The organism is Streptomyces sp. NPDC093111 (genome assembly GCF_040683955.1).
Lineage (GTDB): Bacteria > Actinomycetota > Actinomycetes > Streptomycetales > Streptomycetaceae > Streptomyces.
In genome coordinates, this window is sequence record NZ_JBFBNW010000015.1 from 115343 (window position 1) to 230685 (window position 115343).

Below are 115343 nucleotides of genomic sequence, written 5' to 3' on the forward strand. Positions count from 1 at the left end.
TCGACGACGCCGAGCGGGCCCGGTACGCCGAGCTGGCCGCGCGGATGGCCGAGCGGAGCAAGCCGCTCGCGGCGCACCTGCGCGGCTGCTTCACGACCGCCGGGGTGACGCTGGCGGAAGGCTCGCTCGGCTGGCTCCGGATCCAGGCAGCCGACGCGTTCCTCCAGCTCACCGTGGCCGGTTTCGAGTACCCGCGCGGCGACCAGCCCGCCACCGTCCGCTTCGTCGGCGCGATCCCCATCGACCCGGGCACCGCCCAGGAGCCGCCCGCCTGGTGGCCCGAGCTCCTGACCGCACGCGCCGACGGGAAGCGGATCGTGGTCGTCACCCAGGGCACCCTCGCCAACACGGCCCTCGGCCGGCTCGTCGTCCCCACCGTGCGGGCCCTCGCGGACCGCGACGACGTCTTCGTCGTCGCCGCCACCGGGCGCCCCGACGCGGCCGAGCGGGTCGCCGCCGACCTGCCCGCCGTCCCGGCCAACGCCCGCGTCGCCGGCTTCGTCCCCTTCGCCGACCTCCTCCCGCTGACCGACCTGCTCGTCACCAACGGCGGCTACGGCGGCACCCAGGCCGCGCTCGCCCACGGCGTCCCGCTGGTCGTGGCCGGCGACACCGAGGACAAGCCGGAGGTCGCCGCCCGCGTCGAGTGGTCCGGCACCGGCGTCAACCTCCGTACCGGCGACCCCACCGTCGAGGCGCTCCGCTCCGCCGTGGACACCGTCCTGTCCGCCCCCTCGTACCGTGAGCGCGCCGCCGGCCTCGCCAAGGAGTACGCGGCCCACGACGCCCTCGCCCTGATCGACGGCCTCGTCACCGGGGCCGCCGGCCGCTGAGTCCGACCGCCGCGATCCCGCCAAGCTGACGGAGGAGTTGGCCGAGACCCGGTGAAGCTTCCGCAACGGCTTGCTCCCGCCCCGCCCCACCCGTAAGGATCGCCCGCACACAACGTGGAGAACGGGGACGCCATGAAACCTCGCCTGGTCTTCGTCCACGGCATCGGCGGACCCCGCGACGCCGCCGCCGACCTGGACGAATGGCTACGGGCCGTGGCCTCGGGCGCGCGCGCCGCCGGACACGGCGGACGGATCTCCGGCCTGACCGGAGGCTGGGCGGCCGACGCCCGGTTCGCCTACTACGGCGACCTGTTCCGCACCGCCGGAAGCCAGGGGAGCGGCGGCGGTCCGGGGGACGACGAGGACGACGCGGTGCTCGCCGAGCTCCTCCTGGAAGCGGTGGACGGGCGCCTCGCCGACCCCGACGCCCCCCTCTCGGCCGCCGAGACCCGCGCCCTGCGGCACGCCCGCACCCAGCTCGCCCCGCCGCCCGGGGCCCAGGGCGCGGGCGCGCCCGCCCGGCGCGTGGTCAACGCGGTCACCACCCTGCTCGCCGTCCCCGGGATACGCGCCCTCGGCGGCTGGCTCAGCGCCCGCACCACGGCCGGCATGCTCGGCCAGGTCGCCCGCTACCTCAACCGCGCCGAACCCGACGCCACCGGCACCACCCTCGACCGGCGCGTCCGCGCCCGCGTCGCCGACTGCCTGGACCCCGACGGCCCCAACATCGTCGTCGCCCACTCCCTCGGCACCGTCGTCGCGCTGGAGACGCTGCACGAGATCACGTACGGGACTGCCGACGGCACGCGGACGGCGGACGGAACGGGGACGGCGGACGGAACGGGGACGGCGGACGGAACGGGGACGGCCGAAGGCGCGGGGACGGCCGCCGGCACGCGGACGCCGGCCGGCAGCCCGGACGGTGTCCCCGCCGGGCGCCGCCGCCCCGACGTGCCGCTGTTCGTCACCCTCGGCTCCCCGCTCGGCATCCGGTCCGCCGTCCAGCCCCGGGTCCGCCCCCACCCCCTCGCCACCCCCGCCTCCGTGGGGCGCTGGCTCAACTTCTGGGACCGGGACGACCTCGTGGCCGCCCGCCCGCACCTGGAGACCTTCGTACGGCCCAACGCCGCCGCCGTCGTCCCGGCCTCCCGGCGGGTCGACTCCGACGGGGCCTGGGTCCACCCGGCGGCGAAGTACCTGGCGCAGCCCGCCGTCGCCGGTCCGCTCGTCGAGGCCCTGACCACTCTCGCGGAGCGATGACCGGACCGCGCCATGTGCTGGTGATCGGAGCCCAGTGCCCCGCACTCGGCCTCCTCGACGAGCTGGAGCAGGCCACCCGCGCCCTCCACGACACCCTCACCACGCCGTGGGCCGGTGCCTGCGAGAAGGACCAGCCGCACGGCCCGACCCTGCTGTACGGCCCCGGGCTCACCCGTACCGGCGTCGAGGAGGCCGTCCGGCGCGCCGGACGCGCCGCCGCCGAGGCCGGAGCGGTCCTCGTCCTCGGACTGCTCGGCCACGGCATGGCGGCCGGCACCCGGCTCTACTTCATGGCCGGCGACTCCCGGTCAGAGGACCCGTCGAGCGCCGTCGACGTCGGCTCGCTGCTCACCGGACTCGTCGACACCCCCGGGATCGACGGGGTGGTGGCCCTCGTCGACACCTGCCACGCGGGCAACGCCACGCCCGACCTCGGCTCGCTGGCCCTGGGCATCCGGCGCGGCGACACCCGCTTCTCGCTGCTCATGGGGTCGGGCGCCGACGAGGAGGCGTACGAGCTCCGCTTCAGCCGCACCCTCGTCAAGGTGCTCGACGCGGGCATCGCCGAAGGCGGCGAGACCCTCCTCCCCGCCGCCGTCGTCCGGGCCGTCCGCGCGGACGGCGGCACCGAGGGCCAGAACGTCCACCACACCGACTACGACGGCGCCCCGTTCGCCGAGGCGGCGCTCTGGCTCGCCCGTAACGCACGCCACGGCGAGGCCCGTTCGGGCGCCCTGTTCGGTCCGGTCGGCCGGGCGGACCTCGACCTGGCCGTCGGACCCGTCGCCGACGCGCTCGTCCACCCCAGGGACCTGGACGGGCTCCGCGACCGCGTGGCCGCGCTGCCGGAACCCCGGCGCAGCTGGGCCCGGCGGGTGACGACCGCCCTCCAGGCAGCCGTACGCACCCAGGCACTGCTCGCCGAGTGGCCGGGTGACGACCTGACCAGCGCCCTGCTGCGGCGGGCCCTCGCCGAGGCGTGCCCGGCCCCGCTCTCGCCGCTGCCGGACTCCTCCGGCGGCGAACTGCTCCGCGACACCGTGGAGTACCTGCTGCTGCGGGCCCCGCGCGCCGAACAGCGGCTCACCGAACCCCTCGCCGCCTTCGTCGCCGTCCTGGCCAGGGACACCCACGTCGACCCGCGCGACCGCGCCCTGCGGGCCTGGGCGGGCGCCGTCGACGCCGCGATCGACCTCAACGACGCCTTCGAACGGCTCGCCGAGCACGACCGGGAGACCCGGCTGCGGCTGGTCGTGAGCCTGCACGCCGCCGTCGGCGACGACTGGCCCGAGTCGCTGGCCGTCTGGCTCCTCGACGGCGGGACCGTGCTGCGGCACGAGGAGTTCCCCTGCGCCGGGCAGGACCGCACCGGCGTCGAGCGCACCCTCGGCGGCGTGCTGCGCTGGGCCTCCCGGCACGCCGACGCCCTCGACACCCCGCTGCGCCGGGTCGAGATCGCCGCCCCCGCCCCGCTGCTCGCCACCTGGCGCCCCGAGGACACCGACTTCGGCATGCGCCTGGGCGACCTCCACGACGTGGTGCTGCGCTGGAGCGACCGCATACAGCCGCCCGACCACCTGTGGTGGATCAACGACCAGGCCCGGACGACCCTGAAGGCCATGGCGGAGCACGCCGACGGCAGCCGGGTCGACTGGTTCGGCGAGGCCGACACCCGCCGCGCGGACGAACTCCACGAACGGCTGCGCCGGTCCGCGCCCCGCAGTCGCGCCGTCGCCCTCGAACACCGGCCCGCCCACCTCAAGGACATGATGGAGATCCTGCTGGCCGCCTCGCCCATCGTGATGTGGCCGAACCCCGAACAGGCGGGCCCGGGCGACCCGCCGGCGCCGGGCGCGCGCGAGGGCGCCGGCGCCCCCGTACCGGAGCCCGTGCGCCGGTCCGTGGACACCTACTGGCACCTGCTGCCCGCCGAGTTCAGCCGCGCCTACCGGGAGCGCCGGCGGCCCGCCCCCGGGCCCGGGGGCGCGTGCGGACACGCCGACGCGGGGCGACGCCATCTCGCCGGACTGCGCACCGTGTGGGACGGTCACGAGTGGCTGGAATTCTGCAAATGGTTCGATCGAGAGCACACGGCTCGGGAACAGTTCTCCAGGGAAAGGTTCCTGACGGAGGGGGAGAGCCCCGCATGACCCGGCAGCGTTTCACGGAGGGGGAGGAACCCGCATGACCTGGCAGCCTTTCTACGTCGGCACCGGCGCCGCCCCGGCCGACCCCGAGAGCCCCGTCGCGCTCCCCCCGGCCCCGCCCTGGCGCGAGTTCCCGCGCCGCTCCCTGCACGAGCAGTTCGTGCCCCCGCCCGGCCTCGTCGAGGCAGTCAACGCCGCCCTCGCGCTGCGCCGCCCGCTGCTCGTCACCGGACCGGCGGGCTCCGGCAAGTCCACCGTCATCGAGCAGGTCGCCGCCGAACTCGCCCTCGGCACCGTCCTGCGCTGGCACATCACCTCCCGCAGCAGCCTCACCGAGGCGCTCTACCGCTACGACGCCCTCGGCCGCATCCACGCCCAGCGCCTCAAGGGGCGCGACGCGGGCGACGACATCGCGGCCCAGCGGCTCAAGGGCCGTGAAGGCGGCGACGACCTCGCGGCCCAGCGCCTCAAGGGCCGCGACGCGGGCGACGACATCGCGGTCCAGCGGCTCAAGGCTCGGGACGGCGGCGACGACATCGCGCCCTTCCTGCGGATGGGCCCCCTGGGCACCGCCCTGCTCCCCACCGCCCGGCCCCGCGCCCTGCTGATCGACGAGATCGACAAGAGCGACCTCGACCTCCCCAGCGACCTGCTCGACGTCCTCGAACGCGGCGAGTTCGAGATCCCCGAGCTCGCCCGCTACGGGGCCGACGTCGTCCACGTACGGGAATGGCAGGGCGACGCCCACCACGAGGTACGGCGCGGGCGCGTGCAGTGCACCGAGTTCCCGTTCATCGTCATGACCAGCAACGGCGAACGCGACTTCCCCGCCGCCTTCCTGCGCCGCTGCGTCCGTTTCACCATGCCGCTGCCCACCCCCGAGACCCTGCTGCGGATCGTCGAGGCCCACATGGGCCCCGAAACCGCCCGCACCCCCGAGGCCGACCGGCTCCTCAGCGTCTTCCTCGAACGGCTCACCGCGGGCGAGAGCCTCGCCGTCGACCAGCTCCTCAACGCCGTCCACCTGCTCGCCGGCGCCGGCGCGCCCGACGAGAACCGGCGGCAGGCCATCGAGGACCTGATCCTGCGCGAGCTCTCCCATGCCTGATCCGCTGCCCGGACTGCTCTCCGCCCTGCGCTCCGCCGTCCCCGACCTGGACGGCACCGCGCTGGCGGAGGCGCTCTGGCTGGCCGCCCACATGGCCGGGGACCCGACCACGCCCACGGACCGGCCCGCACCCCCACCCGCACCGTCCCCCACCGACCGGCCCGAGCCGCCGAGGCCGCCGGAGAGCCCGCCCCGCCCCGGAGAGCCCGCCCCGGCGCCCGCACCCCGCCCGCCCGCCCCGGCCGTCCGACCCGCCGCCGAGCTGCGCCCCCTGCACGAGCGGCTGCCCGGCAGCGGCGTCCACGTGCGCGGACACGCCGTGGGCGCGCCCCGCGCCGCCGGACTGCCGCACGCCCTGGAACTGACCCGGGCGTTACGCCCGTGGAAGCGGCGCTGGCCCCGCGGCCGGCACGCCGAGCTCGACATCGACGCGACCGTCGACGGCTACGCCCGCAGCGGCGAACTGATCCCCGTCCTCGCCGCGGCGCCCGAGCGCTGGTTCGACCTGGCCCTCGTCGTCGACCGCTCGCCCGGCATGCGCGTCTGGCGCGAGACGATCGCCGAGTTCACCGCCGTCCTCGACCGGCTCGGCGCCTTCCGCACCCTCCAGGTCACCGACCTCGCCTTCGACGACTCCGGCGAACCCCTCGTCCCCGGGCAGCTGCGCTCCTCCGACGGGCGCCGGCTCGTCGTCGTGGTCTCCGACTGCATGGCCGACGCCTGGCGCCGCCCCGAGGTCTGGCACCTGCTGCGGGAGTGGGCGGGCACCACCCCCACCGCCGTGCTCAACCCCCTGCCCACCCGGCTCTGGCGGCGCGGCGGCCTCAACCTCCCCACCGCGCGCTTCACCCCCGCCGCCCCCGGCACCCACCGCAGCCGCGTCCCCGTCGCGCCCCCGCCGCTGCTCGGCCCGCCCCGCCCCCGCGACCCCGACGGCCCCGGCGGATCCGGTGGCGCGGGCGGCCCCGGCGGCGACTGGCTGCCCATCCCCGTGCTCTCCCTGACCCCGCACTCCCTCGGCCGCTGGTCGCACAGCCTGATGCGCGGCGCACCCGAGGGCTGCACCGCCGTCCTCGTCCCGCCGACCGGACGCACCACCGGCCCCGCCCGGCCCCCGGCGCTCCCGCTGCCGCCCGAGACCCTCGCCCGCAACCTGCTGCGCACCGCGTCGCCGCGCGCGGCCCGCCTGGCCGTGCTCTGCTCCCCGTTCGAGCGCCTCAGCCTGCGCCTGATCCACGTCCTGCGCGAACAGCTGGTCCCGGAGGCGGGCATCGCCGACGTGGCCGAACTCGTCACCAGCGGGCTCTTCGACCTGGAGGAGAACGCCACCGGCGGCGTCGAACTGGTGCTGCCGCCCGAAGCCCAGACCGTCCTGCGCGCCCAACTGCCCGCCCACGAGCTGTGGGCCGTCCACCTGGAGCTCGACCGGTACGTCGCCACCCGCGACGCGGGCCCCGCCCGGCTGCCGTCGGTCGCCCACGACGGGGACGGACCGCAGGACTGGGCCGCCGAGAAGGAGGCCTTCGCGCGGGCCTCGCGGCGCACCCTGGAACTCCTCGGCTTCGCCGACCCGAAGCGCCCGGACGGGGCGGAAGGGGCCGAACCCGAGGCGTTCGTCGGACACACGGAGCTCGTCGAACGGGTGGTCCGCGAGCTCGCCGCGGGCGACGAACTCGTCTACGTGACCGCGCGCGACGGAGTCCCCGGCGCCGGGCGCACCGCCTTCGCCCGGCACGTGGCCGACCGCGCCCGCGCGCACTTCCCCGACGGCGTCGTCTTCGTGTCGCTGCGCGGCTCCACCCCGCATCCGCTGCCGCCCGAGGCCGCGCTCTACCTGGTGCTGCGGGAGCTCGGCGTCGCGGACGAGGAGATCCCGGACGAACCCACGTCGCGCCAGTTCGAAGCCTTGGAGCGGATGGTGCGCGACACGCTCGCGGACCGGCGGGTGCTGCTCGTCCTGGACGACCTGGGCGGCCAGCAGAGCATGTACCGCTTCTCCACCACCCCGCCGCGCGGCTGCGCCTGCCTGGTCACCGGCCGCGAGAAGCCCACCGGGTGGCGGGCCGAGGACATCGTCGAACTGCCACCCCTCAGAGGCCGGGACGCCGCCCGGCTGCTCGCCGCCCGGATGGGTCCCGACACCACCGTGGACGAGGCGCTGGAGGTCGTCGGCCCGAAGGCCTGGTGGCCGCTCTCGCTGCGGATCCTGGGCGGCACGCTGGCCCTCGACCTCGACCCGAAGCACAGGACGAGCGGGATCCCGGGACTGCGCCGCGCGACGGAACAGGCCGTGGCCCCCGAGCTGCTGGTACGCCACCGGCTCGACCTGGACCGCTGGCAGGGCAGCCTCGCGGGCACGCTGGAGCGCCTCGCGGTCGTCAGCTCCGGCGAGTTCACGCTCCAGGAGGCCGTGGCCGTCCTGGAGAGCAGCACCGCCGGATCCTCCCGCCTGCTCGACACCCTCGTCCGCGCCGGCCTCCTGGAGCGCACGGGCCCGGAACGGTTCGCCTTCCCCAACGCCGTCCACGCGGAGGTCGAGAAGGGCACGCCGTTCGAGCCCCGCCGCGTGGTGGCCCGGGAGCGCATCGCCCGCTTCCGCCGCGCCGCCGCCGCGGCCCTCCGCGAGGAACGGCACCCCGGCAGCGCCCTGCCCGTCCTGCTCGGCGTGGAGCCCGAACCGGCGCCGTACCCCGAGGTGTGGATCCCGAACGCGCTGTCCCCCTCGGGGCTGGGACCGCCGGGCCTGGAGTCCGACACCCTGTTCCTGCTCCACGAGACCGCCGCCTCGCCGCTGCACCGCGCCCGCTTCACGCGGGCCGCGCGCTCGCTGATCGACGGACGCTCGCTGCACGCCGACGAGGCATGGGTCCGGGCCGTCGTCGCGCTGGCCCACGCCCAACTGGCCGCCGGGCGCCCGCGCGAGGCCTGGGACACCGTGCACAAGGCCAGCACCTTCCAGCTCCAGGGCGACGCGGCCACGTACGGCCCGACCGCCCTGCTGTTCGCCCGGCTCTCCCTCGACGGGCGGCCGGACGACACGCGGGCGGCGGTCTCCTGGGCGGAGGAGGCCCTGGCCTATCTCGACGTCGGCCGCACCGCCCGGAGCCCGGAGACCGCGGACGCGCTGACCTGCCTCGAACGGGCCCTCGCCGAGTCCCGGAACTACGAGGAACTGCTCTCCGTACAGCAGCGGTTGAGACGGCAGCTCGCGGCCAGGGGACTCGACGCGCAGGAGGGGCAGGTGCTGGTCCGGTTCGCCGACACCCTCCTGTACCTCGACCGGCCGGCCGAGGCCGTGGCCCCGGCCCGGCGTGCCCTGGAACTGCTCGAAGCGGCGGGCGACACGGAGGGCCGGGAGGCCGCCGAACAGCTGCTCCGCACCGCACGGGAATCGGCGTACGCGTCGGCCGGGCGGACCTTCGTCATGCTGGAGGGGCCCGACCCCGAGCTCCTGGAGTCGGACGTGCTGACCGCCCTCGGCCGCGCCGGAGTCGGCGCCCGGCACGAGACCGATCTCGTCGGGGACGGGGTCCTGCTGCGCGTCGACTCCGTCGTCCCCGTCGACGAGGTGCTGCGCGCCCTGGTCGACCGGCTGCCCGGACCGTCGGAGGGCGGCGTCGGCCGCCCGCTGCGCATCGGGGTGCACACGGGCCCGGCGCGGCTCGGCCCGGACGAGACGCCCCCCGGCCTCGGCGTCGAGTACACCCGGGAGATGCTGCGGTCCGCCGAGTTCCACCGGGTGTCCGCGAACTACCCGGACGACACCACGCTCTGCGTCTCCCCGGAGGTGTTCGCCCTGGTGCGCGGCACCGACGCCGTCCGGCGCTTCACGGCGCAGGAGGTCCGCACGCAGGACGGCACCGAGGTCTGCGTGATCCTCACCCCGCTCCTCGACCTCTCCGCGTACGACGGCGAACTCCTCTCGCTGGCCCGCGTGTTCAACGAGCTCGACCCGGAAGGCCGGCGCTTCGCGGCGCTCCTGCGGGACTGCCTCGACGGCGCGCTCGACCCGAGGAACACCGGCCGGTTCGACGTGCGGGACCTGACGGCCGACGAACAGGCGCGGATCCGCGGCCAGGTGCGAGCGGCGCTCCAGGACGTCTTCCCCTTCGTACGGGGCAGGACGTTCGGCCTGGTGTGGCGACGCCCGCAGGGCGACGTGCCGTTCGACGTCAAGCTCTCCCTCCACGGCCCCCGCGAGACCTTCGCCCCGAACGCCGTCGGCACCGTCGCCCTCATCGTGTACGCGGACGACCCGCAGGCCACCTGGTCCGCCGGCCTCGTCCGGGTCCGGCCCGAACACCTCGGCGCCCCCGGCGAACGGGACGGCCTCGCGGCGCTCACCCCGGACGCGCACCGCAGCGGCGTCCTCTGGCTGCACCGCGACGCGCCCCTGCCCGACAACGTCCTGCTGCGGCTGCCCCCGGACACCCGGGACGCGATCCTCTCCCGCCCCGACGACGTCTCCCGCGTCACCGAGCTCTTCCGCCGGGTCCGCTTCCGCACGGTGCCCGCCGCCGCGCTGCGCCCCCTGATCCGGGAGACCGACCCGGCCCGCACGGTGCGCTTCGCGGGCACCGCCCTGCGCGAGGACGGCCTGCTGCTCCTGACCGGCAACCCGCGCGGCCGGGAGACCGCCGGGACGCTGCGGCTCCCGGTCCCCGAGACGGACGAGTACGTGTGCGCCCCGCTCACCCGGCGCCGCTCCGAGCACGGCGCGCGGCCCTCGGTCGTCGCCGGCGGGGCCGCCTGGGTCGTGGCGGGGGAAGGCGACGAACTCGCCCCGCTCCCGGCCGGGTTCCCGGCCCTCCGCAACCGGTGAGCGGACCTCGTGCGCCGCGACCGGTGGGACGGAGCCGGCCGCGGAACCGGGCGCGGAACCCGGGAACCGCCGCGTGATCTAATGCCGGGAATGCGCTTCGGAATCCTCGGCGACACCCGGGCCTGGCACGACGACGGCACCGAAGTGGCCCTCGGCGGGCCCGCGCGCAGGGCCCTGCTGGCCCTGCTCCTCGTGCGCCCCGGCGCCGTCGTGCCGGCCGAACGGCTGGCCGAGGAGATCGAACCGGGCGGCGCGGTGACCGCGCACGCGCTGCAGTCGCAGGTGTCCCGGCTGCGGGCGGCGCTCCCCGCGGGCGTGGCGATCGAGCGGAGCGGCTCCGGCTACCGCCTCGTCATCCATCCTGACGCCCCCGACGCCTCCGATGCCGTGGACGCCGTACGGTTCGAGCGGGCCGCCGCCGAGGGGCGCGCCGCCCTCCGCGACGGCGACCCCCGGCGGGCGGCGGCCGTGCTGCGCGAGGCGCTCGGACTGTGGCGGGGGCCCGCGCTGGCCGGGCTGCCCGACAGCGAGACCGCCCGCACGGCCGCGGTCCGCCTGGAGGAGCTGCGGCTCGCCGCCGTCGAGGACCGGATCGAGGCCGAACTGAGCGCGGGCGAACACCGGGCCGCCGTCCCCGAACTGCGCGCGCTGGTCGACGCGCACCCGCTGCGCGAACGCCCGGCCGCCCTGCTGATCCGGGCGCTGTTCGCCCAGGGCGGCCAGGCGGAGGCGCTGCTGGTGTTCGAGGAGACCCGACGCCGGCTCGCCGACGAGCTCGGCGCCGACCCCTCACCCGAACTGAGCCGCCTCCACCGCGAGTTGCTGGACTCCGGCGGACTACCCGCCCCCGCGGGACCGCCCGCCCCGCTCACCGCGTTCATCGGCCGCGACGCCGAGACCGCCGAACTCGCCGCCCTCCTCGGGACGGCCCGGCTGGTCTGCCTCACCGGCCCCGGCGGCGTCGGCAAGACCCGCCTGTCCGCCGAGGTCGCCCGCGGGCTGCAGGACGCCGGCGACGAGATCTGCTTCGTGGAACTGGCCGCCCTGCCCGACGGATCCGGCCTCGCCCAGGCGCTCCTCGCCGCGCTCGGCCTGCGCGGGAGCGGCCTCCAGCTCGCGGAGGGCCCGCTGGAGCCCGTCGACCGCCTCGTCACGGCCCTGGCCGCCCGGCCGCTCCTCCTCGTCCTCGACAACTGCGAGCACCTCGTCGACGAGGCGGCGGCCCTGGTGGCACGCCTCCTGTCGGCCTGCCCCCGGCTACGCGTCCTCGCCACCAGCCGGGAACCCCTCGGAGTGATCGGCGAACACGTACGACAGGTCCGGCCGCTCGACCCGGCCGCCGCCGTCCGCCTCTTCGAGGACCGGGCCCGTGCCGTACGCCCGGGGCCCGCGCCCGACCCCGCGACCGTACGCCGGATCTGCGCCGCCCTGGACGGACTCCCGCTCGCCGTCGAACTCGTCGCGGCCCGGCTGCGGACCCTGGAACTCGACGAACTCGCGGGCCGGGTCGGCGACCTCCTCGCGGTCACCGCCCGGGGCAGCCGGACCGCCGACGCCCGGCACCGCACGCTGCGCTCGGTGGTCGCCTGGAGCTGGGACCTGCTCACGGCCGACGAACAGCGCGCGGCCCGGCGCTTCGCCGTCTTCACCGGAGGAGCGACCGCCCAGGCCGCCCTGCGCGTCTGCGGCATGGACGGCGACACCCTCGAATCGCTGGTCGACAAGTCGCTGATCGAAGCCGCGGGCGGCGGACGCCACCGGATGCTGGAGACCGTACGCGCCTACGCGGCCGAGCGGTTGGGGGAGGCGGGCGAGGAGGAGCCGACCGGACGACGGCACGCCGAGCACCTCCTCGGCGTGCTCGACGAGGCCGCCCCGCATCTGCTGCGGGCCGCCCAGCTCGCATGGCTCCCGCGCACCGCCGCCGAGGACGGCGACCTCGCGGCGGCGACCCACCGCGCCCTGGCCGCCCACGACCCCGGCACGGCCCTGCGCCTGCTCGCCGCCGCCGCCACCTCGCTGTGGATCCGCGGCGCCGCCGCGCCGCTCGCCCCCCGGGCCGCCGCCGTGCTCGACGCGCTCGGCACCACACCGCCGGACGGACTGGGGGAGGAGTACGCGGTGTGCGTGCTGCTCGCGGCGGCCGGCCCGCCCCCCGCCGACGGCACCGAGCCGCCCTGGCGCCGCTGCCGCGACAGCGCCCAACGGGCCCTGGACGAGGCGTGGTCGGGGGAGCGGGCCGGGCGCCGCCCGGCGGCGCTGCTGGTGTGGATGCTGCGGAACGCGGGGGAGCCCGACCCCGGGGCCGCGTTCGCGCTCGTGTCGGCGCAGCACGCCGCTCCGGAGCCGTGGGCCCGGGCGGCGGCCGCCTTCGTGGCCGGGTACGGGCCACTGGCCGAGGGCGACATCGAGGGCGCCGAGCGGGCCTTCACCGAGGCCGTCGACGGCTTCCGCGCGCTCGGCGACCGCTGGGGCACCGCCCTCGCGCTGGACGCCCTCGCCGGACTCGCCGGAGTCCGCGGCGACCACGGGGCCGCCGTGGCCCTGACCGACCGGGCCCTGGCGCACGCCCGGGAACTCGGCGCACTGGAGGACTCCGCCGACCTCCTCGTCAACCGAGGCGACCACCACATCGCCCGCGACCCCGCCCGGGCCCGCGCCGACTACACCGAGGCCGCGGCCCTCGCCCGCGCCGGCGGCAGCTCCGCCGGTCTCGCGGCCGCGCTGCGCGGACTCGGCGACCTCGCGCTCCTGGACGGCGACCTCGACGAGGCGTCCCGCCGCTACGGCGAGGCCCTCGACCGGATCGACCCGCTCTGGGTGCGGAACCTGGGCAACCGCGTCTGCTGCCTCGCCGGCCTCGGCCGGGTCGCCGAGGCCCGCGGCGACGCCACGACGGCCCGCGCCCGCTACCGTGAGGCCGCCGCCTCCGTCGCCGGACTGGGACCCGGACTCGCGGACACCCTCCGCCTGATGGGCCTGCCCGCGGGCACCGTGGACGCCGTCCTGCACGCGCACCCACCGGCCCGGTGAGCCGCCGGTGAGCGCCCGGTGAGCGCCCCCGGACAAGCTCCGCGGCATGACGAACCCGACGTTCACGCACTCCGCCCGCCCCGCCACCCGGAAGCCGGCCATCCTGATCTCCGGCGCCTCCGTCGCCGGTCCGGCCCTCGCCCTCCTCCTGCACCGCCACGGCTTCCACGCCACCGTCGTCGAACGCGCCCCCGCCCTCCGCGACGGCGGCTACGCCGTCGACTTCCGGGGCCACGCCCACCTCACGGTGCTGCGCACCCTGGGCATCCTGGAGGCCGTCGAGAACGCCCGCACCGGCAACGGCTCCATGGCGTACGTCAACGCGGCCGGCAAGCCCGTCGCGAAGCTCCCCGCAGACCTCTTCGCGGGGGACGTCGAGATCCTCCGCGGCGACCTCGCCCGCATCCTGTACGACGCCACCAGCCCGTACACCGAATACCTCTTCGGCGACTCGGTCACCTCGCTCACCGAGGACCCCACCGGCGTCGCCGTCACCTTCGAGCGCTCCGCGCCCCGCCGCTTCGACCTCGTGATCGGCGCCGACGGGCTCCGCTCGACCACGCGACGCCTCGCCTTCGGCCCGGAGGAGGACTTCGTCCGGCACCTGGGCGTCCACTGCGCCGTCTTCACCACCGAGAACCACCTGGGCCTCGACCACACCGGGCACGCCTACCGCACCGCGAACAAGATGGTCGCGATGTACAGCGCCCGCCACAACGCCGAGGCGAAGGCCGTCTTCTACTTCGGCTCCCCGGACGCGGACCTGGACCGGCGGGACGTGGCCCGCCAGCAGGAGGTGCTGGTCGAGCGGTTCGCCGGCAACGGCTGGGAGAGCGAGCGGCTGCTCGGCGCCATGCGGCACGCGCCCGACTTCTACTTCGACTCCGTCGCCCAGGTCCGGATGGACCGCTGGACCCGGGGCCGGGTGGCGCTCGTCGGCGACGCCGCGTACGCCCCCTCCTCGCTGTCGGGGATGGGCACGGGCCTGGCCCTGGTCGGCGCCTACGTCCTCGCGGGCGAACTCGCCGCCGCCGGGGGCGACCACCGGGTCGCCTTCGCCCGCTACGAGGACGAACTGCGGGCCTACGCCGAGGGCTGCCGGAAGATGGGCGACGGCGTCGCCAGGCTCATGGTCCCCGGCAGCCGCCTCGCGGCCGGCGCGCTCAACCGCTACTACAAGGTGATGCCGTACCTCCCCGGCCGGAACATGGCCGCGAAGATCGCCCGCAGGACCGCCGAGAACATCGTCCTGCGCGACTACGCCACCGGCTGAGGCGCGGCGTGCGACCTCGCGCCGGGCACCGCGCGCACCGCGCACGCCGCCGCGAAGCCCGGCGGGACCCGCACGTCGGCGAGCGTCCAGCCGGGCACGGGCAGCGGGCGGGCGCCCGTCCCCACGACGGTATCGGCGAACCCGGTGCCCGACAGGCCCTGTCCCGTCCCCTTCAGATACGCCTCCTTGCGCGTCCAGCAGCGCGTGAAGGCCGAGGCCAGCGGGGCGCCGTCGAGCAGGGCGAGCTCCCGCCGCTCGTCCGGATGCAGCGTGCCCGCCACGCTGCCGACCGTCCGCGCCTCGGGGACGCCCTCGACGTCCGCGCCGACGGGGACGGGCGCGAAGGCGACCAGGGCGAGGTCCCGGCTGTGCGAGAGCGAGAAGTGCAGCCCGGCCGCCTCCCCGGTGAGCACCGGCCGCCCGTGCGGTCCGCCGCACCCCGGGCACTCCTGCCGCGCGAACACCAGCCGCGCGGGCGCCTGCCCGAGGTAGGCCCCGGCCAGCACCCGCAGCGCCGTGTGCGCGGCCACGTAGACCTCCCGGTCGACCGCCCGCCGCAACCGCCCCGCCCGGTGCCGCTCCTCGGCGTCGAGTACCCCCGGGCCGCCGTCCGCCACGACCGCCCCGGGCGGCACCAGCCACACCTCGGCCGCCCCCGGCGGCCCGGCCGCCGGCCGGTCCCGGCCGAACTCCCTCGGGATGATCTCCGCATCGTTCACGGCCCCGACTCTAGGCCGATCCGGCGCCCGGGAAGCCCCGTTCCCCCGGTTCGGGCGTCTCACCGCGATCTACGCGGGAGTAGTTCCACCGACCGGGGAATGCGAATGATCACGGACCGTGCGGGTCAGTCGCAGTAGTGATTCAGAACGTACGGCAGGTGCCGAGCCCATCGGTCGTACGTCACGTCGTCGGGCGCGGTCAGCGTGCAGTCGTACGGAACGTCGTCGGTGCACTCGATGAACAGGGTGCACTGCAGGCTGGCTTTCTCGAGGGCGTGGTCGATGCTCGCGATCTTGCTCCAGGGGAAGTCGATGCTGATGCTGTTGTGCTCGACCAGCTGGATCTCGACCCCGTAGGCATCGATGACCATGGCGCGTTCGTCGTCCTCGGCGTGGAAGAACTCGGCATCCTCGGAGGTGAGTTCCTGGGTCTCTCCAGGGCCGTCCTCGGTGGGCATGGCCACGAGGGTGGGTGGTGGCACGACGAGCGTGGGCGGCTGGGAGGCGTCCCCGACCCCGGTGAACGCGTCGAGCAGTTGCTCCGTGGTGGGCCGCCGTGCGGGGTCCTTCTCCAGGCAGGCGCGGACGATCCCGCATATGCCCTCCGGAACGGGTGAGAGGTCCGCTTCCGCGTGCACCGAGCGGTACATCAGCATCATCGGTGTGCCCGTGCCGAAGGCGCTGCCGCCCGCGGCCGCCACGAGGACGGCACCGAGGGCGAACACGTCGGCGGCGCCCGTCACTTCCTGGCCCTCCGCCTGCTCGGGCGCGAGATAGCCAGGGGTGCCGAAGGCGTGTCCCGTCATCGTCAGCCGGGTGGACTCGACGGCCCGGGCGATGCCGAAGTCCACGACCCGGGGACCGTCCGGCGCCATGATGATGTTGCCCGGCTTCAGATCGCGGTGCACGAGCCCGCACCCGTGCACCGCCTGCAGCGCCTCCGCCAGCGCCGCGCCGAGCTGTCTCAACTCACCCTCGGCCATGGGCCCTTCGGTTTCCATCAAGTGGGCGAGCGTCGGGCCCGGCAAATACGCCGTGGCCAGCCAGGGCGGCTCGCCGTCCGGATCGGCGTCCACCACCTGCGCCGTGTGGAAGCCGCCGACCCTGCGCGCCGCTTCCACCTCGACACGGAACCGGGCCCGAAAGGCCGTGTCAGCGGCCAGCTCCGGCCTGGCCACCTTCACCGCCAGCAGACGCCCGCCGCGCGACCGGGCCAGATACACCGTGCCCATCCCGCCCGCACCGAGTTCCCGCACCACGGCGTACGATCCGATCCGTTCCAAATGATCTTCCCCCGCTCGCACTTCACGTCTTCTTGAAACTACCGCGTCCCGTCCGTACCGGCCCTCGGGGGCTTCTCCCCGCAGGACTGGCCGTGCACAGGAATTGTCTACCCGAGCCCACCGCGTCCCGGAGGGCGCCGACGGCGAGGTTGCGCCAGGTCGCCATCGCGCGGGGTGCGTTGCCGGTCCGCAGTGAGGTCGCGCCGGTCGGCACCGCGCCCGCGGTCGGCGTGAGTACGACGGCCAGGGCATGGCGCACGCCATGCGGATCGCGCGGATCCGGCACCTGAGTCAGCCGCTCCAGCAGGCCGGGCACCTGCCCGGGCCCGACGTCGGACTGCTCGCGGAGCCGGTCAAAGGCAGGGTGAATCAGGGATGACGCGTCGGCAGGCACGGTCTTCCAGGCAGGCCACCGGCGTGGAGCACTCCATGGTCACGGGAACCTTCCCCGCATCGCCCCCGGTCACAGCGACGCCGCAGCATGGCCCGCCACCCAGGTCTGCTAGACGCGACGGGTGTTCGGCAGGTCGGGGCGGTCAAGGAGCCAGGCGTCGGTGGACCTCCTGGCACCGCTGGGTCACCCTCGCGATGCTCGCTCACACCTTCCTCGCCGTCACCGCGGCCGTCGAACGCCGCGACCGACCCATCCCTGATGGTCTGATCCCCATGACCGGAGGAGATCCTGGAAGCGCCACAGACCCGCCGCCCGGAACCAGAGGAGCTGCGGGCCGAAGTATCCCGGCTGGAGAAGGCAGAGCGGGACCTGCGCCGAGAACACGCCTTCGAGGTCCGCGAGTTCAAGGACACTGCGGCCACGTACGCCAACCAGATCCAGGTCCTGGCCTTGCGTAACGCCGGGCTGGAGAAACAGAATGCCCGCCTCCTCGAACGACTGCGCCATTTGGGAGAGAACGTCGCGGTCCTGCCGGCCCAGAACCCCCTTGCCCTGACCTGGCGCATCCCCTGCGGCTCGCATCGTCCTCGGCGGTGTGACTGTATGTCGTAGGAAGAGGCGAGCAGGTTGCCCAAGCCGCGAATTATCTGATGCGCGTCCAGATAGCCTTGTGACAGCTGGATTTCAACGGGGAGAGGGTCGGCCTAGTGCGTAGTCTTGCGCGTCTTGCGCTGGAGGATGGCAGCTCGATCTTGGTCGAAGCGCCGGACGTGTCCGAGGGGCCAGTGCCAGCCGGCCGAGTCGGCGATGCGATTCGTGAGCTTCCGCTGAGTGTGCAGGCGGCCCTGCGCCCGGTCACGGAGCTGGCTCGGACGGCGGTGCAGCAGTTGCGGGAGGCGGGGCCGGACTCGGTGGAGATCGAGTTCGGAGTGGACCTCGCGACTCAGGCGGGCGCGGTGATTGCCCGAAGCGAGGCCAGCTGTCACCTGAAGGTGACTGTGGCCTGGCAGCGCGAGTCCAACAACGAGGCCCGCTGATTTCCCGGAACGGGGAGGAGTCGCGGGATGTCGGCGGACAAAGCAACTCCACGCGCCAGCCATGATCCAAGCCTCAAGTTCCAGGCAGCGGTCGCACAGGTACTGTCTGCAGGGGGTGAGGCAGTCGGAGCGGCTTTCCTGACCGCTGAGGACGCGGTGTTCACCTGCGCGCATGTGGTGCGGGACGCCGGGTACGGGCCAGGCGACATCGTACGGCTCCTGTTTCCCCAAGCGATGGGGGCTCCGCAGGTCGAAGGCGAGGTGCTGGCCGAGCCGTGGCGGGCCCCCGAGGACGATGATGTCGCGGTAATCCGGCTGCGGGACACACCGTCAGCGGTGCATCCCTTGGGGTTGGGGGCCGCTGCCGGGTGCCAGGGGCATATCGTGCGCTCCTACGGGTTCCCCGCCCAGGCCCCTCCCGGCGGTCATTTCGGCTACGGGAAGGCGGGCGACCTGCTCGGCGGTGACCGGCTACAGATCACTTCCAATGACCTGACCGAGGGGTTCAGCGGTGCTCCACTGGTCGATGACGTGACCGGCTTGGTGATCGGCATGGTCACGGCTATTGCGGGTCCCGACCGCAATGGCAGGGGCCAGGACATCGCCTATGCCACTCCCACCGAAACCCTGCGCGACCTGTGGCCGGGCCTGGTCTTGAGGGAGGTCCTTCCCTACCGCGACCTTGAGCCGTTCGGGCGGCAGGACGCACACTGGTTCCACGGACGGGACGAGGCCAGGGACGCAGTGCTGGCAAGCCTGCGCCGAAACCGCCGCGGGGTACTGCTGCTCGGGCCCTCAGGCTCCGGCAAGTCCTCCCTGGTACAGGCCGGAGTACTCCCCAACCTCCCGGTGGGCTGGAAGGCCACTCTCGTCCGCCCGGTCACGGGTCTGCCCGATATTCCGACGGTGGAGCAGGGCACTCACCTGCTCCTGGTCATCGACCAGTTCGAGGAACTGCTCACGCCCGCCGAACCCGACCTGCCGACCCTGCAACGGCTCACCGAGTTCGCCACTTCCTACCAGCCGGTCACCATCCTGCTGGTCATGCGCGACGACTTCTACCCGCGCCTGGCCGCCCTCGCCCCGGACCTGCTGGCCGCCCTCCAACCCGGCCTCCTCAACATCCCCGCCACCTTGAGCGAAAACGACCTCAAGGCCATCATCACCAAGCCCGCCGAGACCGCCGGAGCCTCCTTCGAGGAAAGCCTGCCCGCCCGGATCATCAGCGACCTGTTCAACTCCGACGACCGCAACGGCCCCTCCAGCCGGGTCTCCACCACCCTGCTGCCCTTGCTGGAAAAGACCCTGACCCTGCTGTGGAAACAGCGCGAGGACAACCGTCTGACCAGTAGGGCATACAAGGCCCTCGGCACCTTGAAAGAAAGCCTGGCTACGTGGCGGGACACCGCCTTCGCCGAACTCACACCCCGGCAGCGTGCCGCCGCCGAGCGCATCCTCAGCGCCCTGGTTCGCCACGACGAGACCCGCCAGACCCCTGACACCCGCCAGCGACGCTCCCTCACCGACCTGCGGGCCCTAGCCGGCGACCCGGACCCTGACGCGGTCCTGGCGGTACTGACCCGCCACCGGATCATCACCACGTACCGCGAGGACGCCGAACTCATCCACGACACCCTCATCCGCGACTGGCCCGAACTGCAGACATGGGTGGAACGCGACGCGAAGTTCCACGCCTGGCTCCAACGGGCGCGGGCGCATATCGGCCGAGGCCCGCTCCAGGGCCTGGACTTGGAAGAAGGACTCGACTATCGCGAGCAGGGAAGCGGCCTACCGCTGGACGTGGCCGACCTGCTCGCCACAAGCCGACGCCACCAGCAACGACGCCGAGCCCGCGCGATCATCGTGCTGTCGGGCGTGCTGGCAGTCGTGGTGGCCCTCGCGTCAGTCACGTTCGTCCAACTCCAGCGGGAGCAAACGGCGAAACAAAAGGCCGAGACGGAGAAACAGAGAGCCGAGACGGTGACCAGGGCGGCGGTCGCCGAGGACCTGGTTACACAAGCCGACCGACTGGCGAACTGGGACTCCGACCCGTGGCTGGCACTTCAACTGGCCACGGCCGCCGTCCGCGTGCACGACAGCCCCAAGGTCCGAGCTGGCCTGGTCACCTTGCTGACCACGACCGCACTCGTCGAGACAAACCGCGCGCAGGTCATGGGTTTCCGAGAGAACGACGAGCCAGTCTTTTACGACGGAGATGTCCTCGCGGTCGCTCCTAACGGGCGAACGCAGGTCGAACTGGATGGGGACGGACTCAGCCTCGGGGGTGGGCCGATATTCGACGAGAGCCCGGCGCTGGTTGAGGGCATCGCGTTCGCTCCCGACAGCAAGCGCCTGGCTGCCGGGCACAGTGACGGGACGATGACGGTGTGGGACCTGTCCGACCCTGACAAGCCGCGCGCCATCGGGGGCCCGGTCTCCGTCACCGAATCTCCTGAATCTCCTGTCGACATAACGGTGTGTTTTTCCCCTGACGGCCGCATGATCGCCGCCGCGGCAGCAGACGGGATCACTCTTTGGACGGCAGACGCACCGCACCGGAAAATCGCCGTGCCGCGCGTTCCTGCCAGCGCCCTTGGCGGCCTCAGTATCGACGGATTCCAGCTCGCCTTCCAGCCCGGGGGGCACCAACTCGTCGCGGCGACCCCGGGTGGTGTGATGCGCTGGGACATCTCCGACCCGCGCCGCCCGAGATTGCTGGGAGATCCCATCAGCGGTGACTTCGCCGCGGCTTTCAGCCCGGACGGACAGGTGCTGGCAACTGACAACGGCGACGGCGGAGTGCTTCTGTGGGACGACGCGGACCCTTCGAAGCCTCGGCACATGGGCACGATTCCGTCTCCGCAAGGCTACGACGCATGGGATTTAATGTACTCCCCGGACGGCCGACGGCTCGCTGTTCACTACAGAAGCGGAAAGCATCAACGCTCCTACGTGTGGGATCTCACCCGCGATCGCCCGCTGAAGTCCCTGGGGGAAGGCATTGCGTCCACGGGCCTCTTGGCCGTCCGACCGGACGGACGCGCGCTGATCACTCGCGGTAAGGGCGATCGACTCGACTACTGGGATATCTCCGACCCGGCGCACCCCATGAAGCTCACGTCCTTCCACCCGTCGATTGATGGCGGCGTAACAGCACTCGCGTTCCACCCGAATGGCAGGACACTGGCGATCGGCAGCGGCCACGGCCGGGTTCAGCTATGGGATATGAGTCACTCGGCCACCCCTGTGATGCGGAGCTCTCCACGAAGATTCCATGACGAGTACCCCGATGATTTCCGGCTACCCGGCGACACGATCACGGGCCTCAAGATCACCGGCCTCCGCTTCATTGAGGACCGCTTCAGCAAGGACGGTACGGCGCTCGACATCTACGGCAAGGGGTACCGAGCTAGCTGGAACACGGTGGACACCTTGCTTCCACCAATGAACCACGCCGACGAAGACGTTACCGACATCGTGAGCTTCAGCGAGCAGACCGACACCTGGGCAAGGGTCGTAGATGACGGCAGAACGCAACAGGTTCAGCTCTCACGCCCAGGCATTCCTTATGAAGACCCTTCTGGCGCCGGAAGCACTGGCTCGGCACTTCAGTTCTCCCCTAACGGCCGAGTACTGGCTGTCGGCGGCGACGACGGCACCCTCACTCTGTGGTCGATCGACGGTTACCGCCAGGGAACTGCCCGCCGCCTCAACTTCCCAGCCACCGGCCACGCGGCCGCCGTCTCCGCCATCACGTTCTCCCCCGACGGCTCCACCGTAGCCACAGCCGCGGCCGACGGAACGGTGATCATCTGGTCCGCTTCGCAAGACGGAGCCTTCACACTCACCGGCGCCCCGGTCCTCGCCAACAAAGGCGGAGTCGACACCATGGCGTTCACCGCCGACGGCCGCACCCTGCTCACCACCGGGAGCGACGACAAGCTGCGACGCTGGAACGTCGCAACCATCGCCAACATCCGCAACGACCCCGTCAAGCTCGCGTGCGCCCTGACCGGTGGCGGGCTCGGCAAGGACGCGTGGATGTCATTCATCCCCTCCCTGCCGTACCGCGACACCTGCTCTTCGTAGCCACTGCACAGATGGAAGCCCCGGATGGCTACGGAGCCTTGAGACACTGATGGGCTGGACAGCTTGGCAGGCCGCATAACGCCGTGGTTGATCCAGTACATCGACGGCAGGTCGGCCTTGGGGGTCGTCGGCGTTGTAGCGGAGGTTGGCCCAGAAGGCGAGGTCGAGGGCCGGCTGCCCGCGCTGGCGGAGCTCCGCCGCCAGGTCGGCGCCGAGCGGCTGGTGGTGCAGGCCGGGCGGACTCGGGCGGGAGGGGCACGGTGTTCGTGGACGCCGAAGCCGACCTCGCCCGGGCGGTGGCCATGCCAGGCCCGTACAAGGTCGCAGCCTTCGTGACCGGCTGGTCCTCGAACACCACCGTACTGTCCGTCCCAGACCCCCGTGGAGGGGGTGCGGTGTACGTGGACCGGCCCTCCCGCAAGGCCATCGGCATCACGGAGGCCGGGACCGGGCCGGGCAAGAGCGCTGGCAACGACTGGTCCCGTCCGGCCCGCGAAGGCCGCCGACGCCGGGCCCTGAGGCCGCGCGGGCGCCGCAGGCACCACCCGCTCGAACAGCTCTCACAACTTAAGCGGCTTCTCCTGTATTTGATGAACTGTCATGTAAGTCGGCAGCTGGTCAGCATGAGTTCCCGGGCGTTCCGGGACGGTCGTCCCAACAGACGCCGGTGCGAAGGGAAAGCCCAGTTGGGAAGCCGTCTCGCCCGGCCGGAGCGATGTTCCTCACAAACATCGGACGGGGGCGTCGGTGTAAGGTCGAGGACGCCCTTGACCTGCAGAAAGCAGGCAGGGAGCCGTCTTACAGGAGTCCTGAATGCTGCGTACTCTGTTCAAGTCCAAGATCCACCGTGCCACCGTCACCCAGGCCGATCTCCACTACGTCGGGTCCGTCACCGTCGACGCCGAGCTGATGGAGGCCGCCGACCTCCTCCCCGGCGAGCTGGTCCACATCGTCGACATCGACAACGGGGCCCGCCTGGAGACCTATGTCATCGAGGGCGAGCGCGGTTCCGGCGTCATCGGGATCAACGGCGCTGCGGCCCACCTCGTGCACCCCGGGGACCTGGTCATCCTCATCAGCTACGCCCAGGTGGCGGACGCCGAGGCGCGGACGCTCGTGCCGCGCGTCGTGCACGTGGACGCCGAGAACCGCATCGTGGAGCTGGGACGGGACGCGTCCGCGCCGGTCCCGGGTAGCGAGACGGTGCGCCCGCCGCACGCGGTGCCCGCGCAGGTCTGAGCCCCCAGGCGGCCGGAAGGCCGCCGCCGAGGAGTCCGGGAGGACCGCAGCATGGCCGAGTTGACGATCCGCGACGACCGGGAGAAGGGACGCCTGGAGGCGTTCGACGACGGCGACTACGCCGGTGTCGTCGTCTACTTCGCCCTGGACGCCGAGCCGCACGCCCTCGTCGCGGTGCACACCGTCGTCGAGGCGACCCACGAGGGGAAGGGCGTCGCGGGGGCGCTGGTCCGGGAGTTCTACCGGATCGCCGCCGCCGAGGGCGTCCCCGTCGTCCCGCTCTGCCCGTACGTCGCGAAGTGGGCCGAACGGCACCCCGAGGAGGCCCCGCTCCCCCCGGAGGAGGTCACCCGGGCGGCCAAGCGGCAGCTGAAGGCCTCGCCGGAGCTGTGGTGAGCCCGGCGCCCGCCCGGCCGCTCGCCCTGCTGCACACCTCGCCGGTCCACGTGCCCGTCTTCGACGCGCTGCGGGACCGGCACCACCCCGGGCTCGGACTGCGCCACCTCGTCCATGAGGAACTGCTCGACCGGGCCCGGGCCGAGGGGCCCGACGCCGTGGCGGACGCCGTCGGCCGCGTCCTCGCCGGGGCCGTCGCCGACGGGGCGGGCGCCGTCCTGTGCACCTGCTCCACCCTCGGCGCCGTCGCCGAGGCGCGGGCCGGCGCGCTCGGTGTGCCGGTGCTGCGCGTCGACCGCCCGATGGCCGCCGAGGCGATGCGCGGCGGGCGGCCCGTGGTGGTCGTCGCGGCCGTGCGGTCCACCGTGCGGCCCACCCTCGACCTGCTCCGGGAGGAGTCCGCCGACCCGGCCACGTGCGTCGGCACCGTGATGGTGACGGAGGCGTGGGAACGGTTCGAGGCCGGCGACCGGGAGGGCTACCTCGACGCCGTCGCCGCCGCCGTGGACGGGATCGCGACCGCAGAGCGGCCGGTGGTCGTGCTGGCCCAGGCCTCCATGGCCGACGCCGCCGAGCGCGTACGCACCCCCCTGACGGTGCTGTCCAGTCCCGGTACGGGGCTCGCGGCGGCGGCGCGCGCGGTCGGCCACCGACCCGAATGAACGGGCTCCGCGCGCGCGGGCGCGCGGACCGGGGGAACCTGGAGCCGACCCTGCCCCCGAGCGCCGGAGTCCGCCATGACCCAGCCCCCGTACCCCGATCCGCTGCCGTCACCCGTCCCGCCGCCCGTTCCCCCGCCGGTGCCCGCGCCCCCGCCCGTACCGCCGCCGAGCCCGGTGCCGGGGCCCCCGCCGGGCCCGGTGCCCGTGCCCGAGCCGGAACCCCAGCCGCAGCCGGGGCCCGCGGGCCGCTGACGGCGAGGTGACGGAGCAGGCCCGTGATTGCGCCAGGGGCCTTGTCACGTACGGTGGCCCGCCCTTACCGTGGGCGACTGCCGATGCGTTCGAGGGGGGCCCATGGCCTTACGCGGGAGACACCGCCGCCGGTACCAGCCGAGCCTGATCAACCGTGCCTCGCTGACCGTCACCGCGGGCGGTGCCGGAATGGCGCTGCCGCTGATCGGCGCGGGCACGGCCCAGGCGGCCTCGCTCGACGTCTGGGAGAAGCTGGCCGACTGCGAGTCCACCTCCAACTGGCAGATCAACACCGGCAACGGCTATTTCGGCGGCCTCCAGTTCAGCCAGTCCACCTGGGAGCGGTACGGCGGCACGCACTACGCGCCGCGCGCCGACCTGGCCTCCAAGGACCAGCAGATCGCCGTCGCCGAACGCGTGCTCAAGGGACAGGGCCCGGGCGCCTGGCCGGGCTGCGCGCCGGGGGCCGGGCTCGAACGGGGCGGCGACGCCTCCGACCTGGCGCCGCAGACGCAGCGCACCCGCCCGCTGACCGACACCGCCACGGCCGCCGGCGTCACGAGGACCGCGCTGCCGGGGCAGCGGAAGAAGCCCGCGGGCACCAGCCCCACCGCCGTGCCGAGCGTCCGCGAGATGTACACGGTCACCCCCGGCGACTCGCTCTCCGCCATCGCCCGCGACGAGCATCTCCGGGGCGGCTGGCAGCGGCTCTACGAGGCCAACCGGAAGGTCGTCGGCGACGACCCCGACCTCATCCACCCCGGTCAGCGGCTCACCCTGCGGATGAGCGCCCCCACGGCGCCCCCGAAGGCCGATACGAAGCCCCCGCGTCCCACCAGCCCCACCAGCCCCACGCGGCCCACCAAGCCCGCGGCCGAGCAGCCGACGACGAAGCCGGTCGCCAAGCCCCCGGCCACGAAGCCCCCGGCCACGAAGCCCCCTGCCACGCACGCGCCCACGACCAAGCCCGTCACCCGGCCCGTCACCCGGCCGGTCACCCGGCCCGTCGCCACCCCGACGGCCAGGCCCCCGGCCGCCCGGCCCGTGCACAAGCCCGCGCCGAAGCCGGTCGCGAAGCCCGTCCACAAGCCCGCGCCCAAGCCGGTCCACAAGCCCGCGACCCGGCCCGCCCCCGAGGCCGACCGCTTCGCCGCGCCCGTCGCCGACACGGACATCGGCACCCGGTACCGCAAGGAGGGCTCGTCCTGGGCCAGCGGCTACCACACGGGCGTCGACTTCCCGGTCCCCACCGGCACCTCGGTGCGGGCCGTCGCCTCCGGCAACGTGGTCTCCGCCGGGTGGGCCGGCTCGTACGGCTACCAGGTCGTCATCCGCCACGAGGACGGCCGCTACAGCCAGTACGCGCACCTGTCCGCGCTGAACGTGCGCGAGGGGCAGCGGGTCAACCCCGGTCAGCGCATCGCGCGTTCAGGATCGACCGGCAACAGTTCGGGACCGCACCTCCACTTCGAGATGCGCACGGGTCCCGGGTACGGCTCCGACATCGACCCCCTCGCCTACCTCCGCGCCAGGGGCGTGTCGATCTGATCGGATCCGGGCGGCCCCCGCCCGGTCTGACACCGCGGGCGAATCCTCGGCCCGGGTCAGCCGGTCGAGGGTGAGCTGGACCAGGCCGCCCGCCGCCACCGCGCCGCAGATCAGCGCGGCGACGGTGCCGGCCGTGCCGTAACGGAACGATTCGCCGAACAGCGTCAGGCCCACCGCCGCCGCGATCACCGGGTTCACCACGGTGACCGTGGCGAGCGGGGCCGCGAGGCCCGCGCCCCGGTACGAGGCCTGGGACAGCAGCAGTCCCGTCACCGCGAGCGCCGAGAGGGTCAGCAGGCTGGTCCACTCGGCCAGCGGCGCGCTCGCCGTCCACTCCTCGGCGACCGTCTTGGTGAAGACCGAGGCGATACCGAAGGACACCCCGGCCGCGGCGGCCAGCACCACGCTGCGCAGCACCGTACGGCCCACCAGCCGGGCCACCAGGAACAGCACGGCCACCGCGCCGAAGGTCGTCACCGTGAGCAGGTGCCGCTCGCCGTCGGAGAGGGCCTGGGTGCCGGTGCCGCCGGTCAGGCTGAGCAGTCCGGCCAGGCCCACGGTCGCCATCACGGCGCCCCGCCAGGCCGTCCGGCCGGCCTTGCGGCCCACCAGGAGCGCCGCCATCGGCAGCGCGAACACGATGGTCAGGGCGCCCAGCGGCTGGACCAGGCTGAGCGGTCCGTAGGCCAGCGCGGCCACGTGGAGGGTCGCGCCGAGGCCGTTGAGCAGGACGGAGCCCCACCACGCGGGGGTGCGCAGCGGGGCGTAGCGCGGTCCGGTGGCGGAGGCCGCGACGCGCTCCTGCACGATCGCCGCGGCCGCGTAGGCGACCGCCGAGACCAGGGCCAGGAGCACGGACAGCAGGAGGGGGCTCATACCCTCCACGATCTCTCTCCCGAGCGCTCCCGTCTTCGTACCTGGGGACGCGATCGGAGGTACCGCAGATGGAGTACGAACCCCCCTCGTACACCCTGGGATGTACGCCCGCGCAGGTCAGGACGGGTGGAATGCGACCCTTCCGGTGTCCAGGTCGAAGCGGGCGCCGACGATCCGGGCGTCGGCGAAGGCCGCATCCCGAGCCAGTCGGCGGGTGATGCGGTCCACATTGGCCCGCACCGAGTTCTCGACCCAGTCGCCGGGCAGGTGGCGGGTGGCCCGGGCGGCCGGGGCGAGCTCCTCGACCACCCGCTCGATGTGTCCTTCGACGGGGTGCCCGGTCCGTACGTGCTCGACGGCCGCCGCCGCGGCGCCGCAGCGCTCGTGCCCGAGGACCACGATCAGGCGCACGTGCAGCTCTTCCAGGGCGAACTGGACGGAGCCCAGCACCGCCTCGTCGAGCGCCTGTCCGGCCGAGCGCACCCCGATGAGGTCCCCGAGGCCCTGGTCGAAGACGAGCTCCGGCGGGACGCGGGAGTCTATGCAGCCGATCACGGTGGCGAAGGGCTGCTGGGAGACCGCGACGGCGGCCCGCCGGGCCGCGTCCTGGTGCGGGTGGAGCTGGCGGAGCGCGGCGTAGCGCTCGTTGCCGGCCCGCAGCTCGGCGAGCGCGGCGGCGGGGTCGCCCGGTCCGGGGGCCCGGCGCGGGGCGGGTACGGCGACCGCGGGAGCGGCGAGGGCCGGAACGGCCGCGGTGCCCAGGGCGGCGAGCCCGAGGGCGAGCAGGCCGCGGCGGCCGGTGGTCGTGGTGGATGGTGTCGGCGTCATGGCGAGAGAGTCGCGGAAAGATCACTTCTTGACGAGTGCTTGATCTTTTCATGACTCTTTCTTGACTAAGGTTGACCGATCTTGATCAGCCTGGATCGATTATCGGAATCGAGCCGGCCGTGACCGGATCGGGCCGCATCGGGCGGGACCGGACCGGGCCACGGCGCGGGTACGGGAGGATGCCGGAGTGGATCTCGACGACAGCGCACAGGTGGGCGGCTTCTTCGCGCTGCGCACCGCCCCGCCCGGACCCGGCGCGGCACACGTCCCGCTCTCCCGCCTGTACGCGGGGGAGGACGGCCCCCTCGCCGCGCGCGTGGACCGGGTCGCCGCCCGGCTCGGCGCCCCCGAGCGCCGGGTCGGCGCCTCGGTCGCGCACCTCGGCCTCGCCGCCCGCCTGTGGTCCACCGCCCTCGGCCCCGCCGCCCTGCACGGCCGCTTCCCCGACCTGACGCCCGCCACCCTGCACTGGGACGGCGCGCTCACCTCGCCGGACGACCTGTGGTGGTCCGGCACCGCGACCCGACCCGCCGGCGTCGAGGAGCTGCGGGCCGCCGTCCACGAGGCCCACCTCGTCCCGCTGCACGCGGCCTTCGCCCGCGACGGGCGGATCTCCGAGCGGCTGCTGTGGGGCAACGCGGGCTCCGCGCTGGCCGGGGCGCTGCGCGAGCTCGTCCGCTGGGCCCGCGCCCACGCCCGCCCCGACGCCGCCGAGCGCGCCACCCTCCTCGTGCGGGGCCTCTTCGACCACCCCGATCTGGCCCGCACCGTCCGGGGCCCCGCCCTGCGCCGCACCAGCTGCTGCCTGTACTACCGCTGCCCCTCCGGAGGACTGTGCGGCGACTGTGTGTTCGACCACGCCCCCCGAACGGGTTTGGAGGGGCGGCCCCCCGCTCCGTAAAGTTGCGTCTTTGGAAGTACTGACGCAGTACTCACGGCGCGAGCGATCGAGGAACGACGAAGGCCATGACGGTGACTGAAGAGACCCAGGACCACGGGCCGGGCATCGACCCCGAGCGCCTGGCCGTCTGCCTGAGCGTGCTGGACGAGCTGGACGAGATCGACGTCGACCACCCCGACGCCATCACCGTCCGCCGTGCGACCGCCGGGATCTACCGGACCGTGAAGCAGCGCCGCCGCCAGGAGCGCCGGGCTTCCAAGACCGCCCACGACAAGGCCGTCACCGAGGCCACGGCGACCGGCTCCGCGCAGCGCATCGACGACGAGACCGAGGGCATCCTGCCCAGCTCGGTCACCGAGGCCGGCAAGATCGCGGGGATACTCCAGCGCCCGCGCTCCTGCTACACCTGCAAGACGCGCTACGTCGAGGTCGACTACTTCTACCACCAGCTCTGCCAGGACTGCGCCGCCCTGAACCGGGGCCGCCGCGACGCCCGCACCGACCTCACCGGCAAGCGCGCGCTGCTCACCGGCGGCCGCGCCAAGATCGGCATGTACATCGCGCTGCGGCTGCTGCGCGACGGCGCCCACACCACGATCACCACCCGCTTCCCCAAGGACGCCATCCGCCGCTTCAAGGCGATGGAGGACTCGGCGGAGTGGATGCACCGCCTGGAGGTCGTCGGCATCGACCTGCGCGACCCCGCCCAGGCCGTGGCCCTGGCCGACCAGGTCGCCGAGGCCGGACCGCTCGACATCCTCGTCAACAACGCGACGCAGACCGTGCGCCGCCTGGCCTCCGCCTACGCGGCCCTGGTCGACGGCGAGAGCGCCCCGCTGCCGGCCGGCGAGCTCCCCGCCCACCACGTCATCGGCGCCTTCGGCTCCGGCGCGGTCGGTGAGCTCGGCGCCGGGACCGCGCTGCCCGCCGGGGTGAGCGGGCTCGACGCCCAGCAGGTCGCCGACCTCGCGCTCGTCGCGGGCAACGCGAGCGTCGCCCGGCACCTCGACGGCACCGCCATCGACGCGGGCGGCCTGGTGCCGGACGTCGTCGACTCCAACACCTGGGTGCAGTCCATCGAGCAGATCTCGCCGGTGGAGCTCCTGGAGACGCAGCTGTGCAACTACACGGCGCCGTTCATCCTGATCAGCAAGTTGCGCGCGGTGATGGCCGAGGCCGCGGCCAAGGCGTCCAGCGGGCGCTCGTACGTCGTCAACGTCTCCGCGATGGAGGGCGTCTTCAGTCGCGGCTACAAGGGCGCCGGCCACCCGAACACCAACGCGGCCAAGGCCGCGATGAACATGGTGACGCGGACCAGCGCCCAGGAGATGTTCGAGTCCGACCGCATCCTGATGACCTCGGTCGACACCGGCTGGATCACCGACGAGCGTCCCCACTTCGACAAGCTGCGGCTCGCCGAGGCCGGCTTCCACGCCCCGCTCGACCTGGTCGACGGCGCGGCCCGGGTGTACGACCCGATCGTGCGCGGCGAGCTGGGTGAAGACCTTTACGGCGTCTTCATGAAGGATTACGCGCCCGGTAACTGGTAGTCCATCCGCTTCCGCCCGAAATGGCGTCACCCGTTCGCGTCACACTTTGGTGCCCCATAGAGCACTGACGCGCTCATCTGGTTAATCTGATGTCCACGGTCGGCCACCAGGGTTTCACCGAATCCTCACGGCCGGCCAGGGGACAGGTCTGCCACCAAGGCCGCGGTCCCGCCCGAACGAACGGCGCCACCGCGACCGACGGTCCCTGTCCCATTGGTACGCGACACAAAGGAGTGCGCGGTGACACCAGAAACAACCACGCAGGAGCAGCGCCCGGCCGAACCGACCGAGCGCAAGCGCCGGTCCGGAGAGCTCGGCAGCCTGGAGGTCTGGGCCCGCTCGGCCCCGATCCGTCTCGCCGGCTACGAGGACGACCTCGCCGAGCCGCACATCCTGCCCGGCATCGACTGAGCCGTACGCGTCGTACGGTCGCTCCGCCCCGTGCCCCCGGCCGCCCCGCGCGCCCGGGGGCACGGGCGTGCCCGGCCCGGCGCGCCTCAGCGGCGCTCCGCCGTCTCCCGCAGCCGGATCGGCGGCAGGTACTCCCGCAGCAGCGTCCGGTGCCACCACGCCCCGGTCTCCCGCAGCTCGCGCCAGGTCGTGTAGCGGTAGCGGTAGAGCCGGGCGCGCACATGGGTGGGCGGCGCGTCGGGGAACGGGTTGTGCCGCAGCAGCCGCAGGGTGTCGCGGTCCCCGGTGAGCAGCCGCTCGACGAACGGCCCGAACCAGTCGCGGGCGTAGCCGGGGGAGAGCGCCGCGAACCACATCAGCCAGTCGAGCCGCAGATGGTACGGGGCGAACTGGCGCGGCAGCCGGCGCGGATCGCCCGGCTTGCCCTTGAAGCCGTACTCCCGCCACACCGTGCCCGGGTGCGGCCGAGGATCGTCCGTCCCCTCGACGACGATCTCGTCCCGGACCCGGCCGACCGTGCCGAACGCGCCGTACGTGTTGACCAGGTGGTACGCGTCGAAGGAGCGGTTCATCGCCTGCCGCCGGGAGAGCAGGTTGCGCACCGGGTGGCGGCTGAGCACGAGGACCAGGACGGTGGCGGCGCAGACGACGCCCACGTACCAGAGCGGGGGGTCCGGCCGCGGATGGGCGCCCGTGACGAGCGAGCCGTCCATCGCGGACAGCGCGAGGACGATGGTCAGCCAGTTCAGCCAGGCGAAGTTGCCGGAGAGCACCAGCCACAGCTGGGTCGCCACCATCAGCCCGGCCGCGACCGTCGCGACCGGCTGCGGGGTGAACAGCAGCACCGGGACGCCGAGCTGGACGACGTGGTTGGCCGCGCACTCGACCCTGTGCAGCGGCTTCGGCAGGTGGTGGAAGAACCAGCTCAGCGGGCCGGGCATCGGCTGCGTCTCGTGGTGGTGGTAGAGGCAGGTGAGGTCACGCCAGCAGCGGTCCCCGCGCATCTTGATCAGCCCGGCGCCGAACTCCACCCGGAACAGCAGCCAGCGCAGCAGGAACAGCACGAGGACCGGCGGTCCGGTGTCGTCGTTGCCGAGCAGGACGGCCAGGAAGCCGGTCTCCAGGAGCAGCGACTCCCAGCCGAAGGAGTACCAGGTCTGGCCGACGTTCACGATCGACAGGTAGAGGCCCCACAGCAGCAGCCACAGCAGCATCGAGACGGCCAGCGGCACCGCGTCGCCCGCGCCCGCCGCCATCGCGAGCGCCAGGCCCGCCCCGCCCCAGGCCACCGAGGCGAAGAGGCGGTCGGAGTAGCGCCACTGGAAGAGGCTGGGCGCGCCGCGCGCCGGCACCCGGCGCACGAACTCCGGCACGGGCAGCATCCCGCGCTCGCCGATGAGGGCCCGGAACTGGAGCGCCGCCGACAGGAACGCGAGGACGTAGAGACCCGCGAGCCCCCGCTGGAAGACGATCCGGCTCAGCCAGTAGTCGGGTGCGGTGAACCACTGCATCGGGCCCGGTGCCGCTCCCGGGAGCGGCGGCTACTCCTCGTCGGCCTTCCGCTCGCCCTCCGCCTGGGACGGGGTCGTGCGGGTGGTCTGCGGGTGGAGCTGCGCCTTCTGCTGCGCGTCCATGTCCTCTTCGAGACGCTCGCCCTCGGCCTGCGCCGGGGTCGTGTACTCGTCGTACTGGCTCATGGCCGCCTCCTTCAGGAAGCACGGATGAGTACAGAAGGAGCGTAACCCCTATCGCCCCGCGACGAGACCCGTCAGCGACCGGCCCAGGCGGCGCGCGTAGGCCAGCTGGAGCGCCCGTACGACGGGCCCGCCGAGCCGGGTGTACCAGGCGGCGGCGCGGCTGAACGCGGTCACGGTGAACCAGACCGAACCGTCCTCGCGCAGGTCGACCACGAAGGACTCCTCGCCGCACTCCGGGTGCCCGGTCCGCGTCCCGTACGCGAAGCCGGTCTCGGTCTCCGTGTACGCGGTCCAGATCACCTGGCACGGGGCGCTGAAGCGGACCGGGCCGAGGCCCATCGCGACCTCCAGGGTGACGCCGGGCTCGGCGCGGTCGGCCTCGCTGGTCACCCGGGCGCCGCTCGCCCGGTGCATCCGCCAGGTGGTGACGGCCGCGCCCGCCGTGGCGTAGGCCCCGGGCCCGTGGCCGACCCGGACGGTGTGGTGCAGGTGGTGGTAGCCGGCGGGCAGCGGCCGGGTGCGGGTGGCGCCCACCTCGGGGTAGCTGGGGCCGTCCGCGACGGGACCGGCGGGGCGGGGACGGGCGGTCGGGCGCGCGGGCTCGTCGGAGAGGCTGCGGATGAGACGGGTCATGCCGGGAGCTCCGTTCGGGGAGTGGGGTACGCGGCGGTACGGGGGTCGCGGGGAAGGGGCCGGTCCACGGGGGCCCCGTGGCGTTCCGGGAGGGCGCGCAGGCGGCGCCGGGCGAGGAGCGAGCAGAGGGCGAAGCCGAGCGCGTTGCCGAGGCCGTGGGTCGCGGCCATCCAGGTCAGGCTCGGGTGCGGAAGTCCGGTGGCCTCGCCGAGCGCCCAGCTGAGGGCGAGCAGCATGGTGGCGACCAGGACGGCGGCGGAGACCCCGAGCAGCGTGCGGGTGATCCGGTCCGGAGCGGTGGGGCGCAGCTCGCGCCAGGTCAGCAGGGCGACGGCCCACATGCCCGCCGTGAGGACGAGGGCTCCGGCCAGTTCGGCCCAGTCGTCGACGAAGTAGCCGAGCAGGACGAGCAGGGTGCCGAGCGGGACGCTGAGCGCGGCGAACCGGGCCGTGCGTCCGCCGGTCGCGCGGCAGACGAGTCCGGCGACCAGGGCGGCGGTGAACCCCGCGAAGTGGAAGTGCGGGACGGTCAGGGCGAGGATCCCGGGCTCGAAGCCCAGCAGACTGTGGCCGCCCCGCTCGGCGACCAGGGCGAGGCCTGCGACGGAGGGGGTCACCAGGGCGGTGAGCACCGCGACCTCGGCGGGGGCGAGGGAGCGGGTGGCCGCGAGCCGGGCGGGGGCGTGCAGGGCGAGCGCCAGGGTGGCGAGCGCGTACAGGCAGGCCAGCGCGGCGGCGAGCGGGGAGCGGGGGAGCCAGAGGGCGAGCACGCCGGGCGCGGCGAGCAGCGGCCAGGCGCGGGCCAGCGGCCGGAGACGGGGCGGCCGGCGCCGGGCGTACCCGGCGGACTCGGCGTACCCGGCGTACCCGGCGGACTCGGCGTAGGCGGCGTGCAGGCCCTGCCCCACGTCCGCCGGTCCCGGCTCGATGAGCCGGAGGCCCATCGGGACGATCACCAGCATCCCGAGCGTCACGATCAGCGCCACGAGTACGGACACGACGACCACCCCCCGTTGAACATGTTCAACCGTCGGGGACGAGCGTAGAGCCTTGCTTGAACACGTTCAAGGGTGGGGTGGGTGACGGGCGACTCGCCGGATGGGCGTACCCGGATTGCGGGCCCCCGGGCCCTGCGGGAGACATGGAGGAACGACTCGGGGGCGAAAGGCGGGAGACCAGTGCGTACACCCAGACGATGGCCCACACGGCCCGGTGCCGTGGCGACCGCCGCGCTGGCCTCGGCCCTGCTGCTCGGGGGCTGCTCCGCCGGCGGCGCGGGGGAGGCCGGAGCGGAACCGGCCGCCGCCGCGCCCTCCCGGGAGGTGCTGCTCCAGGCGGCCGGCGCCCAGGGCCCCGACGCCTTCACCCCGTCCACCGCGCAGGAGGGCGCCCCCGCGCACTCCGGCACGGCACCCGACGGCGTCACCGGCGCCCCCGTCCCGGCCGCCCGCGCGATCGGCGGCGCCACCCCCGGCCTCTACGCGGGCACCCGCTCCGTCGCCAGCTGCAACGTCGCCCAGCAGGCCGCCCTCCTCACCGCGGAACCGGCCAGGGCCCGCTCCTTCGCCGAGGCCGCCGGCATCCCCGAGGCGGACGTCGCGGGCTGGCTGCGCGGCCTCACCCCCGTCCTGCTGCGCGCCGACACCCGCGTCACCGACCACGGCTACCGCGACGGCCGGGCCACCGCGTTCCAGACCGTCCTCCAGGCCGGTACGGCCGTCCTCGTCGACCAGTACGGCACCCCGCGCGTCCGCTGCGCCTGCGGCAACCCGCTGCGCTCACCGGCCGAGGGGCCGGGCGCCGTGCACACCGGGAAGCCCTGGCCCGGCTACGCGCCGGACCGGGTCCTCGCCGTCACCCCCGCCGGCACCGTCCTCACGAGCCTGGTGATCGCCAACCTCGTCGACAACACCTGGATCGAGCGGAAGGCCGCCGGCTACGGCGTCCAGGACCGCAGGCCCGAGGTCCTGCCGCCGTGCGACCCCGCCTCCTGCGACCCGGTCACCGCTCCGGCCGCGCCGCCCCCGGACGCCCAGGCACCGCGGACGCCCGCCGACCCGGCGACGCCCGCGGATCCGCAGGGGCCCGCGGACCCGCGGACCCCCGCGCGGCCCCAGGCGCCGACCGCCCCGCGGTCGCCCGACCGCGGCACCCGCCCCGCCGAACCCGTCCCCGACACCCCCTCCCACGAGGCCCCCTCGCCCGACGTCCCCGCCCCGGACGTGCCGACCCCCGACCTCCCGATGCCCGATGCCCCCCATGACCTGCCGCCCGACGTCCCCTCCGCCGAGCCGCCGCCCTCGTTCGAGGAACTGTTCCCGAACGACCCCGCCGCACAGCAGCCCGAGACCTTCCAGGGCTGACCGCCCCCGATCCCGTCGCGGCCACCGCCCCGATCTCGATCCGAACCCATTTCCGATCTTCGCCGTGCGCGGGGGCGGGGCTGCGCCTAGCGTGGCCCCATGAACGCGGGCAACGGGGGCGGGGAGGCGGCCGAGCAGTGCCGCTGCGAAGCGGGCTCGGCGGGGCCGACCTGCTGTTTTCTCCATGAGTTCGGCCAGGAATTCCGGATGGGCAGCTTCGACTGGGACCTGCTCACCGGCCGGATGACCATGGACGCGGCCGCCCTGAGCGTCTTCGACATGGACGCCAACGCCTACGACGGCGACCCCACCAGCCTCGCCTCGCGCGTCCTGCCCGACGAGGGCCGCCGCCTCGACACGCTGGTGGCCCAGGCCCTCAAGGACGGCAGCGACCACTACGGCGCCTACTTCCGCATCCGCACCCGCTCCGGCATCCAGCGCTGGACCCACACCCAGGGCCTCGTCCGGCGCGACGAGAACGGACGCCCGTTCCGTATCGTCGGCATCGTCCGGGACGCCTCCGAGGAGCTGACCGAGTCCGCCGCCCGGCTCGGCCTCGACGAGGGGCGCCGCCGGCGCACCAGCGTCGTCGAGGGCACCACCGCGGCCCTCGCCCACGCCCGCACCGTGCAGGACATCATCGACCTGCTCAACGACTCCCAGGGCCTCGAACACTTCGGCGCCGCCAGTCTCGTCATGGGCCTCCTGGAGTCCGGCCGCATCCACCTCGTGGCCGAGGGGCCCGACGGCGCCTTCGTCCCCGGCACCCGGTTCACCCGGGTGGACGAGCCGTACCCGATGGGCGAGGTCATCCGCACCCTGCGCCCCCGGTTCATCGAGTCCCCGGAGGACTTCGCCGCCTCCTTCCCGGTCCTCTGGCCGCACATCAGCGGCCTCGGCATCACCTCCGCCGCCTACCTCCCGCTGATCGCGCAGGCCCGCCCGATCGGCGCCCTCGGACTGCTCTACAGCGGCGACCGCACCGGCTTCAGCGCCGACGAGCGCAACCTGCTCGTCGCCCTCGGCAGCTCCATCGCCCAGAGCCTCCAGCGCGCCATGCTCTACGAGCAGGAGCACGACCTCGCCGAGGGCCTCCAGCAGGCGATGCTGCCCCGCCGCATCATCGACGTCCCCGGGACCCAGATCGCGGTCCGCTACCGCTCCGCCCGGCTCGGCCGGGACATCGGCGGCGACTGGTACGACATCATCCCGCTGCCCGGCGGCCGGGTCGGCGCCGTCATCGGCGACGTCCAGGGCCACGACACCCACGCCGCCGCCGTCATGGGACAGCTGCGGATCGTGCTCCGCGCCTACGCCGCCGAGGGCCACACCCCCGCCACCGTGATGGCCCGCGCCTCCGTCTTCCTGCACGAGCTCGACACCGAGCGCTTCGCGACCTGCACCTACGCCGAGGCCGACCCCGCCACCGGCCTCGTCCAGATCGTGCGCGCCGGCCATGTCGACCCGCTCGTCCAGGACCCCGACGGCACGGCCCACCGCCTTCCCGTGGACGGCGGCCTGCCGCTCGGCCTGTCCGCCGAGTTCGCCCGGCTCGACTACCCGGTGACCACCGTCGAGCTCGACCCCGGGCAGACCCTCCTCCTCTACACGGACGGCCTGGTGGAGAAGCCGGGCTCCGACCTCGACGAGGGGCTCCAGTGGCTCTCCTCGCTGGTCAAGCGCGGCCCGCGGGACCTCCAGGAACTCGCCGACCACCTGTGCGACGTCGTCGACGAGCGGGGCGGCGAGGACGACGTGGCCGTCCTGCTGCTGCGCCGCGAGGGCGCCCAGCCGCCGCAGGCGGGCGGGCGCCTCCAGCAGCACGTCGGCCAGAACGACCCGGAGGCCCTCAGCTCGGCCCGGCACATGATCCGGGCCGCGGTACGGGCCTGGGGCGCGGGCAGCCGCTCCGACGAGATCGAACTGGTCGCCGACGAGCTCACCACCAACGCCCTCATGCACACCGACGGCGGCGCCATCGTGACCCTGCGGATGCTGCCCGGCCCTGAGCGACGGCTCCGTGTCGAGGTGGAGGACCGCTCCAGCGCCCTGCCGCGCCGCCGCGAGGCCGGGGACTCCGGCGTCTCGGGGCGCGGGCTACTCCTCGTGGACCGGCTCTCCGACCTGTGGGGCGTGGAGCCGCGCGGCGGCGGCAAGTGCGTGTGGTGCGAGTTCGTCACGGAGCAGCCGGAGGACTGAGCGGGCGGGGCGACCGGGCGCCCCGGAGGGCCGGGTGCCGCACGCCGGCGGGTGCCCGCGCCGGCTCGCCGCGCGCCCGGGCCGTCGGCGGGCGTCCGTCCGTCCCGTACGGCAGGGTGGGAGCATGCCGGAACTGCCCGAGGTCGAAGCCCTCCGCGCCTTCCTCGACGAGCGGCTCGTGGGCAAGGAGATCGCCCGCGTGCTGCCCGTCGCGATCAGCGTGCTCAAGACCTACGACCCTCCGCTCGGCGCCCTCGACGGCGCGAGGGTCACCGGGGTCGCCCGGCACGGCAAGTTCCTCGACATCGGCACCGAGGGCCCGGCCGGCCCGCTCCACCTGCTGGTCCACCTCGCCCGGGCCGGCTGGCTCCAGTGGAAGGACGTCCTGCCCGACGGGCCGCCGCGCCCGGGGAAGGGCCCGCTGGCCCTGCGTACCGCGCTCACCGGCGGCGACGGCTTCGACCTCACCGAGGCCGGCACCACCAAACGCCTCGCCGTCCACCTCGTCCGCGACCCGGCCGAGGTGCCCGGCGTCGCCCGCCTCGGGCCCGACCCGCTCGCCGCGGACTTCGACCTCGCCGCGTTCACCGGGCTGCTCGCCGGCGAACGGCGCCAGATCAAGGGCGCGCTGCGCGACCAGAGCCTCATCGCGGGCATCGGCAACGCCTACTCCGACGAGATCCTGCACGTCGCCAGGATGTCCCCCTTCAAACCCACCCAGAACCTGACGCCCGTGGAGACCGCCGCTCTCTATACGGCGATGCGCGACACCCTCACCGAGGCCGTCGAGCGCTCCCACGGACTCGCCGCCGGCCGGCTCAAGGCCGAGAAGAAGAGCGGCCTGCGCGTCCACGGCCGCGCCGGCGAACCCTGCCCCGTCTGCGGAGACACCATCCGCGAGGTCTCCTTCAGCGACAGCGCCCTCCAGTACTGCCCCACCTGCCAGACCGGCGGCCGGCCGCTCGCCGACCGCCGCATGTCGAAACTCCTGAAGTAGGCGCCCGCGCGGGGTGTCTAGACTCCCCGCATGCTGCGCGTACTGGCCGTCGACGACGAGGCGCCGGCCCTCGGGGAACTCCTCTACCTGCTGCGGGCCGACGCCCGGGTACGCAGCGCAGAGGGCGCGGGCGACGCCACCGAGGCGCTGCGCCGGATAGGGCGCGCCCTGGAGTCCGGCCAGGGCGCAGACGAGGGGACCGGCGGTCCGGACGGCATCGACGTGGTCTTCCTCGACATCCACATGCCCGGACTCGGCGGTCTGGACCTCGCGCGGCTGCTCGGCGGCTTCGCCAGGCCGCCGCTCATCGTCTTCGTCACCGCCCACGAGGGCTTCGCCGTCCAGGCCTTCGACCTGAAGGCCGTCGACTACGTGCTCAAGCCCGTCCGCCGCGAACGGCTCGCGGAGGCCGTCCGCCGCGTCCACGAACTGGTGCACGCCACCGCCCAGACGCCCACCCCGGAGCAGATACCCGTCGAACTCGGCGGCGTCACCCGCTTCGTGTCCGTCGACACCATCGCGTACGTGGAGGCGCACGGCGACTACGCCCGCCTGCACACCGACCACGGCAGCCACCTCGTGCGCATCCCGCTGTCCGCGCTGGAGGAGCGGTGGGCCGCCCGCGGCTTCGTCCGCGTCCACCGCAGCCACCTCGTCGCCCTCGCCCGCATCGACGAACTCCGCCTCGACGGCGGCACGACCTCCGTGCGGGTCGGCGACGCCGAACTCGCCGTCTCCCGCCGCCACGCCCGCCACCTGCGCGACCTCCTCATGCGGCGCGCCCTATAGGGCTGTTCCCGCCCCCTACCGGGCCCGGAGCCCTTCTGCGTACACTCCACGGGCCCAGCAGACCGTGAGAGAGCGGACGGCGATGTCCGAGCACCACCCTCCCCCCGCCACCGGCCGGGGGGACGCCCCCCGGCCCCGGCGCGAGACCGTCACCTACGCCTCGGCCCTCGGCGGCGCGGTGCCCCGCCCGCGGCCCCAGCACGCACCCGCCCGCTCCGAGATCAGCGAGCAGACCACCCTCGGGCACACCTACGTGCGCTCCCTGATGCGCAGCCAGCTGCGCACCGCGCTCACCGCGCTGGGCGCGCTCGTCCTGCTCGTCGGGCCGCTGCCGCTGGTGCTGGCCCTGCCGGCCCCCGAGCCCGCCGTCTGGATCGCGCTCGGCGTCGGCGTCCACCCCGTCATCTGGGCCGTCGCCCACTGGTACGTGCGCCGCGCCGAGCGCAACGAACGCGACTTCAGCGGCCTCGTCGAGCGGTGACCCCCGCCCCGTGAACCACAGCTACGCGGTCGCCGCCGTCACCGCCGTCGTCCTCGCCACCGTCCTCATCGGCGCCCTCGGCCTGCGCATCTCCCGCACCACCTCGGACTTCTACGTCGCCTCCCGGACCGTCGGCCCCCGCCTCAACGCCGCCGCCATCAGCGGCGAGTACCTCTCGGCAGCCTCCTTTCTCGGCGTCGCCGGACTCGTCCTCGTCCAGGGCCCCGACATGCTCTGGTACCCGGTCGGCTACACCGCCGGCTACCTCGTCCTGCTGCTCCTCGTCGCCGCCCCGCTGCGCCGCTCCGGCGCGTACACCCTCTCCGACTTCGCCGAGGCCCGGCTCGAATCGCCCCAGGTCCGCAGGCTCGCCAGCCTCTTCGTCGTCGGCATCTGCTGGCTCTACCTGCTGCCCCAGCTCCAGGGCGCGGGCCTCACCCTGGAGATCCTCACCGGCGCGCCCGACTGGGTCGGCGGCCTCCTCGTCGCCCTCGTCGTCACCGGCACCGTCGCCGCGGGCGGCATGCGCAGCATCACCTTCGTCCAGGCCTTCCAGTACTGGCTCAAGCTCACCGCCCTGCTCGTCCCGGTGCTCTTCCTCGCCGCCGCCTGGTACGGGGACGGGGCCCCGCGCGCCCGCTTCGACGCCCCCGCCGTCCTCCGCGCGCACACCGCCGTCCGGGTCGCCGAGACCGTACGCGTCGAGGTCGACGCCCCGCTGACGCTCACCGTCACCGGCCGCGTCGACGCCCGGACGTACGAGGGTGAGGGCGTCACCCTCGCCCCGGGCACCCACCGCGTGGAGGCGGGCACCGCGCTCGTCCTGCCCGAAGGCGCGCCGGTCCCGCGCCGGGCCGGCACCGGCGCCGACCCCCTCGGCTGGTCCCAGCCGCTCGCCGGCAGCCGCGACGGGCACCAGCTGTACGCCACCTACGGGCTGATCCTGGCGACCTTCCTCGGCACCATGGGCCTGCCCCACGTCGCCGTCCGCTTCTACACCAGCCCGCACGGCCGCGCCGCCCGCCGCACCACCCTGGTCGTCCTGGGCCTGGTCGGCGTCTTCTACCTGCTGCCGCCGCTGTACGGGGCGCTCGGCCGGATCTACGCCCCCGAACTGGCCCTGACCGGTGCCGCCGACGCCGCCGTGCTCGTGCTGCCGGAGCGGATGCTCGGCGGGGTCCTCGGCGATCTGCTGGGCGCGCTGCTCGCGGGCGGCGCCTTCGCCGCGTTCCTGTCGACCGCCTCCGGACTGACCATGTCCGTCGCCGGTGTCCTCACCCAGGACGTGCTGCCCTCCCGGGGCGTGCGGCACTTCCGGCTCGCGACCCTGCTGGCCACCGCCGTCCCGCTGGGGGTGGGGACGGTCGCCTCCCAGGTGCCGGTCGCGGACGCCGTGGGACTCGCCTTCGCCGTCTCCGCCTCCTCCTTCTGCCCGTTGCTCGTCCTCGGCATCTGGTGGCGGCGGCTCACCCCGCCGGGCGCGGCCGCCGGACTGCTCCTCGGCGGCGGGTCGGCGCTCGCCGCCGTGATGGCGACCCGGGCCGGACTGCCGTCGGCGGGCTGGCCGCACACCCTGATGGCCTGGCCGGCCGTCTGGTCGGTGCCGCTCGGCTTCCTCAGCATGGTCCTGGTCTCCCTGGCCACCCCGCGCCGGGTACCGCCCGGGACCCCGGCGATCCTCGCCCGGCTGCACCTGCCGGAGGAGTTCAGCGGCCGGACCGAGGCCCGCGAGCCGGGCCCGGCGCCGCGAAGGACGGCGGAACCGACGACGGCCGCAGTACCGGGGACCGCAGTCCCCAAGGCCGCGGCCCCGGAGGCAGCGGCCCCGGAGGCAGCGGTCGCGAAGGCAGCGGTCGCGAAGGCAGCGGTCCCGAAGACGCCGGTTCCGCGGACGCGGGCCCCGAAGCGTTCGCTGCCGAAGGCGGCCGAGCGGTGAGCGGCATCGCGTTCGCGGCGGCGGGCGCCGTGGCGGCCGTGCTGCTCGCCGTCGGGTTCGTCCTCGGCCGGAGCACCGCCCGGCGCGGCGACCGCTCCGCCGCCCCCGGTCTCGGCACCCCCGTCGAACGGGCCACCTTCCACACCCTGCACACCGCCTCGCTCGCCGCGCCCCCGCTGCGCGCCGGGCTCACCGAGGAGACCGCCGCCCGGGCCGCCGGGCGGCTGCGCTCCCTGCTCGGCACCGAGGCGCTCTGCCTCACCGACCGTACGGCGGTGCTCGCCTGGGACGGGCCCGGCGACGACCACCACCGCGACCGGGTCGTGGACCTCGTCGCCGAGACCCTCGCCTCGGGCCGCAGCCGCTCCGTGCGCACGGGGCACACCGACCGCGCCGACGACTCCTGCCCGCTGCGCTGGGCGGTGGTCGCCCCGCTCACCGGCGAGGACGGGGTGCTGGGCGCGCTCGTGGCGTACGGCTCGCGCGAGTCGGCGGTGCTGGTGCGGGCCGCCACCGAGGTGGCCCGCTGGGTCTCCGTCCAGCTCGAACTGGCCGAGCTCGACCGCTCGCGCACCCGGATCGTCGAGGCGGAGATCCGGGCCCTGCGCGCCCAGATCTCCCCGCACTTCATCTTCAACTCCCTCGCCGCCATCGCCTCGTTCGTGCGCACCGATCCGGAACGGGCCCGCGAGCTCCTCCTGGAGTTCGCCGACTTCACCCGCTACTCGTTCCGCAGGCACGGCGAGTTCGCCCGGCTCGCCGACGAACTGCGGTCCATCGAGCAGTACCTGGCGCTGGCCGGCGCCCGCTTCGGCGACCGGCTCACGGTGACCCTGCGGATCGCGCCCGAGGTGCTCACGGTGGCGCTGCCCTTCCTGTGCCTCCAGCCGCTCGTGGAGAACGCCGTCAAGCACGGCCTCGAGGACTCCGCCGCGGGCTGCCGGATCGTCATCGCGGCCCGCGACGCGGGCGCCGAGGCGGTCGTCACCATCGAGGACGACGGGGTGGGCATGGACCCCGAGGAGCTGCGCGCCGTCCTGCGCGGCGAGCGCCCCTCGGCGTCCGGCATCGGGCTCGGCAACGTCGACGAGCGGCTCCGGCAGGTGTACGGGCCGGAGCACGGCCTCGTCATCGAGACCGGCCTCGGCGCCGGCATGAAGGTGACCGTGCGGATCCCCAAGTACCGGCCCGGGGTGCACCCGGTGGCCTGAGCGCTCAGTGCAGGTGCAGGGCGAGATGGGCGAGGGCGACGCCCAACTGCCAGGCGGGCAGCCACACCTGACGGTCCTCGTCGATCCCGGCCGCCGGCGCCGCCGGGACCGGCCCGGCCACGCCCGCGAGGTCCGCCAGGTCGGCGGCGCGCAGCTCGGTCGCGCACAACCGCCGCCAGGTGGCGCGGGCCAGGGCCAGATCGGGCCCCTCGGCGGCCGGTGCGGCGAGCCGGCCGGCGGCCCAGTCGGACCAGGGATGGTCGTGGGAGGTGCGCCACAGCCACTCGTCGATCCCGGCGCCCGCGAGGTGGACGGTCAGGGCGAGCGCCTGGACCCCGGCGCGGAACTCCAGCGATCCCGGCTCGACGAGACCGCTGGTGCGCAGCAGGTCGTCGGCGGCGTACTCGGCGCACAGCCAGTCCATGGGGACGGCGAGCCCGCCCCCGCCGGCGCCGTTCGTGCTCTCGGGCAGCAACGCTCCACCTTCTCCCGGACGTCCTCACGAGGCCCCGTCGACGAGCCTCCACCAGGAAGCACGTGCGCGGGGCGCACTTGGCTCAACTCGCCCGAGCGGTTCCGGATACGGCCCCCGCCACATCGGTGCAGGTGGGAGCCGTGTGACTCGGGTGAGGTGCGGGACGGGAGCGCTCGGGGAGCTCAGCCGAGGAGCGCGTACACCGCCGTCGCGTGGGCGGCCGTCTCCTCGCTTCCCTCGGCGGTCATCGTGATGTCGGCGAAGGCCATCCGCTTGCCGGCCTTGGTGAGCCGGGCCCGCACCAGGACGTCGGTGCCGAGCACCGCGCGCTGGAAGCTGATCGACTGCTGGACCGTGGTCATCGGGACGAAGCCGCCGCGGGCGGCGGCCACCGCGAGCACCGTGGCCGTGTCGGCCGCGGCCATCAGGGCCTGACCGGACAGGCCGCCGCCCTCCCGGGCGAGCCGGTCGGACCAGGGGAGCCGGAGGACGGCTTCCTGGCCGTCGACGGAGGCCACGGTGAGCCCCAGATCGAGCACCCAGGGCGCGAAGTTGTCGGCGAGGATCTTTTCGGCGGAGGCGAGAGTCAGCGTCACGAGGGGCATTGTGGGGCGGCGGCCCGCAGCCGGGCAACGGGTGCGCTCCTCGGCGGCCGGTAGCCGGGCAGCCGGCGTCCCAGCAGGCGCAGCGCGTAGTGCGAGCGGGACTTGACCGTGCCGGCCGGGATGCCGAGTTCGGCGGCGGCCTCGTTGACGGTCAGGCCGTGGAAGTAGAGCCGGACGAGGACCGCGCGGTGCTCCGGGCTGAGCCCGCGCACGGCGGCCCGTACGTCGAGGGCCGCGTCGGCGGACTCGGTGGCGTCGCCCGGCTCGGCGGTGACCGCGAGCACGGCGTCGCCGATCTCGGTGGGGCGGGCCAGCCGAGAGCGGCGCGCGTCGATGGCGAGCCGCCGGGCGACCGTGAACAGCCAGGGCCGCATCGACTCGTAGGGCGCGGCGAAGGCCTCGGGATGGAGCCAGGCCCGGACCAGGGTCTCCTGCGCCAGGTCCTCGGCGCGCTGCCGGTCGCCGTGGGTCAGTCCGAGCAGGAAGGCGAGCAGCGCCGGACCGTGCTCGGCCTGGAGCTCCTGCAGGGTCCGCTCGTCGGTGGTTGCCGTGGTCATGGCCCGTATCCGAACGCATCCGGGCGGTGAGGGACAGGGAACGGGCGACGGTCTGCGACGAACGGTCGCACCGCGCGGTGAACGGTACGGCGAACGGTCAGGCGGAACCCTTGCGTCCGATTCAGCGGGGTTTGGTGTGATCTGCGGCAATGACCCTTGACTGGGGCCTTCGCTGAGGATGAATTCAAGGGAACGGATGTTCATCCCATGAATCGGTGGAGCCGGCAGATGACCTCACGCACCAGACCCGGCGCGGCGGCCCTCGCCGCCCTCCTGATCGCCGCCGCCACCGGCTGCGCCGCGCAGGACCGTGCCCCCGACGCCCCGGCCGCCCCGAGCCGGACAGCCCGCCCTCCCGCGGCCCCGGGGGCGGCGTCCGCTCCGGCCGGCTTCACCCTCGTCGCCTCCGGCGACGTCCTGCCGCACGACTCCATCATCCGCCAGGCCGCCGCCGACGCGGGCGGCGCCGGCTACGACTTCCGCCCCATGCTGGCGGGCGTGAAGTCCGTCGTCTCCCACGCCGACCTGGCGATCTGCCACATGGAGACCGTCTACGGGGAGGAGGGCGGCCCCTACACCGGCTACCCGGCCTTCAAGTCGCCGCCCGAGGTCGCCGCCGCCCTCAAGGAGACCGGCTACGACTCCTGCTCCACCGCCTCCAACCACACCCTGGACGACGGCGCCGCCGGTCTGCGCCGCACCCTGGACGCCCTCGACAAGGCGGGCGTACGGCACGCCGGATCGGCCCGCACCGCCGAGGAGGCGGCCAGGCCCACCCTGCTGAACGCGGGCGGCGCCACCGTGGCCCAGCTGGCCTACACGTACGACACCAACGGCTACCCGCTGCCCGAGGGGCAGCCCTGGGCCGTCAACCTGATCGACGAGCAGAAGATCGTCGCCGACGCCCGCGCCGCCCGCAGGGCGGGCGCCGACGTCGTGGTCGTGTCGATCCACTGGGGCACCGAGTGGCAGACCGAACCCGACGACCGCCAGCTCACCCTCGGCCGCGCCCTCACCGCCTCGCGGACCGGGGGCCGCCCCGACATCGACCTCCTCCTCGGCACGCACGCACACGTCCCGCAGGCGTACGAGAAGGTCAACGGCACCTGGATCGTCTACGGCATGGGCGACCAGATCGCCGGCGACATGATCAACTACGAGGGCTCCCACGACAGGCGCGGCAACCAGGGCACCCTGGCCCGCTTCACCTTCACCCCGCCGGCCGCGCCCGGCGCGCGCTGGGAGGTCTCCCGGGCCGAGTTCGTCCCGCAGTTCTTCGACACCGCCCGCGGCCGGGTGGTGAACCTCGACGCCGCGATCAGGCAGGGCGAGCAGCAGTACACCGAGCCGCGCGACGCCATCCGCGAGGTCGTCCTCGGCCGCGGCGCCGCCCGCGACGGCCTCGTCATGGGGGAGTGAACCCCGGGCACCCCTGCGTACGCCGGAGTGCGCGGAGCCCGGCTAGGGCACCACGGTGACCGGCCAGCGGCCCGCCTTCACCAGGCGCACCGCGACCGAGCCGACGAAACGGTGCCCGGCCGACTCCGAGACGCCCACCACCACGGCGTCCGCCCTCAGTTCGTCCGCGGCGGCGACCAGGCCCGCGTACGGGTCCCCGCGGAAGGTGTGGAACTCCCACCGCACCTGCCAGATCTCCTTCACCCGCTCCGCCGCCTCACGGATCTCGGCGACCAGGCCCTCGGCGATCTCGCCCGTGGTGTCGGCCACCGGCGCGCCCACGGCGGCGCCCGCCGTGAGCAGGGGCTGCACGTACACCAGGGCCAGCAGGGCGTTCTGCCGCCGGGCGAGACCGCCGGCGTAGGAGGCGGCGCGCAGGGAGGACGCGGAGCCGTCGACTCCCGCCACGATCACCTTCGGGCCGTCGGTACCTCGTTCGAATCCGCTCACACCCCGAGGCTATCGGCTCATCGGGTGCTTTCGGGCGAGGGGCCGGTGTCGCTGAGAAGCGCGCGGGGGCCTCCGTACGAACCATTGGTCATGAAAAACGATGAGAAGCCCGTGGGGCGGCGGTCGCTGCTGAGGCTCGCCGCCGCGCTCGGGGCCACGGCCACGGTCGGGGTCTTCGCGGCGGACCGCATGAGCGGCTCCGGCGCCGGCCCCGCGACCGGGGCGGCACCCCCCGCGCGCCCGCGCCCGGCCGGCGCCCCGGGCGCGCAGGCACAGGCGGAGGCGCAGGCACCGGCACAGGCCAGGCTGCGCCCGGCCGCCTACCGCCTCCAGCCGATGACCGGCTACGCGCCCCCCGCCTTCCGCCGGGCGATCCCGCCGGTGCGCACCCGGCCCTTCCTCCATCTGACCGGCGTCGGCCGCTCGATGGTGCTCACCTTCGACGACGGACCCGACCCCCGCTACACCCCGGAGATCCTCGCGACCCTGCGCCGGTACGGCTGCCGGGCGATGTTCTTCGTCTGCGGCGAGATGGCGGTCGACAACCAGGACCTGCTCAAGGAGATGGCCGAGGACGGGCACGTGGTCGGCAACCACTCCTGGTCGCACCCGCTGGTCCCGAAGCTGCGGCCCTCCCGCATCCGCCAGGAGCTCGGCTCCACCAGCGAGGTCGTCGAACAGGCCCTCGGCACCCCGCCGCTCTGGTACCGGGCGCCGTACGGGGCGTGGAACCGGCTCTCGTTCGAGATCGGCGCCGAACTGGGGATGGAGCCCATGGCCTGGAGCGTCGACACCCTGGACTGGCAGGAGCCGCCCACCGACTCCATCGTGCGCCGGGTACTGGACGGCGCGGGCTCCGGCGTCGTCGTGCTCAACCACGACGCGGGCGGCAACCGCGCGCACAGCGTGGCCGCGCTCAAGCGCTATCTGCCCGAACTCCTCGACGCGGGCTACAGCATCACCGTCCCGCGCCGCTGAGCGCCGCCCGGCGCGCGGACGAGGGCCCCGGCACGCGGGAACGTGCCGGGGCCCTCGACGTGCCGGAGCTACCGCGAGCCGACCATCCGCGCGTACACGACGACGTTGCCGTCGTAGCCGTGCGCCCGCGAGTAGCCGCCACCGCAGGTGATCACCCGCAGCTCGGGCTCGCCGGTGTCTGCGTAGACCTGCACCGGGAAGTCGTTCTTGGCGTAGACCTCGATCCCGTAGATCTCGAAGACGACGACCCGGCCGTCGAACCGTTCGACCTCGACGTGCTGGCCCTTCTGCAGGGAGCCGAGGCCGTAGAAGACGGCGGGGCCCGCCAGGTTGTCGACATGGCCCACGACGACGGAGGTGCCGCGCATGCCCGGCGCGATGCCGTTCTGGTACCAGCCGGCGAGGTTGGCGTCCTGCGGCGGCGGAGCGCTGATCCACCCGTTGTCGTCCAGGCCCACGTCCATGATCGGCGCGGCCACCCGGAGCGCCGGGATCCGGATCCGGGAGGCCGGGGCGAAGGGCAGCGGTTCCATTCCGGCGGCCGCGGTCGGAGCGGGGCCGACGGGACGGGTGACCGGGCGGGCCGCGGCGGCGGGCTGCGGGGGACCCGATTCGAATCCGACGCCGTTGCGCATTATCGCCAGGCCGGACAGCATGACCAGAGCCAGGGCGCCCCAGGGTTGGCGTCTCCTGGCGGCGTCGAGGACGCTGAAGTCCTTGGTCCTCATGGTTCTCCCTTCCTGGGCGTCACGGGAACGGTAAGGGCGCCCGGGAGGACCGGCGATCGGGGCGGGGCGAACGGGTGTCGGCCGTCGGTGCGGGGGCGTCCGGGTGATGACCCGTCCGAGTAATCGTCAGATCATCCGCCTGACCGTGCGTGACCTGCGCAACCGTCGGATCGCCACCCCCGTTCGGCCGGTGCCCGGCCTCACCGGGGTGGCCCAAGGCCGACATGCGAGGCTCGTTCCGGCTTGTGATGGTTCGTCATGGAAGGCGTACTCGTCGAATCTCCCGGAGCACCGCTTTGGGGCGTCTTCCATCTGGAGGTTCCACCATGCGTGCTGTACGCACTCTGGCGGTGACGGCGACCGCGTTCGCGGCGCTCGGACTCGCCGCCCCCCTCGCCACCGCCACCAACGGGCCCAGCAGCGTGACGGTCAGCCCTTTCCAGGCCGAGCGGGGCGGAGACGGTTCCAACGGCGTCACGGTGTCGCCCTTCGCGGTCCACCAGGGGGCGATCCTCACGATCACCGTCCGGGGCTGCGCCGGTGGCACGGTCACGTCCAACGCCTTCTCGGCGACCACGCTCTCGGCCACCGTCAACGGCGTGTCCACCGCCACCGCCCGCATCTTCAACAACGCCACGCCCGGCCAGTACAACCTGGCCGTCCAGTGCGGCGGCCGGACGCTCACCCAGCCGTTCCGCGTGCTGGCCGGACAGGGCGCCCAGGGCGGCCTCGGCGGATCGCTCGCCCCGAGCTCCACGGAGATGGCCATCGGCGGTTCGCTCGTCGCCGCGGCGGCGCTCGGCGGCGGCCTGTTCATCGCCCGCCGGCGCCGTACGGCCGGCGCGGGCGTCTGACCGGTCGAAGCTCCGGTCGGCCGTCCCACCCCGTCGCCCCCGGGTCCCGCTCCCCAGGACCCAGGGGCGACCGGCCTGTCCGGCGCCGCCCCGCGAGGTGAGGGCGGTGTACGGGCGGGGGATCCGGCCGCTCCGTCAGTGGCGGCGGCCGTCGGCGGACCTGCGCCGGACCACGAGCACCACACCGGCCGCCGCGGCGAGCACCATGGCGCCGCCCACGGCGGGCGTCCAGGCGTCCATCGAACCGACGGAGCCGCCGAGGCCGCCCTGGACTCCGCGCGGCGGGGTCAGCAGCGTCGAACTGGCCGTGGGCGTCGAGGTGGCACCGCCGCTGATCGTCAGGTCGACGGTGCCGGGGATCCCGCCCGTGCAGTTGAACGACACCGTGTAGACGGCCCCGCGCTTGGCGTCGGGGTCCACCGTCGCGGTCGCCGACGAGCCCGGGGCGATGGTGACGGTGTCGAAGATGCCGGCCGACGCCGTCGCCGTACTCGCGCAGCCCGGCGCGCTCAGGGTGATCCGGCCGCCCGGTGCGACGAGCCCGGGGGAGATGACGAAGGCGCCCGTCTGCTTCGCCCGGGGCGCCCGCGGCGCGGGCCCGGCGGGGGCACCGTCGGCGGCGACGGCGAGCGGGGCGGCCAGGGCGAGGGCGGCCGCCCCCAGCAGAGCGGCGGACGCGGCACGTATCGCGCGCATGGGGAATCCTCCGGGTACCCGAGGGGCAGCTGCGGAAGGGTTTCCGCACATCGGACGACATGCACCTCGATGCCCGAAACGCTAGGAGCGCACTACCACAGCCGCGATCCCAGACGCGCGAATGGGGCACCCATGTCCCCCGCCCGGCCTACATACGGCTCCCTGATCAGCCGGTGAGCTGCGGAAACAGATCGGTGAACGGCGCGGCGGTCGCCGCGATGCCCCGGCCGAAGGGCGCGTCGAAGTCCCAGATGAGGAAGAGCAGGAAGGCGATGAGGGCGCTGAACAGGCCGGCGAGGAGCAACTCCTTCCCGGTGCGCCGGATCTGGAGCGTGAAGATCAGGCCCACCGTCACCAGGGCCCCGATGATCAGACCGAACCACACCACTCCCGGCATCGTGTCCCCGGCGCTCTGCCCGCGGGCCCCCCGCGCGTCGTCGGCGACGCCCACCTGGTCCACCAGCGGCTGGTAGGCCTGGCCCTCGAAGTCGTCGGCCGGCCGGTAGTCGGTCACGCTGCGGCGGACCTTCTCCATGAGCTGCGTGCCCTTGTCGCTGAGCTCGCCGTGGTCCGTCATGTGCGGGAACTCGTCCTCGACGACGTAACGGACGTACGTGTCGACGTCGGAGCGGATCCGCTCCCGCGCGGCGACCGGGTACACCTCGGCCCGCGCGGAGATCTCGTGCAGCGCCTGCGCCTCCTGCCGCACGGTCTCCTGGGCGGCGCTGCGGGCCTCCCAGACACCGGCGATGGCGAGGCCCAGGACGATGGCGTAGACCACGCCGATCATCATCGTCATGTACTCGATGACGTCAGGGGTCTCGCTGGGGTCGTCGTCCTCGGGGATCCTCCGGTGGTTGATGACGACGATGGCGAGGACGACGGCGCACGCGGCGGCCATCGCGATGGTCAGGACGAGCCATTCGGACAAGGTTTCCTCCGGTGGCGGAGCGCGGGGCTCAGCGGGATCGGGGGCGCAGGATCGCGGTCGCGATCACGGCCGGGGCGGTGATGAGCAGGGTCGTGGTGAGGACGTTCGGGGCGCTCTTCGGCTTCGCCCGGGTCGCCGTGGGCCGGTAGTGCGGCAGCGCCACGGGAGCGGCCGGGCGCGGGCGCGCGGTGGGCGAGGGGGAAGGTTTCGGCGGCGGGGGCGGCGCGGCCTCGGGCGTGGTCGGGGCGGGCTCCGGCGGTGCGGGCCGCGGCGGGGGAGCGGGCCGCGCGGGCGGGGGCTTCGGCGCGGGCGGCGGCTCGGTGGCCGGCGGGGGCGGCGGAGGCGGTGTGGGCTTCGGGGGCTCGGGCGGTCGCGTGGGCTTCGGCGGCTCGGTGGGCTCCGGCGGTTCGGTCGGCTCCGGCGGCTCCGTGGGGCACGGGGAGTGGGTGGGGTGCGGCGGATGGGTGGGGTGTGGGGGATGGGTCGGGTGAGTGGGGTGGGTGGGGTGCGTCGGGTGGGGCGGGTGCGGGTGGTGGGTGGGGCGGCAGGGGCCGCGCCCGGCGAAGGAGACCGCGGTGTTCGAACCGTCGGCTCCGGTGACGGCGGAGGCGCAGGCGTCGGCGGCGACGGGCACCGGTGTGGCGAGCAGCCACACGAGCGCGCCGGCCGCCAGGGGCCGCGCGAGGAGCGATCCGTACTGAGACAACAAGGGCACGTCGAGCAGCATGATCACGCGCGTCGGGCCGTAGGCCCGGAACGGCCTCGAATTCCCCGGATGGAGGGGTTTTCGGGGTGCACGGGTTTGACGATGTCGTGGGCGTGGGCGGCCTGTTGGTGTGCACTGGCCCCAAAGGGCGTGCTGTTGCGCCGGATTGATGAGGCTTGGCTCGTCTTGGGGCGGGTTGGGGTGCCTTGCGGCGGTGTCTCCCGCGAGGGAGGGGGCGGGCGGGGGAAGTGGCCGGTTGTCGTCCCTTGACGCGGCGGCTCGAACGGCCCGATCCCGTCTGCCGTCTGCCGAGGAAGCGGGGCACGACCATATGCACGTGAATTTGCACGGGCCGAAGGCGTGAACTCTTCCGTTCCCGCCGCACGTGCCAATGGCGTGTGACCAAGAACGGATCGCGAATTTCCGTTTCTACTCGCTCTCCAGGCAAGCGATCAGTAGCCTCGGCTCGAACGTCGGCCGCGAACACATGGCCGTATCCTCCGTGGCGACTTGTTGGAGACTTTGATGGAGCGTCCCGCCTGGGCTCCGCCGGGCATCGATATTTCGGTGCCGAGCGTGTCCCGAATGTACGACTTCTATCTGGGCGGCTCGCACAATTTCGAAGTGGACCGGGAAGCGGCCCGCAAGGCCATGGAGTTCATGCCGGGTCTCCCCAAGATCATGCAGGCGAACCGTGCCTTCATGCGCCGCGCCGTGCGGTACGCGGTCGACAACGACGTCACGCAGTTCCTGGACATCGGCTCCGGCATACCCACCTTCGGCAACGTCCACGAGGTCGCCCAGGCCGCCAGCGACACCGCCCGGGTCGTCTACGTCGACCACGACCCGGTGGCCGTCGCCCACAGCCGGGCCGTGCTCGACGGCGACGCCCGCTCGGCGGTGCTCGCCGCCGACCTGCGCAAGCCGGCCACGATCCTGCACGGCCCCGAGGTGTCCGGACTCCTCGACCTGGACCGGCCGGTCGCCCTGCTCCTCGTCGCCGTCCTGCACTTCCTGGAGGACGCGGACGGGCCGGAGACCGCCGTCGCCGAACTGCTCGACGCGCTCGCCCCCGGAAGCCTCCTGGTCCTCACCCACGCCTCCTACGAGGGCGTCCCGCTCTCCCAGGAGCGGGCCGGCGGCACCGTCGACGTCTACCGCGACATCCGCAGCCCCCTGGTGATGCGCTCGCGCGAGGAGATCGCCCGCTTCTTCGGCGGCACCGAACTCGTCGAGCCCGGACTCGTGTCGATGCCGCACTGGCGTCCCGACAGTCCGGAAGAGGAGGAGGACCCCTACGCCTTCTCCGGGTTCGCAGGGGTGGGGCGTAAGGCGTGAAGGTCCCGTCCCAGCCGGCCGGGTCCGTCGCCGACGCCGACGGACCCGAGGACAGAATCAGACGGTTCGTCACCATCTGGAGCAGGGCCGTCTTCCCGGTCACGGCCACCTCCATGAGCCGCCAGGAGTTCGAACAGCACCTGCTGCCGCTCGCCCGCGGGCTCAGCGGAGCCCTGCGCGCCCGGCCCTTCGACACCGCGCCCGCGCACCGCGTCGGCCAGGCCCTGATCGCCGCGCACTGCACCGACCCGGACGCGCTGGCCCGCAGCCTCGGTGTCGTCGACGCCTATCTGGTGCTGTACTGCGCGGACGAGCCGGACGCCGTCGGGGCCACCGCCGAGGAGCTGCGGGCCCGTTGCTCCCGGCTCCAGCACGCCATGGCGGCCGGCTTCGCCCAGGCCCTGCGTGCCCGCACGCTGATCGAGCAGGAGACGATCGCGCACTCGGCGCTCTCCGCCCGCAGCGCCGCCGAACTCGCCCTGCACGCGACCGAGAGCCGCTTCCGCGCCGTCTTCGAGGGCGCCGCGATCGGGATCGGCATCGCCGACCTGGACGGCAACGTCCTGGAGGTCAACGAGACCCTCACCCGCATGTTCGGCGGCCTCGAACAGCACGTCCTCAGCCGCAACATCGCCGAGTGGTCGCACCCCGAGGACGGCCCGCACGTCTGGCGCCTGTACGACGAGCTGGTGCGCGGCGAGCGTGAGCACTACCGGGTGGAGAAGCCGTACTACCGCGGCGACGGCACCGTGCTGTGGACCAACCTCACCGTCTCCCTGCTGCGCGACGCGACCGGCGTGCCGCGCTACCAGCTGGCGCTGATGGAGGACACCACCGAGCGGCGGCTGCTCAACCTGCGCCTGCGGTACGAGGCGACGCACGACGCGCTCACCGGACTGCCCAACCGGACGCTGTTCTTCGAGCGCCTGGAGAAGACCCTCGCGCCCGGCGAGCGCAGCCGCTTCGGCCTGTGCTACCTGGACCTCGACGGCTTCAAGGCCATCAACGACAGCCTCGGCCACGCCACCGGCGACCGGCTGCTCGTGGAGGTCGCCGACCGGCTGCAGGGCTCCGTCACCGCGCCCGGCGAGATGGTGGCCCGGCTCGGCGGCGACGAGTTCGTGGCGCTGACCACCGGGCCCGACAGCGAGCACAAGGTCGCCGCGCTCGCCGACCGGATGCTGGCCGCCCTCGCCTCCCCGATCCGCATCGACGGGCGCGAACTGACGGTGCGCGGCAGCGTCGGCGTGGTCGAGGGCCCGGCGGGGGAGCGCACCGCGGCCGAGGTGCTGCGCAGCGCCGACATCACCATGTACCGGGCCAAGTCGGCGGGCGGCAACCGCTTCGAGTTCGCCGACGCCGAGGCCGACGCGCGGGCCATCACCCGGCACGGCCTGACCACCGCCCTGCCGGCCGCCCTGGAGCGGGGCGAGTTCTTCATCGAGTACCAGCCGCTCGTGCACCTCGACGACGGCAGCGTGCACGGCGCCGAGGCGCTCGTGCGGTGGTGCCACCCGCAGCACGGCGTGCTCGGCCCGGACCGGTTCATCCCGCTCGCCGAGAACACCGGCCTCATCGTGCCGCTGGGCCGCTGGGTGCTCCAGGAGGCCGTGCGCCAGGCCCGGTTCTGGCAGACCCGGCACGCCGACGGCGGCCCGCTGCGGATCAACGTCAACCTGTCGCCGACCCAGCTGCACCACCCGCGGCTCGTCGCCGACACGGTCGACGTCCTGGAGCGCTCCGGACTCGAACCCGGCGCGCTCTGCCTGGAGGTCACCGAGTCGGCGCTCATCGGCGCCGACGACGACCTGCTCAAGCCGCTGCGGCAGCTCGCCGAGATGGGCGTGGACATCGCGCTCGACGACTTCGGCACGGGCTACTCGAACCTCGCCAACCTGCGCAGGCTCCCGGTGAGCGTGCTCAAGCTGGATCGTTCCTTCACCCAGGGCATGCAGCAGCACCCGGTGGACCCGGTCGACCTGAAGATCGTCGAGGGGATCGTGCAGCTGGCCCACAGCCTGGAGCTCGCGGTCACCGTCGAGGGCGTGGAGACCGGCGCGCAGGCCCAGCAGCTCCGCGAACTCGGCTGCGACACGGCCCAGGGCTGGTACTACGCCCGCCCCGGAGCCCCGGACCGGATCCACTCGCTGGTGCTGGCGGACGCGGTGTAGCGGGGGCGGACCCGAGGGGCCGCGGCGGGCCCGGAACCGGCCGGGTGCCGTCGGACCTCGGCGGGGTCAGGCCCCGGCCCCGCCCCCACGGGAGGCCATGAGCAGCTTCTGCAGCTCGCGGGCCGCCCGCGGGGGCGCCACGTCGCTGCGGTGGGCCAGCGCGATCGTGCGCCGCAGCCCGGGCCGGGCGAGGGCCGTGACCCGCAGGTCGCGGCTCGCGCGCGCCGCGACCATCGTCGGGACGACGGCGAGCCCGAGCCCGGCCCGTACGAATCCGAGGACGGCGTCCATCTCGCCGCCCTCCACCGTGAAGGAGGGCTCGAACCCCTCCGCCCGGCAGGCCGCCACGGTCAGTTCCCGCAGGTCGTAGCCGTGCCGGAACATCACGAGCGGCTGGTCCCGCAGATCGGCGATCCGCACCGGCCGGCGCGGGGCGGGCGCCGACGCAGAGGAGACCACCACCAGCTCCTCGGTCAGCAGCTCGACCGTCGTCAGGGCCGGTGAGGGCGTCGGCAGCGGCAGTACCACGAGCGCCAGGTCGAGGGCGCCGCGCGCCAGCTCCCGTACGAGGTCGTGCGAGCCGCCCTCCTCGATGAGCAGCCGGATGCCCGGGTGCAGGTCGTGGAAGGAGCGCAGCACGTCCGGCAGCAGGCCCGTGCAGAGACTGGGCGTCGCCCCGAGCCGCACCCGGCCGCGCCGCAGCTGCGCCAGCTCCTGCACCTCGTGCCGGGCGGTGTCCGTGTCCGCGAGGATCCGGCGGGCCAGCGGCAGCAGCGCCTCGCCCGCGTCGGTGAGCGCGATGTTGCCGCGGGCCCGGCTGAACAGCTCCGCGCCCAGCTCCTGCTCCAGGGCCTTGATCTGCTGGGAGAGCGAGGGCTGCGAGACGTGGACCCGCTCGGCGGCCTGGGTGAAGTGACGGGTCTCGGCGACGGCGACGAAGTACAGGAGCTGCTGGAACTGCATGGGGCCAGCCTACCCCGCACCATAGGGTCCGCCTATCGAGATCAGCCGAACCATGTCTTGGACCTCTCGGGCCCTACGGCCCTACCGTCGCTGGCATGGCTCTGGCAACCAACCCCGACCGGAAGAGCGACGGGAACGGCGACCGGCGGACCGGCCGGAAGGCGGGCCGCCCGCCCGCCGGTCCCACCCGCGGCTTCTGGGCGTCCACGATCGGCAAGAAGACCGTCATGGCCGTCAGTGGCCTGACGATGCTCGCCTACCTCGTCGCCCACGTCGCCGGCAACCTGAAGGTCTTCTTCGGCCCCGAGGAGTTCAACGGCTACGCCCACTGGCTGCGCACGATGGGAGCCCCCGTGCTCCACCACGAGTGGGGCCTGTGGCTCGCCCGGATCGTGCTGGTCCTCGCCGTCGTCGCCCACGTCGTCTCCGCGTACCAGCTCAGCAGGCGCGACCTGAGGGCACGCCCCACCGCGTACGTCCACAAGCGCGGGAAGGCGAGCTACGCCACCCGCACCATGCGCTGGGGCGGCGTCGTCGTCGGCCTCTTCATCGTCTGGCACATCCTGGACCTGACCACCGGCACCGTGCACCCCGGCTTCCAGGAGGGCAGGCCGTACCAGAACGTCCTCGACACCTTCTCCACCTGGTACGGGAACGCGATCTACATCGTCGCCATGCTCGCCGTGGGCCTCCACGTCCGGCACGGCTTCTGGAGCGCCGCCCAGACCCTCGGCGTCGGCAACGCCCGACGCGAACGCGTCCTGAAGGCCACGGCCGACGGGCTCGCGCTGCTGCTGACCGCCGGCTTCGTCTCCGTACCCGTCGCCGTCATGACCGGAGTGGTGAGCTGAATGACCTCCCCCGACTACACCCTGGGCGCCCCGCTCACCGACGAGAAGGCCCCCACCGGCCCCATCGCCGAACGCTGGGACACCCGCCGCTTCCAGGCGAAGCTGGTCAACCCCGCCAACCGCCGCGGCCACCGCGTCATCGTCGTCGGCACCGGCCTGGCCGGCGGCTCCGCCGGCGCCACCCTCGCCGAACAGGGCTACCAGGTCGTCCAGTTCTGCTACCAGGACTCCCCGCGCCGCGCCCACTCCATCGCCGCCCAGGGCGGCATCAACGCCGCCAAGAACTACCGCAACGACGGCGACTCCGTGCACCGGCTCTTCTACGACACCGTCAAGGGCGGCGACTTCCGCGCCCGCGAGTCCAACGTGCACCGGCTCGCCCAGATCTCCGTCGAGATCATCGACCAGTGCGTCGCCCAGGGCGTGCCCTTCGCCCGCGAGTACGGCGGACTGCTCGACACCCGCTCCTTCGGCGGCGTGCAGGTCTCCCGCACCTTCTACGCCCGCGGACAGACCGGCCAGCAGCTCCTGCTCGGCGCCTACCAGGCGCTGTCCCGGCAGATCGCCGCGGGCAACGTCGAGATGCACCCGCGCACCGAGATGCTCGACCTGATCGTCGTCGACGGCCGGGCCCGCGGCATCGTCGCCCGCGACCTGATCACCGGACGGATCTCCACCCACTACGCCGACGCCGTGGTCCTCGCCACCGGCGGCTACGGCAACGTCTTCTACCTGTCCACCAACGCCATGAACTCCAACGCCACCGCCGTGTGGCGGGCCCACCGGCGCGGCGCCTACTTCGCCAACCCCTGCTTCACCCAGATCCACCCCACCTGCATCCCGCGCACCGGCGACCACCAGTCCAAGCTCACCCTGATGAGCGAGTCCCTGCGCAACGACGGACGCATCTGGGTCCCCAAGGCGCACGGCGACACCCGGCCCGCCAACGACATCCCCGAGGACGAGCGCGACTACTACCTGGAGCGCATCTACCCCTCCTTCGGCAACCTCGTCCCCCGCGACATCGCCTCCCGCGCCGCCAAGAACGTCTGCGACGAGGGCCGAGGCGTCGGCCCCGGCGGCCAGGGCGTCTACCTCGACTTCGCCGACGCCATCCGCCGGATGGGCCGCGCCGAGGTCGAGGAGAAGTACGGCAACCTCTTCGACATGTACGAGCGGATCACCGCCGAGAACCCGTACGAGGTGCCGATGCGGATCTACCCCGCCGTGCACTACACGATGGGCGGACTCTGGGTCGACTACGACCTCCAGACCACGATCCCCGGCCTGTTCGCCGTCGGCGAGGCCAACTTCTCCGACCACGGCGCCAACCGGCTCGGCGCCTCCGCCCTCATGCAGGGCCTCGCCGACGGCTACTTCGTCCTGCCCGCCACCATCAACGACTACCTGGCCCGCCACCCTCACGACACCCCCGTCACCGACGCCCACCCGGCGGTACGCGAGGTCCTCGCCGAGACCGAGGACCGGCTGCACCTCCTGCTCGCCGTCGACGGCGACCGCACCCCCGACTCCTTCCACCGCGAACTCGGCGAGCTCATGTGGGAGTTCTGCGGCATGGCCCGCACCGAGGAGGGCCTGCGCACGGCACTGCGCCGCATCCCCGAGATCCGCGAGGAGTTCTGGCGCCGCATCAAGGTCCCGGGCACGGGCGAGGAGTTCAACCAGTCGCTGGAGAAGGCCAACCGGGTCGTCGACTACCTCGAACTCGCCGAGCTGATGTGCCTGGACGCCCTGCACCGCGCCGAGTCCTGCGGCGGCCACTTCCGCGCGGAGTCCCAGACCCCGGACGGCGAGGCCGCCCGCCGCGACGAGGAGTTCGCGTACGTCGCCGCCTGGGAGTCCACCCCGTCCGGCGCCCCCGTCCTCCACAAGGAGGACCTCGTCTTCGAACACGTCCACCCCACCCAGCGGAGCTACGCATGAGGCTCACCCTGCGCGTCTGGCGCCAGCAGAACGCCGACGCCGAAGGCGCCATGGCCACCTACGACGTGGACGGCGTGTCGCCCGACATGTCGTTCCTGGAGATGCTGGACACCCTCAACGAGGATCTCATCCTGCGCGGCGAGGACCCCGTCGCCTTCGACCACGACTGCCGCGAGGGCATCTGCGGCGCCTGCAGCCTCGTCATCGACGGCGACGCCCACGGACCCGAGCGCACCACCACCTGCCAGCTGCACATGCGCTCGTTCCGCGACGGCGACACCATCGACGTCGAACCCTGGCGGGCCGCCGCCTTCCCGGTCGTCAAGGACCTCGTCGTCGACCGGTCCGCCTTCGACCGGATCATCCAGGCCGGCGGCTACATCAGCGTCCCCACCGGCTCCGCCCCCGACGCCCACGCCACCCCCGTCCCCAAGGCGGACGCCGACTTCGCCTTCGAGCACGCCGAGTGCATCGGCTGCGGCGCCTGCGTCGCCGCCTGCCCCAACGGCTCGGCGATGCTCTTCACCTCCGCCAAGGTCAACCACCTCGGCGTGCTGCCCCAGGGCGCGCCCGAGCGCGAGACCCGGGTCCTCGACATGGTGGCCCAGATGGACGCCGAGGGCTTCGGCGGCTGCACCCTCACCGGGGAGTGCGCGACCGCCTGCCCCAAGGGCATCCCGCTGCCGTCGATCGCGGCGATGAACAAGGAGTGGCTGCGGGCGCGACGGACGGCGCGCGGCTGAATCCGGACAGTCTGGGAGCGTGAGCCCCACCACGCCGGACGCCCCGGAACGAAAGATCGTTCACAAGATCCCCGTGATCTTCGCAGAACTTTCGTTCCGGGGCGCTTCCGTGCGCCGGAACCGCAAGATCAACTCCGTTCAAGGCTGTACTGATCATGGCGAGTTGTCCATATCGCGGCCAACCCACTCCGGGCGATTTCCGGCGTACGGGCACCCCCGGGTACTGATGGGTCCTGCCGGGGGCATATGACCAAACCCCCGGTCTTACCTGTCCATTTGGGGGTTTCATGTCCAGCATCACCCGCCGCCAGGCCCTGGGTGTCGCCGCGGGCGCCGCCGGCGCCGTCGCGGGCCTCGCCCTGGCCGGCTCCGCCGGCGCCGCCACACCGCGCGCCGCCGCACCGGCGGCCGGCTCCGAGCCCGCCGCCTTCGACGAGGTCTACCAGGGCCGCCGCATCAAGGGCGGCCCCTCGCACGGCGGCGACCACCACGGGGGGCACCACGGGGGCGGCTACTCCGTGACGATCGACGGCGCGGAACTGCACGTCATGCGGAACGCCGACGGCACCTGGATCAGCGTCATCAACCACTACGACCCCGTCGCCACGCCCAAGGCCGTGGCCCGCGCGGCCGTACGCGAGCTCCAGGGGGCCCCGCTGGTCCCCCTCGTCCTCGCCTGACCCGATCCCGCCCGCCCCGTTCCACCCAGGAGCCGTACCACCGTGACCGTACGCAAGAACCAGGCCGCCCTCACCGCCGACGAGAAGCGGCGTTTCGTCGCCGCCCTCCTCGAACTGAAGCGCTCGGGCCGCTACGACACCTTCGTCACCACCCACAACGCCTTCATCATGAGCGACACCGACAGCGGCGACCGCGTCGGCCACCGCTCGCCCTCCTTCCTGCCCTGGCACCGGCGCTTCCTCATACAGTTCGAGCAGGCCCTCCAGTCCGTCGACGCGAGCGTCACCCTGCCCTACTGGGACTGGACCGCCGACCGCACCACGAGCTCCTCGCTCTGGGCCCCCGACTTCCTCGGCGGCACCGGACGGGCCCGCGACGGACAGGTCCTCGACGGCGCCTTCGCCCGCTCCGGCAACCGCTGGACCATCACCGTCCGCGTCGACGGCCGCGACTACCTGCGCCGCGACCTGGGCGCCGGCGGGCGCCAGCTGCCCACCCGCGCCGAGGTCGACTCCGTCCTGGCCATGGAGACCTACGACATGGCCCCCTGGAACAGCTCGTCGGACGGCTTCCGCAACCACCTGGAGGGCTGGCGCGGCGTCAACCTCCACAACCGCGTCCACGTCTGGGTCGGCGGCCAGATGGGCACCGGGGTCTCCCCGAACGACCCCGTCTTCTGGATGCACCACGCCTTCATCGACAAGCTGTGGGCGGACTGGCAGGCCCGCCACCCCCGGTCGCCGTACCTCCCGGCCGCCGGCACCGCCAACGTCGTCGACCTCAACGACACCATGCGCCCGTGGAACGACGTGACCCCGGCGGACATGCTCGACCACACCCGCCACTACACCTACGACACGGCGGCGTAGGCCGTTCCCGGGGCGCTCACCGGGCCTCCCCGGTCGCGGTGAGGCCCAAGGCCCGGGCGAGATACGGAGCGGTCCTGCTCCCGGTCGCCCGGGCCACGTCGGCCGGCGGACCCGCGGCCACGATCCGGCCGCCCTCGTCGCCGCCGCCCGGGCCCAGGTCGACGACCCAGTCCGCCGTCGCGACCACGTCCATGTCGTGCTCGACGACGATCACCGTGTGGCCGGCGTCGGCAAGGCCGTGCAACTGGCGCATCAGCACCTCCACATCGGCCGGGTGCAGCCCCGTGGTCGGCTCGTCGAGCACGTACAGGGTGTGGGCGCGGCGGGGCCGCTGCAACTCGGAGGCCAGCTTGATGCGCTGCGCCTCCCCGCCGGACAGCTCCGTCGCGGGCTGGCCGAGCCGCAGATAGCCGAGGCCGACGTCGAGCAGCGCGCCCAGACTGCGGGCCGCCGCCGGGACGTCCGCGAAGAACCCGGCCGCCGACTCCACCGTCAGGTCCAGGACCTCGGCGATGGTCAGCCCGCGCAGCCGCACCTCCAGCGTCTCCGGGTTGTAGCGGGCCCCGCGGCAGTCCGGGCAAGGCGCGTACGTGCTCGGCAGGAACAGCAGCTCGACGGAGACGAACCCCTCGCCCTGACAGGTCTCGCAGCGCCCGCCAGTCACGTTGAAGGAGAACCGGCCCGCCTTGTAACCGCGCTCCCGCGCTTCCTCGGTGGCGGTGAACAGCTTGCGCACGACGTCGAACAGGCCCGTGTACGTGGCGAGGTTGGAACGAGGGGTCCGCCCGATCGGCTTCTGATCGACCGTCACCAGCCGCTCGACGCCCGTCAGTTCCTCCGTCAGCACCCCCGCCAGGGTCGACTTCCCCGAACCGGACACCCCGGTGACGGCCGTGAGCACGCCCAGCGGGAAGGCCACGTCGAGGCCGCGCAGGTTGTGCCGGTCGACCGGGCCGGTCCGCAGCCACCCGGACGGCTCGCGCACCGCCCGCCCCCGCGCGGGCGGCGTCCGGTCGAAGAGGAAACGCCGGGTCGCCGACTCGGCCACCTCCGCGAGCCCCTGCGGCGGGCCGCTGTGCAGCACCCGGCCGCCGTGCACCCCGGCCCGCGGGCCCACGTCCACCAGCCAGTCCGCGTGCCGCACCACGTCCAGATGGTGCTCGACGATGAACACCGTGTTCCCGGCCGCCTTCAGCCGGTCCAGGACCACGAGCAGCGCCTCGGTGTCCGCCGGGTGCAGCCCGGCGGACGGCTCGTCGAGCACGTACACGACCCCGAACAGCCCCGAACGCAACTGGGTCGCGAGGCGCAGCCGCTGGAGCTCGCCGTTGGACAGCGTCGGGGTCGCCCGGTCCAGGCTGAGATAGCCCAGGCCCAGCTCCGTGACCGTGCCGATCCGGGCCACCAGGTCCTCGCCGAGGACGCGGGCCGTCTCGGAACGGGGCTCCGCCTCCGCGGCCCCGTCCGCCGCCGCCGGGGTGAGCGTCCGCGCCAGGTCGGTCAGCGGCAGCGCGGAGAGCTCGGCGATCGTCCGGCCCGCGAAGGTCACCGCCATCGCCTCCGGCCGCAGCCGCCCGCCCCCGCACACCGGACACGGACTGCTGGTCAGGAACCGCTCGGCCTTCGCCCGCAGCGTCGCGCTCTTCGAGTCCGAGAAGGTGTGCATCACATAGCGCCGGGCGCTCATGTACGTGCCCTGGTACGGGCGTTGGATGCGTCCCGCCTCGCGCACCGGATGGACCGTCACCACGGGCTGCTCGTCCGTGAACAGGATCCACTCCCGGTCCTTCACGGCCAGCTCCCGCCAGGGCCGGTCCACGTCGTACCCCAGGGCGTCCAGGACGTCCCGCAGGTTCTTGCCCTGCCAGGCGCCCGGCCAGGCCGCGACGGCGCCCTCGCGGATCGACAACGCCGGGTCGGGGACCAGGAGTTCCTCGGAGGTCCCGTGCACCCGGCCGATGCCGTGACAGGACGGGCAGGCCCCGGCCGCGGTGTTGGGGGAGAACGCGTCGGAATCCAGGCGCGGCGCCCCCGGCGGGTAGCTGCCGGCCCGGGAGAACAGCATGCGCAGCGAGTTCGACAGCGTCGTCACCGTACCCACCGAGGAGCGCGCGTTCGGCGCGGCCCTGCGCTGCTCCAGCGACACCGCCGGCGGCAGCCCGGTGATCTCCCCGACCTTCGGCGCCCCCACCTGGTGGATGAGCCGGCGGGCGTACGGCGCCACCGACTCGAAGTAGCGGCGCTGCGCCTCCGCGTAGATCGTCCCGAACGCCAGCGAGGACTTCCCCGAGCCCGACACGCCGGTGAACACCGTCAGGGCGTCCCGGGGGACGTCCACGTCCACACCCCGCAGATTGTGCTCGCGCGCGCCCCGGACGCGGACGAACGGATCGTGGGGCGCGGGCGGAGCGGGCGCCGCGGGCGGGGCGTCAGTGCGGTTGTGCATCCGTCGATTCTAGGACGTCCGTCGCATTTGTCCTGGTCAGGCCCGCCGGACGGGCGAGCCCTGCGGTACGGGTCGAGCAGCGCGCCCCCGGTCGTGGGGTGGACAGACGCGTAAGTGACCCGAGAGTAGGGGTGCCGGTTCGTGAAAATCAATACTGGACGAACTTAATTATTTACCGGTACGTTTCCGCCGTGTTTCCCCACCAGGCACGGGCGTTGGTCGCCGCTCCGGCCGAAACTGCCGTCCGGAGCCCGCTGTTGGCCGGCGCCGTCGTGATCGCCGTCCCTCTGGTGGTCATGTTCCTGGTCGCTCAGCGCCACCTCGTCGAAGGCGTCGCTCGCACCGGCTCCAAGGGCTGACGGCACCTTCGGCTCTCCGATTCCGGACCGCCGGTCCGGAACGCAGTACCTCCTCACATCCCACACCTTGGAGGACAGCACCATGAGAACACGCAGGCCCGACGGCGCCCTCGGGCGGACCGTCACCCAGGCCCTGACCGCGGCGCTGGCCGCGGCCGCCCTGCTCGTCAGCGCGCTCCCCGGCACGGCGGCCGCCCTCGCGCCCGACGCCGTGAGCGACGCCCCCGTCGCGCTGACCGGCGGGCAGCTCGCCTCGTCCTGGACCGGTCCGCTGAGCACACGGGGTCGGTACATCGTCGACGCCGAGGGTGACCGCTTCAAGATGAAGGCGAGCAACTGGGCGGGTGCCCAGGGCACTTGGGAGGGGAGCGGCAGCGAGAGCGACGTCGCCAACCACCAGGCGGACCAGAAGTCGAACAACATCCCCCTCGGCCTGGACCGCACCCCGATCAGCCGGATTCTCGCCGACTTCCACGCGCTGGGTCTCAACACGATCCGGCTGCCCTACTCCGACGCGATGATCAAAGACGACACCCTGGTGCCGAACTACGCCGTCGCGGCCAACCCTCAGCTGGAGGACAAGACCCCCCTCGAAGTGTTCGACGCGGTCGTCGCCGCCCTCACCGCCGACGGCTTCGCGGTCGTGCTGAACAACCACACCACCACCTACCGCTGGTGCTGCGGCCTCGACGGCAACGAACGCTGGAACACCAGCCAGAGCACCGCGCAGTGGATCGACAACTGGCTGTTCCTGGTGAAGCGCTACCAGTCGAACAAGCGCGTCGTCGGCGCGGACCTGCGCAACGAGGTCCGTCGGGACTGGAAGGACGACCCGAACTGGGGCTGGGGCAACGAGCACGACCTTTACAACGCCTTCCAGCTGGCCGGCAACAGGATCCTCGAAGTCGACCCGGACATGCTCGTCATCATGGAGGGCATCAACTGGCAGGGCATCCCGCAGGGCATGTTCTCCCACGGGCGGCCGACGCTGACGCCGGTCCGCAACCTGTCCAACACCCTGATCAACTCCGGCAAGCTGGTCTACTCGGCCCACTTCTACGGCTTCACCGGCCCCAACCACACTGGTGCGAGCGGAGGTTGGCAGAACGGCGAGACCAACGACCCGCGCTACCGGGACCTCTCGCCCGAGGACCTCGTCCGCGTCGTCGACGACCAGGCCCTGTTCGTCACCGAGGAGGGCCAGCACTTCACCGCTCCCGTGTGGGTCAGCGAGTTCGGCACCGGCGGACGCGGCGAGACGGACGAGAAGGAGAAGAGCTGGTTCGCCCGCTTCACCGACATCCTGGTGGCGAACGACACCGACTTCGCCCAGTGGCCGCTCGTCGGCTGGACCACCAACGGCAAGATCAACGACAACTGGGCGCTGATCTCCTACGACGACGCCGGCAACCGGCAGGCGATCAACGACCCCGGCGACTGGCGCGCCGCCCACTGGAACAAGCTGGTCAACGCCCCGGGCAAGTCCGGGCAGGTCGACCGGGTCGACCACTGGAACATGGTCGACCTCGACTTCGCCGACCAGAACCTCTCCGCCACCATGCGGCAGCAGGCGGACTGGAGCGTCGGCAACCGGAAGGGCAACTGCCCCGACAGCCAGCGGCTCGTCGCCCTCGCCCGGAGCAACAACCGCGGCCTGTGCACCGACGCGGGCGGCGAGCTCGCCAAGGCCGACAGCATGTGGATCACCGTCGTCGACGAGCGCTACGTCAAGAGCGGCGACTGGGCGAGCGGCTACAACAAACTGGAGTGCCCCAAGAACACCTTCGCCGTCGGCTACAGCGTCCACGGCAACGCGATGGCCGCCCTGCTCTGCGCCCCCTCCGCCACGTCGCTGCCCACCACGAACAGGCTGCGCTGGTTCGACCACGGAGACAACCGGCCCGCCACCGGCGGTTCCCACGCGAGCGACTGGGCGCCCGGCGCCTACAAGGGCCAGTGCGGGGACGACGAGTACCTCGCCGGCGTCGCCTACACCTGGAAGTGGCAGCACGGCGGCGCCCCCGACGCCCTCCTCTGCCGCCCCCTGAGCTGACCGCCCGCCTCCCGACATGCCGACCGGCTCCACAAGGTGGCGCGCCGGCGCTCGGCACGATCGGAACCTGCGTCCCGTGGAACCCGCACTCGCCCCGGCGCGGCGCGTTCCGCGCGGACGGAGGTCCCAGGTCCGCGCCGACGGACGGCCGGTCGGCGCCCTGGACCGGGAGACCACGCGCACGCGCTCACCTCCCTCGCCCCTGGTGGCCCCCGGCCTTCCACCGGGGGCGCCGGGGACCGAGTCCGCCGCCACCCCCTCGACACACCGTCACCCTCGACCGAGAGAGACCCCCGATGTCCCCGCACGTCTCCGACGCTCCCGGCACCCCCGCCCCGGCGCCCTCCACCCGGGAATGGTGGCGGGACGCCGTCGTCTACCAGGTGTACCCGCGCAGCTTCGCCGACGGGAACGGAGACGGCCTCGGCGACCTCCCCGGCGTCCGCGACCGACTGCCGTACCTGAAGGAGCTCGGCGTCGACGCCCTGTGGCTGAACCCCTTCTACGCCTCCCCCCAGGCGGACGCGGGCTACGACGTCGCCGACCACCGCGCCGTCGAGCCCGTCCTCGGCACCCTCGCGGACGCCGAGGGGCTGATCCGGGACGCCCACGAGCTCGGGATGCGGGTGATCGTGGACCTCGTGCCCAACCACTCCTCCGAACGGCACGAGTGGTTCCGGCGCGCGATCGAGGAGGGACCGGGCTCGCCGTACCGCGACCGCTACCACTTCCGCCCCGGAAAGGGCGAGAACGGGGAGCTGCCGCCCAACGACTGGACCTCCGTCTTCGCCGGCCCCGCCTGGACCCGCACGGAGAACCCGGACGGCACTCCCGGCGACTGGTACCTGCACCTCTTCGCCCCCGAGCAGCCCGACTTCGACTGGGACCACCCGGCGGTCGGGGAGGAGTTCCACTCGATCCTGCGGTTCTGGCTCGACCGGGGAGTCGACGGCTTCCGGGTCGACGTCGCCCAGGGTCTGATCAAGGCCGAAGGGCTGCCCGACGTCGGCCGCACCGACCAGCGCAGGATGCTCGGCACCGAGGCCACGCCGTACTGGGACCAGGACGGCGTCCACGAGATCTACCGCTCGTGGCGCCGGATCCTCGACTCGTACCCGGGAGAGCGGATGGCGGTCGCCGAGGCGTGGGTGCCGACACCGGAACGTACCGCCCTGTACGTACGTCCCGACGAGCTGCAGCAGGCGTTCGACTTCGACCTCATGGGCGTCTCCTGGGACGCCGAGGAGATCCGGCGGGTCGTCACCACCTCACTGGAGGCCGGGCGGACGGTGGGCTCGTCGGCGACCTGGGTGCTGTCCAATCACGACACCTGTCGGCACGCCACCCGGTTCGCCGGCCCGCAGGCCGGGGGAGGGCGCCCGAGGGCGGGCGATCGCGGGCTCGGCCTGCGCCGGGCCCGCGCCGCCACGCTGCTCATGCTCGCGCTGCCCGGCTCCGCGTACCTCTACCAGGGCGAGGAGCTGGGCCTCCCCGAGGTCACCGACCTGCCGGACGCGGCGCGCCAGGATCCGTCCTTCGCCCGCAGCGGGGGGACGGACGGCTTCCGCGACGGCTGCCGGGTACCGATGCCGTGGACCGCCGACGGCCCCTCGTACGGCTTCGGGACGGGCGGCAGCTGGCTGCCGCAGCCCGAGGACTGGGGAACGCTCAGTGTCGAGGCCCAGACGGGCGACCCGGACTCGACGCTGGAGCTGTACCGTGCGGCGCTCGCCCTGCGCCGGAGGCTTCCGGGCCTCGGCGCCGGCGACACCGTCGAGTGGGACGACGCACCCCACGGCGTCCTGGCCTTCCGACGGCCGGGCCTCGTCTGCACGACCAACACGGCGGACCGGGCCTTGCCCCTTCCCCCGCCCGGGCGCCCGCTGCTCTCCAGCTCCCCGATCGAGGCCGTCGAAGGCGGGCAGGCCGCGGCCTTCACCCTGCCCGCGCACACCACCGTGTGGTGGACGGCCTGACGCGTCCCGCCCCTGGCGGCCGTGTTCCCGTCGATCTCGTATACCCGGCCCCCTGGATTCGCCTTGGCGTGCTCATTTGCGCGGACAAGGGGGCCGGATTCGGCCATCACATCGAATTCGTATATTCTTTCGGTCGCCATTCTCCGGGTGCTCGGGGAATATCGCTGATTCCGGTGGATCTCAGGATTCCGCTGGTGGCGGTGAAACTTCTGCGCATAGAATATTGCGCGCTGCTCACGACGGCGGTCGGCGAGGTCGACGGTGGAGGGTGCCGCGGTTGAACTGCGAGAACACGAGCATGCGGGGATGCTCCGCCCAAGGTGTCGGACATGCGTACGCCTTTCCTGGCCTCGGCCTTTACGACTCGCCCACAAATCCTTCGAGCAATCATCACGAAGAGGTCCACGCGGCAGCGATGGGTCCTTTTCTTTTCCGTGTGTGGAGAGTGATGCCATGAAGCGAGTCGACAGAGACTCGCGTCGAGCGGTCCCGAGGCTTGCGGGGCCGCTGGCGCGCGTAGGTTTATCTGTCTTATTGCTGGCAGGTGGCGCCCTGGGAGCGACGGCCGGACCGGCCGCCGCTTCGGCCGAGGACGGCACGCTGACGGTCGAGGTGCTGCGCGACTTCTTCGGCACCGGCGTGATCAACACGACGATGGACGTGCCGCAGCGCGGTATGAAGGTGAGGATCTCCGACCCCGCCGGGCGCGGTGTCACCGGAGTCACGGACACCACCGGAAAGGTGGTCGTGTCGCGGTCGACGGCGCTGAGAGGCGGCCGCTACCGCGTCGACGTCAGCATCCCGGCGCCGTACAACGCCTATCTGCGGGCGGCACCCGCGTCGACGGCGGAGAACCACTTCGACAGCTTCACGTCGTTCGTGGACGTCTCGGGCGGAAAGAACGCCTCGGTGGTGACGGGCGTGTGGAACCCGGCCGACTACGCGCTGCCGGACTCACGGTACTTCGTGCCGGTCCAGAACGGGGCCACCGGAACGGACACCCGGGCACTGGTGGCGTTCGGCACGCAGACCCGGGGCACCTGCCCCACCGGTGTGTCGTGTCCGGACACGCTGGCCACGCAGGCTCAGGTGGGCACGACGTTCGGGCTGGCCTACGACAGGTACCGCACCCGCCTGTTCCAGAGCGCGTTCGCCCGCCGGTTCGCCCCGTACGGGCCGGAGGGCCCCGGCGCGATCTACACGGTGCCGGTCGCCGGCTCCGGCGCACCGAAGCTGTTCGCGCAGGTGCCGGGCGCCGCGCAGACGCAGCACGACACCGCCGACATGAACAAGGACCCGGGATTCACCGACGCCCCGGGCAAGGAGAGCATCGGCGGCCTGGCCCTGTCGGAGGACGGCTCCACGCTGTACGCGGTGAACCTGCTGACCCGCAGCCTGGTGAGCTTCGACGCGACAGGGGCCACCGCCCCGGCACCCAAGGCGACCACGCCGATCCCGGACCCGGGGTGCGCGAGCACCGGTGACTGGCGGCCGTTCGGCCTCGACGTCCACGACAACACGCTGTACGTCGGCGGAGTGTGCAGCGCGGAGAGCACACAGCAGCGCACGGACCTGAAGGCCGTCGTCCACGCCTACGACGGCAAGCGGTTCACCACGGTGCTGACCCACACGCTCACCGACAAGCGCGGCACCGTCTTCACCGGTGCGGGCGCCGCTCCCCAGGCCATTCACTGGAACCCGTGGAACACCACGCTGGCCACGTGGGACGAGCGGAAGGCGGGCAACGCCTTCATCGATCCGCAGCCGGAGCTCGCCTCCCTCGCCTTCGGCCGCGACGGTTCGATGATCCTGGGCTTCCGCGACCGGTTCATGGACGTGCTCAGCGCCAGGGGACTCGACCCCCGTCCCGGGAACAACACCTCCGAACTCGGCATGGCCGGTGGCGACATCACCATGGCCTGTGCCGTGCCCACCGGTGGATACGCGTGGGAAGGCACCGGAGACTGCCCCAACCACGCCACCCCCGCCAACAACGGCGGCCAGGACGCCGATGTCGTCGAGTACTTCCCCGGCGACTTCTTCCAGGGCCCGCACCAGGAGACCGCGCTGGGCTCCGTGGCCTACATCCCGCAGCAGGACTGGGTCGTCAGCACGGAGTTCGACCCGACCGTCAACGTCGAGACGGCCGGCACCGGTTACCACCACATCACGACCGGTGCGGGCCCGGGCAACGCCCCGAACGCCAACGCGTACCAGTTCGTCGGCCGGGCACAGAACGGGTTCGGCAAGGCCGGCGGGCTCGGCGACATCGCGTACGCGGCGGCGAACGCCCCGGTCCAGATCGGCAACCTCGTCTGGTTCGACGGCGACCGCAACGGGATCCAGGACCCGGCGGAACCGCTGCTGCCCGGGGCGACGGTCAACCTGCTGGACGCGGACGGCAAGCAGGTCGCCACGACCAGGACCGATGACGCCGGCGAGTACTACTTCGGTGGTGTCGGCGCCGCGTACCAGCTCGTCCCCGGCGCGAAATACACGGTGCAGTTCGACGTGTGCACCGCGGACACCAGCGGGGTGCCGAGGCAACCCACCGCGGACAAGCTGCGGTTCACGCTCCCGCGAGCCGGCGCCGACCGGGTGCACGACTCCAATGTGACACCGCCGACCACCGGACGCCTGTGCAACGGCTACGCGCCCGTCACGGCACCGGTCAAGCCGGGCGGCGTCGATCACACGATCGATGCCGGGGTCTACATCCCGAAGGCGAAGCCGACGTCGAAGCCGACCCCGACGCCGAGCTCACCGTCCGCCTCGACGCCGCCTTCGCACACGCCGCCCGCCAACAAGCCGGGCCCGGACGGTGGGGACTCGGGTTCGCTGGCGGAAACCGGTTCGTCCGGGGTGGTGCAGCTGGTCGGCCTCGTCGGCCTGCTGCTCGCCGCGGGTCTGGTCATCGCGTTCGTGAGCAGGAAACGCCGTGCCCGGGAACACTGAACGAACCGCACGACAGTGATCTGATCCGACCTGCCCGACCGCGATCCGAAACGGCGCGGTCGGGCAGGTCGCGGCCGAACGGTGCGGGTGCACCGAGAGGGTGGGGAAGAACAGTGTCCACGTCGAGCCGCGTGCGGAGCGGGAGATCCCGGCAAACACCGTCGGGCCGTGTGACCGGCCGGCGCCGATGGACGCGGCCACGCCGGCTGGCCGTCGGCATCGCCACAGCGGCCGTCGTGGTGGGTGCGGCGTTCCTGGTCACCGGCGGCGGCTCCGAACCCGGCGGTCCGCGCGCACTGACCTCGGACGAGGCGAACCGGCTGGCGATCACGCGGTTCCGCAACTACGAGGCGCGTGGCCGCGCGGTGACCATCACCGTGCCGGGCACCGCAGGTGGGCTGATCGTCACCGGGTCCGTCGACTACCGGGGCAAGGTCGGCTACGGCGTGGTCCACGGCACCGGGCGGGACACGTCCAGCGACGGGCTGATCGAGTGGACGGCCGACTCGGTGTCCGTCCACCCGATGGCGAACGCCCCGGCGTACGCCCCCGCCTCGCCGCCCCGCACGGGCTGGTACCGCCGCCCGCTCCAGTCCTCCGGCAGCTCGTTGGACAGTTCGCTGACCATCGCGCTCGGTCTCGGCAGCGACCGGCCGGACAACGCCGAACTGCTGCCGCAGAACGGCGCCGCCTGGTGGGGACGGGACCAGGTGGACGGGCATCCGGTGGACGTCATGACCGGACCGTCCTCCCCCGACCGCTCCGGTACGGCGGGCAACGTGCGCTACTGGGTGGGCTCGGACGGCACGATGTACCGGGTCCGCGTCAGCGTCGCTTCCGCGCCCGAGCCGGTGGACATCGCATTCGACACCCAGAAGTTCCTGCCGGTCACGCCGGTACCCGGAGTCACCCCGAAGAGGTAGCCACAGCGCGGGGCTCCGGGGCTTCGGGGGAGGGCGAGGCGCTCAGGACGCCGGCACCCGCGCACCTGCGGCGAGCAGGGACGCCGACGGCAGCGGGACGCCCGCCAGGTCCGGCAGCTCCGGCACGGCCGGGACGACGGTGGCGCCCGTGGTGAGGGCGTGGGGGAACTGCGGCTGTGGAGCGGGCTCCGCCACCTCGGTGAACGGGATGCCGCCGGGGGCCGTCGGCATCGCCCACCGGCCGGCCGGCGAGAGCGTCGTGGACGGCAGCGGGCAGGACGCCGTGGTCGCGAGCCGGGCGGGCACGGTGCTCCGAAGATCGTTGCCGCGCAGGCAGTTGCCCCGTCCCCGTGCCGCGGTGGGGAACGTCCAGCCGACGTCGACGCCGTTGCCGGTGAACGTGTTGTCCGTGATCCGGTTGCCGACCGCGGGGATGTCGGAGGTCGCGGTGATCACCAGCCCCGCGTTGCTGTTGCCGGAGACGCGGTTGCGGACGAACCGGTTGTCGCTGCCGCCGTCGACGCCGATGCCGATGCCCCAACCGCCGTCGGCCTGCTGCGGGGTGGCCCGCTGCTGGTTGGCGGCGATCAGATTGCCCGCGATGACGGCGCCCTGCTGCGGGACCAGCTTCTCCTGGTGGTCGGAGCCGCTGGTCAGGCCGACCCGGTTGCCGACCAGGCGGTTGCCGACCACGTACATGTCGCCGCCGGCGTTGGTGCCTTCGTAACCGACCGCGTTGAGTTCGGCGATGTTGTCCCGCACCACGATGCGACAGGGTTTGCACTGTCCCACGTAGATCCCCGAGTCCGCCCCGCCCGACGCGTAGGAGTGCTCGATGACGCCGTTCTGCGCGGAGAACGCGTAGATGCCGTACAGCCCGTTGCGGGTCGCGGTCACGTGCGAGACCAGGAACGAGGTGAGGAAGGTGACGGGCTCGTCACCCGTGTCGTAGCCGCCGCTTCGCCCCGGCAGCCCGGCCGCCGCCGCCTTCGCCGAACCGGTGACCAGCACGCCGTTCTGCGTGTTGTTCCGCACGGTCAGGTTCTCCACGGCCACCCCGGGAGCCGCGACGACGACCCCGTTCGGCTGCCGCAACCGTCCGTCGATGACGACCTTGTCCCGGGACTCACCACGAAGGGTGACGCGAGGCGTGGAGACCTTCACCGACTCGTGGTACACGCCCGGAGCGACCAGCACCAGGTCACCGGGGTGCGCCAACGACACCGCGGCCGAGATCGTCGGGGCATCGCCGGGGACCCGGATCGTCACCTGCGCACCGCTCGGTCGCCGGCTCTTGTCCGATCCGCCGTCACCACCGCCGTCGCCGCAGCCGACCACCAGCGTCAGCGTGCCCAGTACCGTCGCCAGCACGCGAAGAGCTAATCGAGGCATGATCCCACTCTGGCATGACAACACCCAATTGGATTCCGAAAGCGCCAGGTTGACCCGCACGGGTGATTCCGGTGTGGCACTCTGCACTCCATGCACCGAGCCGACTCCCGTCCGTCACGCCGCGCGTTCATCGGTGTCGCCGGGGCCGTGGCGACCACCGGGCTCACCGCGGGGTGCGAAGCGCCCGCGGCCCGGCCGGGCCGGCCCCCTTCCGACGCGGCAGGCGCACAGGCGTCGCCGACCGGCCGCCATCAGGCGGGCATCACCCTCCCGCAACCGGCCCAGCCGAACCTCCTCGCGCTGGTGGCCGACCTCGGCGCCGACGTGGCTCCCGGTCCGCTACTGGCCGAACTCGGCGAGACCGTCCGCGCACTCGTCGCGGGGACCGACCCACGGCTGCTCGGCCTCCCGCCGGGCGACCTCACCGTGACCGTCGGCGTGGGCCCCCGGCTGGTCCGCATGGCCGGTGCCTCGCTGCCCGGCGCGGTGGACCTGCCCCGGTTCTCCCGCGAGCGGATCGCGCCACGGGCCCGGGGCGGCGACCTGCTGATCCAGATCTGTGCCGGTGACGCGCTGCTCCTCCCGGTCGTCGCCGCCGCGCTCCTGGCCCAGGGCGGAGACCGCGTCCGCGAACGCTGGCGGCAGTCCGCGCGCCGTGGCGCGAACGTGCCCGTCGCCGACGGTCTGACCGCGCCCCGCAACCCACTCGGTTTCATCGACGGCATCGTGGGCCCGCACACGAGCGCCGAGCAGCAACGCGACCTGTGGCTGGCCGGCCCTCCCGAGGTCGCCGGCGGCACCCTCGCCGTACTGCGGCACATGGAACTCGACCTGTCGCGGTTCGCCGCCCTGTCCGTGCCCGAGCAGGAGGCGGTCTTCGGACGGCGTCGGGCCAGCGGCGTCCCCCTGTCGGGCGGCCCCGTCGCGTCGGGTCCGGACCTCGGTGCCAAGACACCGGACGGACGCTATCTCGTCCCCGCGGACGCCCACGTGCGCAGGGCGAACCCCGCCGTGGTCGGCACCGGCCTCATGCTGCGCCGTTCCTACAGCACCGACGATCCCGCCCCCGGCCTGCTCTTCATCAGCTTCCAGAGCGACCTGCGGACCTTCACCGCCACCCTCGCCCACATGGAGACCTCCGACGCGCTGCTGCGGTTCACCACCACGACCGCCAGCGCGACCTTCCTGATCCTCCCCGGCTTCGACCCTCAGCACCCGCTCGGTTCCCGGCTGTTCGGCTGACCACGCCCGGCGGGCGTCAGGGGCGCCGAGGATTCCCGGAGCGGGCCGTGCGGTCCCGCGCGGGCCCGGTGCCTAGGCTGGGGGAGTGACCCGACACCGCAGGCCCGTGGCCGTCTTCGACCTGGACAACACCCTCAGCTCCACCGCCCACCGCCAGCACTTCCTGGAGGGCCGGCCGCGCGACTGGAACCGCTTCTTCGCCGCCGCGCCCCAGGACCCGCCGCTCGCCGAGGGCGTCGCGCTGTGCCGGGAGGCCGCCGGGGAGTGCGACATCGTCTACCTCACCGGCCGTCCCGAGCGCTGCCGCCGCGACACCCTCGCCTGGCTGACCGCGCACGGCCTCCCCGAGGGCCCGGTCCACATGCGCGGGGACCGGGACCGGCGCCCCGCCCGGCAGACCAAGCTGGACGTGCTGCGCCGCCTCGGGGAGGACCACGAGATCCGCATGCTCGTCGACGACGACGAACTGGTCTGCGACGCCGCCGAGGAGGCCGGCTTCACGGTGGTGCGGGCGCGGTGGACAGCGCCTTCGGAGGCGCTGTCCGAGGCCCAGGAGGGGGAGGGACGGACCTGACCGGACCCGACGGAGGGGACGTCAGGCCTCGTCGTCCAGCCGGAAGCCGACCTTGAGCCCGACCTGGTAGTGCTCGATCGCCCCGTCGGCGAGATGCCCGCGGACCTCGGTGACCACGAACCAGTCGAGGCCCCTCAGAGTCTGCGAGGCACGCTCGATGCCGTTGCGGATGGCCTGGTCGACGCCCTCGGTGGACGTGCCGACGATCTCGGTGACGCGATAGGTGTGGTTCGACATGGGAGCCGGACTCCTCTCGGTGCGTTCCCTCCACCGTGCCCCACCCCGGCGGGGTCCGCGACACGTCCGCCACCGCCCGGCCGACGCGCCCGGCCGGGCGGCCCGATTGGTCAAGGACTTGACCATCCGCTTTGGTCCAGACCAGAATCCAGGCCACATACCCGCGCGAACCTCCCGTTCGGTCCCCCCACACGTCGGGTCAGCCCCCCCATGCCGCCGCAGTCCATGCCGCAGCTCATGCCCTGGAACGCAGAAGGTGACCTACGTGAAGAACCGCCGTCTCGTCTGTCCGCTGACAGTCGTCTCCGCCCTCGTCCTGTCCGGGTGCGGTCTCCTTCCGGGCGGTGGTGGCACCCGCACGGTCAACGTCTGGCTGATGCGCGACAGCGTCAGCGACGACTTCCTCCAGCGCTTCACGGAGTCCTTCGAGGCCGAGCACGACGACATCGAACTGAACTTCACCATCCAGGAGTGGACCGGCATCGGGAAGAAGGTCACCGAGGCCATCACGGGCTCAGGCGGACCCGACGTCATCGAGGTCGGCAACACCCAGGTCGCGCAGTACGCCGACACCGAGAAGCTCTACGACCTCACCCTGGAGTCGGTCCGCGACCTCGGCAGCGAGGACTGGCTGCCCGGTCTCGCCGAACCCGGCTCCATCGGCGGCGCCCAGTACGGCATCCCCTGGTACGCCGCCAACCGCATCGTCATCTACAACAAGGACCTCTTCGCGCGGGGCGGCGTCACCAAGCCGCCCGCCACCCGCGCCGAGTGGCTCGACGACACCGAGAAGCTCAACCGGGACGACACCCAGGGCATCTACCTCGCGGGCCAGGACTGGTACACGCTGTCCGGCTTCATCTGGGACGAGGGCGGCGAACTCGCCGTCGACAAGGGCGGCCAGTGGACCGGCGCCCTCGACAGCGCCGCCGCCCTGCGGGGCATGGAGTTCTACAAGGACCTCCAGTCGCACGGCCAGGGCCCCAAGGACGCCGACGAGCAGAACCCGCCGCAGGCCGAGGTGTTCGCCAAGGGCAAGGTCGCCCAGATCATCGCCACGCCGAACGCCGTCCCCGTCATCACCAAGGCCAACCCCGGCCTCAAGGACAAGCTGGGCTTCTTCCCCATACCGGGCAAGAAGGCCGGCCAGCCGTGCGCCGTGTTCACCGGCGGCTCGGACCTGATCATCCCGGAGAACGCCCCCGAGCGGGCCGCCGCGCTCGACGTCGTCAAGGCGCTCGCCGGCGAGCAGTGGCAGACCGAGCTCGCCCGCGCCATGAACTACGTCCCCAACAAGGCGTCCCTGGCCTCCGCCGTCGACGACCAGGAGGCCACCGCCACCATGGCGGTCGGCGCCGCCCGCGGCCGGGCCACCCCGAACTCCCCGCAGTGGGCCGACATCGAGGGCTCCAACCCCATCAAGCCGTACATGACGGCCGTCCTCCAGGGCGGCGACCCCCGGCAGGCGGCCAAGGACGCCTCCGAGCAGATCACGAGCGGTCTCGCGGAGTAGCCGGCACCGTCCGGCCGCCGGACAGCATTCAGCGCCTCCACACCAACCGGCCCCCGCACGGTCACGTCGAATCCAGCCGGTCACGGAAGAAACAAGGAGCCGGACCACCGCTCGCTCGGTCCGGCTCCCACCGTCCCTTCCGTACCGCCGGAGGAGCCCGACATGGCCGCAGTACCCGTCGCCCAGCACGTCGCCGCACCGGTCGTGGCCGTACCGGCCCAGCCACAGCCGGGAGGCGAGCCGCAGCCCCGCTACGTCGTCGGCCTCGCCCGTGACCAGGAGGAGGTGCGGGCCGCCCAGCGGCTGCGCCACCAGGTGTTCGCGGGCGAGATGGGCGCCGTACTCGACGGGCCGGAACCCGGCCTCGACAGCGACGCCTTCGACGCCTACTGCGACCACCTCCTCGTCCGGGTCGAGGACACCGGCGAGGTCGTCGGCACCTACCGGGTGCTGCCGCCCGAGCGCGCCGCCATCGCGGGCCGGCTCTACTCGGAGAGCGAGTTCGACCTCGCCCGGCTCGCCCCCATCCGCCACGACCTGGTCGAGGTCGGGCGCTCCTGCGTCCACCCCGCCCACCGCAACGGCGCCGTCATCGCGCTCATCTGGGCCGGGCTGGCCCGCTACATGACCCGCACCGGGCACGAGTGGCTGGCCGGCTGCTGCTCCGTCCCGCTCGCCGACGGCGGCACCCTCGCCGCCGCCACCTGGGAGACCGTCAAGGCCAAGCACCTCGCGCCCGAGGAGTTCTGGGTCACCCCGCACCGCCTCTGGACCCCCGAGGGCGTCACCCCGGCCCAGGGCCGCACCGAGCTGCCCCCGCTGCTGCGCGGCTACCTCCGGCTCGGAGCCTGGGTGTGCGGCGCCCCCGCCCACGACCCCGACTTCGGCGTCGCCGACCTCTACGTCCTGCTGTCGCTGCGCCGCACCAACCCCCGCTACCTGCGCCACTTCCTCTCGCTCGCCCCGGTCCGGTGAGCACCCCCACGGCCCCCTCGCCGTGGCTCCCCACGGCGCCCTGCACCCCGGGCCGGTGCGCCGCCCACCCCGGGCCCGACACCCCGCGCGCGTCGGCGGCCCGGGGCGTGCTCCGGCTGGCCGCCGGACTCGCGGCCGTACTCCTCGGCGTGCTGCTCGCCCCGCTCGCGGCCCCGCTCCCGCCCGTCCGGCGCCTGTTCCTGGTCCGCTGCTGGTGCCGGGCGGTGGTGCGCGCCTTCGGGGTGCGGATCCGGGTCCACGGCCCCGCGGCGCCCCCGGGCGGCCCGCTCCTGGTGGTGGCGAACCACGTCTCCTGGCTGGACGTCCCGCTGCTGGCCGCCGTCCTGCCCGGCCGGATGGTGGCCAAGCGCGAGGTGCGCGGCTGGCCCCTGCTCGGCCGCCTCGCGGCCTTCGGCGGCACCCTCTTCATCGACCGCGACCGGCTCCGGAGCCTGCCCGGCACCGTGGGCGCCATGAGCTGCGTCCTCGCGGGAGGCGGCCGGGTGGTCGTCTTCCCCGAGGGGTCGACGTGGTGCGGGCGGGGCGGGGGCGCCTTCCGGCCGGCGGCGTTCCAGGCCGCCGTGGACACGGGATCCGATGTCCGGCCGGTACGGATCGACTACCGGCCCGTCGGTCCGGCGGCGTTCGTCGGGGACGACCCCTTGGGGGCGTCGCTGTGGCGGATCGCGAGGGCGCGGCGACTCGTCGCCGACCTCTGGATATTGGATCCGATATCCAGTACCCAGTATCCCGACCGCCGGGCCCTCGCCCGCGCCGCCGAGACCGCCGTCCACCCCCACCGACCGGCGCACCCGGACCCGCACCCGCAGGCGCAATCGCACCCGGACCCGCACCGGCTCCTGCCGGGCGTCCCCCGTCAGCCCACCGTGGCCAGGGACAGCGCGAACCGTCCCTCCTCGTCCGTCCACCAGCGCGCCAGCGTCAGCCCTGCCTCGGCCAGCTCCTTGCGCACCCCCTCCTGACGGAACTTCGCCGACACCTCCGTGCGCAGCTCCTCACCCGCCTCGAACGGCACCACCAGATCCAGCTCGGGGATCTTCACCGCGAGCGCGTGGCGCGCCCGCAGCCGCATCTCGATCCACTCGCGCTCGCGGTCCCACAGCGCCACGTGCTCGAAGTCCTCCGGATGGGCGTCCGCCCCCAGCTCGCGGTCGACGACCGCGAGCACGTTCTTGTTGAACGCGGCCGTCACCCCGGCCGCGTCGTCGTAGGCGGCGACCAGGGTCGCCTCGTCCTTCACCAGGTCGGTGCCGAGGAGCAGCGCGTCGCCGGGCGTCAGCATCGCCCGTACCGCGCGCAGGAACTCCCGCCGCTCCTCGGGCAGCAGATTGCCGATCGTGCCGCCGAGGAACGCCACCAGGCGCGGCCCCGGCGTGTCCGGCAGGTCGAGCCCGCGCGTGAAGTCCGCCACCAGGGCGTGCACCCGCAGCCCCGGCCGCTCGGCGAGCAGCGCCTCGCCCGCGCCCCGCAGCGCCGACTCGCTCACGTCCACCGGCACGTAGGCGTCCAGCGCGGGCAGCAGCGCGTCGATCAGGTGCCGGGTCTTGTCGGAGGAGCCGGAACCGAGCTCCACCAGGGTCCGGGCCCGGGTCGCCGACGCGATCTCCCCGGAGCGGGCGAGGAGGATCTCCCGTTCGGCACGGGTCGGGTAGTACTCGGGGAGCCGGGTGATCTCCTCGAACAGCTCGCTGCCGCGGGCGTCGTAGAACCACTTCGGCGGCAGTTCCTTGGGGGTGCGGGTGAGGCCGTGCAGGACGTCGGCGCGCAGCGCGGCGCCCGTGGCGTCCTCGGCGAGGGTGCGGGTCAGCTGGAACGGGCTCACGGGGAGGGCTCCTTGAGCGGGGTGAGGACGACGCCGGACCGGGTCGCGGTGAGGACCGTGCGGTCCGGCACCGCGCTCCAGCGCGGGTCGTCGTCGTACGGTTCGGAGGCCACGACCGTGCGGTCGGGCCCGGTGAGACGACTGAGCGAGTTCCCCCACGCCGTGGCCGTGATCGTCGCCCCGTCGGTGAGCAGCAGGTTGAGCCGGGCCCCCGGGGCGGCCTCCGCCACCTCCCGCACGGTGTCGGCGAGCGCCCGGTCGGGCGCGTCCCCGGCCCGCAGCCGGTGCAGCACCAGCGCCCACACGAGGGCGGAGTCGGTCCGCGCCTCCAGGGCGAGCAGCTCCGTGGCGGGCAGCGTCGCCGCCAGGGTGGCCAGGGACCCCGGCCACCCCGGGACGGCCCCGTTGAGGCTGAACAGCCACCCGTCGGCGGCGAACGGCGCCGCCGCGGCCTCGCCGTCCGCCCCCGGCAGGGTCGCGCCCCGCACGGCGGCGAGCAGCGCCCCCGTGCGGACCACGCGGGCCAGGTCCGCGAACGAGGGGTCGCCCCAGATCGGCACCGCCCGCCGGTAGCGGGCGGGCACCGGGTCGCCCTCGGCCCACCAGCCGACCCCGAAGCCGTCCGCGTTCACCACCCCGCTGGTCTGCGCCCGCGGCTCCCAGGACTGCCGCTCCAGGGAGTGCGGCGGCCGCAGCAGCACTTCGCCGAGCGCCACCGGTTCGCCGAGGAAGGCGAGGTGCCGGCACATCAGACGGGCTCCGCGTCGCGCGCGGTGCGGAAGCCGGAGAAGATCTGCCGCCGCACCGGCAGGTCCCAGTTGCGGAAGGTGCCCCGGCAGGCCACCGGGTCGACGGCGAAGGACCCGCCCCGCAGCACCTTGTGCGCGGGCCCGAAGAACACCTCCGAGTACTCCTTGTACGGGAAGGCCCGGAAGCCCGGGTACGGCAGGAAGTCGCTCGCCGTCCACTCCCACACGTCGCCGATCAGCTGGCGCACCCCGAGCGGCGACGCCCCCTCGGGGTAGCCGCCGGCGGGCGCCGGCCCCAGGTGCCGCTGCCCCAGATTGGCGTGTACGGGCTCGGGGTCGGCGTCCCCCCACGGGTAGCGGCGCGAGCGGCCGGACACCGGATCGTGGCGGGCGGCCTTCTCCCACTCGGCCTCGGTGGGCAGCCTGCGGCCGGCCCAGCTGGCGTAGGCGTCGGCCTCGTACCAGCTGACGTGCAGCACCGGCTCGTCCTCGGGCACCGGTTCGGTCACGCCGAACCTGCGGCGCAGCCACCGCCCGCCGTCCTGGTGCCAGAACAGCGGTGCCACGATGGAGTGTTCGCGGATCTGCGCCCAGCCCTCCGGCCGCCACCAGCGCTCCTCGCGGTAGCCGCCGTCGGCGATGAACGCCTGGTAGGCGCCGTTGGTCACGGGGACGGTGTCGACGAAGAAGGCGGGGACGATCCGGGTGTGCGCCGGCCGCTCGTTGTCGAGGGCCCACGGCTCGTCGTCGGTCCCCATCGTGAACGGACCGCCCGGCACCAGGACCTCGTGGACCAGCGGCCCCGAGCCGTGCGACGGCGGCGGGGCGGGAGCGGAGAGCGCGGCGGGACCCTTCCGCAGCTGATGGGTGATCAGCATGGTCTCGTCGTGCTGCTGTTCGTGCTGGGCGATCATCCCGAAGGCGAAGCCCGCGTCGACCAGCGGGCGGCCCTCCAGACGGGCGGTGCCCAGCACGTCCAGGACCCGGCCCCGGACGTCGGCCGCGTACGCCCGGGCCTCCGCCGGGGCCAGCAGCGGCAGCGACGGCCGGGCGGCGCGCGGGTGCCGGAACGCGTCGTACAGCGGGTCGATCTCGGGCCGCAGGGCCTCCCGGCCCGCGACGGCCCGCCACAGCCACTGCTCCTCCTGGTTGCCGATGTGCGCCAGGTCCCACACCAGCGGCGACATCAACGGCGAGTGCTGGGCGGTGAGTTCGGAGTCCTCCACGCAGGAGGTGAGCAGCGCGGTCCGCTCCCGCGCCGTGGTCAGCGCCGTCACGGCCCGCAGGCGCAGCGCCTCCGTGTCCTGCCCGGTCATGACACCACCTCCTGAAGCCCGTCGGCCGGGCAGCCGCCCGGCACCACGTACCGTTCGCGGAACGCGCCCACCGCGCCCACCACGTCGGCGGACGCCCCGATCCGCGGCAGCGCCTCCACGGCCGCGTCGAAGACGGCCAGCGCGGCGGCGTGCAGCGCCGGGTCCGTGAGGCCGTTGCGGGCCGCCGAGAGCCAGAGCGGATTGCGCGGCGCGGGACCGCTCGCCGCGCGCGCCGCCAGCGGCAGCGTCGCCCGGTGGGCTGCCTCGGCCGCCCTCGGGTCCTCGAACAGGGCGGTGGTGACGGCGATCGGCACCATCCACCCGTCGGGGCCGGGCTGCGCGTCGATCATCCGCAGCTCCAGGTGCCCGCGCGGCCGCACCGGCGGGAAGAGGGTCGTGACGTGGTAGCGCAGATCGTCCACCACGGGCGGGCGCGGCTCGCCCGTGCGCAGCCACTCCCGGAACGTCAGCCCCTCCGGCACCACCCACGGCCCCTCCGGAGTCCGCACGCACAGCACCGGGGTGTCGAGGACGTGCGCCGCCCACTCGGCCCGCGGCTCGCCGTCCGCCGGTGGGGCGAGGGCCCGCGCCGGGTCGAGGTCGGCCCACAGCAGCTGCCGGGTGGAGCGCCAGCCCGTCCTGCGACCGCCGTGCACGGGGGAGTTGGCGAAGGCCGCCACCAGCACCGGGCCCAGCCGATGGGCGAGTTCCCAGCGCCGCCGGTAGCCGAGCGGCCCCGGGCCCTCCACCCCGGCGTCCAGGCAGACCTGTACCGAGGCGGACTCGCACATCATGGCCCGGCCCGAGGGCCCGGTCCTGCCGAGGGCGATCTCCATCGCGTCGTACCGCGGCTCGTGCAGCACGCGCGCGCGGGGCGCGTGCCACGGGTCGACGCCGTAGCCGTTGAGCCCGAGCCCGAGCGGGGTGAGCGCCCCCCGCACCGCCGTCAGGTCGGCGGCGAGCGAGTCCAGGCATTCCATGAGGGAGGCGGCGGGCGGCGAGCTGAGCTCCAGCTGTCCGCCGGGTTCGAAGGTCAGGGCCGAGACCAGCGGCAGGGCCCTCACGGTGTCGATGGCCGCCGCGAGCCGCGGCGGCGGTACGGGAAGGCGGGGGTCACGCAGATCGTGGACGAGCCACTCCAGCTCCGCCCCGACCGTGCGGGGCGGTCCGGTCTTGAAGCAGATACATCGCAGCAGGTCCTCGGCTTCCGCCTCGGTGAGCGAGGAATCGCTCCGGGGTATGCCGCTCGTCGGCGACGTGGGCATCGTTGCACCTCCTGGGAAAGCGCTGATTCCACCTAAAGCCACCTCCGGCGGGTGTGCAAGAGCGCCTCTGGCGGGGTGGCCGGTAAAACCCGTTGCCGCCCGGAACACGGGTCGATCATGCTTTCGGGCCATGAGCGCACGACTTCGGGCCCTCGCCCACGAGACCGAGGAGATCGTCGCGGCCGGCCGCTACACGGCCCCGGACGGCCGGACCGTCTCCCTCGCCGAGGAGCTGGCGGCGGCCCTGGCCGGAACCGGCCTCCACGGCCCCGAACCCGTCCCCGTCACGCCCGGCACCGGCCGTACGACGCTGATCGAGGTCACCGGCGAGAGCAGCCTCGTCGCCGCCCGCCGGATGACCCGCGCCGACACCGCCCCCGTCGCGGTCCTCAACTTCGCCTCCGCCCGCAACCCCGGCGGCGGCTACCTCAACGGCGCCCAGGCCCAGGAGGAGGCCCTGTGCCGCTCCTCCGCCCTCCACGCCACCCTGCTGCGCGCCCCCGCCTACTACGCGCACCACCGCGCGGACCGTGACCCCTTCTACACCGATCGGGTCATCCACTCACCCGGCGTGCCCGTCTTCCGCACCGACCGCGGGGTCCTGCTCACCGAACCCTTCACCGTCGGCTTCCTCACCTCGCCCGCGCCGAACGCCGGCGTGGTCCGCCGCCGGAGCCCCGAGCTGGCCGGCCGCCTCCCCGCGGTGCTCGCGGCCCGCGCCGAACGGGTCCTGGAGACCGCGGCGGTCCACGGCTACCGCAGGCTGGTGCTGGGGGCCTGGGGCTGCGGCGTCTTCCAGAACGACCCCGTCGAGGTCGCCGGTGCCTTCAAGGAGTTGATCACCCGCGACGGGCGGTTCGCCGGCCACTTCGACGAGATCGTCTTCGGCGTCCTCGACCGGAGCCGGGACCGCGCCACCCTGGACGCGTTCCGCCGGACCTTCGGTCAGGACCAGCCGTAACGCTCGATCAGCCGCTCCACCACCCGGTCGAAGCGCGGCCGGTCCAGCGCGCACGCCTCCCGCCGCATGCCCCCGTCGCGCACCCGCAGCACCCGGTCCAGATCCACCCAGGACTCGCGCCGCTCCGCGTCCCACGACCCGGAGCCGATCGGCACCCACTCGCGGTCGTGGTCGTGCCGCTTGCTCGACAGCCGCACGGCCAGCACCGTCCCCGCCTCCTCCCGGGCCACGACCAGCACCGGACGGTCCTTGCCGCGCCCGTCGTTCTCCTCGTACGGCACCCAGGTCCACACGATCTCCCCCGGATCGGGGTCGCCGTCGTGGTCGGGCGCGTAGGAGGTGCGGACCGCCCCGATGGCGTACGGGTCGGCCTCGGTCGTGGAGTACAAAGGAGTCGTCATCCCGGCACGCTAGCGTCTGAACGGCCCAGCATGCCGGGCGTGTCGCGCGGAAGATCCGCAGGCTCGTGGCCATGCGCCTCGCTCTCCTCGCCGCCTCCGCCGTCCTGCTGCTGCCCCTCGCCCCGGCCACCGCCGCCGCGGACGGGGCCGCCGGCGCCGACCCGCCGCCCGCCCGTCGCACCGTCTCCGGCTGGCTCCCGTACTGGGACCAGGAGACCGCCTACCTCCAGGCCCTGCGCCACGCCGACCAGCTCCACACCGTGAGCCCCTTCTGGTACGAGGCCAAGGCCGACGGCACGGTCGCGGACCACCCCGGGGCGGGGGAGCGGCTGATCGTCGACGGCCTGCACCGGGCCGGGATCAAGGTCGTGCCCACCGTCATGGAGTCGATGCCCGAAGGCGCCCTCGCCGCCCTCGTCACCGACCCCGCCCGGCGCACCGCCCACGCGGACGCCCTCCTCGCCACCGCCGCCCGGGGCGCCTACGACGGGCTCGACCTCGACTACGAGACCATCGCCACCACCGGCGACGCCACGTACGCGGCCGTGCGCGACGGGTACGCGGCCCTCGTCGCCGACGTCTGCGCCCGGCTGCGCGCCCGCGCCAAGAGCTGTGTCGTCACCGTCATGCCGAAGACCGCCGGAAGCGGTCGCGTCTGGGACTACGCCGCCCTCGGCAGGGCGGCCGACCGGATCCGCGTCATGGGCTACAACCTGCACTGGGCGGGCGGCGCCCCCGGTCCGCTCGCGAGCACCGCCTGGTACGACGAGGTGCTCCGCACCGCCACCGCCCTCGTCCCCGCCGACCGCCTCGAACTCGCCCTGCCCGCCTACGGCTGGGACTGGGCCACCCGCGCCGACGGCAGCCGTGCGGGGAAGACCGCCCACGTCACCTGGAAGGAGGCCGAGGCCCTCCGGCGCGCCCGGCACGCTCCGTACCGGCTGGATCCCGCTTCCAGCACCCCGTACTTCACCTACCGGGACGGCGCGCGCACCCGTCACGTCTGGTACCAGGACGCCCGCGGCGTCGCCGGCCAGCTGCCCGTCCTGCGCCGCTACGGCGTCACCCACACCGCCCTGTGGGCCCTCGGCTTCGAGGACCCCGCCCTCTGGCCCGTGCTGGCACAGGGGGCCCCACTCACCCCCGACGCCTGACATGCGGCTTTCGTGCCCCCGTGCGAGCCTGGGAGGAAGATTCACGACGGGAGGCACGATCGTGGGCAAGAAACAGACCCGGGTCAACAAGGGTGCGCGGACGGGCGGCCACGAGCACCGGACGGCGGCCGTGGAGAAGGAGAGCCCCCGCTCGGCGGCGTCCGAGGCGCCCCGCCCCATCCTCGACACCCCGTCCCACCGCAAGGAACGCAAGTTCGGGCACAACTAACAGGTGCGTGTACACGTCAGGGGCGGAGCGTGGATGATGATCCCCCGTTCACGCTCGTCCCAGGGGGGAACATGCGCACCACCCGTCTCGTCACGGCCTTCGCCGTAGCCCTGCTCGCCGCCGGACTCACCGCCTGCACGGCGTCCCCCGCACCGGACGCGGGCCCCGAGACGCCCACCCCGGGAATCACCGAGCCCCCGCAGGCGGCCAAGGGCTCCATGCCCGACCTCGTCGGCGGCAGCGTCGCCGGCGCGATGGCCCAGCTGTCGGGGTCGATGCTCGTCGAGGACGTCTCCGGCAAGGGACGGACCGTGCCCATGAACGCCGAGGGCTGGAAGATCTGCACCCAGGAGCCCGGACCCGGCGCCGCCCTCGACGGGACCCGGATCCACCTCGGCGCCGTCAAGAAGGACGAGGACTGCTGACATCGCCGCGGCACGCACGCACGGGGCCCGGCACCGCACGGGTGCCGGGCCCCAACGCCGTCGGGCGCCGCTACTCGCCGTCGCCGACCGCGATCTCCTCCGAACGGGGCGCCGGCACCGCGGCCGGCGCCCCGCCGCCCGCGGCCGGGTCCGGACCCACGCCGGCGAGCAGCCGGCGGGCGAGCCCGAGGCCCGTCCCGCCCATGGTCATGGCCTTGGCGAACATGTCCGCCATGCCGTCCGCGCCGTTCAGTAGCACCATCTGATCCACGTTGCCGAACGCCGAGGCGCCCGCCTCCACGATCTCCGGCCACCGCTCGGCCAGTTGCTGCGCGACCACCGCCTCCTGGTTCTCGGCGAGCGCCGCCGCCCGCGCCTTGATCGACTCGGCCTCCGCGAGACCCTTCGCCCGCGTCGCCTCGGCCACCGCCAGGCCCTTCGCGTGCGCCGCCGCGGCCTCCGCCTCACCCGTCACGCGGGTGGCCGTCGCCGTCGCCGCGCTCGCCAGCTCGGTCTCCTTCGCGTCGGCCTCGGCCGCCGAGATCCGCGCGTCGCGCTCGGCCGCGGCCAGCGTCCGCTTCTCGTACGCCTGGGCGTCCGCCGGCTTGCGCACGTCCGTCTGCAACCGCTGCTCCGTACGGTGCGCCTCCAGTTCGGCGACCCGGGTCTCCTGGACCACGACCTCCTGACGCGCCGCCGCGTCGGCCAGCGGACCGGCCTGCCGGGCCTTCGCGGACGCCTGGTCCCGCTCGGCCTGGTAGCCCGCCTGGAGGATCTCGCTGTCCCTGGTCGCCTCCGACATGCGCGCGGCGGCCTGCTGCTCCGCCTCGGTCGCCCGCCGGTTGGCCTCCGCCTGCGCGATGCGCGCGTCCCGCTGGACCGCCGCCGCGTGCGGTGCCGCCAGGTTCTTGATGTACCCGGTCGGGTCCTCGATCTCGTGGATCTGCAGCGAGTCCACGATCAGACCCAGCTTCTCCATCTCCGTGCCACAGGCCGAACGCGCCTGCCCGGTCAGCTTCTCCCGGTCACGGATCATGTCCTCCACCGTCAACCCGCCGACGATGGCGCGGAGATGACCGGCGAAGACGATGTGCACCCGCTCCGACATCAGCTTCTGCTGGTCGAGGAAGCGCCGGGCGGCGTTGGCGATCGACACGAAGTCGTCGCCCACCTTGAAGATGACCACACCCCGCACCTTCAGCGGGATGCCCTGGTGCGTGACGCACTCCACCGAGAGCTGCGTCTCGTTGAGGTCGAGCGAGAGCTTCCGCACCGCCTGGACGCCCGGCAGCACGAGCGTGCCGCGTCCGGTGACGATCCGGAATCCCATGCCCTCGCCGAGCCCCTCCATCTTGTGGTTGGAACCGGAGATGATCAACGCCTCGTTGGGCTCAGCGACGCGCCACATCATTTTGAACAGAGCGATCAGAACGGCCAGCGCGCCGACGACGGCGCCCGCCAGGATCCCGAGGCTCATGGGCAGGTCCCCCTTCACCGGAACCGTGCGGTTCCGGTGAAGGGAGTGTGCTCCCGGCCCATCCGCCGATCAATGGATCGGTCAACCGCCGTACGCGGCTGTGACATAGACGGTGCGCGGCGGTAGATGTTCCACGACCGTCACGACGGTTCCGGTCTCGATCCGCTCCTCGGGCGAGGCCGGATAGGCGAGGAAGTGCTCGGCGCCGCCCCTGATCCGGACGATCACCTCACCGACGAGGCCGGGTCCGACAGTGCCGGTCACCCGGCCGAGCAGTCCCACCATCGAAGCGTCGTCCATGCACAGAAGGTACGTCAGATCCAGCCGTCCAGGGCGGTCATGAACCCGTCGAAGTCGTCCCGCTGGATCGTGTGGCCCGCCCCGGCCACCGTACGGACCCGGAAGCCGCGTTCCTCGAAGACCCGCGCCCGCTCCGGGGAGACCAGCATGCTCGGGTCGGCCAGCATCAGCAGCGAGGGCACCACCGGGTGCCCCGGCGCCAGCTCCTTGCCGGCGAACGGGCTCAGGCCGTGCGCCGAGCGCTCGTCCCAGAGACGTACCGAGTCGAGCTCGATGTCCAGGTCCTCCTCGGCCCAGCGCGGGTTGAACTCCCGCACGTGCTCCCGGGTCAGCGACTTGGCCTGGGTGAACAGCTCGGCCCGGAAGCCGTTCAGGCCCGTCGGCAGGTACCAGGCCGGGTCCACGTACACGGCCCGGCGCGGGGCGAGCCGCTCCACGGCGGTCGCCAGGGTGAGGCCGCCGAGCGAGTGGCCGATCGCCAACTCGGCCCCGGCGGGCAGGGTCTCGACGAGATCGTCGGCGTAGTCCTGCGGGCCGTACCCCGAGGGCCCGTCGGCCCGCGCGCTGGCACCGTGACCGCGCAGGTCGACGGCCACCACCCGATAGCCGCGCTCGGCGAGCGCGGGTCCGACCCGCCGCCAGGTGCGGTGGTCGGCCATGATCCCGTGGACCAGGAGCGCGACGCGCTCGCCGGTCCCCCACGTGGTGGTGTGCAACTGCACGGCGGTGCCTCTCTGCGGGGTGCGCGGGCGGTGTCTAGCGCACGGTACGGATCGGGCGCACGGCGAGTGCGCCGAGCACCGACAGTACGGCGGCGACGAGGAACAGCGCGGTGTATCCGCCACTGAGCGAGACGATCAGCGAGGCGACGAACGGCGCCACGATCTGCGGTCCGGCGTTGGCGACGTTCAGCACGCCCATGTCGCGGGCGGCGTCCTCGGCCTTCGGCAGCACCATCGTCACCAGAGCGGTGTCCACGGCCATGTAGCAGCCGAAGCCGAGGCCGTTCACGACGGAGAACGCGAGCATCGCGGTCCAGCTCGCCGAGACGGCCGGGATCACCAGGGCGACGGCGGCCAGCGCGGCGGAGGCGCCCACGAAGAGCTTGCGCCGGTCGTAGCGGTCGGAGAGCCAGCCGCCGAGCACCGTGGAGACCACCATGGCGACCGAGTTGAGCGGCATCAGGATGGCCACGGCCTCCTCGGCGCTCAGCCCGGCCGGCAGGTCCGTGTGGTCCTTGAGGATGTACAGCTGGAAGCCGGCGACGGCGAAGTAGCCGAGGACGAGCAGCGCCCGGCCGATGAACGCCCAGCGGAAGTCGTGGTCCTTCAGCGCGCTGCCGAACGCCGCCATCTGTTGCCTGAACGGCAGCGGCGCCTTGGCCGGCATGCGCTCCTCGCGGGCGCAGGAGGTGAACAGGACGGCGGTCACGGCGACGATCGCGCCGAACACCAGGTAGCCGGTCCGGTAGTTCTCCGAGAAGGCGGCGCCGACCAGCGCGCCGATGGTGGATCCGATCGGCAGACCGAGACCGACGGCGGCCGACGCCTTGCCGCGCGAGGCGAGCGGCACGCGGTCGGGCACCACGGAGGTGAGGGCGGCCTGGTAGATGTTCATCACGGCCTGGCCGAGACACCAGGCGATCATGACCAGCAGGATCGTGTGCACGCTGCCGAGCAGCAGCATCACCGGCACGGCGAGCAGCCCGCCCGCGAGGATCCACGGATTGCGGCGCCCCGAACGGTCGGAGAGCGCGCCCGCCACCGGATTGAAGATCGTCGCGAAGATCGCGGAGACACCGGAGACCAGTCCGAAGTTGGCCACCTTCGACGCCGGGTCGATGTCCTCGATCTGGAGCGCCAGGAGCATGCCGGGGACGCCGATGTAGAGCGCGTACATCGCGGTGTTGCCGGCCAGCAGAAGGGAGAGCAGCCCGCGTGTGGGCCGGGGGGTGCCGGGGGAGGCGGCGCCTGCGGTGCCGGTGTCCGGCGAGGTTCCGGGGGAGGAAAGGGCCACGATGCCCTCCTGAGGTGAAGACGCCCGTGCGGGGGCGGGAGCGGAAGGGGGAGAAGGGGTGCACGCTGGTGGTTACACGTGTCAGTGGCGCGTGTAACCCCTGTGTAGCACTCGAATCCGGCCATCCGCCAGACCTGAGTCCGGATCGTTCTGGAAAGATGCCGAAGCGATGAGCCAGTCACCCAAGCAGTCCGCCGGACGCACCGTCCCCACCAGCGCCGATGTCGCGCGGCTGGCGGGCGTCTCCCGGGCCACCGTCAGCTATGTCCTGAACAACACCGCGGCCGTACGGATCAGCGAGCCCACCCGCCGCAAGGTCCGCGAGGCGGCCGAGGAACTCGGCTACGTCCCGCACGCCGCCGCCCGCAGCCTGCGGGCCGGGCACAGCCGGATGGTCCTGCTGCCCACCGCCCACGTGCCGATCGGCCCGCTCTACAGCCGCTTCTTCAACGAGCTCCAGTGGGCACTGCGCCGCCTCGACTACACCGTGGTCCAGTACGGCAGCGTGGGGCTCGACCCGGACGAGGCCGCCCGCGCCTGGGCCGAGCTGCGCCCGGTCGCCGTCGTCTCGCTCGGCGAGGTGGACCTCACCCCGCAGGGCGTCGAGCTGCTCAAGCGCTCCGGCGCCAAGGCCGTGATCACCGTGGGCCCGCAGCCGGTCGAGGGCGCCCACGCGCTCGTCATGGACCAGTCGCAGGTCGGCCGGGCGGCCGGTACCCACCTCGTCGAGCGCGGCTGCCGGACCATCGGCGTCGTGATGCCCGAGGAGCCGGGCCTGGAGATGTTCTCCGTGCCGCGCTTCGAGGGCGTACGGCGGGTGGCGGAGGCGGCGGGCGCCGAGCTCGTGCGCCTGCCGCTGCGCTTCGAGGAGGAACCCGCCGCCGCCCTCGCCGCCCGCTGGCGCGAGCTGCGCCTTGACGGGGTGTTCGCCTACAACGACGAGTACGCCATGCTGCTCGCGCGCGCCCTCCAGGACGCCGGGATCGCGATCCCCGAGGAGACCGCCGTGATCGGCTCGGACGACCTGGTCCTCGGCCGGCTGCTACGCCCCCGCCTGAGCACCGTCCACATCGACATGGTGCTGGGCCGCGAGCTCGCCGAGCTGGTCGACCGGGTGGTCCGCGACCCGGAGTCGACGCCGGGGCAGCAGGAGATGCTGGCGGCCCGGGTGGTGCGGCGGGAGTCGAGCTGACGGGTGGGGGCGGGCTGCCGGTGGGCTCCGGCCGGGCTCCCGCCGGATTCCGGCGGCTCCCCGGCAGCTCCTTGTGGAGTCCCGCCGGACTCCCGCCGGACTCCGGCCGGACCCAAGCGGCTCCCTGGCAGCTCCGGCTGGGCTCCGACGCCTCCCTGTGGACTCCCGCCGGGCTCCGACGCCTCCCCGTGGACTCCCGCCGGGGCTCCGGCGGCGCCGCGCGGCCGGGCGGCTTAGCGTCGGTCCATGAGCACTCACCCGAAGCGTTTCGAGATCCTGCTGGTGTCCGCGCACGTCGAGGACCGCGGCGGCGCCTCCGTGGAGGACAGCGCCGTCCGCTCGGCGGTCGTCGAGGCGACCGGGCGCACCGGGGGCACGGGCTACCCGATCTACGAGGGTCACGGCCTGGTCGCGGACATCGACCCCGAGACGCGCACGGTGGAGGCGCTGCTGGTCGACGGGAGGGAGCTCGACTACGGCCTGACGGCGTTGATCAGGGGGCCGGGTACGGCCTGAGGGGGCGTTGACAGGAGCCGCGGACGGGCGGAGACTCGGGCCCGCGGGAACGAAGAAAACTTCACTGGGCGAACGCCAGGTGGTTCCCCGCACCGTTGCCCGTACGCGAAGGTCACGTGGGAGAGAAACCGATGAGCATCCGCGACGTCTACATCGTCGACGCCGTCCGCACCCCGATCGGCAAGTTCGGCGGCGCCCTCTCCTCCGTCCGCCCGGACGACCTCGCCGCCCACGTCGTCAAGGCGCTCGTGGACCGCACCCCGGACCTGGACCCGGCCCGTATCGACGATGTCTACTTCGGCGACGCCAACGGCGCGGGCGAGGACAACCGCGACGTGGCCCGGATGGCCGTGCTGCTCGCCGGACTGCCCACCTCGGTGCCCGGCGTGACCGTCAACCGGCTCTGCGGCTCCGGACTGGAGGCCGTCATCCAGGCCGCCCGGGCCGTCGCCCTCGGCGACGCCTCCGTCGCCGTCGCGGGCGGCGTCGAGTCGATGTCGCGCGCCCCCTGGGTGCTGCAGAAGCCCGAGCGCGCCTTCCCGGCCGGCCACCAGCAGCTGCACTCCACGACCCTCGGCTGGCGCATGACCAACCCGAGGATGCCCGCCGAGTGGACCGTCGCCCTGGGCGAGGGCGCCGAACTCGTCGCCGACAAGCACGCCCTCAGCCGCGAGGCCCAGGACGCCTTCGCGCTCGCCAGCCACCAGAAGGCGGCCGAGGCATGGGCCAAGGGTCTGTACGACGGCGAGGTCGTCCCGTACCCGGGCACCGAGCTCGTACGGGACGAGTGCATCCGCGACAACACGTCCCTGGAGGCGCTGGCCCGGCTCAAGCCCTCCTTCCGCCCCGAGGGCGGCACCGTCACCGCGGGCAACGCCTCCCCGCTCAACGACGGGGCCGCCGCCCTGCTCCTCGTCGACGAGGAGGGGCTGCGCGCGACCGGCCGTGAACCGCTCGCCCGGATCCGCGCCTCCGCCGTCACCGGCATCGAGCCGCAGCTCTTCGGGCTCGGCCCCGTGGAGGCCGTGCGCAAGGCGCTCGGCAAGGCGGGCCGTGGCTTCGGGGACCTCACCACCTTCGAGCTGAACGAGGCCTTCGCCGCCCAGTCCCTCGGCTGCCTGGCCGAATGGCCGGAACTCGACCCCGCCGTGGTCAACCCGCGCGGCGGCGCCATCGCCATCGGCCACCCGCTGGGCGCCTCCGGCGCGCGCCTCGCCGGCGCCGTCGCCCACCAGCTCGCCGCGGCCGGCTCCGGCACCGGCCTGGCCGCGCTGTGCATCGGCGTCGGACAGGGCCTCGCGCTCGTCCTGGAGCGCTGACCCTCCCGCACACGGCACACGGCACACGGCACGCGAAACACGGCACGCGAAAGCCCCCCGCATACAGGGAACGCGAAAGCCCTTCGGCAAGGCATACGAAAGGGGTGGCCCGGAGACTCCGGACCACCCCTTCACCGCGCGCGGATCACTGACCCTGCTGCGCCTGCGCCTCCGCGATGGACTTGCGCACCTCGTCCATGTCCAGACCGCGGGCCTGGCCGATGACGTCCTCCAGGGCGGCCTCCGGCAGCGCGCCGGGCTGCGCGAACACCGCGACCTTGTCACGGACGATCATCAGCGTCGGGATCGAGCGGATCTCGAACGCCGCCGCGAGCTCCTGCTGCGCCTCGGTGTCCACCTTCGCGAACACGAGGTCCTCGTGGCGCTGCGAGGCGGCCTCGAAGATCGGACCGAACTGACGGCAGGGGCCGCACCAGGAAGCCCAGAAGTCGATGAGAACGAACTCGTTCTCGCTCACGATCTGGTCGAAGTTGTCCTTGGTGAGCTCGACAGTGCTCATGCTTCCTACCTCTCCGGGGCCGGCGTCCTTGGCGCGCCTTCCTCACGGTCCCCTCGGGACCCGCCCCGCACAACGGCGTATCGAGCCGCGCTATTCCGCGCACCTGCCCGGCAGACTGTGTGTCATGACACGAACGGCGCGGAACGAGCACGAGTACGAGTACGACGTGGTGGTCCTGGGAGCGGGGCCGGTCGGCGAGAACGTGGTGGACCGGGTGCGCGCCGCCGGGCTGAGCGCCGCGGTCGTCGAGGCCGAACTGGTCGGCGGCGAATGCTCGTACTGGGCCTGCATGCCCAGCAAGGCGCTGCTCAGGCCGGCGATCGCCCGCTCGGAGGCGCGCAAGGTGCCCGGCCTGCGCGGTCACGCCTACGGCCCGCTCGACGCCCGGGACGTCCTCGCCCACCGGGACGCCGTCGTCGGGGACTGGAAGGACGACGGGCAGGTGGCGTGGGTGGAGTCCACCGGCGCCCGGCTCTTCCGGGGCCACGGCCGGCTCGCCGGGCCCCGCCGGGTCGTGGTGGAGGGCCCCGAGGGAGACCGGCACGCGCTCGTCGCGCGGCACGCCGTCGCGGTGTGCACCGGCAGCCGCGCCGTCCTGCCCGAGCTGCCCGGACTCCACGGGGCGGGACCCTGGACGAGCCGCGAGGCGACCAGCTCCTCGCAGGTCCCCGGTCGGCTCGTGGTCGTCGGCGGCGGCGTGGTCGGCGTGGAGATGGCGACGGCCTGGCAGGCCCTCGGCTCGCGCGTGACCCTGCTGGTACGGGGCGGGGGAGTGCTGCCGCGGATGGAGCCCTTCGTCGGCGAGCACGTCCTCACCGCCCTCGCCGAACGCGGCGCGGACGTCCGCACGGGCGTCACCGTCGCCGCGGTCGTACGGGACGGGCGCACCGGTCCGGTCAGCGTCGTCCTGGAGGGCGGCGACCGGGTCGAGGGCGACGAGGTGCTGTTCGCGACCGGGCGCCGGCCGCGGACCGAGGACATCGGCCTGGAGACGGTCGGACTGGAGCCGGGGGCCTGGCTCCCGGTCGACGACAGCCTGCGGGTGCCGGGCCACGACTGGCTGTACGCCGTGGGGGACGTCAACCACCGCGCGCTGCTGACCCATCAGGGCAAGTACCAGGCGCGGATCGCGGGCGCGGCGATCGCGGCCCGGGCGGCCGGGACCGGCACCCCGGACACCGGCGCCTGGGGCCCGCACGCCGCGACCGCCGATCACGCGGCCGTCCCCCAGGTGGTGTTCACCGACCCCGAGGCGGCCTCCGTCGGCCTCACCCTCGCCGCGGCCGAGGCGGCCGGACACCGGGCGCGCGCCGTCGACGTCGACATGGCGTCGGTCGCCGGTGCCGGTCTGTACGCCCCGGGGTACCGGGGGCACGCCCGTCTGGTCGTCGACCTGGACCGCGAGACGGTCCTCGGCGCCAGCTTCGTCGGCCCCGGCATCGGCGAACTCCTCCACTCGGCCACCGTCGCCGTCACCGGCGCGGTCCCGATCGGGCGCCTCTGGCACGCCGTACCCGCCTACCCGACCCTCAGCGAGATCTGGCTGAGGCTCCTGGAGGCCTACCGGGACGGGGCGGACACGCCGTGAGCGGCGGGGAGCGCGTCAACGAGTACGACGCCTCCTGCGCCGACTGCGGCCTGCCGGTCCCCGCGGGCGGCGGGGTGCTGCGGCACGGGGCCGGCGGATGGGAGGTCTTCCACCCGGCACACGCCCCGCAGCCGGGGCCGCCCCCGCGCGGGACCCATACAGGGTGGCACCGGCGACGGCTGCTCGCCCTGGACATCGGATCCACCGGCCATCGGCCGGGTGTCGACCGGATCCGATCGGCGGCGCTGCGGGGCAGCGACGGGACGGCGCACGACTGGATCCTGGATATTGGATCCGATATCCAGGATCCAGCCGACGCCTTCCCGGATGCCCTCCCCGCTCCCGACGCCGCCCCCGCTCCCGCCATCGCGCCCGCCCCGTCCTCCCTCCCCGGCGCCGTCCCCCCAGGCCCCGCCCTGGAAGAGCTCGCCACCCTCCTCGCCGCCCACCTGGCCACCGGGGAACTGCTCGTCGTCTGGTTCGCCCCGTACGTCCTGGGCACGCTGCACGCCGAACTCCTCCGTCACGGCCTGCCCCCGCTCGCCGAGCGGCTGCCCGCCGGGGTGGCGCCCGTGTGCGATCCGCTGGTCCTCGACCGGCACGCCGACCGCTACCGTCCCGGGAGCCGTTCGCTGCGGGCGGTCGCCGAGTGGTACGGCGTCCCGCACACCGCTCCGGGCGACCCGGCCTCGGACGCCGGGGCGAGCCTGCTCGTGGCCCAGGCCGTCGCGGCCTGTCATCCGCCGCTGGCCCGGCTCTCCCGGCCGGCCCTGCACACCGACCAGATCATCTGGTACGCCGAGCAGACGAGCCGTCATGCCGACGCGCCGGCCTGGCCGTTCACCCCGGTCGAGCCGCTGCCCTGGGAGCCCGCGCCCGAGGGCTGAGCTCAGGCGGGCGGGATCAGCAGCGCGACCGCGGCCCTGGCGGCGTCCAGGGCGGGCCGGGAGTCCCGTACCGACTCCTGGCCGAGGACCACGCGGGTGCTCAACCCGTCGAGCAGGGCGAGGAGTTCGGAGGCGCGGGCGGGCGCGTCCAGCGGCGCGAAGCAGGACCGTTCGACGCCCTTGACGAGCAGCGCCTCCAGGTCCTCCTGCCAGCCCCGGTCCAGTTCGCGCTGGGCCTCGCCCAGTTCGGGGTTGGCCGGGGTGCGGGCCCACAGCTCGATCCACAGCGTCCAGCGCGGGTCGCGCGGCCCGAGCGGCAGGTAGAGCCGCAGGAAGAGGTCGAGCCGGCGCGGCACCGGGATCCGGCGGGCGAGCAGGAGCCGTCGCTCCTCGGCCAGGGCGGCCTCGCTCCAGCGCACCGCTGCGAGCAGGAGCAGGTCCTTGCTGCCGAAGTAGTACAGGATGTGGCCGCCGCTGGTGCCGAGGCGTTCGGCCAGCGCGGACATCGTGAGCGCGGCCAGCCCGTCCTCGGCGATGGCGGTCATGGCCTCCTCCAGCATCCGCTCCCGCGTGATGCTGCCGTCCCGCCGCCGTCCCGCCCGCACTGCGCCTGCCACCGCTCCCGGTCCCCGTTTCCGCTCGCTCGTCCTCGTGCCCGTCGGGCACCTGCCCGCCGGATCGACCCTAACCGTTTTCCGCCGGGGTCTTGACGTGGCCGGAACCCATCGCACATCTTGAATGCCGTTCAAAGAGTTAGAACGCCATTCAAGAAGCGGTGTCCGTGACCGGACCCGACAGGACACGACAGGAGCGCGCTGTGCCCGGACACGAGACGCCGCCCGTGACAGCGGGCCGGGACGAGGTGTTCCAGGTCGAAGGACACGGCATCGACCCGATCCCCGACACCGAACGCCACGGCGGGGCCAAGGACCTCTTCTGGCTCTGGTTCGGCTCGAACCTCACCTTCACCTACGTCATCAACGGCGCCCTCGCCGTCGCCTTCGGCCTCTCCTTCTGGCAGGCCACCGTCGTCGTCGTGCTCGGCGGCCTCTCCTTCTTCGCCATCAGCGCCGCCGGCCTCAGCGGGGTCCGCACCGGCACCGCCACCCTCGTCATCTCCCGCGCCGCCTTCGGCGTCCGGGGCAACTGGCCCGCCGGACTCCTCAACTGGGTCGTCAGCATCGGCTACACGATCGTCAACACCGTCGTCGGCACCCTCGCCCTCGAAGCCTTCCTGGCGGACCTCGGCTGGAGCGGCGGCCCGTTCCCGCGCGCCCTCGCGCTGGCCGTCACCCTCGCCCTGACCTTCGCCGTCGCCCTGTGGGGCCACGCGACCATCCAGTGGGCCGAGCGCTGGATGGCCTACGTCCTCGCCGTCGGCTTCGCCGTCCTCATCGCCCTGATCCTGCCCGGCGCCGACACCACCGCCCCCGCCGCCGGACCCGGCGCCTCCGGCTGGAGCCTCGCCCTCGTCGTCATGTTCGCGGGCCCCTTCTCGTACGTCCCGATGCCCGCCGACTACACCCGCTACCTGCCGCGCACCACCTCCCTCAAGGCGCTCACCTGGAGCGGCGGTCTCGGCGGCCTGCTCTCGTCCGTGGCGCTCGGCGTCGCGGGCGTCGCCGCCGCGACCCAGGCCGACCTGACCGACGCGGTCGCCGGCACGGAGGGGCTGCTGCCCGGCTGGTTCCAGCCGGTCTTCCTCGCCCTCGTCCTCGGCGGCTCCGTCACCAACTCGATCATCACGCTCTACTCGTCCAGCCTGAACCTCCAGGTCCTCGGCATCCCCTGGAGCCGCGCCCGCGCCATCCTCGTCAGCGCCGGCGTCACCGCCGCGGGCTCGCTCGGCGCGCTGTTCCTCGTCGACTTCACCACCTCGCTGCTCTCCTTCCTCTCCCTCCTGATCATCGTGTTCGCCCCCTGGGGCGGCGTCTTCCTCGCCGACATGGTGCTGCGCCGCTGCACGTACGACGCCGAGGCCCTGCACCTCGCGGGCGACGGCCCCTACCGGTACCGGGCCGGCTGGCACCCGGCCGGTCTGGTGGCGCTCCTCGCCGGAATGCTGTTCGCCGCCCTCACCTGCGACTCCGAACTGTGGACCGGCCCCCTCGTCGCCCCGCTGGGCGGCGCCGACCTCACCCTCCTCGGCTCGGGCGTCTCGGCGCTCGTGTACGTCGTCCTGGCCCGCCGCACCGTGCGGCCCCTCGCGGCCTGACCCGGCCGCCCGCCCCGAGCCCCGCGCGAACCACCCCGTCCCTCCAGAGAACGAAGACCCGAATGAACCGCCCCGCCCCCGCCGATCTCCTCCTCACCCGGGCCCGCGTCCACACCGTCGACCCCGCGCTGCCCGAGGCCCAGGCCCTCGCCGTCCGGGACGGCCGCATCGTCTGGGTCGGCACCGACGCCGAGGCCGAGGTCTGGGCCGGACCGCGCACCCGCGTCCTCGACGCGGGCGGCCGGCTCGTCCTGCCCGGCTTCGTCGACGCCCACAACCACGTGCGCCTCGGCTCCGACGAGGCCTGCGTCCAGCTGGCCGGCGCCCGTGACCTGGACGCCGTGCACGCCCGTATCCGCGCCTGGCACGCGGCGCACCCCGACGCGTCCTGGATCGAGGCCGAGGCGTTCGACTACTCCGCGATCCCCGACGGACGGATGCCCACCGCGGCCGACCTGGACCCCGCGACCGGCGACACCCCCGCGCTGGTCCTCAGCTACGACGTCCACACGGCCTGGCTCAACACCGCCGCCCTGCGCCGACTCGGCGTCCGCGCGGGCCGCACCGAGCTGCCCTTCGGCACCGCCGTCACCGACCCGGCGACCGGCGAACCCACCGGATTCGTCAAGGACTTCGCCGTCAAGGGCCTCTCCCGCGACGGACACCGCGCCCTGCGCGAGCTCGGGGTCCCGTGGGCCTCGCCCGACCGGCAGTACGGGCGCCTCGCCAAGAGCCTGGACGACGCCGCCCGTTACGGCATCACCACCGTCGTCGAACCGCAGAACTCCCTCGACGACCTCGCCCTCTTCCAGCGCGCCCGCGCCGAGGGCCGGCTCCGGTCCCGGATCGTCGCCGCGCTCTTCCACCCGCGCGGCACCACCGAGGCGGAGCTCGACGCGTTCGCGGCGGCGGCCGAGGAGTTCGCCGACGACCGGCTGCGCGTCGGGCCGCTGAAGCTGTACATCGACGACGTCGTCGAGCCCCGTACGGCCGCCCTCCTCGAACCGTACGCGGGCTGCGGACACCACCGGGGCGACACCTTCTACCCGCCCGAGGAGTTCGCCGAGCTCCTCACGCGCCTCGACGCGCGCGGCTTCCAGTGCTTCGTGCACGCCACCGGCGACCGGGGCATCCGTACCGTGCTCGACGCCGTCGAGCGGGCCCGCGCGGTCAACGGGCCCCGCGACGCCCGCCACCAGATCGTGCACGTCGAATGCCTCGACCCCGCCGACACCCCGCGCTTCGCCGCCCTCGGCGTCACCGCCTGCATGCAGCCCCGGCACGCGGCCCCCGACATCGCGGGCCCCGGCCAGGACTGGGCCGAGAACGTCGGCCCCGAGCGCTGGCACAAGGCCTGGCCGCTGCGCAGCCTGCACCGCGCGGGCGCGCTGCTCGCCCTGTCCAGCGACTGGAACGTCGCCGAGATGGACCCCATGATCGGCATCCACGCCGCCGTCACCCGCCGCCCGCCCGGCGGCGGCGAGGCCTGGACCGCGGGCGAGACGATCGACGTCACCACCGCCGTCGAGGGCTACACGATGGGCTCGGCCCGCGCCAACTTCCTGGAGCACGAGCGCGGTTCGCTGACCGTCGGCAAGCTGGCCGACTTCGTCGTCCTGTCCCGGGACATCCTCCGCGTCGGCCCCGACGCCATCCCCGGAACGGTCGCGGAGACGGTCGTCGTGGGCGGCGAGATCGTGCACACCGTCAGCCGGGCCGCAGAAGGGTGTTGAGCCGGGCCGCCTGCCGGGTCAGGTGCTCCCGTTCGGCGAGGTCGGCGGCCCGATGGGCCGCCTCCTCGTACCGGCGCGCCGCCGTCGTGAGGTCGCCGGCGCGCTCGTGGAGGTACGCCGCCACCGCGGCGTACCGGGGGAGCGAGGAGTCCAGCTCCGCGAGGGCCGCGAGCCCGGCGCGCGGACCGTCGGCCTCGCCCACGGCGACCGCGCGGTTGAGCCGGACGACCGGGCTGTCGGTGAGGCGGGCCAGTTCGTCGTACCACTCGACGATCTGCGCCCAGTCGGTCTCCCCGGCGGTCGGCGCGTCCGCGTGGAGCGCCGCGACGGCGGCCTGCGCCTGGAACTCGCCCAGCCGGTCGCGGGCGAGCGCCGCCTGCAGGATGCCGACGCCCTCGGCGATCAGCGCGGTGTCCCACCGGCCGCGGTCCTGCTCGGCGAGCGGCACCAGACCGCCCTCGGGCGTCGTCCGGGCCGCCCGCCGGGCGTGGTGCAGCAGCATGAGCGCGAGCAGCCCGGCCACCTCCGGGTGGTCGATCCGGGCGGCGAGCTGCCGGGTGAGCCGGATGGCCTCGGCGGACAGGTCGACATCGCCGGAGTAGCCCTCGTTGAAGACCAGATAGAGGACGCGCAGCACCGTCGCGACGTCGCCCGGCCGGTCCAGGCGCACGCCGGAGACGGTGCGCTTGGCCCGGCTGATGCGCTGCGCCATCGTCGCCTCCGGCACCAGATACGCCGCGGCGATCTGGCGGGTGGTGAGCCCGCCGACGGCCCGCAGCGTCAGTGCCACCGCCGACGCCGGGGTCAGCGACGGATGGGCGCACAGGAAGTAGAGCCGCAGCGTGTCGTCGACCTCGGGCGCCGGGCCCGGCGCCGGTTCCTCGGCGGCCAGGTCCTCGCGCCGGCGCCGGGCGGCGTCGGCGCGGCTCGCGTCGAGGAACTTGCGCCAGGCCACGGTGATCAGCCAGCCCTTCGGGTCCCTCGGCCGGTCGGCCGCCGACCCGGCCCGGAGCGCCTCGACCAGTGCTTCCTGGACGGCGTCCTCGGCCGCCGCGAAGTCGGCTCCGCGGCGGACGAGGACACCGATGACGCCCGGGGTGAGGCTCCTGAGCAGGACCTCGTCCACGGGGGAGCTCACTCCGTGACGGCGGGCGGCGCGGTGAGGAACGGGCGCACCTCCAGCCACTCGTGGATCGGCTCGCCGCCCGCCCCGGGGGCGGCGGACAGCTCACCCGCCAGCTCGACGGCCCGCTGGTAATCGGCCACGTCGATGATCATCCAGCCGGCGATGAGGTCCTTCGTCTCCGCGAACGGCCCGTCGGTGACCGGCGGACGGCCCTCGCCGTCGTAGCGGACCCAGGCGCCCTCGGGGGCGAGCGCCTGGCCGTCGACGAACTCGCCCGTCCCCTCCAGCCGCGCCGCGAAGTCGTGCATGTACCGCATGTGGGCGGTGATCTCGTCCGGGGTCCAGCGGGCCATCGGGACGTCGTTGACGGCGGCCGGGGCGCCTCGGTAGTGCTTCAGCAGCAGGTACTTGGCCATGATGTCTCTCCTCGGTCTCCCGCGGCCCCTGGTGGCCGCGTTCACGCCTGGGACGGAGCCGGACGGGCGATCTCGACATCGTCGCCGATTTTCCTTCCGCTTTTTCCGCGACGAGGACCGGGTGCGCGGCGGAAGGGTGTGCGAAACGGAATGGCGTGCTCGTATTTCAAGATCGTAAAGTCGCCGCCATGACCGAGAAGAAGAGCTCCGAGTCCGCCCTCGCCCCCTTCCCGCCCGTCCTGACCCGGCACGCCGAGGCCGAGACCTGCGCCGACCCGAGCAGCGTCATGACCCTCCTCGCCGACTCGCACCAGACGGCCGACGGCTTCACCAGCTACCGCTCCACCTTCGCCAAGGGGGCCGTGGGCGCGCCCGCGCACTTCCACACCAAGGCCACCGAGCTGTTCTTCGTCATCAGCGGCTCCCTCCAGGTCCTCGTCGACGAGGAGATCACCGTCCTGGGCGCCGGCGACTTCCTCGCCGTCCCCCCGCACACCCCGCACGCCTTCGCCGCCGCGCCGGGCTGCGAGGCGGACGTCCTGTTCGTCTTCACCCCGGGCATGGGCCGCTTCGACTACCTGCGCCTCCTCGGCCGGGTCATGCGGGGCGAGGCCGACTTCCAGGAGATCGCCGACTCGGCCGAGCAGTACGACAACCACTACGTCGACAGCCCGGTCTGGCGCGCCGCGCTGGAGGCATCGGCCTGACCCGCAGCACCGGGCGCCGCCCTGGAGGCTCGGCCTGATCCGCGGCACGGTGCACCGCCCCCTCGCCTGACCCCCCGTCACACCCGGTACGCCCGCGCCCCGGCCGGGCGGACCGCCACCAGGACGCGGCCGGACCACCCGACCAGGTGAAGTGGGCCGAGTCCGCCACGCCGTGGCTTCCGCGTCCGGCAGGCTCGCCCCACCATGGCTCCATCAGGGCCACGGCGGGCCACGCGCACCGGCCCCGCCGCCGCTGCGCGCATGTGAAGGTGGACGCGATGACCGGCAGACGCAGGGTGCTCGCCAGGATGCTGACGATGTGTCTGGTCCTGGGCGCGGGAGGGTGGTCGGGGACCGGCGCGGCCGGCGCGGCCGGCACACCGCCCGCGCCGGCCCCCGCCGCGCGCGCCGCCGCCGACCAGACCACCGTGTCGCACGACGACTTCCGCACCGGCTGGGACCAGGACGAACCCGGACTCGCCCCCGAGCAGGTGTCCAGCTCCGACTTCGGCCAGCAGTTCTCGACCGCCGTCGACGGCCAGGTCTACGCCCAGCCCCTCGTCGTCGGCGACACCCTCGTCGTCGCCACCGAGAACAACAAGCTCTACGGACTCGACGCCGCCTCCGGAACCGTCCGGTGGACCCGCGGCCTCGGCGCCGCCTGGCCCGCCTCCGCCATCAGCTGCGGCGACCTGGTCCCGAACATCGGGGTCACCTCGACCCCCGTCTACGACCCCGCGAGCAACGCCCTCTACCTCACCTCCAAGGTGAACGACGGGGCCGACGACCAGCACCCCAACTGGTACGTGCACGCCGTCGACCCCGCCACCGGCGCCGAGCGCAGCGGCTGGCCGGTCAAGGTCGCCGGCTCGCCGACCAACGACCCGGGGCGCGCGTTCAACCCGTACACCGCCGCCCAGCGCCCCGGGCTGCTCCTCATGGGCGGCTCCGTCTACGCGGCCTTCGCCTCGCACTGCGACCACGGCCCGTACGTCGGCTACGTCCTCGGCGTCGACACCTCGACCCGCAGGACGACCCTGTGGGCCAGCGAGGACTCCTCCGCCAACGGCATGGCGGGCATCTGGATGAGCGGCGGCGGCCTCGTCTCCGACGGGCCCGGCCGGATCATCCTCACCACCGGCAACGGCGTGACCCCCGCCCCCGGCCCCGGCAGCATGCCGCCCGGGCAGCTGTCGGAATCCGTCGTCCGGCTCGGCGTCAACAGCGACGGCACCCTGTCCGCGCAGGACTTCTTCAGCCCCTCCAACGCCAACCAGCTCGACCTCAACGACACCGACCTGGGCTCCGGCGGCCCGGTCGCCCTCCCCGGCACCCCCTTCGGCACCAGCGCCCACCCCCGGCTGCTCGCGCAGATCGGCAAGGACGGCCGGCTCTTCCTCCTCGACCGCGACGACCTCGGCGGGCGCTCCCAGGGCCCCGGCGGCACCGACAAGGTCCTCGGCACCTTCGGACCGTACGAGGGCGTCTGGGGACACCCGGGGGTGTACGGCGGGCAGGGCGGCTACGTCTACACGATCGGCGCCCGAGGGCCGCTGCGCGCCTTCGCGTACGGCCTCACCGGCGCCGGTCAGCCCGCGCTCACCAACACCGGGAGCAGCACGGAGACCTTCGGCTACACCTCCGGCTCGCCCGTGATCACCTCCACCGGCACCAACCCCGGCTCCGCGCTCGTCTGGGCGATCCACGCGGACGGCACCAACGGCGCCAACGGGCGGCTGCGCGCGTACGACGCCGTCCCCGTGAACGGCACCCTGAAGCTGCGCTGGTCCGCGCCGATCGGCACCGCCGCCAAGTTCACCGTGCCCGCCACCGACGGCGGCCGGATCTACGTCGGCACCCGCGACGGACACGTCCTCGCCTTCGGCCGCCCCGCCAACACCGCGCTCACCGCCGCCCCCGTCGACTTCGGCCAGGTCGCCGTCGGATCCACCGGCGGCGCGACCGCGACGGTCACCGCCACCCGCGACGTGACCGTCAGCGCCGTCACCACCCCGGCCGGCGGCGCCTTCACCGCGAGCCCCACCGGACTGCCCCGCACCCTGCACAACGGCGACACCTACTCCGTACCGGTGTCCTTCGCGCCCACCGCGCCGGGACCGGACAGCTCGGTCCTCACCTTCGCCACCGACCTCGGCGACAGCGCCCTCGGCCTCAGCGGCTACGGCACCCGGCCCGGCCTGGTCGCCGCCCCGACGACGCTCGACTTCGGCACCGTGGCCACCACCACCGCGAAGTCCCTCGGCGTCACCTTCACCAACACCGGCACCCAGCCCGAGACGGTCACCGCCACCGCCGCGCCCGGCGCCCCCTACGGCAGCACCGGCCTGCCGGCCGACGGCACGGTCGTCCAGCCCCAGCAGTCGGTCTCCGTCCAGGTCTCCTACGCCCCCACCACCACCGGCACCGACACCGGCACCCTCTCCGTGACCGGGCAGAACGGCACCGCGACCGTGGACCTGACGGGCAGTGCCGTCACCGGCGAGGCCCGCCTGACCGTCACCCCCACCTCCACCGACTTCGGCACGGTGAAGGTCGGCCAGTCCGTCACCAAGACCTTCGACATCAGCAACACCGGCAACATCCCGCTCACCATCACCAAGGCCAAGCCGCCCGCCGCCCCCTTCCAGGTCTCCAACCCCCTCAGCGAGGGCCAGGTCCTCGGCCCCGAGGACGTCGTCCACCAGGCCGTCACCTTCTCGCCGACCTCCCTCGGCACCGTCCAGGCCGTCTACGCGCTCACCTCCGACGACGGACACGGCGCGCTGAACGAGAACCTCACCGGCACCGGAGCCGCCGGCACCGGCGTCACCGTCCCCGGGCCCAACGCCGGCGGCTGGAAGCTCAACGGCAACGCCCTGATCTCCGGCGGCGACCTCCAGCTCACCCAGGCCACCCCCGGACAGCGCGGCACCGCCGTCTGGCCCGTGCCCGTGCTCACCGACGGCCTCAAGGCCACCTTCACCACCGTCATCGGCGGCGGCGACGGCGCCGACGGACTCTCCTTCGCCCTCCTCGACCCCGCCAGGACCACCCCGAGCGCCCTCGGCGCGGGAGGAGGCGGACTCGGCTACTCCGGCCTGCCGGGCACGGCCGTCACCTTCGACACCTACGACAACGGTACGAACGACCCCTCGGCCAACTTCGTCGGCATCGCCACCTCGGGCAGCGGCGACGCCCTCACCTACGCCTCGACCACCACGAGCGTGCCCAACCTGCGCGCCGGCGGCCACACCGTGGACGTCGCCGTCACCGGACGCACCCTCACCGTCTCCGTCGACGGCACCCAACGGCTCAGCACCAGCGTGGCCTCGCTGCCGCCCACCGCCTTCCTCGCCTTCACCGGATCCACCGGCGGCAGGACCGACATCCACGCCGTCCGCCGGGCCACCATCACCGCCACCGCGTACGCGGTACCGCCGCCCGGCCCCAACGGCTGGACGTACAACAGCAGCGCCAAGCTGTCCGGCACCACCCTCGAACTGACCCCCGTCCAGACCTACCAGCGCGGCTCCGCGATCCAGGCCACCGCCGTCCCCTCGGCCCAGCTCAAGGCCCGGTTCACCGCCACCGTCGGCGGCGGCACCGGCGCCGACGGACTCGCGCTGCTCCTGCTCGACGCGAGCCGGGCCACCCCCAAGGCACTGGCCGTCAACAGCGGCGGCAGCCTCGGCTTCGCCGGACTGCCGGGCGTCGCCGTCACCCTCGACACCTTCGACAACGGCGCCGGCGACCCCTCGGCGAACTTCGTCGCGGTCGCCACCGGCGGCAGCGGCACCACCCTCACCTACGCGGCCACCGCGACCAACGTCCCCGACCTGCGCACCGGCAGCCACACCGTCGACGCCGTCGTCACCGCCACCGGCCACCTCCAGGTGAGCGTCGACGGCACCCGGGTCATCGACGTGGCGGTGACGCTCCCGAAGAACGTCCTCGTCGGCTTCAGCGGCACCACCGGCGGCCGCACCGACCGGCACGCCGTCACCGGCGTGCGGATCGGCTACTGACCGGGGAACGCGCGCCTGCTCCCCGCCCGGACGGCGACGGCCCTCAGTGGCCGTCGCCGCCCGACGTCACCGCCATTCGGCGGGTGAACGACCGCCCGCCGTCCACCGACTCGTACACCCCGTCCTGGGTGGCCGCGAGGAGCCGGCGCGCGTCCACGGCGGTCAGCGCCTGCGGCGCACCGCCCGGCACGGTGGACACCCGGCTCCAGGTGGCTCCGGCGTCCGCGCTGCGCAGCAGCACCCCTTCGGGGTCGACGCCGAACAGCGCGTCCGGGGCGCCCCACGACACGTACGCGACGAGCTGCCCGGACAACGGCCGTCCGAAGGTGCGCCCGTCGTCGGTGCTGCGGACCACGCCCCGCTCGGTCGTGGCGAGCACCGTGCCCGGGGTGGCGGGGGCGACGGCGATGTCCAGGGCGCCCAGCGCGGCGCGGTCCTCCCAGGCGACCCCGTCACGGCTGACCCGCAGCCGCCCGTTGGTGCTGTCGTAGCCGTAGACGGTCGCGTCGGCGGAGGTGTCCAGGGAGTGGAAGTCGACCTCCCCGGCCAGCGACCTGGTGGTCCAGGACGTGCCCTTGTCGGTGGAGGAGATCAGGCCGAGGTTCGACGGGCCGTCCGTGCCGGGCGCCGGGTGCCCGCTGGCGAGGAAGGCGCCCTGCGGGGTCACCGTGAACCCCATGAAGTCGTCCTTCCGGTCACCGACCAGGGCGGGCCGCCCGTCGGCGCCGGGCGTGTAGACGCCCTCGTGGGTGGCGACGTACAGCTTCCCGCCGGCGGTGCCGACGCCGTGGATGTGGCTGAGCGCCGTGGCGGCGCCGGAGCCCGCCTTCGAGCCGGGCGCTTCGTCGGAGCCGCAGGCCGTCAGGGCGAGGGCGAGCGCCGTGGTGAGCGCGGCGGCGAGGGCGGCGCGGTGCTTCTTCATGTGTGTGGTCCCAGGGGTACGGGGGAGGGGCGGCCCGCACGGGGGTGCGGGCCGCCTGGGGAAGGGCAGGGGTGGGTTGGATCCAGGGTGTGGATCCAGGATTTTGGATCCGGGAATGTGGATCCGGACATGTGGCTCCGGGATCCGGGATTTTGGATCCAACCCGGTTGAGCCGACCGTCAGAGCCGTTCGAGGATCTTCTTCAGCTGGGCGATCTCGGCCGCCTGGGTCCGGACCACGTCGTCGGCCACCTTCTTGGCCGCCGCGTCGCTGCCGTTCCTCTGCTCGGTCTTCGCCATCTCCACCGCACCCTCGTGGTGGGCGATCATGAGCTCGGCGAACTTGCGGTCGAAGGCCTTGCCCTTCGTGGCGGCGAGGGCCGTCATGTCCGCGTCGGACATCATCCCGGCCATCGCGTGGCCGCCGCCCATGCTCTCGGGCTTGCCCCAGGTCTTGAGCCAGCCCTTCATCTTCTGGATCTCCGGGTCCTGGGCCTTCTCGATCTCGCCGACCAGCTTCTTGATCTCGGCGTCCTCGGCGCGCCCGTCGGCCAGTTCGGCCATCTTCAGGGCCTGCTCGTGGTGCGGGATCATCATCTGCGCGAACATCACGTCCGCGTCGTTGAAGGCCCCGGCCGACGCGGACGCCGAAGCCGACGCGGGGGCGGAGGTCTTCCCGCCGTGGTCCATGCCGCCCATGGCGTCGCCGGATCCGGAGCCGGAACCCGAGCAGGCGGCGAGCAGCAGTCCGGCCGCCGCGACGGCACCGGTCATCGCCAGCTTGCGGGTCGTACGGGTCGTACGCGTCGAACGGGTCTTGGGGTTGATGAAGGCACGCATGTGTGTCACACCTCGTGTGTGCTGTCGTTCGTTCGTGGAAGGACCGATCACGTCTGCGGGCAGCGCGAGGCGCCCGCGGTGGCGATACGGCCTAGATCCGCAGGATCGACAGCTGGGCGAGGTCGGGTGGGCGCGGCGGGGCGTTCGGGCCGAGGAAGGGCAGCAGCCGCGACAGGAACGTAGCGATCCCGTCCGCGCGGCGGCCGAGGGCGGCCCTGAGGAGGGCGGCGAGCAGCCAGACACCGAGGACGGCCACGCAGAGCGTGGTCATGTCCATCCCCATGCCGGAACCGTGGGTGGAGCCGTGGGTGGCGTCGTCGTACGTGGAGCCGTCCATGGACTCGTACGTGGACATCCCCAGGGAGCCGCCCCCGTGGTGCTGCTGTGCGGCGACGGAACCAGGCGGCGCGGACATAGTCCTGGCAGTCCCGTCGTTCCCCGAGGAACCCTCCGGGTGTCCGACCGAGTGCATCACGAAGACGCCGAGCGCGAGCACGACGACGAGCAGCAGGTGCGCCAGGGCACCTCCCGCTCGTGTGGCGCTGCGTCCCGCCCGTCCCACGTGCACGTCTTCTACCTCCTGCCCCGACGATACCGAACGCGGCGTGGATACCCCGCACGGGTACCCGGCGTGTCCAGGACCTGATCGACCGCCGGGAACGGACGGAGGCCGACGACGCCCCTCTGTTCAAGGGCGCCGCCGGCCTCCGGTTCACGGCATGAGCGCGGCGGGGGCGCGGCCGGTCACTCCGGCAGCTCACCCGCCATCGCCGCGGCCAGCCGCAGATGCGGCGCGGCCTCCGCCGCCTTGCCCTGCCGCTCCAGCGTGCGGCCGAGCATCAGCCGGGCGTAGTGCTCGACCGGGTCGCGCTCCAGGACGGTCCGGAGCTCCTCCGCGGCGCGGGAGAGCTGGGCGGAGTGGTAGTACGCACGGGCGAGCAGCAGTCGCTGGGCCGTCTGGTCCGGGTGCTCGGCGACCAGACCGCGCAGGATGCGTACGGCCGTCAGGTACTCCTTGGCCTCGAAGAACAGCTGCGCGCGGTCCCACCGCTCGCCCGCGGTCCCGAACTCGTAGTACGTCTCCTCGCTCACTGCTCCTGCTCTCTCCTGTCGGTGGAAATCCCGGGGTGGATGTCCCTGTGCCCCTGCAACACCGCCGCGTGGTTGAACATTCCACCAATATTGCGGCGCGGGTCCACGCCGTACCGAGGACCTACGGACCTCCGACAGGAATAGGTTGAACGCCATGAGCAATCTTGATCGCCAGGCCGCCCTCCAGGTCTGCGGCGGACGCGGATTCGTCGTCGCCGAGCCGGTACGGGAACTCCTCAGCCCCCGCCACGTCCAGCTCGGCGAATCGACCGAGGTGCGCCGCCTGCTCCCCAACCTCGGCCGCCGCATGGTCGGCGCCTGGGCCTTCGTCGACCACTACGGCCCCGACGACATCGCCGACGAACCCGGCATGCAGGTCCCGCCCCACCCGCACATGGGGCTGCAGACCGTCAGCTGGCTGCACGAGGGCGAGGTCCTGCACCGCGACTCGACCGGCAGCCTGCAGGCCATCGGGCCGCGCGAACTGGGCCTGATGACCTCCGGCCGGGCGATCTCGCACTCCGAGGAGAGCCCCCGCCGGCACGCCCGCTACCTGCACGGCGCACAGCTCTGGGTCGCCCTCCCGGACGCCCACCGGCACGTCGAACCCCACTTCCAGCACCACGCCGAGCTCCCGCACGTCACGGCCCCCGGCCTCACCGCCACCGTGATCCTCGGCGAACTCGCCGGAGCCGTCTCCCCGGGCACCGCGTACACCCCCCTCACCGGCGCCGACCTGGCCCTCACCGCCGGCGCCGAGCTCCGCCTCCCCCTGGAGCCGGACTTCGAGTACGCGGTCCTCGCCATGTCCGGCGAGGCCCACGTCGACGGCGTCCCCGTCCTCCCCGGCTCCATGCTCTACCTCGGCTGCGGCCGCAACGAGCTCCCCCTGCGCGCCGCGTCCGACGCGGGCCTCATGCTCCTGGGCGGCGAGCCCTTCGAGGAGGAGATCGTCATGTGGTGGAACTTCGTCGGCCGCACCGACGAGGAGATCCGCCAGGCCCGCGAGGACTGGATGAGCACCGGCCGCTTCGGCGAGGTCAAGGGCTACGACGGCGACCGACTGGACGCGCCGGAGCTACCGGCGACCCAGCTGAAGGCGCGGGGAAGAGTGCGCTGACCAGGCTTCTCTCTTCATCGTCGGTTCAAGGTCGGTTCCGGCCGGCCGGCCGGAACCGACCTTGAATCGACGTCAGGCGTTGTCCGAGTCCTGGTCGAGCGGGGCTTCGTGGATCCGCTGGTCTCTGGCGTGTTTGCGGCTGTGCGACGTCAGTTCTTGCAGGTGCCGGGGGCGCAGTCGCAGGTACGGCGGATGGGGGCCGGGCCGGGGTGGCCCTGGTGGATGAAGGCGGCCCAGGCCGCCGGGCGGTGCAGGGCCGGGCCGCGGTCGAGTTCTTCGAGCAGGGTGTCGCTGAGCGAGCCCGGGTTGCGGCGGTCGGGGTCCAGCATCCACATCTGGGCCACGTGCAGGGCGTCGACCGGGCTCAGCCCGTCGACGGTCAGGTAGTGGTGGAAAACGGCCATCATCAGGGCGGCGGCCGAGTCCTGGGCGGCCCAGCGGGAGCCCACCACGTCCCGCGCGCCGCTCGCCACGAAGGCGGTGGTCAGCGTGAGGGCCTCGTCGTGGTCGCGTTTGCTGAGGTCCGTCTCGCAGGCGCTGAGCACGACCAACGGGCCGTCGGGAGCGTCCTGTTCGACCGTTCGGTTGTGGTCGAGGAGGCGGGATACGGTCAGCAGGGCGGTGGATCGGGGGTCCCGGTGCCCGGCCTCCGGTGCGGCACCCAGGGTGGTGGCCGGAGCGGCCAGGTGGAGTGCTGAGGTGGTCGGGTTGGTACCGGCCGAGCCGTGGCAGGCCACGTGGAGCAGCGACGGTGCGCCGACGAGGGCGTCGAGGAGCTCGTCCGGAGTGCCGGTGGCGGCGGGCTCGGCGGACGGGTCGTAGAACTCCCCGTACACTCGCGCCCCCGGGTACAGGGCCTGCTGGAGTCCCGCCACCTCCAGCTCCGCGTACGGCAGGCTCAGGGTGGGGTCCGCGACCAGAACGGGCGCGGCGGTCGGGGCGCGCCGGGCGCGTCGGACGGTGGTCAGGAACTGCCGGCCGGAGGCCGCGTAGCTGATCACCATGATCTGGCAGGCGTAGTCGTTGGGCGCGGCGGCCGGCAGGCGGGCGGCGTGCCAGGGCACGATGCCGAGGCGGCCGCAGGGCACGAGGACGATCCTGGGCGGTCCCGGGCGGTCCCGGCGGCGGTTCTCGTTCGCGGCGAGACGGCTCGCGATGTCGGTCATCATCGGCTGGATCACCGCTGTCGTCGCCCAGTCGCAGAGGTCGGACAGCGCCTGCTCCCAGGTGCGCGCCACCTCGGGGACGTGAGGGGATTCCTGGTGCGCGGCCGCCGCGTCGAGGAACCGCTCCAGCGGCACGCTGCCCCCGTGGGAGAGGAGCGGCAGGGCCAGTACGCCGGTCCCGATGTCCGGCCCCAGGAGGACCGCCATGCCGGGCGAGGTGCCCTCGCCGGCGAGCAGGTAGACCAGCGCGTCCGCGTTGCCCTCGGCCACCCCGGCCCTGAGTTCGTCGACAGTGGGGGTGCGGAAGAGGACGCCGTCCCGCTCGCGGTGGCCCAAGGCATCCAGGGCGCGGCGGCGCAGGGAGCTGGGCAGTTCCCGGGGGATCGGTTCGGTCGATGTGCCGCCCGCGGCCCGGTCCGGGGCGGGGTGCTGCGCCGTTCGCCGCCATTCCGCGGCGAGGGCGTGGTGGCCGCGGGCCTCCAGCAGCTCGGGGACCGCCCGTGCGGTGGAGGCCGCTTGCAGGACCAGGGCTCGGCCCAGTTCCAGTGCGGCCACTGCCGCCTCGACACGGCCCTGGGAGGCGGCCCAGATCGCGGCCCGTACCCCGCGCTCGGCCCCGGACCGGGCGGCCAACAGGCCGTGGCCGGAACCGGTTTGCAGGACGACCTCCCCGGCGAGGGCCCGGAGCGCCTCCATGGATGCGTCCGTGGCGGCGTCGCCGTCCGCCGGGTCCTGGGTCAGGCTCAGGCGGAGCCGGTAGTAGTCGGCGAGTTGCCACCAGGTGGGGAAGGCCAGGTGCTGGTGCCCTCCCTGCCCGACTTCGTCGCGTACGTGCTCCAGTCCACTGATGGCGGCTTCGAGGTCCGCGGGGTCGTGGGTGGTGGAGTAGCGCAGGCCCGCCGTCAGGGCGGCCACGTACCGGGTGTCGGTCGAGGCGTCGGGGGCCGGCGGCGCGGGGTCGGGCATCGGGTGCGGAGCGCCGCCGATCACGGCCCGGGTGACCCGGATGCTGTCGACGAGTGCCTTGTATTGCTCACCGAGGAACCGGAGGTGCTCCTGTGGCATGGCCGTGAGGCCGGCCTCCTGCAGGGTCAGACCGCGCAGGATCTGCTCCTTGTCGTGGTGGCGCTCGCCGAGCGCGCGGAGGGCCGTGCCGTGCGCGAGCTTCACGTGCCAGGAGAACGGGTGCTCGGCCGGCGTGGAGCGCTCCAGCGTGCCGAGCTCGTCCACCAGCCGCCTCAACTCGTCCGCGTTCTCGGCCTCCTCCGCGGCCGGCACCCTGGAGAGCAAGTACGTCACCCGGGCCGCGAGGGCGAGGGGAGCCGAGGCATGCCCGCCGGCCTCCGCCTCCCCCTGCACGAAGCGTTCGGCGATCGAACGCATGTGCCGGTCGACCTCGTCGCCATCGGCGCGGCTGCCCCCGAAAAGTCCTCCCGTCTGGAACGCCAGGCTCATCAGGTACTGGAAGGCACGGGCGTCGCGGTGCCCCGTCGGCAGCCGGTCGAACTGTGAGCCCAGCCGCTGGAGCAACCGGTCCACCGAGGTCGGGTCCCCGCTGCGCCTGGCTTCCTGGAGGCCGAGCATGGCGGTGATCCAGGCGCTGGCGAGGGCGTCGTCGGCGACGGCGGCGTCCTCCGGCTCCGCCGCCGGTCCGGGGCCGTGGTCGGCCGCGTCACGGGCGCCGGCCCCGTCGCCAGTGGCATCGGCATCGGCCAGCCTGGCGAGGTTCAACAGGGTCCGTGCCTGGTCTGCGAACGGCAGGTCGGGCGGAAGCGTGCCGAGCAGGGCCTCTGCGCCGGCGAAATCGTTCCGGGCGACCCGCGACACGAGGTCCTGCACGTGCCCCAGGTGGTCCCGGAGCTCCGGTGGCACGTCCGACAGCTGGACCACCTCGGCGGCCAGTGCCGAGAGCCGCCCCACCTCGGCCAGGATCGCGTCGGGGTTCGCCAGGTCGAACTCGTCCAGGACGGGCAGGACGTCCGGGAGCGCCCCGGCCGGGCCGCCAGGCCGTACCGGCGCCGAGACCATCATCAGGAACATCGCCGCCCAGCGCCTGCCCTCGTCCGGCATCTCCATCCCGGCGGGTGTCGCCGGGTCCCGTGCCTCCTCCAGCAGCCGTCGGGCCCGTTCCGCGTCTTCCGGTGTGCCGTGCCCGGTGGCATGGCGGGTGGCGAGCATGCCGCCGAGCAGCAGAGTGACCCGGCCGAGCAGCGGCGGGTCGTGATCCAGGAGCAGCCGCAGCTGGGAGAGTTCGGCGACCGAGCCCTCGAACGCCTCGGCCGATACGGGCTCGTCCTCGTCCTCGCGACCGAGCAGCCGCGCTCCGCGCGAGGTCGCCTCGGTGGCCCAGGCCCGCAAGGCATGGACACCACCGCTCTCCTCTTCGTCCGCCATCTCGCCGCTCCCCGTCCGCCACGGTGATGCCCAGCCCGTCGTGCTCCGGCCCATGATGGCCGCCGGCCGATATCGGCGTACCCCGCGCAGTCGAACTTCCCTCGGCGTGACCTGAATTCGCCCGGATTCAGCCCGGCGGCCCTCCGGTGGGCGGCAACCGGACGAACAGCGGGCGAGCTCCGGGCGGGGGCTTCACCCGGCAGGGTGACCGGTGTTTCCCTGATCGGGCGGCGGACGGAGAGGGGAACCGACGCAGGGGGTACGGGGATGTGACGGGAGGAGGCGGCGTGGACATCGGTGTGGTGACCGCTGCGCTGGTGGGGGTCGTCGGCACACTGATGTCCGCCCTGCTGACCCAGCGGGCGGCCGACCGGAGCCGCCGGCGCGAGCAGCAGCGGGTCGAGGAGCTGTGGGAACGGCGTGCCGAGGAAGCCGAGTTGTGGTCCTGTTACGTGGCGCTGAACGCCTCCGGACGGCACTATCTGGCCGCACTCACCGACCAGTTGTACGCCCTTGGCGACGAGTTGGAGGCGCCGCGCGCACGGCAGCGGCTGGCGGACGCCCGCGACCAGCACCGCGAGGTGTACGCGGAGGCCCAGATGCGGCTTCCGGAGCGGGTGCTCGACCACGCGGCCGGCGTCAGCCGGGGGCTCGGAGGGGTCTACGGCATGGTCCGACGGCTGGACGGCGGCCTGCCCCGGCCGGGCGACTCCCCGGCCGCGGCCCAGGAGGCCATCGCGGCTCTGTGGTCCCGACTGCGGGACATGCGGCGGGAGATGAGGGCCGATCTGGGCGTGTACCGGGCGAACTCCGGTCACCGGCCGGGAGAAGCCGGGGAAGTGGCGGCGGCGGCCCCGCCGGATCGGCATAGTGGGAGTGATCCACCAGCTGTCGAGGGCCACGCGGGGCGGCCCGGGGAGGCGGGATGCCGGTGAGTCGGGAGGAGAGCGGAGGCGTTCAGGGCCTGCGCGCCTGGGTGTCGGACGCCGTCGGCCGGGTGCGAGGACAGCTGCCCGGCATGGGCGGTGGACCGGTGTCGCGGCAGGCATGCGAGGCATCGGTCGCCGAACTCGAACAGCTCGCCCGCCTGTTGGAGAACGAAGAGGACCTGCGCGGATCGGTACAGGTGTGGCTGGCGGGTGCGCTCACCCTGAGAGAAGCGGTCGGACAGGGCTCGGCGGCGGACCGGGAGCGGGCCGAACGGCTGCTGCGCGAGGCGCGGGACCGTACGACCACGCTGGGTGCGGTGGTGACCGAGGAGGACCAGCGGTGGGCCGCGCTGTTCCTGGTGCTCCGCCTCTCGCCGATCCAGCCGCAGCAGGGGCTGTCGGCGGCGCCGGACCTCTCCGGATATCTCGACGCGCTCCAGCGGGAGGGCCTCCCCGCGATGATGGCCAAGGCGGTCGAGCTCGGCGCGCTGCTCGACGAGGTCGTGGAACTGCCACTGCCGCCGCAACTGCTCGGTCCGCTGCGCCGGGCCCAGGGGCACTACACGTCCCCGTCCCCCCAGGGGATGTCCGAACTGCTGGCGGACATGATGCCGGCCGGTTCGCCGTTCGCGGATCAGCTGCGACGGATGATGGACCAGATGTTCGGGGCGACGGCCGCGCAGGGCCCCCACTCCGACGCGTCCACGCAGCCGGTATGGGAGCGGGACACCGACCCGGAGCCCGAGCCCGACCTGGACCCAGGGCCCGAGCCCGAGCCGGAGCCCGAGCCCGAGCCGCAGCGGCAGGAGCTCACCCTTGAAGGCGTACGGAACCTGGCCGGCGCCCTGGACGCCGTCAACGCGGCCGGTGAAGGCTTCGAAGCGGTCCTGG

99 protein-coding genes (2 of these 99 running past the window's edge) are annotated in these 115343 nt (G+C 73.6%); 59 read left to right on the plus strand and 40 right to left on the minus strand.

All coding sequences use genetic code 11. From position 1 onward, the window contains the following. The 7 genes from AB0Q96_RS26290 to AB0Q96_RS26320 form a co-directional block, all read left to right on the plus strand. Positions 1–833, plus strand: the 3' portion of a protein-coding gene (locus AB0Q96_RS26290) for a nucleotide disphospho-sugar-binding domain-containing protein (protein WP_365329557.1). 487 nt of this gene lie to the left of the window's left edge; the window shows 833 of its 1320 coding nt (coding positions 488–1320); the start codon falls outside the window, past its left edge; its stop codon occupies positions 831–833. A 132-nt stretch (positions 834–965) separates the two neighbouring features. Beyond that, positions 966–2093 (plus strand): alpha/beta hydrolase, encoded by a 1128-nt coding sequence (locus tag AB0Q96_RS26295; protein ID WP_365329559.1) that lies wholly within the window; start codon positions 966–968, stop codon positions 2091–2093. Continuing rightward, positions 2090–4243: a hypothetical protein gene (locus AB0Q96_RS26300; protein ID WP_365329560.1), complete on the plus strand. Its 2154-nt coding sequence runs from the start codon at positions 2090–2092 to the stop codon at positions 4241–4243. Before AB0Q96_RS26295 ends, AB0Q96_RS26300 begins: the two co-directional genes overlap by 4 nt. 34 nt (positions 4244–4277) lie before the next feature. Further along, complete coding sequence (locus AB0Q96_RS26305) at positions 4278–5348, plus strand: ATPase (RefSeq protein ID WP_365329562.1); 1071 nt, start codon at positions 4278–4280, stop codon at positions 5346–5348. Next, positions 5341–10170 (plus strand): NaeI family type II restriction endonuclease, encoded by a 4830-nt coding sequence (locus AB0Q96_RS26310; protein WP_365329564.1) that lies wholly within the window; start codon positions 5341–5343, stop codon positions 10168–10170. Before AB0Q96_RS26305 ends, AB0Q96_RS26310 begins: the two co-directional genes overlap by 8 nt. 90 nt (positions 10171–10260) lie before the next feature. Continuing rightward, a complete protein-coding gene (locus AB0Q96_RS26315; protein WP_365329566.1) occupies positions 10261–13203 on the plus strand; it encodes a BTAD domain-containing putative transcriptional regulator in 2943 nt (980 codons plus the stop codon). Between the two features lie 46 nt (positions 13204–13249). Next, positions 13250–14476 carry an FAD-dependent monooxygenase gene (locus tag AB0Q96_RS26320; RefSeq protein WP_365329568.1) on the plus strand — a complete coding sequence of 409 codons (1227 nt, stop codon included), beginning with the start codon at positions 13250–13252 and terminating at the stop codon, positions 14474–14476. Here the strand turns inward: AB0Q96_RS26320 and AB0Q96_RS26325 are convergent. From AB0Q96_RS26325 to AB0Q96_RS26340, 4 genes are all read right to left on the minus strand, one after another. Beyond that, positions 14461–15195: a 4'-phosphopantetheinyl transferase superfamily protein gene (locus AB0Q96_RS26325; RefSeq protein ID WP_365329570.1), complete on the minus strand. Its 735-nt coding sequence runs from the start codon at positions 15193–15195 to the stop codon at positions 14461–14463. The two genes, AB0Q96_RS26320 and AB0Q96_RS26325, sit on opposite strands and share 16 nt — an antisense overlap. 125 nt (positions 15196–15320) lie before the next feature. Next, positions 15321–16427 (minus strand): serine/threonine-protein kinase, encoded by a 1107-nt coding sequence (locus AB0Q96_RS26330; protein ID WP_365329825.1) that lies wholly within the window; start codon positions 16425–16427, stop codon positions 15321–15323. Between the two features lie 73 nt (positions 16428–16500). Then, entirely contained in the window at positions 16501–16872 is a 372-nt protein-coding gene (locus AB0Q96_RS26335) for a transposase family protein (protein ID WP_365329572.1), read from the minus strand. A gap of 219 nt (positions 16873–17091) precedes the next feature. Next, positions 17092–17379 (minus strand): hypothetical protein, encoded by a 288-nt coding sequence (locus AB0Q96_RS26340; protein ID WP_365329574.1) that lies wholly within the window; start codon positions 17377–17379, stop codon positions 17092–17094. Between the two features lie 245 nt (positions 17380–17624). On the opposite strand from AB0Q96_RS26340, the gene AB0Q96_RS26345 reads away from it, so the two are divergent. The 6 genes from AB0Q96_RS26345 (at position 17625) to AB0Q96_RS26370 (ending at position 26095) form a co-directional block, all read left to right on the plus strand. After that, a complete protein-coding gene (locus AB0Q96_RS26345; RefSeq protein WP_365329576.1) occupies positions 17625–17909 on the plus strand; it encodes a CU044_2847 family protein in 285 nt (94 codons plus the stop codon). Between the two features lie 27 nt (positions 17910–17936). Beyond that, positions 17937–21998 carry a trypsin-like peptidase domain-containing protein gene (locus AB0Q96_RS26350; protein ID WP_365329578.1) on the plus strand — a complete coding sequence of 1354 codons (4062 nt, stop codon included), beginning with the start codon at positions 17937–17939 and terminating at the stop codon, positions 21996–21998. Positions 21999–22811: 813 nt separating this feature from the next. Next, positions 22812–23237, plus strand: a complete 426-nt coding sequence (gene panD / locus AB0Q96_RS26355) for an aspartate 1-decarboxylase (RefSeq protein WP_365329580.1) — start codon at positions 22812–22814, stop codon at positions 23235–23237. Positions 23238–23288: 51 nt separating this feature from the next. Next, on the plus strand, positions 23289–23633 hold the full coding sequence (locus tag AB0Q96_RS26360; protein WP_365329582.1) for a GNAT family N-acetyltransferase: 345 nt from the start codon (positions 23289–23291) through the stop codon (positions 23631–23633). Continuing rightward, positions 23630–24295 (plus strand): aspartate/glutamate racemase family protein, encoded by a 666-nt coding sequence (locus tag AB0Q96_RS26365; RefSeq protein WP_365329584.1) that lies wholly within the window; start codon positions 23630–23632, stop codon positions 24293–24295. Before AB0Q96_RS26360 ends, AB0Q96_RS26365 begins: the two co-directional genes overlap by 4 nt. A gap of 354 nt (positions 24296–24649) precedes the next feature. Next, positions 24650–26095, plus strand: a complete 1446-nt coding sequence (locus AB0Q96_RS26370) for a transglycosylase family protein (protein WP_365329586.1) — start codon at positions 24650–24652, stop codon at positions 26093–26095. On the opposite strand, the gene AB0Q96_RS26375 is transcribed toward AB0Q96_RS26370, so the two are convergent. Both AB0Q96_RS26375 and AB0Q96_RS26380 read right to left on the minus strand, forming a co-directional pair. Further along, positions 25976–26971, minus strand: coding sequence for a DMT family transporter (locus AB0Q96_RS26375; protein ID WP_365329589.1), 996 nt, complete (start codon positions 26969–26971; stop codon positions 25976–25978). The genes AB0Q96_RS26370 and AB0Q96_RS26375 overlap by 120 nt on opposite strands. Positions 26972–27088: 117 nt before the next feature. Beyond that, a complete protein-coding gene (locus AB0Q96_RS26380; protein ID WP_365329590.1) occupies positions 27089–27799 on the minus strand; it encodes a carbonic anhydrase in 711 nt (236 codons plus the stop codon). 187 nt (positions 27800–27986) lie between these two features. Here AB0Q96_RS26380 and AB0Q96_RS26385 point away from each other — a divergent pair, with 187 nt between their 5' ends. The 3 genes from AB0Q96_RS26385 (at position 27987) to AB0Q96_RS26395 (ending at position 30661) form a co-directional block, all read left to right on the plus strand. Continuing rightward, on the plus strand, positions 27987–28700 hold the full coding sequence (locus AB0Q96_RS26385; protein WP_365329592.1) for an IucA/IucC family C-terminal-domain containing protein: 714 nt from the start codon (positions 27987–27989) through the stop codon (positions 28698–28700). A gap of 65 nt (positions 28701–28765) precedes the next feature. After that, the gene (locus tag AB0Q96_RS26390) at positions 28766–30250 is read left to right on the plus strand and encodes an SDR family NAD(P)-dependent oxidoreductase (RefSeq protein ID WP_365329594.1); all 1485 of its coding nucleotides are present in this window, start codon (positions 28766–28768) and stop codon (positions 30248–30250) included. 240 nt (positions 30251–30490) lie between these two features. Continuing rightward, on the plus strand, positions 30491–30661 hold the full coding sequence (locus AB0Q96_RS26395) for a hypothetical protein (protein WP_365329596.1): 171 nt from the start codon (positions 30491–30493) through the stop codon (positions 30659–30661). Between the two features lie 86 nt (positions 30662–30747). Here the strand turns inward: AB0Q96_RS26395 and AB0Q96_RS26400 are convergent, their stop codons facing one another. The 4 genes from AB0Q96_RS26400 to AB0Q96_RS26415 are packed head-to-tail and all read right to left on the minus strand — an operon-like array spanning position 30748 to position 33989. Further along, complete coding sequence (locus AB0Q96_RS26400) at positions 30748–32172, minus strand: lipase maturation factor family protein (RefSeq protein WP_365329597.1); 1425 nt, start codon at positions 32170–32172, stop codon at positions 30748–30750. A gap of 30 nt (positions 32173–32202) precedes the next feature. Beyond that, the gene (locus AB0Q96_RS26405) at positions 32203–32358 is read right to left on the minus strand and encodes a hypothetical protein (RefSeq protein ID WP_329426295.1); all 156 of its coding nucleotides are present in this window, start codon (positions 32356–32358) and stop codon (positions 32203–32205) included. 48 nt (positions 32359–32406) lie between these two features. Further along, positions 32407–32991, minus strand: coding sequence for a DUF1990 domain-containing protein (locus AB0Q96_RS26410; RefSeq protein WP_365329599.1), 585 nt, complete (start codon positions 32989–32991; stop codon positions 32407–32409). Beyond that, positions 32988–33989 (minus strand): YndJ family protein, encoded by a 1002-nt coding sequence (locus tag AB0Q96_RS26415; protein ID WP_365329601.1) that lies wholly within the window; start codon positions 33987–33989, stop codon positions 32988–32990. Before AB0Q96_RS26415 ends, AB0Q96_RS26410 begins: the two co-directional genes overlap by 4 nt. 219 nt (positions 33990–34208) lie before the next feature. Here AB0Q96_RS26415 and AB0Q96_RS26420 point away from each other — a divergent pair, with 219 nt between their 5' ends. The 7 genes from AB0Q96_RS26420 (at position 34209) to AB0Q96_RS26450 (ending at position 42967) form a co-directional block, all read left to right on the plus strand. Then, entirely contained in the window at positions 34209–35354 is a 1146-nt protein-coding gene (locus AB0Q96_RS26420; protein ID WP_365329603.1) for a DUF6777 domain-containing protein, read from the plus strand. A gap of 99 nt (positions 35355–35453) precedes the next feature. Beyond that, positions 35454–37553 (plus strand): SpoIIE family protein phosphatase, encoded by a 2100-nt coding sequence (locus AB0Q96_RS26425; RefSeq protein WP_365329605.1) that lies wholly within the window; start codon positions 35454–35456, stop codon positions 37551–37553. Positions 37554–37677: 124 nt separating this feature from the next. Further along, on the plus strand, positions 37678–38550 hold the full coding sequence (locus AB0Q96_RS26430) for a DNA-formamidopyrimidine glycosylase family protein (protein ID WP_365329607.1): 873 nt from the start codon (positions 37678–37680) through the stop codon (positions 38548–38550). Positions 38551–38580: 30 nt separating this feature from the next. Continuing rightward, a complete protein-coding gene (locus AB0Q96_RS26435; protein WP_365329609.1) occupies positions 38581–39339 on the plus strand; it encodes a LytTR family DNA-binding domain-containing protein in 759 nt (252 codons plus the stop codon). An 82-nt stretch (positions 39340–39421) separates the two neighbouring features. After that, complete coding sequence (locus AB0Q96_RS26440) at positions 39422–39820, plus strand: hypothetical protein (protein WP_365329611.1); 399 nt, start codon at positions 39422–39424, stop codon at positions 39818–39820. Between the two features lie 10 nt (positions 39821–39830). Then, entirely contained in the window at positions 39831–41756 is a 1926-nt protein-coding gene (locus tag AB0Q96_RS26445; RefSeq protein ID WP_365329612.1) for a cation acetate symporter, read from the plus strand. After that, positions 41753–42967, plus strand: coding sequence for a histidine kinase (locus tag AB0Q96_RS26450; protein ID WP_365329614.1), 1215 nt, complete (start codon positions 41753–41755; stop codon positions 42965–42967). The genes AB0Q96_RS26445 and AB0Q96_RS26450 overlap by 4 nt, the downstream gene beginning before the upstream one ends. A gap of 4 nt (positions 42968–42971) precedes the next feature. On the opposite strand, the gene AB0Q96_RS26455 is transcribed toward AB0Q96_RS26450, so the two are convergent. The 3 genes from AB0Q96_RS26455 to AB0Q96_RS26465 all read right to left on the minus strand — a co-directional run bounded on the left by AB0Q96_RS26455 (position 42972) and on the right by AB0Q96_RS26465 (position 44604). After that, entirely contained in the window at positions 42972–43442 is a 471-nt protein-coding gene (locus AB0Q96_RS26455; protein WP_365329616.1) for a hypothetical protein, read from the minus strand. Between the two features lie 182 nt (positions 43443–43624). Beyond that, complete coding sequence (locus tag AB0Q96_RS26460; protein ID WP_365329618.1) at positions 43625–44038, minus strand: PaaI family thioesterase; 414 nt, start codon at positions 44036–44038, stop codon at positions 43625–43627. Continuing rightward, complete coding sequence (locus AB0Q96_RS26465) at positions 44035–44604, minus strand: sigma-70 family RNA polymerase sigma factor (RefSeq protein WP_365329620.1); 570 nt, start codon at positions 44602–44604, stop codon at positions 44035–44037. Before AB0Q96_RS26465 ends, AB0Q96_RS26460 begins: the two co-directional genes overlap by 4 nt. A gap of 228 nt (positions 44605–44832) precedes the next feature. On the opposite strand from AB0Q96_RS26465, the gene AB0Q96_RS26470 reads away from it, so the two are divergent. Further along, a complete protein-coding gene (locus AB0Q96_RS26470) occupies positions 44833–46023 on the plus strand; it encodes a CapA family protein (RefSeq protein ID WP_365329621.1) in 1191 nt (396 codons plus the stop codon). A gap of 42 nt (positions 46024–46065) precedes the next feature. Here AB0Q96_RS26470 and AB0Q96_RS26475 read toward each other — a convergent pair whose 3' ends face one another. Then, a complete protein-coding gene (locus tag AB0Q96_RS26475) occupies positions 46066–46512 on the minus strand; it encodes a universal stress protein (protein WP_365329623.1) in 447 nt (148 codons plus the stop codon). Positions 46513–46602: 90 nt separating this feature from the next. Between AB0Q96_RS26475 and AB0Q96_RS26480 the strand changes: the two genes are divergently transcribed. Continuing rightward, positions 46603–47490, plus strand: a complete 888-nt coding sequence (locus AB0Q96_RS26480) for a polysaccharide deacetylase family protein (protein ID WP_365329625.1) — start codon at positions 46603–46605, stop codon at positions 47488–47490. A 68-nt stretch (positions 47491–47558) separates the two neighbouring features. On the opposite strand, the gene AB0Q96_RS26485 is transcribed toward AB0Q96_RS26480, so the two are convergent. Beyond that, entirely contained in the window at positions 47559–48218 is a 660-nt protein-coding gene (locus AB0Q96_RS26485) for a class F sortase (RefSeq protein ID WP_365329627.1), read from the minus strand. Positions 48219–48544: 326 nt separating this feature from the next. On the opposite strand from AB0Q96_RS26485, the gene AB0Q96_RS26490 reads away from it, so the two are divergent. After that, complete coding sequence (locus tag AB0Q96_RS26490) at positions 48545–49072, plus strand: hypothetical protein (protein ID WP_365329629.1); 528 nt, start codon at positions 48545–48547, stop codon at positions 49070–49072. 135 nt (positions 49073–49207) lie between these two features. Here AB0Q96_RS26490 and AB0Q96_RS26495 read toward each other — a convergent pair whose 3' ends face one another. From AB0Q96_RS26495 to AB0Q96_RS26505, 3 genes are all read right to left on the minus strand, one after another. After that, positions 49208–49768, minus strand: coding sequence for a hypothetical protein (locus tag AB0Q96_RS26495; protein WP_365329631.1), 561 nt, complete (start codon positions 49766–49768; stop codon positions 49208–49210). Positions 49769–49934: 166 nt separating this feature from the next. After that, complete coding sequence (locus AB0Q96_RS26500) at positions 49935–50699, minus strand: hypothetical protein (RefSeq protein ID WP_365329632.1); 765 nt, start codon at positions 50697–50699, stop codon at positions 49935–49937. Positions 50700–50727: 28 nt separating this feature from the next. Continuing rightward, a complete protein-coding gene (locus AB0Q96_RS26505) occupies positions 50728–51414 on the minus strand; it encodes a hypothetical protein (protein ID WP_365329634.1) in 687 nt (228 codons plus the stop codon). A gap of 516 nt (positions 51415–51930) precedes the next feature. On the opposite strand from AB0Q96_RS26505, the gene AB0Q96_RS26510 reads away from it, so the two are divergent. Beyond that, a complete protein-coding gene (locus AB0Q96_RS26510) occupies positions 51931–52743 on the plus strand; it encodes an SAM-dependent methyltransferase (protein ID WP_365329636.1) in 813 nt (270 codons plus the stop codon). After that, positions 52740–54914, plus strand: coding sequence for an EAL domain-containing protein (locus AB0Q96_RS26515; protein WP_365329638.1), 2175 nt, complete (start codon positions 52740–52742; stop codon positions 54912–54914). Before AB0Q96_RS26510 ends, AB0Q96_RS26515 begins: the two co-directional genes overlap by 4 nt. Positions 54915–54980: 66 nt before the next feature. Here the strand turns inward: AB0Q96_RS26515 and AB0Q96_RS26520 are convergent, their stop codons facing one another. Beyond that, on the minus strand, positions 54981–55877 hold the full coding sequence (locus AB0Q96_RS26520) for a LysR substrate-binding domain-containing protein (protein ID WP_365329639.1): 897 nt from the start codon (positions 55875–55877) through the stop codon (positions 54981–54983). Between the two features lie 227 nt (positions 55878–56104). On the opposite strand from AB0Q96_RS26520, the gene AB0Q96_RS26525 reads away from it, so the two are divergent. The 5 genes from AB0Q96_RS26525 (at position 56105) to AB0Q96_RS26545 (ending at position 60965) form a co-directional block, all read left to right on the plus strand. Next, positions 56105–56728 (plus strand): succinate dehydrogenase cytochrome b subunit, encoded by a 624-nt coding sequence (locus AB0Q96_RS26525; protein ID WP_365329827.1) that lies wholly within the window; start codon positions 56105–56107, stop codon positions 56726–56728. After that, a complete protein-coding gene (locus tag AB0Q96_RS26530; RefSeq protein ID WP_365329641.1) occupies positions 56729–58672 on the plus strand; it encodes a fumarate reductase/succinate dehydrogenase flavoprotein subunit in 1944 nt (647 codons plus the stop codon). After that, on the plus strand, positions 58669–59415 hold the full coding sequence (locus tag AB0Q96_RS26535) for a succinate dehydrogenase/fumarate reductase iron-sulfur subunit (protein ID WP_365329643.1): 747 nt from the start codon (positions 58669–58671) through the stop codon (positions 59413–59415). Before AB0Q96_RS26530 ends, AB0Q96_RS26535 begins: the two co-directional genes overlap by 4 nt. A gap of 287 nt (positions 59416–59702) precedes the next feature. Beyond that, on the plus strand, positions 59703–60095 hold the full coding sequence (locus AB0Q96_RS26540; protein ID WP_365329645.1) for a tyrosinase cofactor: 393 nt from the start codon (positions 59703–59705) through the stop codon (positions 60093–60095). Between the two features lie 42 nt (positions 60096–60137). After that, positions 60138–60965 (plus strand): tyrosinase family protein, encoded by an 828-nt coding sequence (locus AB0Q96_RS26545; RefSeq protein WP_365329647.1) that lies wholly within the window; start codon positions 60138–60140, stop codon positions 60963–60965. Positions 60966–60981: 16 nt separating this feature from the next. Here the strand turns inward: AB0Q96_RS26545 and AB0Q96_RS26550 are convergent, their stop codons facing one another. Next, a complete protein-coding gene (locus tag AB0Q96_RS26550) occupies positions 60982–63411 on the minus strand; it encodes an excinuclease ABC subunit UvrA (RefSeq protein WP_365329648.1) in 2430 nt (809 codons plus the stop codon). Between the two features lie 191 nt (positions 63412–63602). Between AB0Q96_RS26550 and AB0Q96_RS26555 the strand changes: the two genes are divergently transcribed. From AB0Q96_RS26555 to AB0Q96_RS26575, 5 genes are all read left to right on the plus strand, one after another. Beyond that, entirely contained in the window at positions 63603–63770 is a 168-nt protein-coding gene (locus AB0Q96_RS26555) for a hypothetical protein (RefSeq protein WP_365329650.1), read from the plus strand. 82 nt (positions 63771–63852) lie between these two features. Continuing rightward, positions 63853–65823 (plus strand): cellulase family glycosylhydrolase, encoded by a 1971-nt coding sequence (locus AB0Q96_RS26560; RefSeq protein WP_365329652.1) that lies wholly within the window; start codon positions 63853–63855, stop codon positions 65821–65823. Between the two features lie 296 nt (positions 65824–66119). Next, entirely contained in the window at positions 66120–67799 is a 1680-nt protein-coding gene (locus tag AB0Q96_RS26565; protein WP_365329654.1) for a glycoside hydrolase family 13 protein, read from the plus strand. Positions 67800–68252: 453 nt separating this feature from the next. Continuing rightward, the gene (locus AB0Q96_RS26570; protein ID WP_365329656.1) at positions 68253–70754 is read left to right on the plus strand and encodes an SdrD B-like domain-containing protein; all 2502 of its coding nucleotides are present in this window, start codon (positions 68253–68255) and stop codon (positions 70752–70754) included. Between the two features lie 239 nt (positions 70755–70993). Continuing rightward, on the plus strand, positions 70994–71677 hold the full coding sequence (locus AB0Q96_RS26575; protein WP_365329829.1) for a hypothetical protein: 684 nt from the start codon (positions 70994–70996) through the stop codon (positions 71675–71677). Between the two features lie 42 nt (positions 71678–71719). On the opposite strand, the gene AB0Q96_RS26580 is transcribed toward AB0Q96_RS26575, so the two are convergent. Then, a complete protein-coding gene (locus AB0Q96_RS26580) occupies positions 71720–73069 on the minus strand; it encodes a right-handed parallel beta-helix repeat-containing protein (RefSeq protein ID WP_365329658.1) in 1350 nt (449 codons plus the stop codon). Positions 73070–73159: 90 nt separating this feature from the next. On the opposite strand from AB0Q96_RS26580, the gene AB0Q96_RS26585 reads away from it, so the two are divergent. Both AB0Q96_RS26585 and AB0Q96_RS26590 read left to right on the plus strand, forming a co-directional pair. Beyond that, complete coding sequence (locus AB0Q96_RS26585) at positions 73160–74311, plus strand: Dyp-type peroxidase (RefSeq protein ID WP_365329660.1); 1152 nt, start codon at positions 73160–73162, stop codon at positions 74309–74311. 85 nt (positions 74312–74396) lie between these two features. Next, the gene (locus AB0Q96_RS26590) at positions 74397–74885 is read left to right on the plus strand and encodes a hypothetical protein (protein WP_365329662.1); all 489 of its coding nucleotides are present in this window, start codon (positions 74397–74399) and stop codon (positions 74883–74885) included. Positions 74886–74906: 21 nt separating this feature from the next. On the opposite strand, the gene AB0Q96_RS26595 is transcribed toward AB0Q96_RS26590, so the two are convergent. After that, entirely contained in the window at positions 74907–75122 is a 216-nt protein-coding gene (locus AB0Q96_RS26595; RefSeq protein WP_365329664.1) for a dodecin, read from the minus strand. A gap of 265 nt (positions 75123–75387) precedes the next feature. Between AB0Q96_RS26595 and AB0Q96_RS26600 the strand changes: the two genes are divergently transcribed. The 3 genes from AB0Q96_RS26600 (at position 75388) to AB0Q96_RS26610 (ending at position 78593) form a co-directional block, all read left to right on the plus strand. Continuing rightward, a complete protein-coding gene (locus AB0Q96_RS26600) occupies positions 75388–76635 on the plus strand; it encodes an extracellular solute-binding protein (protein ID WP_365329666.1) in 1248 nt (415 codons plus the stop codon). Between the two features lie 162 nt (positions 76636–76797). After that, on the plus strand, positions 76798–77610 hold the full coding sequence (locus AB0Q96_RS26605) for a GNAT family N-acyltransferase (RefSeq protein WP_365329668.1): 813 nt from the start codon (positions 76798–76800) through the stop codon (positions 77608–77610). Further along, on the plus strand, positions 77607–78593 hold the full coding sequence (locus AB0Q96_RS26610) for a lysophospholipid acyltransferase family protein (RefSeq protein ID WP_365329670.1): 987 nt from the start codon (positions 77607–77609) through the stop codon (positions 78591–78593). Before AB0Q96_RS26605 ends, AB0Q96_RS26610 begins: the two co-directional genes overlap by 4 nt. On the opposite strand, the gene egtD is transcribed toward AB0Q96_RS26610, so the two are convergent. Genes egtD through egtA form a run of 4 tightly spaced genes read right to left on the minus strand, consistent with a single transcriptional unit; the run spans position 78488 to position 82783 of the window. Continuing rightward, on the minus strand, positions 78488–79453 hold the full coding sequence (gene egtD / locus AB0Q96_RS26615) for an L-histidine N(alpha)-methyltransferase (RefSeq protein ID WP_365329671.1): 966 nt from the start codon (positions 79451–79453) through the stop codon (positions 78488–78490). The genes AB0Q96_RS26610 and egtD overlap by 106 nt on opposite strands. Then, complete coding sequence (egtC, locus tag AB0Q96_RS26620) at positions 79450–80202, minus strand: ergothioneine biosynthesis protein EgtC (RefSeq protein ID WP_365329673.1); 753 nt, start codon at positions 80200–80202, stop codon at positions 79450–79452. Before egtC ends, egtD begins: the two co-directional genes overlap by 4 nt. After that, positions 80202–81518, minus strand: a complete 1317-nt coding sequence (gene egtB / locus AB0Q96_RS26625; protein WP_365329675.1) for an ergothioneine biosynthesis protein EgtB — start codon at positions 81516–81518, stop codon at positions 80202–80204. The genes egtC and egtB overlap by 1 nt, the downstream gene beginning before the upstream one ends. Beyond that, a complete protein-coding gene (gene egtA / locus AB0Q96_RS26630) occupies positions 81515–82783 on the minus strand; it encodes an ergothioneine biosynthesis glutamate--cysteine ligase EgtA (protein WP_365329677.1) in 1269 nt (422 codons plus the stop codon). The genes egtB and egtA overlap by 4 nt, the downstream gene beginning before the upstream one ends. A gap of 130 nt (positions 82784–82913) precedes the next feature. Between egtA and AB0Q96_RS26635 the strand changes: the two genes are divergently transcribed. Continuing rightward, on the plus strand, positions 82914–83744 hold the full coding sequence (locus tag AB0Q96_RS26635) for a TIGR02452 family protein (protein WP_365329679.1): 831 nt from the start codon (positions 82914–82916) through the stop codon (positions 83742–83744). Here the strand turns inward: AB0Q96_RS26635 and AB0Q96_RS26640 are convergent. Continuing rightward, positions 83729–84145 (minus strand): type II toxin-antitoxin system PemK/MazF family toxin, encoded by a 417-nt coding sequence (locus AB0Q96_RS26640; protein ID WP_365329681.1) that lies wholly within the window; start codon positions 84143–84145, stop codon positions 83729–83731. The two genes, AB0Q96_RS26635 and AB0Q96_RS26640, sit on opposite strands and share 16 nt — an antisense overlap. Before the next feature lie 71 nt (positions 84146–84216). Here AB0Q96_RS26640 and AB0Q96_RS26645 point away from each other — a divergent pair, with 71 nt between their 5' ends. The 3 genes from AB0Q96_RS26645 (at position 84217) to AB0Q96_RS26655 (ending at position 85953) form a co-directional block, all read left to right on the plus strand. Continuing rightward, positions 84217–85299 (plus strand): glycosyl hydrolase family 18 protein, encoded by a 1083-nt coding sequence (locus AB0Q96_RS26645; RefSeq protein WP_365329683.1) that lies wholly within the window; start codon positions 84217–84219, stop codon positions 85297–85299. Between the two features lie 61 nt (positions 85300–85360). Next, on the plus strand, positions 85361–85528 hold the full coding sequence (locus AB0Q96_RS26650; RefSeq protein ID WP_365329685.1) for a hypothetical protein: 168 nt from the start codon (positions 85361–85363) through the stop codon (positions 85526–85528). Positions 85529–85599: 71 nt separating this feature from the next. Next, positions 85600–85953, plus strand: coding sequence for a hypothetical protein (locus tag AB0Q96_RS26655; RefSeq protein ID WP_365329687.1), 354 nt, complete (start codon positions 85600–85602; stop codon positions 85951–85953). A gap of 70 nt (positions 85954–86023) precedes the next feature. On the opposite strand, the gene AB0Q96_RS26660 is transcribed toward AB0Q96_RS26655, so the two are convergent. The 4 genes from AB0Q96_RS26660 to AB0Q96_RS26675 form a co-directional block, all read right to left on the minus strand. Further along, positions 86024–87430: an SPFH domain-containing protein gene (locus AB0Q96_RS26660; RefSeq protein WP_365329688.1), complete on the minus strand. Its 1407-nt coding sequence runs from the start codon at positions 87428–87430 to the stop codon at positions 86024–86026. A gap of 81 nt (positions 87431–87511) precedes the next feature. Further along, the gene (locus AB0Q96_RS26665) at positions 87512–87730 is read right to left on the minus strand and encodes a hypothetical protein (RefSeq protein ID WP_365329690.1); all 219 of its coding nucleotides are present in this window, start codon (positions 87728–87730) and stop codon (positions 87512–87514) included. 14 nt (positions 87731–87744) lie between these two features. Then, positions 87745–88452, minus strand: coding sequence for an alpha/beta fold hydrolase (locus AB0Q96_RS26670; RefSeq protein WP_365329692.1), 708 nt, complete (start codon positions 88450–88452; stop codon positions 87745–87747). Between the two features lie 34 nt (positions 88453–88486). Next, on the minus strand, positions 88487–89746 hold the full coding sequence (locus AB0Q96_RS26675) for an MFS transporter (RefSeq protein ID WP_365329694.1): 1260 nt from the start codon (positions 89744–89746) through the stop codon (positions 88487–88489). 169 nt (positions 89747–89915) lie between these two features. On the opposite strand from AB0Q96_RS26675, the gene AB0Q96_RS26680 reads away from it, so the two are divergent. The 3 genes from AB0Q96_RS26680 (at position 89916) to AB0Q96_RS26690 (ending at position 92773) form a co-directional block, all read left to right on the plus strand. Beyond that, positions 89916–90938 carry a LacI family DNA-binding transcriptional regulator gene (locus AB0Q96_RS26680; RefSeq protein ID WP_365329696.1) on the plus strand — a complete coding sequence of 341 codons (1023 nt, stop codon included), beginning with the start codon at positions 89916–89918 and terminating at the stop codon, positions 90936–90938. A gap of 246 nt (positions 90939–91184) precedes the next feature. Beyond that, positions 91185–91454: a hypothetical protein gene (locus tag AB0Q96_RS26685; protein WP_365329697.1), complete on the plus strand. Its 270-nt coding sequence runs from the start codon at positions 91185–91187 to the stop codon at positions 91452–91454. Positions 91455–91585: 131 nt separating this feature from the next. Beyond that, on the plus strand, positions 91586–92773 hold the full coding sequence (locus AB0Q96_RS26690; RefSeq protein WP_365329699.1) for a thiolase family protein: 1188 nt from the start codon (positions 91586–91588) through the stop codon (positions 92771–92773). A gap of 145 nt (positions 92774–92918) precedes the next feature. Here AB0Q96_RS26690 and trxA read toward each other — a convergent pair whose 3' ends face one another. Beyond that, on the minus strand, positions 92919–93293 hold the full coding sequence (gene trxA, locus AB0Q96_RS26695) for a thioredoxin (RefSeq protein WP_365329701.1): 375 nt from the start codon (positions 93291–93293) through the stop codon (positions 92919–92921). 124 nt (positions 93294–93417) lie between these two features. Here trxA and AB0Q96_RS26700 point away from each other — a divergent pair, with 124 nt between their 5' ends. Together AB0Q96_RS26700 and AB0Q96_RS26705 are read left to right on the plus strand one after the other, a co-directional pair. Continuing rightward, a complete protein-coding gene (locus tag AB0Q96_RS26700) occupies positions 93418–94881 on the plus strand; it encodes an NAD(P)/FAD-dependent oxidoreductase (RefSeq protein WP_365329703.1) in 1464 nt (487 codons plus the stop codon). Further along, positions 94878–95768: a hypothetical protein gene (locus AB0Q96_RS26705; protein ID WP_365329705.1), complete on the plus strand. Its 891-nt coding sequence runs from the start codon at positions 94878–94880 to the stop codon at positions 95766–95768. The genes AB0Q96_RS26700 and AB0Q96_RS26705 overlap by 4 nt, the downstream gene beginning before the upstream one ends. A 2-nt stretch (positions 95769–95770) precedes the next feature. Here the strand turns inward: AB0Q96_RS26705 and AB0Q96_RS26710 are convergent, their stop codons facing one another. Next, positions 95771–96385 (minus strand): TetR/AcrR family transcriptional regulator, encoded by a 615-nt coding sequence (locus tag AB0Q96_RS26710; RefSeq protein WP_365329707.1) that lies wholly within the window; start codon positions 96383–96385, stop codon positions 95771–95773. A gap of 200 nt (positions 96386–96585) precedes the next feature. Between AB0Q96_RS26710 and AB0Q96_RS26715 the strand changes: the two genes are divergently transcribed. Both AB0Q96_RS26715 and AB0Q96_RS26720 read left to right on the plus strand, forming a co-directional pair. Further along, positions 96586–97983, plus strand: coding sequence for a cytosine permease (locus AB0Q96_RS26715; protein WP_365329709.1), 1398 nt, complete (start codon positions 96586–96588; stop codon positions 97981–97983). Between the two features lie 62 nt (positions 97984–98045). Further along, positions 98046–99716, plus strand: a complete 1671-nt coding sequence (locus AB0Q96_RS26720) for an amidohydrolase (RefSeq protein ID WP_365329711.1) — start codon at positions 98046–98048, stop codon at positions 99714–99716. Here AB0Q96_RS26720 and AB0Q96_RS26725 read toward each other — a convergent pair. Together AB0Q96_RS26725 and AB0Q96_RS26730 are read right to left on the minus strand one after the other, a co-directional pair. After that, on the minus strand, positions 99691–100842 hold the full coding sequence (locus AB0Q96_RS26725) for a DUF6596 domain-containing protein (protein WP_365329831.1): 1152 nt from the start codon (positions 100840–100842) through the stop codon (positions 99691–99693). The genes AB0Q96_RS26720 and AB0Q96_RS26725 overlap by 26 nt on opposite strands. Before the next feature lie 8 nt (positions 100843–100850). After that, positions 100851–101258, minus strand: a complete 408-nt coding sequence (locus AB0Q96_RS26730) for a YciI family protein (protein WP_365329712.1) — start codon at positions 101256–101258, stop codon at positions 100851–100853. A gap of 188 nt (positions 101259–101446) precedes the next feature. Between AB0Q96_RS26730 and AB0Q96_RS26735 the strand changes: the two genes are divergently transcribed. Next, the gene (locus tag AB0Q96_RS26735; RefSeq protein WP_365329714.1) at positions 101447–101965 is read left to right on the plus strand and encodes a cupin domain-containing protein; all 519 of its coding nucleotides are present in this window, start codon (positions 101447–101449) and stop codon (positions 101963–101965) included. A 278-nt stretch (positions 101966–102243) separates the two neighbouring features. Further along, positions 102244–105990 carry a choice-of-anchor D domain-containing protein gene (locus AB0Q96_RS26740; RefSeq protein ID WP_365329715.1) on the plus strand — a complete coding sequence of 1249 codons (3747 nt, stop codon included), beginning with the start codon at positions 102244–102246 and terminating at the stop codon, positions 105988–105990. Between the two features lie 43 nt (positions 105991–106033). On the opposite strand, the gene AB0Q96_RS26745 is transcribed toward AB0Q96_RS26740, so the two are convergent. The 4 genes from AB0Q96_RS26745 to AB0Q96_RS26760 form a co-directional block, all read right to left on the minus strand. Then, positions 106034–106912, minus strand: coding sequence for a F510_1955 family glycosylhydrolase (locus tag AB0Q96_RS26745; RefSeq protein WP_365329717.1), 879 nt, complete (start codon positions 106910–106912; stop codon positions 106034–106036). A gap of 179 nt (positions 106913–107091) precedes the next feature. Next, positions 107092–107751, minus strand: coding sequence for a DUF305 domain-containing protein (locus AB0Q96_RS26750; RefSeq protein WP_365329719.1), 660 nt, complete (start codon positions 107749–107751; stop codon positions 107092–107094). A gap of 91 nt (positions 107752–107842) precedes the next feature. Further along, positions 107843–108319, minus strand: coding sequence for a DUF6153 family protein (locus AB0Q96_RS26755; RefSeq protein ID WP_365329721.1), 477 nt, complete (start codon positions 108317–108319; stop codon positions 107843–107845). A 176-nt stretch (positions 108320–108495) separates the two neighbouring features. Further along, positions 108496–108843: a tetratricopeptide repeat protein gene (locus AB0Q96_RS26760; protein ID WP_365329723.1), complete on the minus strand. Its 348-nt coding sequence runs from the start codon at positions 108841–108843 to the stop codon at positions 108496–108498. Positions 108844–108997: 154 nt separating this feature from the next. Between AB0Q96_RS26760 and AB0Q96_RS26765 the strand changes: the two genes are divergently transcribed. Then, on the plus strand, positions 108998–109963 hold the full coding sequence (locus tag AB0Q96_RS26765) for a pirin family protein (RefSeq protein WP_365329725.1): 966 nt from the start codon (positions 108998–109000) through the stop codon (positions 109961–109963). 149 nt (positions 109964–110112) lie between these two features. On the opposite strand, the gene AB0Q96_RS26770 is transcribed toward AB0Q96_RS26765, so the two are convergent. Then, positions 110113–113523, minus strand: a complete 3411-nt coding sequence (locus tag AB0Q96_RS26770; protein WP_365329727.1) for a CHAT domain-containing protein — start codon at positions 113521–113523, stop codon at positions 110113–110115. A 287-nt stretch (positions 113524–113810) separates the two neighbouring features. Between AB0Q96_RS26770 and AB0Q96_RS26775 the strand changes: the two genes are divergently transcribed. Beyond that, the gene (locus tag AB0Q96_RS26775; RefSeq protein WP_365329729.1) at positions 113811–114458 is read left to right on the plus strand and encodes a hypothetical protein; all 648 of its coding nucleotides are present in this window, start codon (positions 113811–113813) and stop codon (positions 114456–114458) included. Then, positions 114449–115343: the start of a CHAT domain-containing protein gene (locus AB0Q96_RS26780; RefSeq protein ID WP_365329731.1), read on the plus strand. The gene runs 2483 nt beyond the window's last position; the window shows 895 of its 3378 coding nt (coding positions 1–895); its start codon is at positions 114449–114451; its stop codon lies beyond the right edge, outside the window. Before AB0Q96_RS26775 ends, AB0Q96_RS26780 begins: the two co-directional genes overlap by 10 nt.

Coding starts and splice junctions, on each gene's coding strand:
- AB0Q96_RS26295 (WP_365329559.1), top strand. CDS start 966: ATGAAACCTCGCCTGGTCTTCGTCCACGGCATCGGCGGACCCCGCGAC.
- AB0Q96_RS26300 (WP_365329560.1), top strand. CDS start 2,090: ATGACCGGACCGCGCCATGTGCTGGTGATCGGAGCCCAGTGCCCCGCA.
- AB0Q96_RS26305 (WP_365329562.1), top strand. CDS start 4,278: ATGACCTGGCAGCCTTTCTACGTCGGCACCGGCGCCGCCCCGGCCGAC.
- AB0Q96_RS26310 (WP_365329564.1), top strand. CDS start 5,341: ATGCCTGATCCGCTGCCCGGACTGCTCTCCGCCCTGCGCTCCGCCGTC.
- AB0Q96_RS26315 (WP_365329566.1), top strand. CDS start 10,261: ATGCGCTTCGGAATCCTCGGCGACACCCGGGCCTGGCACGACGACGGC.
- AB0Q96_RS26320 (WP_365329568.1), top strand. CDS start 13,250: ATGACGAACCCGACGTTCACGCACTCCGCCCGCCCCGCCACCCGGAAG.
- AB0Q96_RS26330 (WP_365329825.1), bottom strand. CDS start 16,427: ATGGGCACGGTGTATCTGGCCCGGTCGCGCGGCGGGCGTCTGCTGGCG.
- AB0Q96_RS26340 (WP_365329574.1), bottom strand. CDS start 17,379: ATGGCGCAGTCGTTCGAGGAGGCGGGCATTCTGTTTCTCCAGCCCGGC.
- AB0Q96_RS26350 (WP_365329578.1), top strand. CDS start 17,937: ATGTCGGCGGACAAAGCAACTCCACGCGCCAGCCATGATCCAAGCCTC.
- panD (WP_365329580.1), top strand. CDS start 22,812: ATGCTGCGTACTCTGTTCAAGTCCAAGATCCACCGTGCCACCGTCACC.
- AB0Q96_RS26360 (WP_365329582.1), top strand. CDS start 23,289: ATGGCCGAGTTGACGATCCGCGACGACCGGGAGAAGGGACGCCTGGAG.
- AB0Q96_RS26370 (WP_365329586.1), top strand. CDS start 24,650: ATGGCCTTACGCGGGAGACACCGCCGCCGGTACCAGCCGAGCCTGATC.
- AB0Q96_RS26375 (WP_365329589.1), bottom strand. CDS start 26,971: ATGAGCCCCCTCCTGCTGTCCGTGCTCCTGGCCCTGGTCTCGGCGGTC.
- AB0Q96_RS26380 (WP_365329590.1), bottom strand. CDS start 27,799: ATGACGCCGACACCATCCACCACGACCACCGGCCGCCGCGGCCTGCTC.
- AB0Q96_RS26390 (WP_365329594.1), top strand. CDS start 28,766: ATGACGGTGACTGAAGAGACCCAGGACCACGGGCCGGGCATCGACCCC.
- AB0Q96_RS26400 (WP_365329597.1), bottom strand. CDS start 32,172: ATGCAGTGGTTCACCGCACCCGACTACTGGCTGAGCCGGATCGTCTTC.
- AB0Q96_RS26405 (WP_329426295.1), bottom strand. CDS start 32,358: ATGAGCCAGTACGACGAGTACACGACCCCGGCGCAGGCCGAGGGCGAG.
- AB0Q96_RS26410 (WP_365329599.1), bottom strand. CDS start 32,991: ATGACCCGTCTCATCCGCAGCCTCTCCGACGAGCCCGCGCGCCCGACC.
- AB0Q96_RS26425 (WP_365329605.1), top strand. CDS start 35,454: ATGAACGCGGGCAACGGGGGCGGGGAGGCGGCCGAGCAGTGCCGCTGC.
- AB0Q96_RS26430 (WP_365329607.1), top strand. CDS start 37,678: ATGCCGGAACTGCCCGAGGTCGAAGCCCTCCGCGCCTTCCTCGACGAG.
- AB0Q96_RS26435 (WP_365329609.1), top strand. CDS start 38,581: ATGCTGCGCGTACTGGCCGTCGACGACGAGGCGCCGGCCCTCGGGGAA.
- AB0Q96_RS26440 (WP_365329611.1), top strand. CDS start 39,422: ATGTCCGAGCACCACCCTCCCCCCGCCACCGGCCGGGGGGACGCCCCC.
- AB0Q96_RS26465 (WP_365329620.1), bottom strand. CDS start 44,604: ATGACCACGGCAACCACCGACGAGCGGACCCTGCAGGAGCTCCAGGCC.
- AB0Q96_RS26470 (WP_365329621.1), top strand. CDS start 44,833: ATGACCTCACGCACCAGACCCGGCGCGGCGGCCCTCGCCGCCCTCCTG.
- AB0Q96_RS26480 (WP_365329625.1), top strand. CDS start 46,603: ATGAAAAACGATGAGAAGCCCGTGGGGCGGCGGTCGCTGCTGAGGCTC.
- AB0Q96_RS26485 (WP_365329627.1), bottom strand. CDS start 48,218: ATGAGGACCAAGGACTTCAGCGTCCTCGACGCCGCCAGGAGACGCCAA.
- AB0Q96_RS26490 (WP_365329629.1), top strand. CDS start 48,545: ATGCGTGCTGTACGCACTCTGGCGGTGACGGCGACCGCGTTCGCGGCG.
- AB0Q96_RS26495 (WP_365329631.1), bottom strand. CDS start 49,768: ATGCGCGCGATACGTGCCGCGTCCGCCGCTCTGCTGGGGGCGGCCGCC.
- AB0Q96_RS26510 (WP_365329636.1), top strand. CDS start 51,931: ATGGAGCGTCCCGCCTGGGCTCCGCCGGGCATCGATATTTCGGTGCCG.
- AB0Q96_RS26520 (WP_365329639.1), bottom strand. CDS start 55,877: ATGCAGTTCCAGCAGCTCCTGTACTTCGTCGCCGTCGCCGAGACCCGT.
- AB0Q96_RS26525 (WP_365329827.1), top strand. CDS start 56,105: ATGGCCGTCAGTGGCCTGACGATGCTCGCCTACCTCGTCGCCCACGTC.
- AB0Q96_RS26530 (WP_365329641.1), top strand. CDS start 56,729: ATGACCTCCCCCGACTACACCCTGGGCGCCCCGCTCACCGACGAGAAG.
- AB0Q96_RS26535 (WP_365329643.1), top strand. CDS start 58,669: ATGAGGCTCACCCTGCGCGTCTGGCGCCAGCAGAACGCCGACGCCGAA.
- AB0Q96_RS26540 (WP_365329645.1), top strand. CDS start 59,703: ATGTCCAGCATCACCCGCCGCCAGGCCCTGGGTGTCGCCGCGGGCGCC.
- AB0Q96_RS26550 (WP_365329648.1), bottom strand. CDS start 63,411: ATGCACAACCGCACTGACGCCCCGCCCGCGGCGCCCGCTCCGCCCGCG.
- AB0Q96_RS26560 (WP_365329652.1), top strand. CDS start 63,853: ATGAGAACACGCAGGCCCGACGGCGCCCTCGGGCGGACCGTCACCCAG.
- AB0Q96_RS26565 (WP_365329654.1), top strand. CDS start 66,120: ATGTCCCCGCACGTCTCCGACGCTCCCGGCACCCCCGCCCCGGCGCCC.
- AB0Q96_RS26570 (WP_365329656.1), top strand. CDS start 68,253: ATGAAGCGAGTCGACAGAGACTCGCGTCGAGCGGTCCCGAGGCTTGCG.
- AB0Q96_RS26580 (WP_365329658.1), bottom strand. CDS start 73,069: ATGCCTCGATTAGCTCTTCGCGTGCTGGCGACGGTACTGGGCACGCTG.
- AB0Q96_RS26585 (WP_365329660.1), top strand. CDS start 73,160: ATGCACCGAGCCGACTCCCGTCCGTCACGCCGCGCGTTCATCGGTGTC.
- AB0Q96_RS26595 (WP_365329664.1), bottom strand. CDS start 75,122: ATGTCGAACCACACCTATCGCGTCACCGAGATCGTCGGCACGTCCACC.
- AB0Q96_RS26605 (WP_365329668.1), top strand. CDS start 76,798: ATGGCCGCAGTACCCGTCGCCCAGCACGTCGCCGCACCGGTCGTGGCC.
- egtC (WP_365329673.1), bottom strand. CDS start 80,202: ATGTGCCGGCACCTCGCCTTCCTCGGCGAACCGGTGGCGCTCGGCGAA.
- egtB (WP_365329675.1), bottom strand. CDS start 81,518: ATGACCGGGCAGGACACGGAGGCGCTGCGCCTGCGGGCCGTGACGGCG.
- egtA (WP_365329677.1), bottom strand. CDS start 82,783: ATGCCCACGTCGCCGACGAGCGGCATACCCCGGAGCGATTCCTCGCTC.
- AB0Q96_RS26635 (WP_365329679.1), top strand. CDS start 82,914: ATGAGCGCACGACTTCGGGCCCTCGCCCACGAGACCGAGGAGATCGTC.
- AB0Q96_RS26640 (WP_365329681.1), bottom strand. CDS start 84,145: ATGACGACTCCTTTGTACTCCACGACCGAGGCCGACCCGTACGCCATC.
- AB0Q96_RS26645 (WP_365329683.1), top strand. CDS start 84,217: ATGCGCCTCGCTCTCCTCGCCGCCTCCGCCGTCCTGCTGCTGCCCCTC.
- AB0Q96_RS26655 (WP_365329687.1), top strand. CDS start 85,600: ATGCGCACCACCCGTCTCGTCACGGCCTTCGCCGTAGCCCTGCTCGCC.
- AB0Q96_RS26660 (WP_365329688.1), bottom strand. CDS start 87,430: ATGAGCCTCGGGATCCTGGCGGGCGCCGTCGTCGGCGCGCTGGCCGTT.
- AB0Q96_RS26665 (WP_365329690.1), bottom strand. CDS start 87,730: ATGGACGACGCTTCGATGGTGGGACTGCTCGGCCGGGTGACCGGCACT.
- AB0Q96_RS26680 (WP_365329696.1), top strand. CDS start 89,916: ATGAGCCAGTCACCCAAGCAGTCCGCCGGACGCACCGTCCCCACCAGC.
- AB0Q96_RS26685 (WP_365329697.1), top strand. CDS start 91,185: ATGAGCACTCACCCGAAGCGTTTCGAGATCCTGCTGGTGTCCGCGCAC.
- AB0Q96_RS26690 (WP_365329699.1), top strand. CDS start 91,586: ATGAGCATCCGCGACGTCTACATCGTCGACGCCGTCCGCACCCCGATC.
- trxA (WP_365329701.1), bottom strand. CDS start 93,293: ATGAGCACTGTCGAGCTCACCAAGGACAACTTCGACCAGATCGTGAGC.
- AB0Q96_RS26700 (WP_365329703.1), top strand. CDS start 93,418: ATGACACGAACGGCGCGGAACGAGCACGAGTACGAGTACGACGTGGTG.
- AB0Q96_RS26720 (WP_365329711.1), top strand. CDS start 98,046: ATGAACCGCCCCGCCCCCGCCGATCTCCTCCTCACCCGGGCCCGCGTC.
- AB0Q96_RS26730 (WP_365329712.1), bottom strand. CDS start 101,258: ATGGCCAAGTACCTGCTGCTGAAGCACTACCGAGGCGCCCCGGCCGCC.
- AB0Q96_RS26735 (WP_365329714.1), top strand. CDS start 101,447: ATGACCGAGAAGAAGAGCTCCGAGTCCGCCCTCGCCCCCTTCCCGCCC.
- AB0Q96_RS26740 (WP_365329715.1), top strand. CDS start 102,244: ATGACCGGCAGACGCAGGGTGCTCGCCAGGATGCTGACGATGTGTCTG.
- AB0Q96_RS26745 (WP_365329717.1), bottom strand. CDS start 106,912: ATGAAGAAGCACCGCGCCGCCCTCGCCGCCGCGCTCACCACGGCGCTC.
- AB0Q96_RS26750 (WP_365329719.1), bottom strand. CDS start 107,751: ATGCGTGCCTTCATCAACCCCAAGACCCGTTCGACGCGTACGACCCGT.
- AB0Q96_RS26765 (WP_365329725.1), top strand. CDS start 108,998: ATGAGCAATCTTGATCGCCAGGCCGCCCTCCAGGTCTGCGGCGGACGC.
- AB0Q96_RS26770 (WP_365329727.1), bottom strand. CDS start 113,523: ATGGCGGACGAAGAGGAGAGCGGTGGTGTCCATGCCTTGCGGGCCTGG.